This is a genomic window from uncultured Jannaschia sp. (assembly GCF_947503795.1).
Lineage (GTDB): Bacteria > Pseudomonadota > Alphaproteobacteria > Rhodobacterales > Rhodobacteraceae > Jannaschia.
This window is the reverse complement of record NZ_CANNEZ010000002.1, coordinates 222,493-330,391: the sequence shown is the minus strand read 5'-3', so window position 1 is coordinate 330,391 and position 107,899 is coordinate 222,493. Positions and strand designations below refer to the sequence as shown.

The 107,899-nt window shown below is 69.8% G+C and carries 123 protein-coding genes and 3 pseudogenes (1 of these 126 cut by a window edge); 71 read left to right on the top strand and 55 right to left on the bottom strand.

Annotation, left to right across the window (positions count from 1 at the left end; all coding sequences use genetic code 11):
• The 3 genes in view from Q0833_RS14200 to Q0833_RS14190 are tightly spaced (at most 5 nt apart) and all read left to right on the top strand, a layout consistent with a single transcriptional unit that may run on beyond the window.
• Positions 1–289: the 3' end of a hydroxyacid dehydrogenase gene (locus tag Q0833_RS14200; protein ID WP_298436146.1), read on the top strand. Its footprint begins 614 nt before the window's first position; 289 of the gene's 903 nt are visible here — the last part of the coding sequence; the start codon falls outside the window, past its left edge; it ends in the stop codon at positions 287–289.
• Positions 286–1,236, top strand: coding sequence for an aldose epimerase family protein (locus Q0833_RS14195; protein WP_298436142.1), 951 nt, complete (start codon positions 286–288; stop codon positions 1,234–1,236). Before Q0833_RS14200 ends, Q0833_RS14195 begins: the two co-directional genes overlap by 4 nt.
• Before the next feature lie 5 nt (positions 1,237–1,241).
• On the top strand, positions 1,242–2,687 hold the full coding sequence (locus Q0833_RS14190; protein ID WP_298436139.1) for an NAD-dependent succinate-semialdehyde dehydrogenase: 1,446 nt from the start codon (positions 1,242–1,244) through the stop codon (positions 2,685–2,687).
• 40 nt (positions 2,688–2,727) lie between these two features.
• On the opposite strand, the gene Q0833_RS14185 is transcribed toward Q0833_RS14190, so the two are convergent.
• The 5 genes from Q0833_RS14185 to Q0833_RS14165 are packed head-to-tail and all read right to left on the bottom strand — an operon-like array spanning position 2,728 to position 5,842.
• The gene (locus Q0833_RS14185; RefSeq protein WP_298436136.1) at positions 2,728–3,213 is read right to left on the bottom strand and encodes a methylated-DNA--[protein]-cysteine S-methyltransferase; all 486 of its coding nucleotides are present in this window, start codon (positions 3,211–3,213) and stop codon (positions 2,728–2,730) included.
• Positions 3,210–4,160: a D-glycerate dehydrogenase gene (locus tag Q0833_RS14180; RefSeq protein WP_298436133.1), complete on the bottom strand. Its 951-nt coding sequence runs from the start codon at positions 4,158–4,160 to the stop codon at positions 3,210–3,212. Before Q0833_RS14180 ends, Q0833_RS14185 begins: the two co-directional genes overlap by 4 nt.
• Positions 4,160–4,498, bottom strand: coding sequence for a tRNA-binding protein (locus tag Q0833_RS14175; protein ID WP_298436130.1), 339 nt, complete (start codon positions 4,496–4,498; stop codon positions 4,160–4,162). The genes Q0833_RS14180 and Q0833_RS14175 overlap by 1 nt, the downstream gene beginning before the upstream one ends.
• Entirely contained in the window at positions 4,495–5,286 is a 792-nt protein-coding gene (proC, locus tag Q0833_RS14170) for a pyrroline-5-carboxylate reductase (protein ID WP_298436127.1), read from the bottom strand. Before proC ends, Q0833_RS14175 begins: the two co-directional genes overlap by 4 nt.
• A 49-nt stretch (positions 5,287–5,335) precedes the next feature.
• The gene (locus tag Q0833_RS14165; RefSeq protein WP_298436124.1) at positions 5,336–5,842 is read right to left on the bottom strand and encodes a YbjN domain-containing protein; all 507 of its coding nucleotides are present in this window, start codon (positions 5,840–5,842) and stop codon (positions 5,336–5,338) included.
• Between the two features lie 221 nt (positions 5,843–6,063).
• Here Q0833_RS14165 and Q0833_RS14160 point away from each other — a divergent pair, with 221 nt between their 5' ends.
• Together Q0833_RS14160 and Q0833_RS14155 are read left to right on the top strand one after the other, a co-directional pair.
• The gene (locus Q0833_RS14160; protein WP_298436122.1) at positions 6,064–6,822 is read left to right on the top strand and encodes an SDR family NAD(P)-dependent oxidoreductase; all 759 of its coding nucleotides are present in this window, start codon (positions 6,064–6,066) and stop codon (positions 6,820–6,822) included.
• Complete coding sequence (locus Q0833_RS14155; RefSeq protein WP_298436119.1) at positions 6,819–7,493, top strand: GNAT family protein; 675 nt, start codon at positions 6,819–6,821, stop codon at positions 7,491–7,493. Before Q0833_RS14160 ends, Q0833_RS14155 begins: the two co-directional genes overlap by 4 nt.
• Here the strand turns inward: Q0833_RS14155 and Q0833_RS14150 are convergent.
• A complete protein-coding gene (locus tag Q0833_RS14150; RefSeq protein WP_298436116.1) occupies positions 7,490–8,188 on the bottom strand; it encodes a response regulator in 699 nt (232 codons plus the stop codon). The genes Q0833_RS14155 and Q0833_RS14150 overlap by 4 nt on opposite strands.
• Before the next feature lie 151 nt (positions 8,189–8,339).
• Between Q0833_RS14150 and mce the strand changes: the two genes are divergently transcribed.
• Positions 8,340–8,762, top strand: coding sequence for a methylmalonyl-CoA epimerase (mce, locus tag Q0833_RS14145; protein WP_298436114.1), 423 nt, complete (start codon positions 8,340–8,342; stop codon positions 8,760–8,762).
• Positions 8,762–9,040 (top strand): DUF1467 family protein, encoded by a 279-nt coding sequence (locus tag Q0833_RS14140; protein ID WP_298436110.1) that lies wholly within the window; start codon positions 8,762–8,764, stop codon positions 9,038–9,040. Before mce ends, Q0833_RS14140 begins: the two co-directional genes overlap by 1 nt.
• On the opposite strand, the gene Q0833_RS14135 is transcribed toward Q0833_RS14140, so the two are convergent.
• The 5 genes from Q0833_RS14135 to tldD all read right to left on the bottom strand — a co-directional run bounded on the left by Q0833_RS14135 (position 8,991) and on the right by tldD (position 16,016).
• Entirely contained in the window at positions 8,991–9,713 is a 723-nt protein-coding gene (locus Q0833_RS14135; protein ID WP_298436107.1) for an EI24 domain-containing protein, read from the bottom strand. The two genes, Q0833_RS14140 and Q0833_RS14135, sit on opposite strands and share 50 nt — an antisense overlap.
• Positions 9,714–9,754: 41 nt before the next feature.
• Positions 9,755–10,306 carry a nitroreductase gene (locus Q0833_RS14130; protein ID WP_298436105.1) on the bottom strand — a complete coding sequence of 184 codons (552 nt, stop codon included), beginning with the start codon at positions 10,304–10,306 and terminating at the stop codon, positions 9,755–9,757.
• Between the two features lie 146 nt (positions 10,307–10,452).
• Complete coding sequence (topA, locus tag Q0833_RS14125) at positions 10,453–13,089, bottom strand: type I DNA topoisomerase (protein ID WP_298436102.1); 2,637 nt, start codon at positions 13,087–13,089, stop codon at positions 10,453–10,455.
• Positions 13,090–13,347: 258 nt separating this feature from the next.
• Positions 13,348–14,535 (bottom strand): DNA-processing protein DprA, encoded by a 1,188-nt coding sequence (dprA, locus tag Q0833_RS14120; RefSeq protein WP_298436099.1) that lies wholly within the window; start codon positions 14,533–14,535, stop codon positions 13,348–13,350.
• Between the two features lie 59 nt (positions 14,536–14,594).
• Positions 14,595–16,016, bottom strand: coding sequence for a metalloprotease TldD (gene tldD, locus Q0833_RS14115; protein WP_298436096.1), 1,422 nt, complete (start codon positions 16,014–16,016; stop codon positions 14,595–14,597).
• Positions 16,017–16,183: 167 nt separating this feature from the next.
• On the opposite strand from tldD, the gene Q0833_RS14110 reads away from it, so the two are divergent.
• From Q0833_RS14110 to Q0833_RS14055, 12 genes are all read left to right on the top strand, one after another.
• Positions 16,184–16,975 carry a methyltransferase domain-containing protein gene (locus Q0833_RS14110; RefSeq protein WP_298436093.1) on the top strand — a complete coding sequence of 264 codons (792 nt, stop codon included), beginning with the start codon at positions 16,184–16,186 and terminating at the stop codon, positions 16,973–16,975.
• A gap of 239 nt (positions 16,976–17,214) precedes the next feature.
• Entirely contained in the window at positions 17,215–18,081 is an 867-nt protein-coding gene (gene coxB, locus Q0833_RS14105) for a cytochrome c oxidase subunit II (RefSeq protein WP_298436090.1), read from the top strand.
• A 25-nt stretch (positions 18,082–18,106) separates the two neighbouring features.
• Positions 18,107–19,024 carry a heme o synthase gene (cyoE, locus tag Q0833_RS14100; RefSeq protein WP_298436895.1) on the top strand — a complete coding sequence of 306 codons (918 nt, stop codon included), beginning with the start codon at positions 18,107–18,109 and terminating at the stop codon, positions 19,022–19,024.
• Positions 19,024–19,215, top strand: coding sequence for a hypothetical protein (locus Q0833_RS14095; RefSeq protein WP_298436087.1), 192 nt, complete (start codon positions 19,024–19,026; stop codon positions 19,213–19,215). The genes cyoE and Q0833_RS14095 overlap by 1 nt, the downstream gene beginning before the upstream one ends.
• Entirely contained in the window at positions 19,215–19,805 is a 591-nt protein-coding gene (locus Q0833_RS14090; RefSeq protein ID WP_298436892.1) for a cytochrome c oxidase assembly protein, read from the top strand. Before Q0833_RS14095 ends, Q0833_RS14090 begins: the two co-directional genes overlap by 1 nt.
• Before the next feature lie 10 nt (positions 19,806–19,815).
• On the top strand, positions 19,816–20,616 hold the full coding sequence (locus Q0833_RS14085; protein WP_298436084.1) for a cytochrome c oxidase subunit 3: 801 nt from the start codon (positions 19,816–19,818) through the stop codon (positions 20,614–20,616).
• A 67-nt stretch (positions 20,617–20,683) separates the two neighbouring features.
• Positions 20,684–21,301: an SURF1 family protein gene (locus Q0833_RS14080; protein WP_298436081.1), complete on the top strand. Its 618-nt coding sequence runs from the start codon at positions 20,684–20,686 to the stop codon at positions 21,299–21,301.
• 11 nt (positions 21,302–21,312) lie between these two features.
• Positions 21,313–22,698 carry a threonine synthase gene (gene thrC / locus Q0833_RS14075; protein WP_298436078.1) on the top strand — a complete coding sequence of 462 codons (1,386 nt, stop codon included), beginning with the start codon at positions 21,313–21,315 and terminating at the stop codon, positions 22,696–22,698.
• On the top strand, positions 22,695–23,954 hold the full coding sequence (locus Q0833_RS14070) for a pitrilysin family protein (protein ID WP_298436075.1): 1,260 nt from the start codon (positions 22,695–22,697) through the stop codon (positions 23,952–23,954). The genes thrC and Q0833_RS14070 overlap by 4 nt, the downstream gene beginning before the upstream one ends.
• Positions 23,954–24,535 carry a GNAT family protein gene (locus tag Q0833_RS14065; RefSeq protein ID WP_298436072.1) on the top strand — a complete coding sequence of 194 codons (582 nt, stop codon included), beginning with the start codon at positions 23,954–23,956 and terminating at the stop codon, positions 24,533–24,535. Before Q0833_RS14070 ends, Q0833_RS14065 begins: the two co-directional genes overlap by 1 nt.
• Before the next feature lie 115 nt (positions 24,536–24,650).
• Positions 24,651–25,469 (top strand): MBL fold metallo-hydrolase, encoded by an 819-nt coding sequence (locus Q0833_RS14060; protein WP_298436069.1) that lies wholly within the window; start codon positions 24,651–24,653, stop codon positions 25,467–25,469.
• A complete protein-coding gene (locus Q0833_RS14055; protein WP_298436067.1) occupies positions 25,466–26,917 on the top strand; it encodes an FAD-binding oxidoreductase in 1,452 nt (483 codons plus the stop codon). Before Q0833_RS14060 ends, Q0833_RS14055 begins: the two co-directional genes overlap by 4 nt.
• Before the next feature lie 127 nt (positions 26,918–27,044).
• Here Q0833_RS14055 and Q0833_RS14050 read toward each other — a convergent pair whose 3' ends face one another.
• The 3 genes from Q0833_RS14050 to Q0833_RS14040 are packed head-to-tail and all read right to left on the bottom strand — an operon-like array spanning position 27,045 to position 29,125.
• Positions 27,045–27,584, bottom strand: coding sequence for an adenine phosphoribosyltransferase (locus Q0833_RS14050; protein WP_298436064.1), 540 nt, complete (start codon positions 27,582–27,584; stop codon positions 27,045–27,047).
• Entirely contained in the window at positions 27,585–28,268 is a 684-nt protein-coding gene (locus Q0833_RS14045; protein ID WP_298436061.1) for a DUF2927 domain-containing protein, read from the bottom strand.
• Positions 28,265–29,125: an S-methyl-5'-thioadenosine phosphorylase gene (locus Q0833_RS14040; RefSeq protein ID WP_298436058.1), complete on the bottom strand. Its 861-nt coding sequence runs from the start codon at positions 29,123–29,125 to the stop codon at positions 28,265–28,267. Before Q0833_RS14040 ends, Q0833_RS14045 begins: the two co-directional genes overlap by 4 nt.
• A gap of 134 nt (positions 29,126–29,259) precedes the next feature.
• On the opposite strand from Q0833_RS14040, the gene Q0833_RS14035 reads away from it, so the two are divergent.
• Positions 29,260–30,858, top strand: coding sequence for a SulP family inorganic anion transporter (locus tag Q0833_RS14035; RefSeq protein ID WP_298436056.1), 1,599 nt, complete (start codon positions 29,260–29,262; stop codon positions 30,856–30,858).
• Positions 30,859–31,088: 230 nt separating this feature from the next.
• Positions 31,089–31,364, top strand: a complete 276-nt coding sequence (locus Q0833_RS14030) for a peptidase (RefSeq protein WP_298436054.1) — start codon at positions 31,089–31,091, stop codon at positions 31,362–31,364.
• Here Q0833_RS14030 and Q0833_RS14025 read toward each other — a convergent pair.
• Positions 31,361–31,963: a flavin reductase family protein gene (locus Q0833_RS14025; RefSeq protein ID WP_298436051.1), complete on the bottom strand. Its 603-nt coding sequence runs from the start codon at positions 31,961–31,963 to the stop codon at positions 31,361–31,363. The two genes, Q0833_RS14030 and Q0833_RS14025, sit on opposite strands and share 4 nt — an antisense overlap.
• 66 nt (positions 31,964–32,029) lie before the next feature.
• Between Q0833_RS14025 and Q0833_RS14020 the strand changes: the two genes are divergently transcribed.
• The 3 genes from Q0833_RS14020 (at position 32,030) to Q0833_RS14010 (ending at position 34,556) form a co-directional block, all read left to right on the top strand.
• Complete coding sequence (locus tag Q0833_RS14020) at positions 32,030–32,503, top strand: GNAT family N-acetyltransferase (RefSeq protein ID WP_298436048.1); 474 nt, start codon at positions 32,030–32,032, stop codon at positions 32,501–32,503.
• 26 nt (positions 32,504–32,529) lie between these two features.
• Complete coding sequence (locus tag Q0833_RS14015; protein WP_298436044.1) at positions 32,530–33,288, top strand: EcsC family protein; 759 nt, start codon at positions 32,530–32,532, stop codon at positions 33,286–33,288.
• 62 nt (positions 33,289–33,350) lie between these two features.
• Positions 33,351–34,556, top strand: coding sequence for a glycosyltransferase family 4 protein (locus tag Q0833_RS14010; protein ID WP_298436041.1), 1,206 nt, complete (start codon positions 33,351–33,353; stop codon positions 34,554–34,556).
• Positions 34,557–34,559: 3 nt separating this feature from the next.
• Here Q0833_RS14010 and Q0833_RS14005 read toward each other — a convergent pair.
• Both Q0833_RS14005 and Q0833_RS14000 read right to left on the bottom strand, forming a co-directional pair.
• A pseudogene (locus tag Q0833_RS14005) lies at positions 34,560–34,886 on the bottom strand (DUF4440 domain-containing protein); the annotation flags it as partial.
• 51 nt (positions 34,887–34,937) lie between these two features.
• Positions 34,938–35,243 (bottom strand): annotated as a pseudogene (locus tag Q0833_RS14000) (ArsR/SmtB family transcription factor); the annotation flags it as partial.
• A gap of 204 nt (positions 35,244–35,447) precedes the next feature.
• Between Q0833_RS14000 and Q0833_RS13995 the strand changes: the two are divergent.
• The 6 genes from Q0833_RS13995 (at position 35,448) to Q0833_RS13970 (ending at position 38,985) form a co-directional block, all read left to right on the top strand.
• The gene (locus tag Q0833_RS13995) at positions 35,448–35,801 is read left to right on the top strand and encodes an AtpZ/AtpI family protein (protein WP_298436038.1); all 354 of its coding nucleotides are present in this window, start codon (positions 35,448–35,450) and stop codon (positions 35,799–35,801) included.
• Positions 35,794–36,546, top strand: a complete 753-nt coding sequence (locus Q0833_RS13990) for a F0F1 ATP synthase subunit A (protein ID WP_298436033.1) — start codon at positions 35,794–35,796, stop codon at positions 36,544–36,546. Before Q0833_RS13995 ends, Q0833_RS13990 begins: the two co-directional genes overlap by 8 nt.
• Positions 36,547–36,612: 66 nt before the next feature.
• The gene (locus Q0833_RS13985) at positions 36,613–36,858 is read left to right on the top strand and encodes a F0F1 ATP synthase subunit C (protein ID WP_298436031.1); all 246 of its coding nucleotides are present in this window, start codon (positions 36,613–36,615) and stop codon (positions 36,856–36,858) included.
• A gap of 89 nt (positions 36,859–36,947) precedes the next feature.
• Positions 36,948–37,502, top strand: a complete 555-nt coding sequence (locus Q0833_RS13980) for a F0F1 ATP synthase subunit B' (protein WP_298436028.1) — start codon at positions 36,948–36,950, stop codon at positions 37,500–37,502.
• A gap of 4 nt (positions 37,503–37,506) precedes the next feature.
• Entirely contained in the window at positions 37,507–38,064 is a 558-nt protein-coding gene (locus Q0833_RS13975) for a F0F1 ATP synthase subunit B (RefSeq protein ID WP_298436026.1), read from the top strand.
• Between the two features lie 120 nt (positions 38,065–38,184).
• The gene (locus Q0833_RS13970) at positions 38,185–38,985 is read left to right on the top strand and encodes an alpha/beta hydrolase (protein WP_298436023.1); all 801 of its coding nucleotides are present in this window, start codon (positions 38,185–38,187) and stop codon (positions 38,983–38,985) included.
• Here the strand turns inward: Q0833_RS13970 and hrpB are convergent.
• Positions 38,982–41,321, bottom strand: a complete 2,340-nt coding sequence (gene hrpB, locus Q0833_RS13965) for an ATP-dependent helicase HrpB (protein ID WP_298436020.1) — start codon at positions 41,319–41,321, stop codon at positions 38,982–38,984. The genes Q0833_RS13970 and hrpB overlap by 4 nt on opposite strands.
• Complete coding sequence (locus Q0833_RS13960) at positions 41,318–42,013, bottom strand: DUF3108 domain-containing protein (RefSeq protein WP_298436017.1); 696 nt, start codon at positions 42,011–42,013, stop codon at positions 41,318–41,320. The genes hrpB and Q0833_RS13960 overlap by 4 nt, the downstream gene beginning before the upstream one ends.
• Before the next feature lie 65 nt (positions 42,014–42,078).
• On the opposite strand from Q0833_RS13960, the gene meaB reads away from it, so the two are divergent.
• Together meaB and rpmB are read left to right on the top strand one after the other, a co-directional pair.
• Positions 42,079–43,047, top strand: a complete 969-nt coding sequence (meaB, locus tag Q0833_RS13955) for a methylmalonyl Co-A mutase-associated GTPase MeaB (protein ID WP_298436014.1) — start codon at positions 42,079–42,081, stop codon at positions 43,045–43,047.
• A gap of 143 nt (positions 43,048–43,190) precedes the next feature.
• A complete protein-coding gene (gene rpmB, locus Q0833_RS13950; RefSeq protein WP_298436009.1) occupies positions 43,191–43,493 on the top strand; it encodes a 50S ribosomal protein L28 in 303 nt (100 codons plus the stop codon).
• A gap of 46 nt (positions 43,494–43,539) precedes the next feature.
• Here the strand turns inward: rpmB and soxR are convergent, their stop codons facing one another.
• The gene (gene soxR, locus Q0833_RS13945; protein WP_298436006.1) at positions 43,540–43,980 is read right to left on the bottom strand and encodes a redox-sensitive transcriptional activator SoxR; all 441 of its coding nucleotides are present in this window, start codon (positions 43,978–43,980) and stop codon (positions 43,540–43,542) included.
• Between the two features lie 70 nt (positions 43,981–44,050).
• Here soxR and Q0833_RS13940 point away from each other — a divergent pair, with 70 nt between their 5' ends.
• A complete protein-coding gene (locus Q0833_RS13940) occupies positions 44,051–44,431 on the top strand; it encodes a VOC family protein (RefSeq protein ID WP_298436003.1) in 381 nt (126 codons plus the stop codon).
• Between the two features lie 93 nt (positions 44,432–44,524).
• Positions 44,525–45,211, top strand: coding sequence for a site-2 protease family protein (locus Q0833_RS13935; RefSeq protein ID WP_298436000.1), 687 nt, complete (start codon positions 44,525–44,527; stop codon positions 45,209–45,211).
• Here Q0833_RS13935 and Q0833_RS13930 read toward each other — a convergent pair.
• Positions 45,205–46,080 (bottom strand): LysR family transcriptional regulator, encoded by an 876-nt coding sequence (locus tag Q0833_RS13930; protein WP_298435997.1) that lies wholly within the window; start codon positions 46,078–46,080, stop codon positions 45,205–45,207. The genes Q0833_RS13935 and Q0833_RS13930 overlap by 7 nt on opposite strands.
• A 100-nt stretch (positions 46,081–46,180) precedes the next feature.
• On the opposite strand from Q0833_RS13930, the gene Q0833_RS13925 reads away from it, so the two are divergent.
• Positions 46,181–46,348 carry a hypothetical protein gene (locus tag Q0833_RS13925; RefSeq protein ID WP_298435994.1) on the top strand — a complete coding sequence of 56 codons (168 nt, stop codon included), beginning with the start codon at positions 46,181–46,183 and terminating at the stop codon, positions 46,346–46,348.
• A 34-nt stretch (positions 46,349–46,382) separates the two neighbouring features.
• Here Q0833_RS13925 and Q0833_RS13920 read toward each other — a convergent pair whose 3' ends face one another.
• Together Q0833_RS13920 and Q0833_RS13915 are read right to left on the bottom strand one after the other, a co-directional pair.
• Entirely contained in the window at positions 46,383–46,730 is a 348-nt protein-coding gene (locus Q0833_RS13920; protein ID WP_298435991.1) for a hypothetical protein, read from the bottom strand.
• A 90-nt stretch (positions 46,731–46,820) separates the two neighbouring features.
• Positions 46,821–48,128, bottom strand: coding sequence for a DEAD/DEAH box helicase (locus Q0833_RS13915; RefSeq protein WP_298435988.1), 1,308 nt, complete (start codon positions 48,126–48,128; stop codon positions 46,821–46,823).
• A gap of 307 nt (positions 48,129–48,435) precedes the next feature.
• Between Q0833_RS13915 and Q0833_RS13910 the strand changes: the two genes are divergently transcribed.
• Positions 48,436–49,191 carry a DUF2189 domain-containing protein gene (locus Q0833_RS13910; RefSeq protein ID WP_298435980.1) on the top strand — a complete coding sequence of 252 codons (756 nt, stop codon included), beginning with the start codon at positions 48,436–48,438 and terminating at the stop codon, positions 49,189–49,191.
• A gap of 6 nt (positions 49,192–49,197) precedes the next feature.
• Here the strand turns inward: Q0833_RS13910 and Q0833_RS13905 are convergent, their stop codons facing one another.
• Positions 49,198–51,243 (bottom strand): NADH:flavin oxidoreductase, encoded by a 2,046-nt coding sequence (locus tag Q0833_RS13905; RefSeq protein WP_298435977.1) that lies wholly within the window; start codon positions 51,241–51,243, stop codon positions 49,198–49,200.
• Between the two features lie 97 nt (positions 51,244–51,340).
• On the opposite strand from Q0833_RS13905, the gene Q0833_RS13900 reads away from it, so the two are divergent.
• Both Q0833_RS13900 and lepA read left to right on the top strand, forming a co-directional pair.
• Positions 51,341–52,183, top strand: a complete 843-nt coding sequence (locus Q0833_RS13900; RefSeq protein ID WP_298435974.1) for a MaoC family dehydratase N-terminal domain-containing protein — start codon at positions 51,341–51,343, stop codon at positions 52,181–52,183.
• A gap of 92 nt (positions 52,184–52,275) precedes the next feature.
• On the top strand, positions 52,276–54,075 hold the full coding sequence (gene lepA, locus Q0833_RS13895; protein WP_298435971.1) for a translation elongation factor 4: 1,800 nt from the start codon (positions 52,276–52,278) through the stop codon (positions 54,073–54,075).
• A 98-nt stretch (positions 54,076–54,173) separates the two neighbouring features.
• On the opposite strand, the gene Q0833_RS13890 is transcribed toward lepA, so the two are convergent.
• The 6 genes and pseudogenes from Q0833_RS13890 to Q0833_RS13870 form a co-directional block, all read right to left on the bottom strand.
• The gene (locus Q0833_RS13890) at positions 54,174–54,785 is read right to left on the bottom strand and encodes a hypothetical protein (protein ID WP_298435968.1); all 612 of its coding nucleotides are present in this window, start codon (positions 54,783–54,785) and stop codon (positions 54,174–54,176) included.
• Positions 54,785–55,513: a hypothetical protein gene (locus tag Q0833_RS13885; protein WP_298435966.1), complete on the bottom strand. Its 729-nt coding sequence runs from the start codon at positions 55,511–55,513 to the stop codon at positions 54,785–54,787. The genes Q0833_RS13890 and Q0833_RS13885 overlap by 1 nt, the downstream gene beginning before the upstream one ends.
• 9 nt (positions 55,514–55,522) lie before the next feature.
• Positions 55,523–55,723 (bottom strand): annotated as a pseudogene (locus Q0833_RS17890) (nucleotidyltransferase domain-containing protein); the annotation flags it as partial.
• Positions 55,724–55,825: 102 nt separating this feature from the next.
• On the bottom strand, positions 55,826–56,242 hold the full coding sequence (locus Q0833_RS13880; protein ID WP_298435963.1) for a VOC family protein: 417 nt from the start codon (positions 56,240–56,242) through the stop codon (positions 55,826–55,828).
• 70 nt (positions 56,243–56,312) lie between these two features.
• The gene (locus tag Q0833_RS13875) at positions 56,313–56,438 is read right to left on the bottom strand and encodes an entericidin (protein WP_298435960.1); all 126 of its coding nucleotides are present in this window, start codon (positions 56,436–56,438) and stop codon (positions 56,313–56,315) included.
• On the bottom strand, positions 56,438–56,578 hold the full coding sequence (locus tag Q0833_RS13870) for a hypothetical protein (RefSeq protein ID WP_298435957.1): 141 nt from the start codon (positions 56,576–56,578) through the stop codon (positions 56,438–56,440). The genes Q0833_RS13875 and Q0833_RS13870 overlap by 1 nt, the downstream gene beginning before the upstream one ends.
• A 143-nt stretch (positions 56,579–56,721) precedes the next feature.
• Here Q0833_RS13870 and Q0833_RS13865 point away from each other — a divergent pair, with 143 nt between their 5' ends.
• Complete coding sequence (locus Q0833_RS13865) at positions 56,722–58,740, top strand: M3 family metallopeptidase (protein ID WP_298435916.1); 2,019 nt, start codon at positions 56,722–56,724, stop codon at positions 58,738–58,740.
• A 50-nt stretch (positions 58,741–58,790) separates the two neighbouring features.
• Here the strand turns inward: Q0833_RS13865 and Q0833_RS13860 are convergent, their stop codons facing one another.
• Positions 58,791–59,414 carry a M35 family metallo-endopeptidase gene (locus tag Q0833_RS13860; RefSeq protein ID WP_298435913.1) on the bottom strand — a complete coding sequence of 208 codons (624 nt, stop codon included), beginning with the start codon at positions 59,412–59,414 and terminating at the stop codon, positions 58,791–58,793.
• A gap of 95 nt (positions 59,415–59,509) precedes the next feature.
• Between Q0833_RS13860 and Q0833_RS13855 the strand changes: the two genes are divergently transcribed.
• Entirely contained in the window at positions 59,510–60,352 is an 843-nt protein-coding gene (locus tag Q0833_RS13855) for an inositol monophosphatase (RefSeq protein WP_298435910.1), read from the top strand.
• On the opposite strand, the gene Q0833_RS13850 is transcribed toward Q0833_RS13855, so the two are convergent.
• Positions 60,349–60,828 carry an SH3 domain-containing protein gene (locus tag Q0833_RS13850; protein WP_298436886.1) on the bottom strand — a complete coding sequence of 160 codons (480 nt, stop codon included), beginning with the start codon at positions 60,826–60,828 and terminating at the stop codon, positions 60,349–60,351. The two genes, Q0833_RS13855 and Q0833_RS13850, sit on opposite strands and share 4 nt — an antisense overlap.
• Positions 60,829–60,944: 116 nt before the next feature.
• On the opposite strand from Q0833_RS13850, the gene Q0833_RS13845 reads away from it, so the two are divergent.
• Positions 60,945–61,931 (top strand): D-glycerate dehydrogenase, encoded by a 987-nt coding sequence (locus Q0833_RS13845; protein ID WP_298435907.1) that lies wholly within the window; start codon positions 60,945–60,947, stop codon positions 61,929–61,931.
• A gap of 49 nt (positions 61,932–61,980) precedes the next feature.
• Here Q0833_RS13845 and Q0833_RS13840 read toward each other — a convergent pair whose 3' ends face one another.
• Complete coding sequence (locus Q0833_RS13840; RefSeq protein WP_298435904.1) at positions 61,981–62,235, bottom strand: N-(5'-phosphoribosyl)anthranilate isomerase; 255 nt, start codon at positions 62,233–62,235, stop codon at positions 61,981–61,983.
• A 35-nt stretch (positions 62,236–62,270) separates the two neighbouring features.
• Positions 62,271–63,089, bottom strand: a complete 819-nt coding sequence (locus tag Q0833_RS13835) for a sulfotransferase family protein (RefSeq protein WP_298435902.1) — start codon at positions 63,087–63,089, stop codon at positions 62,271–62,273.
• 116 nt (positions 63,090–63,205) lie between these two features.
• Here Q0833_RS13835 and Q0833_RS13830 point away from each other — a divergent pair, with 116 nt between their 5' ends.
• The 10 genes from Q0833_RS13830 (at position 63,206) to cobJ (ending at position 72,923) form a co-directional block, all read left to right on the top strand.
• Positions 63,206–64,783, top strand: a complete 1,578-nt coding sequence (locus Q0833_RS13830) for a DUF5928 domain-containing protein (RefSeq protein ID WP_298435901.1) — start codon at positions 63,206–63,208, stop codon at positions 64,781–64,783.
• Complete coding sequence (locus Q0833_RS13825; RefSeq protein ID WP_298435898.1) at positions 64,780–65,457, top strand: hypothetical protein; 678 nt, start codon at positions 64,780–64,782, stop codon at positions 65,455–65,457. The genes Q0833_RS13830 and Q0833_RS13825 overlap by 4 nt, the downstream gene beginning before the upstream one ends.
• 54 nt (positions 65,458–65,511) lie before the next feature.
• Complete coding sequence (locus Q0833_RS13820) at positions 65,512–65,895, top strand: HIT domain-containing protein (RefSeq protein WP_298435895.1); 384 nt, start codon at positions 65,512–65,514, stop codon at positions 65,893–65,895.
• Between the two features lie 95 nt (positions 65,896–65,990).
• Positions 65,991–66,776, top strand: coding sequence for a DUF3750 domain-containing protein (locus Q0833_RS13815; RefSeq protein WP_298435892.1), 786 nt, complete (start codon positions 65,991–65,993; stop codon positions 66,774–66,776).
• Positions 66,777–66,983: 207 nt separating this feature from the next.
• Positions 66,984–67,196, top strand: coding sequence for a DUF6732 family protein (locus tag Q0833_RS13810; RefSeq protein WP_298435890.1), 213 nt, complete (start codon positions 66,984–66,986; stop codon positions 67,194–67,196).
• Entirely contained in the window at positions 67,193–68,392 is a 1,200-nt protein-coding gene (locus Q0833_RS13805) for a sirohydrochlorin chelatase (protein ID WP_298435887.1), read from the top strand. The genes Q0833_RS13810 and Q0833_RS13805 overlap by 4 nt, the downstream gene beginning before the upstream one ends.
• Positions 68,393–68,464: 72 nt before the next feature.
• Positions 68,465–69,097 carry a precorrin-8X methylmutase gene (locus Q0833_RS13800; protein ID WP_298435885.1) on the top strand — a complete coding sequence of 211 codons (633 nt, stop codon included), beginning with the start codon at positions 68,465–68,467 and terminating at the stop codon, positions 69,095–69,097.
• 120 nt (positions 69,098–69,217) lie between these two features.
• Positions 69,218–70,423 carry a precorrin-6y C5,15-methyltransferase (decarboxylating) subunit CbiE gene (cbiE, locus tag Q0833_RS13795; protein WP_298435883.1) on the top strand — a complete coding sequence of 402 codons (1,206 nt, stop codon included), beginning with the start codon at positions 69,218–69,220 and terminating at the stop codon, positions 70,421–70,423.
• Positions 70,420–71,133, top strand: a complete 714-nt coding sequence (gene cobI, locus Q0833_RS13790; RefSeq protein ID WP_298435881.1) for a precorrin-2 C(20)-methyltransferase — start codon at positions 70,420–70,422, stop codon at positions 71,131–71,133. Before cbiE ends, cobI begins: the two co-directional genes overlap by 4 nt.
• Positions 71,130–72,923, top strand: coding sequence for a precorrin-3B C(17)-methyltransferase (gene cobJ, locus Q0833_RS13785; RefSeq protein WP_298436883.1), 1,794 nt, complete (start codon positions 71,130–71,132; stop codon positions 72,921–72,923). Before cobI ends, cobJ begins: the two co-directional genes overlap by 4 nt.
• Positions 72,924–72,928: 5 nt before the next feature.
• Here the strand turns inward: cobJ and Q0833_RS13780 are convergent, their stop codons facing one another.
• A complete protein-coding gene (locus Q0833_RS13780) occupies positions 72,929–73,369 on the bottom strand; it encodes an SgcJ/EcaC family oxidoreductase (protein ID WP_298435879.1) in 441 nt (146 codons plus the stop codon).
• Positions 73,370–73,386: 17 nt separating this feature from the next.
• Between Q0833_RS13780 and cobM the strand changes: the two genes are divergently transcribed.
• The 3 genes from cobM (at position 73,387) to Q0833_RS13765 (ending at position 75,841) form a co-directional block, all read left to right on the top strand.
• Positions 73,387–74,154 carry a precorrin-4 C(11)-methyltransferase gene (gene cobM, locus Q0833_RS13775; protein ID WP_298435876.1) on the top strand — a complete coding sequence of 256 codons (768 nt, stop codon included), beginning with the start codon at positions 73,387–73,389 and terminating at the stop codon, positions 74,152–74,154.
• A gap of 97 nt (positions 74,155–74,251) precedes the next feature.
• Positions 74,252–74,617, top strand: coding sequence for a hypothetical protein (locus tag Q0833_RS13770; protein WP_298435873.1), 366 nt, complete (start codon positions 74,252–74,254; stop codon positions 74,615–74,617).
• A 372-nt stretch (positions 74,618–74,989) separates the two neighbouring features.
• Positions 74,990–75,841 (top strand): D-amino-acid transaminase, encoded by an 852-nt coding sequence (locus Q0833_RS13765; RefSeq protein ID WP_298435871.1) that lies wholly within the window; start codon positions 74,990–74,992, stop codon positions 75,839–75,841.
• A gap of 4 nt (positions 75,842–75,845) precedes the next feature.
• Here the strand turns inward: Q0833_RS13765 and Q0833_RS13760 are convergent, their stop codons facing one another.
• The 4 genes from Q0833_RS13760 to Q0833_RS13745 form a co-directional block, all read right to left on the bottom strand.
• Positions 75,846–76,115, bottom strand: coding sequence for a hypothetical protein (locus Q0833_RS13760; protein ID WP_298435869.1), 270 nt, complete (start codon positions 76,113–76,115; stop codon positions 75,846–75,848).
• Complete coding sequence (locus Q0833_RS13755) at positions 76,112–76,387, bottom strand: hypothetical protein (protein WP_298435868.1); 276 nt, start codon at positions 76,385–76,387, stop codon at positions 76,112–76,114. The genes Q0833_RS13760 and Q0833_RS13755 overlap by 4 nt, the downstream gene beginning before the upstream one ends.
• Before the next feature lie 82 nt (positions 76,388–76,469).
• Positions 76,470–76,784, bottom strand: coding sequence for a DUF1244 domain-containing protein (locus Q0833_RS13750; RefSeq protein WP_298435867.1), 315 nt, complete (start codon positions 76,782–76,784; stop codon positions 76,470–76,472).
• Positions 76,777–77,520, bottom strand: coding sequence for an N-formylglutamate amidohydrolase (locus Q0833_RS13745; protein ID WP_298435866.1), 744 nt, complete (start codon positions 77,518–77,520; stop codon positions 76,777–76,779). The genes Q0833_RS13750 and Q0833_RS13745 overlap by 8 nt, the downstream gene beginning before the upstream one ends.
• 148 nt (positions 77,521–77,668) lie before the next feature.
• Here Q0833_RS13745 and pyk point away from each other — a divergent pair, with 148 nt between their 5' ends.
• The 7 genes from pyk (at position 77,669) to Q0833_RS13710 (ending at position 82,140) form a co-directional block, all read left to right on the top strand.
• A complete protein-coding gene (pyk, locus tag Q0833_RS13740; RefSeq protein WP_298435865.1) occupies positions 77,669–79,114 on the top strand; it encodes a pyruvate kinase in 1,446 nt (481 codons plus the stop codon).
• Between the two features lies 1 nt (position 79,115).
• Entirely contained in the window at positions 79,116–79,427 is a 312-nt protein-coding gene (locus tag Q0833_RS13735) for a hypothetical protein (protein ID WP_298435864.1), read from the top strand.
• Positions 79,428–79,552: 125 nt separating this feature from the next.
• Positions 79,553–79,753: a 50S ribosomal protein L35 gene (rpmI, locus tag Q0833_RS13730; protein ID WP_298435863.1), complete on the top strand. Its 201-nt coding sequence runs from the start codon at positions 79,553–79,555 to the stop codon at positions 79,751–79,753.
• Positions 79,754–79,765: 12 nt separating this feature from the next.
• Positions 79,766–80,128, top strand: coding sequence for a 50S ribosomal protein L20 (gene rplT / locus Q0833_RS13725; RefSeq protein WP_298435862.1), 363 nt, complete (start codon positions 79,766–79,768; stop codon positions 80,126–80,128).
• 132 nt (positions 80,129–80,260) lie between these two features.
• Positions 80,261–80,941 carry an SGNH/GDSL hydrolase family protein gene (locus Q0833_RS13720; RefSeq protein WP_298435861.1) on the top strand — a complete coding sequence of 227 codons (681 nt, stop codon included), beginning with the start codon at positions 80,261–80,263 and terminating at the stop codon, positions 80,939–80,941.
• Positions 80,942–80,975: 34 nt separating this feature from the next.
• Positions 80,976–81,374: a Cu(I)-responsive transcriptional regulator gene (cueR, locus tag Q0833_RS13715; protein ID WP_298435860.1), complete on the top strand. Its 399-nt coding sequence runs from the start codon at positions 80,976–80,978 to the stop codon at positions 81,372–81,374.
• 1 nt (position 81,375) lies between these two features.
• Positions 81,376–82,140, top strand: a complete 765-nt coding sequence (locus Q0833_RS13710; RefSeq protein ID WP_298435858.1) for a MauE/DoxX family redox-associated membrane protein — start codon at positions 81,376–81,378, stop codon at positions 82,138–82,140.
• Positions 82,141–82,165: 25 nt separating this feature from the next.
• On the opposite strand, the gene Q0833_RS13705 is transcribed toward Q0833_RS13710, so the two are convergent.
• Positions 82,166–83,299: a serine hydrolase gene (locus tag Q0833_RS13705; protein ID WP_298435856.1), complete on the bottom strand. Its 1,134-nt coding sequence runs from the start codon at positions 83,297–83,299 to the stop codon at positions 82,166–82,168.
• Positions 83,300–83,395: 96 nt separating this feature from the next.
• Here Q0833_RS13705 and pheS point away from each other — a divergent pair, with 96 nt between their 5' ends.
• Positions 83,396–84,466, top strand: coding sequence for a phenylalanine--tRNA ligase subunit alpha (pheS, locus tag Q0833_RS13700; RefSeq protein WP_298435855.1), 1,071 nt, complete (start codon positions 83,396–83,398; stop codon positions 84,464–84,466).
• A gap of 32 nt (positions 84,467–84,498) precedes the next feature.
• Positions 84,499–84,981 (top strand): hypothetical protein, encoded by a 483-nt coding sequence (locus Q0833_RS13695; RefSeq protein ID WP_298435854.1) that lies wholly within the window; start codon positions 84,499–84,501, stop codon positions 84,979–84,981.
• A 4-nt stretch (positions 84,982–84,985) separates the two neighbouring features.
• Here the strand turns inward: Q0833_RS13695 and Q0833_RS13690 are convergent, their stop codons facing one another.
• From Q0833_RS13690 to Q0833_RS13640, 11 genes are all read right to left on the bottom strand, one after another.
• A complete protein-coding gene (locus Q0833_RS13690; RefSeq protein WP_298436880.1) occupies positions 84,986–86,155 on the bottom strand; it encodes a lytic murein transglycosylase in 1,170 nt (389 codons plus the stop codon).
• A gap of 76 nt (positions 86,156–86,231) precedes the next feature.
• A complete protein-coding gene (rnr, locus tag Q0833_RS13685) occupies positions 86,232–88,460 on the bottom strand; it encodes a ribonuclease R (protein ID WP_298435852.1) in 2,229 nt (742 codons plus the stop codon).
• A 29-nt stretch (positions 88,461–88,489) separates the two neighbouring features.
• Positions 88,490–89,524 (bottom strand): DNA recombination protein RmuC, encoded by a 1,035-nt coding sequence (locus Q0833_RS13680; RefSeq protein ID WP_298435851.1) that lies wholly within the window; start codon positions 89,522–89,524, stop codon positions 88,490–88,492.
• Positions 89,521–91,305: a DNA mismatch repair endonuclease MutL gene (gene mutL / locus Q0833_RS13675; protein ID WP_298435850.1), complete on the bottom strand. Its 1,785-nt coding sequence runs from the start codon at positions 91,303–91,305 to the stop codon at positions 89,521–89,523. Before mutL ends, Q0833_RS13680 begins: the two co-directional genes overlap by 4 nt.
• A gap of 41 nt (positions 91,306–91,346) precedes the next feature.
• Positions 91,347–92,666: a pitrilysin family protein gene (locus tag Q0833_RS13670; protein ID WP_298435849.1), complete on the bottom strand. Its 1,320-nt coding sequence runs from the start codon at positions 92,664–92,666 to the stop codon at positions 91,347–91,349.
• Positions 92,663–94,015 carry a pitrilysin family protein gene (locus Q0833_RS13665; RefSeq protein WP_298435848.1) on the bottom strand — a complete coding sequence of 451 codons (1,353 nt, stop codon included), beginning with the start codon at positions 94,013–94,015 and terminating at the stop codon, positions 92,663–92,665. Before Q0833_RS13665 ends, Q0833_RS13670 begins: the two co-directional genes overlap by 4 nt.
• A 101-nt stretch (positions 94,016–94,116) precedes the next feature.
• Positions 94,117–94,629: a DUF3035 domain-containing protein gene (locus Q0833_RS13660; RefSeq protein WP_298435847.1), complete on the bottom strand. Its 513-nt coding sequence runs from the start codon at positions 94,627–94,629 to the stop codon at positions 94,117–94,119.
• Positions 94,630–94,687: 58 nt separating this feature from the next.
• Complete coding sequence (lspA, locus tag Q0833_RS13655; protein ID WP_298435844.1) at positions 94,688–95,161, bottom strand: signal peptidase II; 474 nt, start codon at positions 95,159–95,161, stop codon at positions 94,688–94,690.
• On the bottom strand, positions 95,161–96,735 hold the full coding sequence (gene purH, locus Q0833_RS13650) for a bifunctional phosphoribosylaminoimidazolecarboxamide formyltransferase/IMP cyclohydrolase (RefSeq protein WP_298435842.1): 1,575 nt from the start codon (positions 96,733–96,735) through the stop codon (positions 95,161–95,163). The genes lspA and purH overlap by 1 nt, the downstream gene beginning before the upstream one ends.
• 22 nt (positions 96,736–96,757) lie before the next feature.
• Entirely contained in the window at positions 96,758–98,551 is a 1,794-nt protein-coding gene (locus Q0833_RS13645) for a heparinase II/III family protein (protein WP_298435840.1), read from the bottom strand.
• 17 nt (positions 98,552–98,568) lie between these two features.
• On the bottom strand, positions 98,569–99,825 hold the full coding sequence (locus Q0833_RS13640) for a transcription antitermination factor NusB (RefSeq protein WP_298435837.1): 1,257 nt from the start codon (positions 99,823–99,825) through the stop codon (positions 98,569–98,571).
• A 73-nt stretch (positions 99,826–99,898) separates the two neighbouring features.
• Between Q0833_RS13640 and Q0833_RS13635 the strand changes: the two genes are divergently transcribed.
• Complete coding sequence (locus Q0833_RS13635) at positions 99,899–100,189, top strand: DUF1674 domain-containing protein (RefSeq protein ID WP_298435834.1); 291 nt, start codon at positions 99,899–99,901, stop codon at positions 100,187–100,189.
• Between the two features lie 4 nt (positions 100,190–100,193).
• Here Q0833_RS13635 and Q0833_RS13630 read toward each other — a convergent pair whose 3' ends face one another.
• Both Q0833_RS13630 and dapB read right to left on the bottom strand, forming a co-directional pair.
• Entirely contained in the window at positions 100,194–100,538 is a 345-nt protein-coding gene (locus Q0833_RS13630; RefSeq protein WP_298435831.1) for a dihydrodipicolinate reductase, read from the bottom strand.
• A gap of 134 nt (positions 100,539–100,672) precedes the next feature.
• Complete coding sequence (dapB, locus tag Q0833_RS13625; protein WP_298435828.1) at positions 100,673–101,479, bottom strand: 4-hydroxy-tetrahydrodipicolinate reductase; 807 nt, start codon at positions 101,477–101,479, stop codon at positions 100,673–100,675.
• Positions 101,480–101,627: 148 nt separating this feature from the next.
• On the opposite strand from dapB, the gene rbfA reads away from it, so the two are divergent.
• From rbfA to Q0833_RS13595, 6 genes are all read left to right on the top strand, one after another.
• Positions 101,628–102,044: a 30S ribosome-binding factor RbfA gene (gene rbfA, locus Q0833_RS13620; protein ID WP_298435825.1), complete on the top strand. Its 417-nt coding sequence runs from the start codon at positions 101,628–101,630 to the stop codon at positions 102,042–102,044.
• Positions 102,041–102,760 carry a phosphodiester glycosidase family protein gene (locus Q0833_RS13615; RefSeq protein ID WP_298435822.1) on the top strand — a complete coding sequence of 240 codons (720 nt, stop codon included), beginning with the start codon at positions 102,041–102,043 and terminating at the stop codon, positions 102,758–102,760. Before rbfA ends, Q0833_RS13615 begins: the two co-directional genes overlap by 4 nt.
• On the top strand, positions 102,761–103,663 hold the full coding sequence (gene truB / locus Q0833_RS13610) for a tRNA pseudouridine(55) synthase TruB (protein WP_298435819.1): 903 nt from the start codon (positions 102,761–102,763) through the stop codon (positions 103,661–103,663).
• 162 nt (positions 103,664–103,825) lie between these two features.
• Entirely contained in the window at positions 103,826–104,302 is a 477-nt protein-coding gene (locus tag Q0833_RS13605) for a hypothetical protein (RefSeq protein ID WP_298435816.1), read from the top strand.
• A gap of 51 nt (positions 104,303–104,353) precedes the next feature.
• Complete coding sequence (locus tag Q0833_RS13600) at positions 104,354–104,869, top strand: DUF1643 domain-containing protein (RefSeq protein ID WP_298435813.1); 516 nt, start codon at positions 104,354–104,356, stop codon at positions 104,867–104,869.
• On the top strand, positions 104,866–105,738 hold the full coding sequence (locus Q0833_RS13595; RefSeq protein WP_298435811.1) for an alpha/beta hydrolase: 873 nt from the start codon (positions 104,866–104,868) through the stop codon (positions 105,736–105,738). The genes Q0833_RS13600 and Q0833_RS13595 overlap by 4 nt, the downstream gene beginning before the upstream one ends.
• Before the next feature lie 3 nt (positions 105,739–105,741).
• On the opposite strand, the gene Q0833_RS13590 is transcribed toward Q0833_RS13595, so the two are convergent.
• Positions 105,742–106,257: a hypothetical protein gene (locus Q0833_RS13590; protein WP_298435808.1), complete on the bottom strand. Its 516-nt coding sequence runs from the start codon at positions 106,255–106,257 to the stop codon at positions 105,742–105,744.
• A 196-nt stretch (positions 106,258–106,453) separates the two neighbouring features.
• Between Q0833_RS13590 and rpsO the strand changes: the two genes are divergently transcribed.
• Complete coding sequence (gene rpsO, locus Q0833_RS13585; RefSeq protein ID WP_298435805.1) at positions 106,454–106,723, top strand: 30S ribosomal protein S15; 270 nt, start codon at positions 106,454–106,456, stop codon at positions 106,721–106,723.
• A gap of 53 nt (positions 106,724–106,776) precedes the next feature.
• Here the strand turns inward: rpsO and Q0833_RS13580 are convergent, their stop codons facing one another.
• Positions 106,777–107,829, bottom strand: a complete 1,053-nt coding sequence (locus Q0833_RS13580) for a sodium-dependent bicarbonate transport family permease (RefSeq protein ID WP_298435802.1) — start codon at positions 107,827–107,829, stop codon at positions 106,777–106,779.
• Positions 107,830–107,899: the final 70 nt, after the last annotated feature.

The following is a 107,899-nucleotide window of genomic DNA, read 5'->3' as shown; positions in this document are numbered from 1 at the left end:
GATCGACGCCGCCGCGCTGGCGGCGATGAAGCCGGGTGCGGTGCTGGTTAATGCAGCGCGGGGAGGCATCGTCGACGAGGCGGCGGTCTGCGACGCGCTCCGCTCCGGGCATCTCGCGGGAGCGGCGCTCGATACCTTCGCGACGGAACCGCTGGGTGCGGAGAACGACTTCGCGGGCGTGCCGAACCTGATCCTGACGCCCCATATCGGCGGCGTGACCGCCGAGGCGAACACCCGCGTCTCGGAGATGACGGCGCGCACCGTCGCCGCGGAACTGGGCCTCGCATGAGCCGCCCCGCCTACACGATCCGCGGCCACGGCCTGACCGCGACATTCACCGATCTGGGTGCCGTCCTGCACGATCTCCGGCTCGACGGGATCGACCATCCGCTGGTGCTGGGGCTGGCCGATCTGGACCATTACCCGGAGTTCTCGAACTACATGGGTGCGACGGCCGGGCGGGTGGCGAACCGGATCGGGGGCGCGCGGTTCGAGCTCGACGGCGCGACGCACCGGACCGATCCCAACTTCAAGGAGCGCCATACGCTGCACGGCGGATCGGCCGGGATCGGAAAGCGGATCTGGGACGTGGCCCAACACGGCGATGACGCGATCACCTTCGCCATCGACCTCGCCGACGGCGAGATGGGGTTTCCCGGCGCGATGCGGATCGAGGCGCGCTACGTCTGCGCGCCTGACGCCGCTCTGCGGGTGGAATACCGCGCGACCTGCGACGCACCGACGCTCTGCAACCTGGCGCATCACACCTATTGGAACCTCGACGGGGCGGCGACGGTCGCGGACCACGTCCTGACCGTCGCCGCCGATCGTTACGTGCCGGTGGATGACGACCTGATCCCGACCGGCATCGCGCCGGTGGACGGCACCGCCTTCGACTTCCGCCGGGGCCGCGCGCTGCCCGCCGAGGGCCTGCTCGACCACAACCTCTGTCTCTCGGACGAACGCGTGGCGTTGCGCGAGGTGGCGTGGCTGCGCACGGGCGGGCTGGAGATGGCGGTGGCCACGACCGAGCCGGGGTTGCAGGTCTATGACGGCGCCAAGCTGAACACGCAGGTGCCGGGGCTGGAGGGGCGCGTTTATCGCGCCCATGCCGGTGTCGCGCTGGAGCCGCAGGTCTGGCCCGACGCGCCCAACCAGGCGGGCTTCCCGAGCGCGGTTCTGCGCCCCGGCGAGACCTATGAGCAGATAACGGAATTTCGATTTTCGAGGAGGTGAGGACGATGGCGTTCCAGGACTGGATGAAGCAGGCGAACCTGATCGGCGGCGACTGGGTCGGCGCGGACGGGGGCGAGACCATCGACGTGACGAACCCGGTGGATGGGTCGGTGATCGGGACGGTTCCGAAGGGCGGTCGCGCCGAGACCTCGCGCGCCATCGACGCGGCAGCGGCGGCCTTCCCGGCCTTCCGCGACATGTCTCTGATGGAGCGCTGCAACTTGCTCTGGAAGCTGCATGATGCGCTGATGGACCACCAGAAAGACCTGGCCGAGCTCTTGACCGTCGAGATGGGCAAGCCCCTTGCCGAGTCGATGGGCGAGATCGCCATCGGCGCACAGTATGTCCGCTGGTTCGCCGAAGAAGCGCGCCGCGCCAAGGGCGAGATCGTGCCCGCGGGCGTGAATGGTCGCCGCATCCTCGTGACCAAGCACGCGATCGGCGTGGTGGGCATGATCACGCCTTGGAACTTCCCCAGCTCGATGCTGGCCCGAAAGGTCGCGCCCGCGCTGGCCGTCGGCTGCACGGTCGTCGCCAAACCCGCGACGGCGACGCCCTATAGCGGCCTCGCTTGGGGCGCGTTGGCCGAGGAGGTCGGGTATCCGGCGGGCGTGATGAACATCGTGACCGGGTCGGCGCGCGAGATCGCGGGTGCCATCATGGACGACCCGCGGGTGCGCAAGGTGACGTTCACCGGGTCGACCGAGGTCGGCAAGGAACTGATCCGGCAGTCGGCGGATACCGTGAAGAAGGTCTCGATGGAGCTGGGCGGCAACGCGCCGTTCCTCGTCTTCGACGACGCCCATCTGGACGCGGCCGTCGAGGGCGCGATGGTCTCGAAGTTCCGCAATGCGGGCCAGACCTGTGTCTGCGCGAACCGAATCTACGTCCAATCGGGCATTCACGACGCCTTCGTCGAACGGCTGGTCGAGAAGACCCGCGCGATGAAGGTGGGCGACGGTCTGGAGACGGGCGTCGAGCAGGGGCCGATGATCGACATGGACGCGGTCGAGAAGGTCGAGGCCTTCGTCGAGGACGCCACGTCGAAGGGGGCCGAGGTCGTGATCGGCGGCGGACGGCACGGCAACGGCGGCACCTTCTTCGAGCCGACGGTGATGACCGGCGCGACGCAAGCGATGCGCTTCGCCACCGAGGAGATCTTCGGCCCGCTGGCCCCGATCTTCCGCTTCGAGACCGAGGAGGAGGCGATCGAGATGGCCAACGACACGGTCTACGGCCTCGCCTGCTATGCCTATACCGCCGATCTGGGCCGTGCGTTCCGGCTCAACGAAGGGCTGCAATACGGGATGATCGGCATCAATTCGGGCCTTATCACCACCGTCGAAGCGCCATTCGGCGGCGTAAAGGAAAGCGGGCTCGGCAAGGAAGGCGGCAGTCAGGGTCTAGAGGATTATCTGGAGACGAAATACGTCTGCGTCGACGGAATCTGACGGGCGCGGCCGGGTCGTGCGACGTCCGGGCGTTCGCGCTCTAGAGAAGCCGTGGCTGCTCGGCCTCGAACGGCGCACCCTCATGGGCGAGCAGCCGCCGCTTGATGTCGAGCCCGCCCGAGAACCCGCCGATCCCGCCGTCATTGGCGACGACGCGGTGGCAGGGGATCACGATGGGGATCGGGTTGGCGCCGTTGGCCTGCCCGACGGCCTGCGCGCCCTTCGGCCGGCCGATGGCGGCGGCGATCTCGCCGTAGCTGCGGGTCCGGCCCTGCGGGATGTCGCGGAGCGCGCGCCAGACCTCCTGCTGAAACGGCGTGCCACCGGGGGCCAGCGCGAGGTCGAAGCGCGTCAGGCGCCCGTCAAAATAGGCGGCGAGCTGGGCGCGGACCTCGGGCAGCGCGTCCGGGTCGAGCGGCAGGTCCGGGGGCGCGTCGGGCCAGTGGATCGCGGCCAGCGCGCCGCTGTCGGCCACGAGATGCAGTTGGCCGAGCGGCGTGTCGAGCGGGGTGCGCGTGCCCGTCACACCGGGTTCGGCGGATCGCGGCCTTCGGCGATGGCGATCGCGTTGTCGAGCGCCATCCGGCCCATCGCCTCGCGCACTTCCAGCGCCGCCGTTCCGAGATGCGGCAAGAGAACCGCGTTTTCCAGCGCGCGGAGTGCTGCGGGGACGTGGGGTTCGTCTTCGTAGACGTCGAGCCCGGCGCCCGCGATGCGACCGGCCTGCAACGTCTCGATCAGCGCCGTTTCGTCCACGAGGTCGCCGCGCGCGATGTTCACGAGGATCGCATGGGGCCGCATCGCCGCAAGCGCGTCCGGCCCGATGATGTGCCGCGTCTCGGGCGTGGCGGCGGCGGCGGTGACCACGATGTCCGCGGCGGCGCAGACCTCGGCGACGGAGCCCAGTTGCCGCGCGCCCTCGACCGTCTTCTCGGAGCGGTTGTAGAACACCACCTCCATCCCGAAGCCAGCGCGGCATCGCTCTGCGATGGCCTGCCCGATGCGACCCATCCCGACGATGCCCACGGTCTTGCCGGTGACGTGCATGCCCAGCATCTGCACTGGGTGCCAGCCATGCCAGTCGCCTGCGCGCACGAGCCGTTCGCCCTCGCCCGCACGCCGCGCCGTCATCAGGATCAGCGTCATGGCCGTGTCGGCGGTCGCGTCGGTGACGGCACCGGGCGTGTTGGTCACCACGAGGCCCGCGCGGTGCGCTCCGGCCACGTCGATATGGTTATAGCCGACACCGAAATTCGCGAGGCCCTTCGCCCGGATCGCGCCATCGAACACGCCCGAAAAGGCGTCACCCAGCGTCGGCAGGACGACATCGTACCCGGCCAGCGCCGCGCGGCATTCGTCCGCATCCATCGGTTGCGTTGTGTCGCGCACGGTGAGGTCGAAGCGGTCGCGCGCGGCTTCCATGATGCTGTCGGGCAGCGCGCGGGAGACGAGGAGGGCGGGACGTTCGGCCATCAGTGCATCCGCCCGCCATCGGGGACCGCCTGGTCCGGGGTCAGCAGGACGACCTCGCCATCCGGATCGGGCAGCCCGAGCACCAGCACCTCCGACATGAAGGGCCCGATCTGGCGGGGCGGGAAGTTCACGACGGCCACGACCTGTCGCCCGACAAGGGCCTCGGGCGTGTAGTGCCGCGTGACCTGCGCCGAGGTCTTGCGTTCGCCCAGCTCGGCGCCGAAATCGACCCACATCTTGATCGCGGGCTTGCGGGCCTCGGGGAAAGGCTCGGCGCGCGTGACGCGCCCGACGCGGATATCGACCTTGAGGAAGTCGTCGAAGTCGATCTCGCTCATGCGCGCAGCTCCCGCGAGCGGTCTGCGGCGGCGGCGACCGTCCGCGCCATCAGGTCCGGCAGTTCCGGCATCAGCACCTCGAGCCCGGCCTGCGTCGTGCCGTTCGGCGATGTGACGTTGATCCGGAGCTGGGCCGGGTCCTCGCCCGTCATGGCCAGCTCGCCCGCCCCCGCGACCGTCGCGCGTGCCAGCCGCATCGCAAGGTCGGGGGCGAGGCCCTGCGCTTCGCCCGCCGCGGCCATCGCCTCGATCATGTGAAAGACATAGGCCGGGCCCGATCCCGACAGGCCCGTCACCGCGTCCATCTGATCCTCGTGTTCCAGCCGCACGACCTCTCCGACCGCCGCGAGGAAGGTTTCGGCGGTGTCGAGATCGGCGGCCGTGGCGGCCGCGTTTCCGACGATCGCGGTGATGCCGCGGCCGACGGCGGCCGGCGTGTTGGGCATGGCCCGCACGAGGCGGATGTCGCCCAGCGCGGCCTCGTAGGCGGCGATGGGCGTCCCCGCCGCGACCGTCACGAAGAGCGTGTTCGTCAGCGCCCGGAGGGCGGGTAGGGCCGCGTCCATCATCTGCGGCTTGACGGCGATGAGCGCGATGGCGGGCGCATCGGGTAGTGCGGTGTTCAGCGCCACACCCGTGCCCTGCAGCCAGTCCGAGGGGGCCGGATCGATTGCCGTCACCGCGGCGGGCGACAGACCGCGGTCCAGCCACCCGGCCAGCATCGCCGATCCCATCTTGCCGCAGCCCAGCAGCACCAGACCGCGCGCATTGACGTCCTCGAAATCCATGAACCCACCTCCGGGGCGCGAGAGTAGCCGCGCCGGGGCCGCGCGCAAGTCAGGCGTGGCCGTAGGCTTCGGCCATCGCGACCTGCATCGCGTCCGACGGGCGGCGACCGCCCCAGCACACGAGCTGGAACGCCGGGTAGTAGCGCTCGCCCGCGAGGATCGCCTCGGCAACCATCTGGTTGATCTGCTCGACCTGCGCGCAGGCGCCCCCGGCCAGCACGAGCCCGTAGCGATAAACCATCATCTTCTGTTCCAGCCAGTAGCTGAATGCCCCCGCCCAGCACTGGTCGTTGGCGAGGTTCAGCGTCTCGTAGAGACGCGGCAGGCTGTCGGCGGGCGGCTCCATCTCGAAGCAGCAGATCAGGCGCAGCGTCTCGTCGGGCTCGGACCAGGCGAGGGTGACGGAATAGCTGCGCCACTGGCCCTCGACCACCATGGCGATCTGATCCTCGCCGACGCGGTCGAAATCCCATTCATGGGTCTCGGCCACGGTCTCGACGAGGTCGATCGGGTGGAGGTCGCCTGTTTCGGAGAACTGATCGCGTTGATGGAGCATGGTCGAAGCCTTCCGCTCTGGCCGCTAGGTCTGGGGTGGGGGGGCGAACCTTATGATTGGGTCGTCCCGTCCCACACAAGATATGGTGGAGCGGGGCGCACGGTCTGTAAAGAGCGGGTTTCGCCTTCTCCACAGCTAATCGCGCCCCTCGCGCGGGGCGTGCGACTTGCGCCCGCCCCCGCCTCCGCTACCGTTCGGGCCGGAACATCGGAGGGGACGGGATGGAGTTGAAGGGATGCGTGGCGGCGATCACCGGCGGGGCCGGCGGGCTGGGGGCCGCGGTCGCGCGACACGTGGCGGCCTCAGGCGGATCGGTCGCGATCCTAGACCGCGATGCGGGCGGCGCGGCGCTGGCCGAGGAGATCGGTGGTCGGTTCTTCGCGCTCGACGTGACGGATGCCGCGGCCTGTGCCGCCGTGCTGGCCGAGGTCGCGGGCGCGGGGCGGCTCGACCTGATGGTCAACTGCGCGGGCATCGCGCCTGCCGCCAAGACCGTCGGGCGGGACGGCGCGCATGATCCGGAGCTTTTCGCGCGCGTCATCGCGATCAACTTGGTCGGCACGTTCAACTGTGCCTCTGCCGCCGCCGCGATCATGTCGGCGCAGGACGGGCAGGGGCCCGACGGGGAGCGGGGCGTGATCGTGAACACCGCCTCGGTCGCGGCCTACGAGGGTCAGATCGGGCAGGCGGCCTATGCGGCGTCCAAGGGCGGGGTCGCGTCGCTGACGCTGCCGATGGCGCGGGACCTGGCGTCGCGGGGCGTCCGGGTGGTCGCGGTGGCGCCGGGCCTCTTCCTGACGCCGATGCTGCAGGGTCTGCCGCAGGAGGTGCAGGATAGCCTCGGGGCGCAGGTCCCGTACCCGTCGCGGCTGGGTCAGCCGTCGGAATTCGCGTCGCTCGTGGCCGAGATCGCGCGCAACCCGATGCTCAACGGCGAGGTCATCCGGCTGGACGGCGCGATCCGGATGACGCCGCGATGACCCTGGCCGACTGGACCCCGCTGACCTTCGAGCCCGCGCCCGTTCTGGAGGGGACGGCGACGCGGTTGGAGCGCTTGTCCGGGGACCATGCCGATGCACTCGATGCGGCGAACCGCGCCGATGACGCGATGTGGGCCTATCTGCCCTACGGGCCCTTCGCCGATCGGGAGGCCTATCGGGACTGGGTGGCGGAGGCCGCCGCGTCGAGCGATCCGATCTTTTATGCCATCCGGGGCGAAGACGGCTGGGCGGGGGTGGCTTCCTATCTGCGGGTGGACCGCGCGAACGGCGTGATCGAGATCGGCCATATCGCGATGTCGGCGGCGCTTCAGCGGACGCGGGCGGCCACCGAGGCGATCCACTTGATGATCGCGCAGGCCTTCGCGGCAGGGTTCCGGCGGGTGGAATGGAAATGCGACGCCGCGAACGGCCCCAGCCTCGCGGCGGCGCGGCGCTACGGGTTCGGCTATGACGGGACGTTCCGGCAGCACATGGTCGTGAAGGGGCGCAACCGCGACACGGCGTGGTTCGCCATTCTCGACGGCGATTGGCCGCGCCTTTGCAAGGTGCACCGTGCGTGGCTCGATGCCGACAATTTCGATGCTGCAGGCCGACAGGCCCGGTCGCTGTCGGTGATGGTCGCTGAGGCGGCGGGCGCCACCGTCGCCTAGACCACCCGCGGCTCGGCCAGACGTTCGGTGATGAGTGCGTGGAGCGCGGGCCGGATGTCGTCGACCGCGCGCCGGGCCAGCATGTCGGATTGCGACAGCAGGGCCGCGTCATGGCCCGTGCGGGCGACGCCGCGCAGGAAATCGGCGACGAAGCCCGGCGGCACCGAGCCGTCGCCCAGCAGCCGTTCGGCGTGCAACAGGTCTTCGGACAGCGCGAGGCGGTCGGGCTCGACCGTTTCGGCGCCGACCACACGCAGGCCCCTGGGGCGCTGGTCGTCGGGCAGCGCGCCCAGGATGACAGCCTGGAAGGCGGCCAGGCTCTCGATCGGCTTGGGAAGGAACGCGTCGGCCCCGGCCTTGAGCGCCGCCGCCTCGACTTCGGATGCGTCGCGGCCCGAGGTGGCCAGCACCACGTCCGGCCGCTGCGTCGCCGTGCGCAGACGGGCGATCAGGTCGAGCCCGTCGCCATCGGGCAGGCCCAGATCGACGATCGCGATCCCGGCGCGATAGGTGTTGAGATGCCGCTCTGCGGCGGCGAGGCTGTCGGCGCGGCGGATGCGCGCCCCGGACCGGAGCGCCAACAGGCGGACCGCCTCGGAGGCGAAGCGACTGTCCTCGACCAGAAGGACCGTCTGGCCGAGAAGCGGTCGGGCGGGCGTCGGAACGGGGCGGGCCATGAGGGCGATTTCATCCATCGTCGTCTTCTCCGAATCCAGAGGTGTCTGCGCCCCGCCAGAATTGCGCCGTCAGTCCTAACAAAGCGTGAACATGCACGCGGCACGGCTTGCGGTGCCGGGCCGTCCTGCCCATAACGCCCCCCGAATGCGGACCAAGGGGGCGGCTGCCATGATCGGACGACTGAACCACGTGGCCATCGCGGTGCCGGACCTGGAGGCGGCCGCGGCGCAATATCGCGATACGCTGGGTGCCCATGTGAATCCGCCGCAGGACGAACCGGATCACGGCGTGACGGTGGTCTTCATCGAGCTTCCGAACACGAAGATCGAGCTTCTCCATCCGCTGGGCGACGGCTCGCCCATCGCGGGCTTTCTCGAGAAGAACCCTTCGGGCGGCATCCATCACATCTGCTACGAGGTCGAGGACATCCTCGCCGCGCGGGATGCGCTGACGGCGGCGGGCGCGCGCGTGCTCGGGACCGGCGAGCCGAAGATCGGGGCTCATGGCAACCCGGTGCTGTTCCTGCATCCGAAGGATTTCACCGGCACGCTGGTCGAGCTGGAGCAGGTTCCCGCTGCGGAGGCCGTCTGATGTCCATCTTCTCGGCCTTCGTGGTCTTCGCGATGATCTGGGCGATGGTCTTCATGATCGGGCTTCAGATCGGCCAGCGCACCCAGGGCGACGCGGGCGAGGTCACGCGCGGTACCCACGCCTCGACCCCCGAGCGCCCGATCGGGGTCTATCGGCGGATGGCGTGGGCGACGGCGATCGCCCTGGCGATCTGGGTGCCGATGATCTGGCTGATCACCTCGGGGCACATCACGATCGACGGGATTCGCGCAGTGACGGGGCGGCCGATCCGCGATTGATGCGGTGGAAGAGGTGGGTGAAGGTCGCGGCCCCCACCACCGGCACCAGAAGGTTCAGGATCGGCACCGACAGCGGGATGGCCATCAGGATGCCCGTGGCCCAGATCTGCGCGCGGTGGCGGGTGCGGAAGGCCGCGGCCTCGTCCCGGCTGAGATGACGGAGTGCCACGAGCTGCGCGTATTCGCGGCCGAGCAGGAAGCCGTTGACCCCCCAGAAGATCAGGAGCGCGAAGGGCGCCAGCACGAGATAGGCGATCAGCGCCAGAAGATTGGCGCCGACGACGAGGCCGAGAAAGCCCGCGCTCTCGCGCGCCATTTCGAGCCAGCCCTGCGCGCGGGCGGGGGGCAGGCCGGGATAGTGCTTGTCCTCAACGGCCTGCGCGATCCGGTCAAGGAAGAGACCCGTGAAGGCCGAGGCCACGGGCACCATCAGGAACACCGACGCGATGAGCGTGAAGGGCACGACCGCCCAGCCGGCCGCGTTGTCGAGCCAGGTCACCTCGCCCAGCCACGGCAGCGTCACGGTCGGACCGACCAGCCATTGCGCCCCCCAGACGAGAAGCACGGAGAAGCCGATCAGAAGCGCCGCCGACAGGCCGATCCCGGCCAACAGGACGCCGCGAAAGCGCGGATCGGTCAGTTGGCCGAGCGCCAGCGTCAGGTTGCGGATCATGCGTCGACCCAGGCGATCTTGGCCTGCGGATCGGGGCGGGGTCATTCGGGCGGGACGACCGTCTCGGTTCCCAGCACGACCAGCCCGGCCAGGAATGCGGGCGGCTCGATATCGAAGCCGTCGCGCAGGAAGTCGGGATCCGTGGCCATCCAGCCCGAGAGCCAGTTGGCCCCCCAGCCCGCCGCCTGCGCCGCGCAGACAAGGTTGTGGCAGAGCGCCCCGGCGCTGAGGATCTGCTCGACCTGCGGGATCTTCTCGGACGGCACCGGGTCCGAAATCACGCCCACCATGCAGGGGGCCGCGTCGAACATCGCGCGGGCCTTCGCCGTCCGCTCCGGGTCGAGCCCGCGCGCGCGGCCCAGCCGTTCGGTCAGGGCGGCCAGCCGGTCGAGCGCCGCGCCCGACAGCACCACCAGCCGCCAGGGTTCGAGCTTGCCGTGATCGGGCACGCGAAGCGCGGTCTCGAGGATGGCCGACAAGGCGGCACGATCGGGCGCCGGTTCCGCGAGCGTCTTGGCCGGGCGGGAGCGGCGGGCCGCGAGGAAGGCGGCGGCCTCGGCATTGGGGGCGAGGGGGGGAATGCTGTGCGTCATGGTCGCTATGTCAGCCCCGCGCGCGCCGGATTCAAGCGCGCAGGCGCTGTGCGCGGATGGCCCGTTCCGGCGGCGCCCGCGAATGCGGGCCTGTGCGACCCGGAGGGCCAACGACGCGAGACACTGGTTGCGCGCTGAACGGGCCGTCAGCTCGCCTTCTTGGCCGCCGGCTTCTTCTTGGCGGCGGGCTTCTTCGCCGCAGCCTTCCGGGCGGGCTTCTTCGTCTTGGCGGCCTTCGCGTCGATCAACTCGACCGCCTGTGCCACCGTCAACTCCTCGGGCGAGACGTCCTTCGGGAGCGTCGCGTTCACCTTCTCCCACTTCACGTAAGGCCCGAACCGACCTTCCATCACGGCCATCGCGCCGCCGTTCTCGGGATGCTCGCCCAGATCGCGCAGCGCCTTGGCCGCCTGCCGCCCGCCGCCGCGCGGATTGGCGCGCTTGTCGGCCAGCACCTCGACGGCGCGGTTCATGCCGATGGTGAAGACCTCCTCCTCGTCGGCGAGGTTGGCGTAGATGGGCTTGGCGTCCTCGGGGCGCTTGTGCATCACGTAGGGGCCGTAGCGGCCGAGATTGGTCTCGATGGGCTGGCCATCCTCGGGATGCATGCCGACTTGCCGGGGCAGCGACAGAAGCTGCAGGCCCCGGTCGAGGTCCAGCGCCTCGGGGGCCCACATCTTGGGCAGGCTGGAACGCTTGGGCTTGGGGTTCTCGTCGGTCTTCTCGCCGAGCTGGACATAGGGCCCGAAGCGGCCCGATTTCAGCCAGACCTCCAGCCCGCTCTCGGGCTCGACCCCCAGCATCCGGTCCTCGCCGGTCTGCTCGCCCTCCATGCCCGGCGGGCCGAAGGGGCGGGTGTAGTTGCATTCGGGATAGCGGCCGCAACCGATGAACGCGCCGCCCGAGCGGGCCGTACGCATCGACAGGCGCCCCTGTTCGCAGCGCGGGCAGAGCCGCGGATCGGTGCCGTCGCCCTTGTCGGGGAAGAGATGCGGCTCGAGCACCTCGTTGATCTTCTCGAGCACGTCGGTGATCCGCAGCTCCGCCGTCTCGTCCACCGCGGCCTTGAAGTCGCGCCAGAACCGCCCGAGCACGTCCTTGTAATCCGCGTCCCCCGCCGAGACCTGGTCGAGCTCGTCCTCGAGGCCGGCGGTGAAGTCGTAGCCCACGTAGCGGCGGAAATAGTTCGACAGGAACGCGGTCACGAGCCGTCCCTGGTCCTCGGGGAAGAGCCGGTTGCCCTCCTTGCGGACATAGCCCCTGTCAACGATCGTCCCGAGGATGCTGGCATAGGTCGAGGGCCGCCCGATGCCGAGCTCCTCCATCTTCTTGACCAGCGTCGCCTCGGTGTAGCGGGGCGGCGGCTGGGTGAAGGACTGCTGGCCGAGGACCGCGTTCGACGGCGCCTTCACGAGCTGGTTCTCCGAGGTTTCGTCCGCGTAGGCTGCGACCTTCTTGGCCGCGTCGCCCTCGTGGATGGCGGGCAGGCGCTTGTCGTCGTCCGACGCCTCGGCATCGTCGTCGCGCCCTTCGGTATAGACCTTCATGAAGCCGTCGAAGGCCACGACCTGGCCGGTCGCCCGCAGTTCGACCTGTTCGTCGCGGTCGGCGATGGTCACGGTCGTCCGCTCCAGTCGCGCGGCCTCCATCTGGCTGGCCAGCGTGCGCTTCCAGATCAGGTCGTAGAGCTTCTTCTGATCCGCCTCGAGCCTCAGGTCGCCCGCGGCCTTGGCCATGTCGGTGGGCCGGATGCACTCATGCGCCTCCTGCGCGTTCTTGGCCTTGTTCTTGTACATCCGGGGGCTGCCCGGCACGTAGTCCTTGCCGTAGCGGTCGGCGATGGCGTCGCGGGCGGCGTGGACGGCCTCGGGGGCCATGTCGATGCCGTCGGTCCGCATGTAGGTGATATGCCCGGCCTCATAGAGTCGCTGGGCCGTCGACATCGCCGCCTTGGCGCCCATGCCGAACTTGCGGCTGGCTTCCTGTTGCAGGGTCGAGGTCATGAAGGGCGGGCTGGGGTTGCGGGTGCCGGGCTTGGCCTCGACGCGCGTGACCGTGAGATTGCGGCTCTCGACGGCCTGAACGGCCAGCTCGGCCTGGGTCGCGTCGGCGAGGTCGAACCGGTCGAGCTTCTTGCCCGCGAGCGACACCAGACGGGCCTCGAACTGCTGCCCACGCGGCGTCTCGAGCATGGCGCGGACGGACCAGTATTCACGCGGATCGAAGGCTTCGATCTCCATCTCGCGCTCGACGATGAGGCGCAGGCTGACCGACTGGACGCGCCCCGCCGACTTGGCGCCCGGCAGCTTGCGCCAGAGCACGGGGCTCAGGTTGAAGCCCACGAGGTAGTCGAGCGCGCGGCGCGCCAGGTAGGCATGGACCAGAGGGGTGTCGATCTCGCGCGGGTTGGCGATGGCCTCCTGCACGGCGGTCTTGGTGATGGCGTTGAAGGCGACCCGGCTGACGGGCATGTCCTTCTTGATGCCGCGCCGGTTGAGCAGCGCCTCCTGCAGGTGCCAGGAGATGGCCTCGCCCTCGCGGTCGGGGTCCGTGGCGAGGATCAGGTTCGGATCGTCGGCCAGCGCGTCGGCGATGTCCTTGATCCGCTTCTTCGAATCCGCCGGAACCTCCCAGGTCATGCCCCAGTCGTCGGTGTCGACCGACCCGTCCTTGCCCACCAGATCGCGGACATGGCCGTAGCTGGCCAGCACAGTGTAATCGGACCCCAGATAGCCGTTGATGGTCTTGGCCTTGGCCGGGGATTCGACGACGACGACGGGCATGGGGCGGAACCTCGGGCTGGGGTCGGACGGGGGTATGCGGTGGCGATCCCCCTTGGGCGGCGGACCATGTGGGGGGTCCCGGCGGATTGTCAATGGGAGGGCCGGTCGGGCGATCGGGCGCCGCGCGCGCCCGCGGGACGGGGCACCGGAGCGCCGGGTTTCGGCCCGGGCGCCGACCGATCGGACCGGGGTCGGGCGCCTTCGCCGGGGTGTGCCATGCGGGCGGGCGCAGCCGCCGCCGTCGCGGTTTTGGACCGGCTAGAGGCGGACGAGCGACCCGCCGGGCCGGCGCGCGATCTCGCCTGCGAGTTCCAGCTCCGAGAGCTGTGCCGCGACCGCCCGCGCATCGGCCTCGCCGCCCGGCGCGAGGTCGCGGCGAAGCTGGTCCTCGCCCACGGGAACCGGCGACAGGAGCGACAGGATGCGGGCGCGCAGGACCGTCGCGTCGCCATCGGTTGGGGCGGGTGCGGTCGCCTCGGCGACGGGTTCGGGCGCGGGGCGCGGGGGTGCGTCGCGCATCAACCCGTCGAGCAGGTCCAGAACGTCCTCGGCCCCGCGCACCAGCGTCGCACCGTCGCGCAGCAGAAGGTTGCAGCCGGACGCGCGGGTGTCGAACGGGTGGCCAGGCACGGCCATCACCTCGCGCCCCTGGTCGAGCGCGTCGCGCGCCGTGATCATCGAGCCCGAGCGCGCGGCCGCCTCGACCACGACGACGGCCTGCGCCACGCCCGACACGATGCGGTTGCGGCGCGGGAAGTCGCGCGCCGTCGGGTGCAGGCCGAAGGGGCGTTCGGACAGCGCGCAGCCGGTCGCGGCGATCGCGGTGCCGAGTTCGGCGTTCTCGGCGGGGTAGACCCGGTCGAGCCCGCCCGCGTGGACGGCGACCGTCCCGCCGTCCAGCGCGGCGGTGTGGGCGGCGGTGTCGACCCCGCGCGCAAGCCCCGAGACCACGGTCACCCCCGCCTCGGACAGGGCGCGGCCCAACGCGCGGGCCATGCGGAGCGCCAGGGACGAGGCGTTCCGCGTGCCGACGACCGCCACGCTGCGCCGGGTCAGAAGCTTCGGGTCGCCCTGGCACCAGAGCACAGGCGGCGCATCGCCCACCTGCGCCAGGCGATGGGGATAGCCCGGCGCGCCCAAGGTCAGGAGCCGCGCGCCCGCGGCCTTGGCCGCCCGGATCTCGCGGCGGATCTCGGCCTCGGTCGCGGGGGCGTAGGACGTGTCGCCCGCCGCCGCGGCCAGACCCGGGAGGGCGGTCAGTGCGGCGACGGCATCGCCATGCGCGGCGATCAGGCGCCGGAAGGTGGCCGGGCCGACCCGCCGCGACCGCGCCAGCCGAAGCCGCGCGAACAGCTCCTCCTGCGGCGGGGGCGCATCGAAGAGCGGCAGCGGCGCCTCGGAGAAGCCGGGCCCATGGTCCAGAAGCTCGGGAATCGCGTCATCCATATGCCCGAGCTTCGCCACGGGGGCGTTGCGAAACGGTTAACGCCGCGCGATGTCGCGCGTCAGGCCGCCGAGCCGCCCACCGTCAGCCCGCCGATCAGGAGCGTCGGTTGGCCCACGCCCACCGGCACCCATTGGCCCGCCTTGCCGCAATTCCCCATCCCCGGGTCCAGCGCCATGTCATTGCCGATGGCGCGGATGCCCTTGAGCGCCGTCGCGCCGTCGCCGATCAGGGTCGCGCCCTTGACGGGGGCGCCGACGACGCCGTTCGTCACGCGGTAGGCCTCGGTGCAGGAGAAGACGAACTTGCCGTTGGTGATGTCGACCTGACCGCCGCCGAAGCCCACGGCATAGATGCCGTCCTTGACGTCGGCCACGATGCCGGCCGGGTCGGCGTCGCCGCCCAGCATGTAGGTGTTGGTCATTCGCGTCATGGGCGCGTGGGCATAGCTTTCGCGTCGCCCGTTTCCGGTCGGCGCCACGCCCACCAGCCGCGCGCTCTGGCGGTCCTGCATATAGCCCACGAGGATGCCGTCCTCGATCAGGGTATTCTTCCCCGACGGCGTGCCCTCGTCATCGACGCTGATGGACCCGCGCCGGTCGGGGATCGTGCCGTCGTCGAGCACAGTGACGCCCGGCGACGCGACGCGCTGGCCCATGAGGCCCGCGAAGGCCGATTGGCCCTTGCGGTTGAAATCGCCTTCCAGCCCGTGGCCCACCGCCTCGTGCAGAAGGATTCCGGGCCAGCCCGCGCCCAGTGCGACATCCATCACGCCCGCGGGGGCGGGGATGGCCGAGAGGTTCACGACGGCGATCCGAAGCGCCTCGCGCGCGACGCCCTCCCAATGATCGCGGGTCATCAGCCCGGTCAGCCCGACGCGCCCGCCGCCGCCGGCGCTTCCGCTCTCGCGGCGGCCCCCCTCCTCGACGATGATCGAGACGTTGAGCCGGACCATCGGGCGCACATCGGTGACCGACAGGCCCTCGGGGCGCAGGATCTCGACCTCCTGGTGAGAGGCGGCCATGGAGGCGCTGACCTGCACGACGCGGGGGTCAAGCGCACGCGCGAAGTCATCGATCTCGCGCAGCGTGTCGAGCTTGACGGCGAAGGCAGTGCCCGCGATCGGATCGTCGTCGCCATAGAGTCGCCGGTTGGTGCGCGCGGGCGCGTCCGAAAGCGTGCCGCCGCCGTCGCCCACGGCGAGCCGCACGGTCTCGGAGGCGCGGGTCAGCGCCTGTTCGGAGATTTCGGTCGAATGGGTGTAGCCCGCCGTCTCGCCCCGCACGGCGCGCAGGCCGAAGCCTTCGGAGGCGTCGTAGCTGGCCGTCTTCACGCGGCCATCATCGTACACCACCACCTCGGAGCGGCGCCGCTCGAGGAAGAGCTCGCCGTCATCGGCCCCGGCCGTGGCGGCGCGCAGTGTGGCCAGTGCGGCCTCGCGGTCGAGCAGGGTCTCGAAGGGGCGGAAAGGGGCATCGGTCATGGGGCGTCTCCGGTCACTGTTGCCGCATAGATAGGGCGTCGGCGCGCCGGACCCCAGACGCTGTCGCCGGATTGGGCACCGGGGGGGCGGGCCCCAGGTGTGCCGTGGTCGCCAGACGCGGGATTCGCCGCTAGGCTCGGGCGCGGGAGAGGATTGGGGAGGCGGCGATGAACTTTCAGCTTCAGGGCGAGGGGCCGCAGATCTACGAGACGGTGCTGGTGCCGCTCTGGTTCGGGCGCTGGGCCGAGGCGCTGGTCGGGACGCTGGACCTCGCGGCGGATGCGCGGGTGCTCGATATCGCCTGCGGCACGGGCGTCACGACCCGGATGGTCCATGACGCGCTGGGGCCAAAGGGGCACGTCGCGGGGCTCGACAACAACGAAGGGATGCTGGCCACGGCGGCGGAGCTGGCCGAGGGGCGCGACATCCGCTGGATCCTCGCCGACGTCAACGGCAGCGGGCTGCCCTCGGGAAGCGTCGACGTGACCCTGTCGCAGCACGGCTATCATTACTTCCCCGACAAGCCCGCCGCCCTGCGCGAGTTTCGGCGGCTGCTGGCGCCCGGCGGCGCGATGGCGTTCTCGATCTGGGCGGGGCACAGCGCCTATACCGAGGCGCTCTGCGATGCCGTCGCCACGCATATCTCGGCCGAGGCCGCGGCGATGCAGCGGGCCCAGCGCGAGACCCCGACCGCCGAGGCCCTGGAGCGCGCGGCGCGCGATGCGGGATTCGATGCGGTGTCGGTCACGCGGCAGGAGCTGGAGATCGACGTGCCCGCGCCCGAGGTCTTCGTGCCGCAGCATTTGCAGTCGATGCCGATCGCCGGGGCCTTTCTGGCCCTGCCCGAGGACGCGCGGGCGGCGCTGGTGGCGAATGTCGCGGCGGCGATGGCCGACCAGATCGAGGGCGACCGCATGACCTATGCCGACGCGGTACACGTGGTGGCCGGGCGCGCCTGAGGCCCGACGGGCGCGGCGCGGATTGAACCGGATCGCGGGCGGGATTCGGCGGATCGGCGGCCCGTGCCGGGGCCGCGCGACGGGGGCACCCGAAGGCCGGCCCGCCCGGCATGTCGCGGGTGCGACACAGGGCCACCGGGGCCTTGCATCCGACCCGTCCGATATGGTCTTACCCCGGCCTAGGACGCAGGGGGGCGGAATCCGAACCGCCCCGATTCCGACAGACAGGACGTAAGAGAATGATCCACGCCCCGAAGGCCGCGCTCGCCGCCGTCACGCTCGCGCTTACCGCCATTCCCGCCGCCGCGCAGGGCTTCCTCGGCGAGTTGCCGATCATCGGCACCCCGCAGGAGGGCGGCATCGGCTTTCAGCCCGCGACCACGTCGCTGGCCGCCGAGATCCACTGGCTCGACGCCTTCCTTCTGGTGATCATCACGGTGATCGCGCTCTTCGTGACGGGCCTGCTGGCCTGGGTCGTGATCCGCTACAACCGCAAGTCCAACCCCGAGCCCGCGCGCTTCACGCACAATTCGCCGCTCGAGGTGACGTGGACCGTGGTGCCGATCGTGATCCTCGTGGTCATCGGCGCGTTCTCCCTGCCGGTGCTCTTCGACCAGCAGCGCATCCCCGAGGGCGACGTGGTCGTGAAGGTCACGGGCTACCAGTGGTACTGGGATTACGAATACCCCGAAGAGGACGGCATCCAGTTCTCCAGCTACATGATCGGCGCGGATTCCGGGAACATGATGACCGAAGAGGTCTCGGCCCAGCTGCAGGAGGCCGGTTACTCGGACGACCAGTTCCTGCTGGCCACCGACACGTCGGTCGTCGTGCCCGTGGGTGCGACGGTCGTGATGCAGGTCACCGGCGGCGACGTCATCCACTCCTGGACAATCCCGTCCTTCGGCGTGAAGCAGGATGGCATCCCCGGTCGCCTGGCGCAGCTGTGGTTCCGCGCCGAGCAGGAGGGCGTCTATTTCGGCCAGTGCTCGGAGCTCTGCGGCATCGCGCATGCCTACATGCCGATCACGGTCAAGGTCGTCTCGGACGAGGCGTATCAGGCGTGGCTCACGGCGATGAAGGCCGACGAGCTGGTCACCTGGTAAGCACTTGACCGACGCCAGCCTCCATATCGCGACCCCGCGGCCCGCTTCCGACGAGGCGGGTCTGCGCGACTATTGGCTGCTTCTGAAGCCGCGCCTGATGTCGCTGTCGGTCTTCACCGCGCTGGTGGGCCTGCTCGTGGCGCCGGGCAGCGTGCATCCGGTGCTGGGCGCGACCTCGATCCTCTGGATCGCGATCGGGGCGGGCGCGTCGGCCGCGCTGAACATGTGGTTCGATGCCGATATCGACCGGGTGATGAAGCGGACGCGCAAGCGCCCCATCCCCTCGGGCCGGGTCGCACCCGGCGACGCGCTGGCGCTGGGCCTGTTCCTGACGGGCGTGTCGGTTGTCATGCTGGGCCTGACGGCCAACTGGGTCGCCGCCGGCTGGCTGGCCTTCACGATCTTCTTCTATGCGGTGATCTACTCGATGTGGCTCAAGCGAACGACGTCGTGGAACACGGTGATCGGTGGGCTGGCGGGCGCCTTCCCCCCGATGATCGGCTGGGCCGCGGCGACGGGCGGCACCCCGCTCGAGGCATGGCTTCTGGTTGCGCTGATCTTCATGTGGACGCCGCCGCATTTCTGGGCGCTCGCGCTCTTCGTCAAGCTCGACTACCACGCCGCGCGCATCCCGATGCTGACCGTGACCCACGGCCGGACCGAGACGCGCCGTCAGACCTGGCTCTGGGCGCTGGGGCTTGCCGTGGTGTCGGTGTTCACGGCGACGACCGGTGTCGGCGGGCCGCTGACGCTGGCGGTGGCGCTGGGGCTGAACGCGGTGTTCCTGCGGTATGCCTTCGCCGTCTGGCGCCGCACCGATGCCGACAGCGAGGCCGATGGCCACGCCGCCGAGAAGCGCCTTTTCAAGTGGTCGCTCGTCTATCTCTTCGTGCATTTCGCCGTGTTCGTGGCCGAGGCCGCGCTGCCCTTCGGAGGCTGGTGATGCAGGTCGAGCACGAGGTCCACAAGCGCAAGCGGACGAGCAATTTCGGCATTCTGGGCGTGCTCCTGGCGTTCATCCTGATCGTCTTCGGTATCACCGTGGCCAAGATCCAGACCGGCGGCTTCAGCGAGGGGTTCGACCACGTCGCGCGCCCGCAGATGCTGCCCGCCGAGACGGAGGCGTCGGAATGATGCGCTGGTGGCGGGACCTGACGGCCAATGGCCGCGTCGTGGCGCTGACGCTGGCGACGGTTCTCGGCATGGGCTCGCTCGGATGGGCGGCGGTGCCGCTCTACGACCTGTTCTGCCGCGTCACCGGATATGGCGGCACGACCGCGCGGGCCGAGGCCGGTTCGGACGTGGTGCTGGACCAGACCGTCCTCGTGCGCTTCGACGCCTCACGCGAGCGGGACATGCCGTGGGAGTTCCGGCCCGAGCAGACCTCGATGGAGGTCCGCATCGGCGAGACCCATCTTGCCTTCTACGAGGCGACGAACCCGACCGACGAACCCGTCGCGGGCACGGCCAGCTACAACGTGGCGCCCTATGCGGCCGGTCTCCATTTCGTGAAGATCGACTGCTTCTGCTTCGAGGAGCAGGTGCTGATGCCGGGCGAGACGATCTCGATGCCCGTCACCTTCTATGTCGACCCGGCGATCGTCGACGACCCGGAGGCGAAGGGTATCCCGGAGATCACGCTGTCCTACACGTTCCACGTCACGGACTTGCCAGATGAATACGCCGCGTTGCAGGACGACGACGCGGTACGAACGACCAACTAGAGGGACGACCATGGCCCACGCCAAGAACCACGACTACCACATCCTGCCGCCCTCGATCTGGCCGTTCATCGGCGCTGTCTCGGGCTTCTTCATGCTCATCGGCGCGGTGCTGTGGATGAAGGGCTCGGGCCCGTGGCTCTTCGCGGCCGGGTTTGTCGGCGTCCTCGGCGTGATGTTCGCCTGGTGGTCCGACGTGGTGAAGGAATCGAACGCGGGCGACCACACGCCCGTCGTCCGCATCGGCCTGCGCTACGGCTTCATCTTCTTCATCATGTCCGAGGTCATGTTCTTCGCGGCGTGGTTCTGGTCGTTCTTCAAGCACGCGATCTACCCGATGGGCCCCGAAAGCCCCGGCATCGACGGCGTCTGGCCGCCCGTGGGGATCGAGACCTTCGACCCCTGGCACCTGCCCCTGATCAACACGCTGATCCTGCTCTGCTCGGGGGCCGCGGCGACCTGGGCGCACCACGCGCTGGTCCACGAGAACAACCGACAGGACATGAAGTGGGGCCTGATCCTCGCCATCGCGCTGGGCGCGCTGTTCACCGCGTTCCAGATCTACGAGTACAGCCACGCGGCCTTCGGCTTCTCGGGCAACATCTACGGCGCCAACTTCTTCATGGCGACGGGCTTCCACGGCGCCCACGTCCTGATCGGAACCGTCTTCCTCGCCGTGTGCCTCCTGCGGCTCCAGCAGGGGCATTTCACCCCGGCCAAGCATATCGGCTTCGAGGCGGCGGCCTGGTACTGGCACTTCGTCGACGTCGTCTGGCTTTTCCTCTTCGCGGCCGTCTACGTCTGGGGCGGCTGACTCCCCGCCACATCTGGCCATGCGCGGCGCGGGTCCTCCCGCGCCGCCTTTCGTTGGAGACCCCGTGATGCGTCTGATCTTTCCCCTCGCGCTCGGCCTAATCGGCGGCGCGGTGCTGGTGGCGCTGGGCGTCTGGCAGCTCAACCGTGCCGAGGAGAAGGCCGCGACCATCGCAGCCATCGAGACGCGGCTCACCGAGGCGCCCGTCGCCCTGCCGATTGCGCCCCGCACCCCGGCGGACCTCTACCTGCCCGTGGCGGTCGAAGGCGTCGTGGACGGGCCTGCGTTCGTGGTATTCGACACATGGCGCGGCTTTGGGGCGGGGGTGCGGGCCGTCGTGCGGCTGCAGGTCGGGGCGGCGTCGATCCCGGTCGATCTGGGTGCGCGCACCTGGGCGCCGGGCACCGACCCGCAGGACGCCGCCGCCGAAGCCCCCGCACCCGGCACGCGGCTTGCGGTCGAAGGCAATCTCGACTGGCCCGAAGACGGGCGCGCGGCCCTTTCGACACCGCTGATCGTCGCCCGGAGCGTGACGCCTGCGACCGCCTTCACACCGATCCCCGTCTCGACCGAGGGCATTCCCGACAACCATCTCGGATACGCAATCCAGTGGTTCGGCCTGGCGCTCGTCTGGCTGGGGATGACAGCGTTCCTGCTGTGGCGTATCACGCGCCGCACCGACTAAGAGAGCCACCGATGCGCTATGTCTCCACCCGTGGCGAGGCCCCCGTTCTGGGCTTCGAGGATACCATGCTGACCGGGCTCGCCCGCGACGGCGGCCTTTACGTGCCCGAGGATCTGCCGGTGCTGTCCCAAGGCGACATCGCCGCGCTGGCGGGCAAGTCCTACGAGGAGGTTGCGCACCGGATCATGTGGCCCTTCGTCTCCGAGGCGTTCACCGAGTCCGACTTCGCCGACATGATTGCCCGCGCCTATGAGGGGTTCGGCCACGACGCCCGCGCGCCGCTGGTCCAGCTGGGGCCGAACCATCACCTGCTGGAGCTGTTCCACGGGCCGACGCTGGCCTTCAAGGACTTCGCGATGCAGCTCATCGGCCAGATGTTCGAGCATACGCTGACCCGCCGCGGCGACCGCGTCACCATCGTGGGCGCCACGAGCGGCGACACGGGATCCGCGGCGATCGAGGCGTTCCGCGGCCTCGACGCGGTGGACGTCTTCATCATGTATCCCCATGGCCGCGTCTCCGAGGTGCAGCGCCGCCAGATGACCACGCCGACCGAGGGCAACGTCCACGCGCTGGCGCTGACCGGGCATTTCGACGACTGCCAGGCGCGCGTGAAGGACATGTTCAACGACTTTCCGTTTCGTGATCGGGTCGCGCTGGCCGGGGTCAACTCGATCAACTTCGCCCGCGTGCTGGCGCAGGTTGTCTATTACTTCACCGCCGCCACGACGCTGGGCGCGCCGCACCGGCCCGTGTCCTTCACCGTGCCCACGGGCAATTTCGGCGACATCTTCGCGGGCCATATCGCCAAGCGGATGGGCCTGCCGATCGAGCAGCTGGTCGTGGCGACGAACCAGAACGACATCCTGCACCGCTGCCTGACGACGGGCGAGTATCGCCCCGGCACGGTCGAGCCGTCGATCTCGCCCTCGATGGACATCCAGGTCAGCAGCAATTTCGAACGCGCGCTGCACGTCGCCTATGGTGGCGACGGCGCGGCCATCGCGCAGCTCATGGACGAGTTGAAGGATGGCGGGTTCTCGGTGAGCCAGGGCGCGCTCGAGGCACTGCGCGAGACGTATGTCTCGGGCCGCGTCTCCGAGGCGGAGACCTCGCGCGCCATCTCGGATTACCTCGCGCGGACGGGCGAACTCCTCTGTCCGCACACCGCCGTCGGCGTCGCGGTCGCCGAAGATCACCTCGGCCCCGCCCCGATGATCACGCTCGCCACCGCGCATCCCGCGAAGTTCCCCGACGCGGTCGAGGCCGCCACGGGGATCCGGCCCGCCCTGCCGCCCCGCATGGGCGATCTCTTCGAGCGCGACGAGCGCGTCACCCGCGTCGAGAACGACCTCGCCGCCGTCGAGGCCGTGATCGAGGAGCGCCGCGCCGCATGACCGCCCGCCTGCATCGCCTGCCCAACGGCGTCCGCGTCGTCACCGAGCACATGCCCGGCCTGCAATCGGCCAGCGTCGGCATCTGGGTCGGCGCGGGCGGCCGCCACGAGACCCCCGATCAGAACGGCATCGCGCATTTCCTCGAACACATGGCCTTCAAGGGCACATCCCGGCGCTCGGCCCTGCAGATCGCCGAGGAGATCGAGGATGTCGGCGGCTACATCAACGCCTACACCTCGCGCGAGGTGACGGCCTATTACGCGCGGGTGCTGGCAAGCGACGTGCCGCTCGCCGTGGACCTGATCGCGGATATCGTGCTGAACCCGATCTTCGATGCCGGCGAGATCGAGACCGAGCGCAACGTCATCCTGCAGGAGATCGGGCAAGCGCTCGATACGCCCGACGACATCATCTTCGACTGGCTGCAGGAGGCCGCCTATCCCGAGCAGCCCATCGGCCGCACGATCCTCGGCCCGACCGAGCGTGTCTCGGCTTTCGACCGCGCCGATCTGGAGCGCTTCACGGCGCAGCATTACGGCCCCGAGCAGATGATCCTGTCGGCGGCGGGGGCGGTCGATCACGACGCGCTGGTGCGCATGGCCGAAGATCTCTTCGGTCATCTCGAACCCACGCGCCCCGGCCCGGTCGAGATCGCGCGTTTCACCGGTGGCGAGGCGCGGCATGTGCGCGACCTCGAACAGGCGCATATCGCGCTGGGCTTCGCGCAGCCGGGCTACCGCGACGACGACATCTACACGGCGCAGATCTTCGCGGGCGCGATGGGCGGCGGCATGTCCTCGCGGCTGTTCCAGGAGGCGCGCGAGAAGCGGGGTCTCTGCTACACGATCTTTGCCAGCGTCGGGGCCTATTCCGATACCGGCCTGCTGACCGTCTATGCCGGCACCGGCGAGGACGACGTGGCCGAACTGGCGCACCTTACCATGGACGAGCTCAAACGCGCCGCCGACGACATGACCGATGCCGAGATCGCGCGCGCGCGCGCCCAGATGAAGTCGGGGATGCTGATGGGGCTCGAGTCGCCGTCCAGCCGGGCCGAACGGCTCGCCCGCGTCGTCGCCGTCTGGGACCGCGTGCCGCCGCTGTCCGAGGCGATCGGGCGGATCGAGGCGGTGGATGTCCCGGCCGTCCGTGCCCACGCGGCGGCCCTGACGACGCAGGCCCCCGCGCTGGCGCTCTATGGCCCGGTCGAACGCGCGCCAGATGCGGGCACGCTGGCGCGCAGGCTCGCGGCGTGATGTTCGGGTCGTTCCGCAAGCCCCGGATCGAAACCGACCGCCTGATCATGCGCCTGCCCCAACATGGCGACTATCGCGCGTGGGTGGGTCTGCGCGATGGCTCGGCCGCCTTCCTGCAGCCGTGGGAGCCGGCCTGGGCGTCGGATCACCTGAGCCGCAAGTCCTTCACCAACCGCGTCTACTGGGCGCAGCGCAGCCAGTCGCAGGGCACCGCGCTGGCGCTCTTCGTGACCCGCAAGACGGACGGCCAGCTTCTGGGCGCCATCACGCTCGACAACATCCGGCGCGGACCCTCGCAGTCGGCGACGCTCGGCTACTGGATCGGCCAGCCCCACGCGAGGCAGGGCTACATGCGCGAGGCGATCGTGGCGCTGTCGCATCACGCGTTCCGCCGGCTCGACCTCAGCCGCCTCGAGGCCGCCTGCCTCGAGGAAAACGCGGCCTCCCGCGGGCTGCTGGAAAAGGCCGGGTTCAAATATGAAGGCGTCGCCCAGAGCTATCTCCAGATCGCGGGCCGGTGGCGCAACCACGTGCTCTACGCGATGCTGCGCTCGGACCGACGGGGCAAGGTCGAGGGCTGACCCTCCATCGATGTTCCCGAAATATGCCGGGGGTCCAAGGGGGCAGCGCCCCCGGCCTCGGCCCCGTCATCGCGCCGCATTGGGCACCGCGTGCCCGCGTGCTACCCTGTTCGCCATGCGCTGCCTTCTCGTGCTCCTTTTCCTTCTGCCGACGCTGGCCCAGGCCCAGGATCGTCGGGCCAGCCATTGCATCGCCGTCGCCGCGGCGCCGGGGATCGAATACCTGCACCGCGCGGCCTACCGCGCGCCGCTGCCAGACGACTTCACAGTGCGGCTGAATTACGTCGACCACGCGATGTTCCTGATCGAGACGGCGGGCGGTCTGCGCGCGATCACCGATTATTCGGGTTTCGCCGGGGCCATCGACACGCCCGATATCGTCACCATGAACCGCGCCCACATCACCCATTGGACGCCCGATCCCGACCCCGCGATTCGCCATGTTCTGCCCGGCTGGTCCGATCGCGTGGGCGAGCCGGTGGGCCATCACCTCGATCTCGGCGAGATGCTCGTGCGCTCCGTCTCGACCGACATCCGCAGCCGCGACGGCGGCTTCGAGGAGAACGGCAACTCGATCTTCGTCTTCGAGGTGGGCGGGCTCTGCATCGGCCATCTCGGGCATCTCCACCACGAACCGGACGCCGAGACCTATGCCGCGCTGGGGCGGCTTGACGTGGTGATGGCCCCGGTTGACGGGGGGCTGACGCTGGACCGGCCGACGCTCAAGCGGGTGCTCGACCGGCTCAGGTCCTCGGTCGTGATCCCGATGCATTGGTGGGGGCAGGGGTCGCTCGACCGGTTCCTCGCGGACATGTCCGACAGCTTCGATGTCGAGGTGCGGCCCGCGTCGCACATGGAGGTCTCGCTGCGCAGCCTTCCCTCGCGTCCGACCATCGTCGTGCTGCGCCCCGCCTTCCTGTCGGAGCCCGAATGACATCCAGTTTGGCCGATCTGGCCCCCGCGACCGGCGCCTTCGCCGACGCATTGCGCGCGCGCCTTCCGGCCGCGGTCTTCCGCGACCTCGAACCCCGCTACACCGAGGAGCCGCGGGGCCGTTACACCGGCCGCGGCGGCTTGCTTCTCGCGCCCTCATCCACCGCGGAGGTCGCGACCATCGTCGCCGCCGCCCAGGCCGCCCGCGTCGGCATCGTGCCTTATGGCGGCGGCACCGGGCTCGTCGGGGGACAGGTCTCCGAGGATCTGCCCGATCCTGTGATCCTGTCGCTGGAACGGCTGTCGGACATCCGGTCGGTCGATCCGTCCGAGAACGTCGCGGTGGTCGAGGCCGGAGCGATCCTGCAGCATGTGCAGGAGGTCGCCGAGGGCGTGGACCGCCTGTTCCCGCTCTCGATCGCATCGCAGGGCTCGGCCCGGATCGGGGGCATCCTCTCGACCAATGCAGGCGGCGTGAATGTCCTGCGCTACGGCAATGCCCGCGATCTCTGCCTCGGGATCGAGGCGGTGCTGCCGGATGGCTCGATCCTGCACGGTCTGTCGCCCCTGCGGAAGAACAACACCGGCTACGATCTGCGCCATCTCCTGATCGGGGCCGAGGGGACGCTGGGCATCATTACGGCGGCGTCGCTCAAGCTCTTGCCGCGCCCCGTCCAGACGGGGGCCGCGATCATCGTCGTGCCGGATCCCGACGCGGCCATCGCCCTTTTGAACCTCGCGCGGGACCGGATCGGCGAGGGTGTCTCCGCGTTCGAACTTCTGGGCGGCGAAGGCTTGCGCTTCGTGGCCGAACACATGCCGGATGTGCGCCGCCCGATGGGCGAGCCGGACTGGTCGGTCTTGATCGACCTCGGGCTAGGCGCCTCGGGCGATCCGCAGGCCGCGCTCGAGGGGCTGTTCGAGGCGGCGGCCGAGGCGGGGCTCGCGACCGACGGCACCATCGCGCAGTCCGAGGGGCAACGCGCCGATTTCTGGCATCTGCGCGAGACGATCCCGCAAGCCAACCGCGCGGTGGGCGCCGTCAGCAGCCACGACATCAGCGTGCCCATCGCCGCGATCCCCGCCTTCATCTCCGAGGGGCCCGGCGTTCTGGCTGCGATCGGTGACTTCCGCATCAACTGCTTCGGGCATGTCGGCGACGGCAACCTGCATTATAACGTGTTCCCTCGGCCGGGGCGCAGCCGTGCGGATCACACCCATCAACGCGACGACATCAAGCGCGCCGTCCACGACCTCGTTCATCGATTCGGCGGATCTGTCAGCGCCGAGCACGGGGTTGGTCGGCTGAAGGTCGACGACCTCGAACGCTATGTCGATCCGGTGAAGCTGGCGGCGATGCGTGCAATCAAGGACGCGCTGGATCCGGGGGGAATCATGAACCCCGGCGCGGTGTTACGCGTCCGCTCGAAGCGAGGATCACGCCCCTAGAACGAAGTACGCCTCGCCCTGGGGGAGGCGAGGCGCTGGGGGAATGGGTGGCCGTCTGCTAAGACCACACTCGAATATAGACAGCCAAAGGTTACCAAAAGGTTTACGCTTCGCGGCGCGAATGTGGCTATTCGCCGTCGAAATTGCAGAGCGTGTGCAGGTCCATGCCCATGCCTTCCAGCACGGCGCGCCCGCCGAGATCCGGCAGGTCGATCACGAAGGCGCAACCGACCACCTCGCATCCCAGCTTCTCCAGCAAGGCGATGCCCGCCCGCGCGGTGCCCCCGGTCGCCAGGAGATCGTCCACCAGAAGGACCCGTGCCCCCGCCGGCAGCGCGTCCTGGTGCACCTCGACCGTCGCTTGCCCGTATTCCAGCGTGTAGTCCTGCGCGAAGACCGGTCCCGGCAGCTTGCCCTTCTTGCGGATCGGCACGAAGCCGGTCCCGAGCTGGTGCGCCACAGCGCCGCCGAGGATGAAGCCGCGCGCTTCGAGTCCCGCCACGGCGTCGATCCGCGTGCCCGCATAGGGCGCCAGCATCTGATCGACGCAGAGCCGCATGCCGCGTGCATCCGCGAACAGGGTCGTCACGTCCCGGAACATGATCCCTTCATGCGGAAAGTCGGGGATGGTCCGGATGTAGTCCCGGACGGTCTTCTGGTCTGGCATTCAGCTTCCTTCCGACGTGTCGGTGCCCGCGGGCGGGTAGTGGCGGCGCAGCGCCATGGCGTCCTGGCCTTCGAGGCGCACGACGGAATTGCTGTCTTCGGAGAAGAGCGAGCGGCCATAGGCGGGCCCGCTGATATCCGTCATCAGACCGAGGCCCTGGGTGATCTCCTCGAGGAGGACGGATGCGATCTCGCGGCGGCGCGCCTCGGCCGAGACGGCGATCAGCGCGTCGCGGATTTCGCCGCCCTTGGCGCGCAGCGCCACCCGGCCCAGCGGCAGCATCGCTCCGTCGAGCGCGGGGACGCCGGTGTCGCGCATCACCTCGCCCGGCGGGGTCAGGACGATGTGAATGTCGATATCGGCGGGCCCGGCATCGGCGCGCGCCAGCCGCAGGTCGATCCCCAGACCGTTGATCTGAGCGATCGCGGCCTCGAGCCCCTGATCGAAGAGGGCCAGGCGCCATGGGGGCAGGCCGGGCGGCACAGAGGCGAGCGCGATCGTGACGGCGCCGCGCTTGGCCTCGGGCCAGCGCAGGAAGGGCTTGCGACACTCGCCCCCCGGCGCGGCGGCGCAGGCCACGGCGCGGTAGAATTCCGTGTCGGTCATCGGTCCGGGCGCGGTGACGAATTCCTGCGCGCCCGCGGGCAGGGCGAGGCAGCAGGCCAGAAGGGCGGCGCGGATCACAACACGCGCCCCGCCACCGTGCGGAGCCGATCGACCATGTCCGGATCGCGCGCCTCGGGCGCGGTCATGATCGCGTGGTCGAGCGCCCGGTCGCAGCCGGTGTCGCAGCCCGCGCGCAGGTGCTCCTGCAGGGCCGCGACCATCGCGGCGGCGCGGTCCACGTTGCCGTGCAGCGTCTCGAGGATATCGGTGATCCGGACCGAGCCATGATCGGGATGCCAGCTGTCGTAATCCGTCACCATGGCGACCGAGGCGTAATGCAGCTCGGCCTCGCGGGCGAGTTTGGCTTCGGGCATGTTCGTCATTCCGATCACGTCGCAGCCCCAGTCGCGATAGAGCCGCGATTCGGCAAGCGTCGAGAATTGCGGGCCTTCCATGGCCAGATACGTGCCGCCCTCGTGGACCGTCGCGCCGCCCGCCCGCGCGGCGGCCGCACAGGCCGAGGACAGCGCCGCGCAGACCGGATGCGCCGCGCTGACATGGGCGACGAGACCGGGGCCGAAGAAGCTCTTGTCGCGGGCGAAGGTGCGGTCGACGAACTGGTCCACGACGACGAAATCGCCGGGCGCCATCGCCTCGCGGAACGAGCCCACCGCCGAGACCGACACCAGATGCGTGACGCCCGCCTCTTTCAGCGCCGCGATATTGGCGCGGTAGGGCACGGAGGTCGGGCTGTGGACATGGCCGCGCCCGTGGCGGGGCAGGAAAACGGCCGGCACGTCGCCCAGCGCGCCGTGCAACAGCGCGTCGGATGGCGGCCCCCACGGCGTGTCCGCCGCGCGCCATTCGCCATCCGCGAGACCCGGCACGCCATAGAGACCCGAGCCGCCGATAATCCCGATGGTGATGTCCGCCATGGTGGCTCTCCGCTGGCCCGCGCCCGAGACTGCCCCGCACGCAACGGAATCGCAACGCGCCCGCGGCGCCCCCTGTTGCATCGCGTCCTCGCCTGCTAAGGCCGCGCCAACCCCCTTCCCCGAAAGCCCGACGTATGAGCCGATCCCTTCTGGCGCGCCTCGCCGACCGTTACGACGGCCCCGACCTGCGCGTGGCCCCGACCTCCGTCCTGTCCCTGCCCGTGCTGCGCGTCGAAGTGCTGGCCGGGTTGACCGTGGCCCTCGCCCTCGTGCCCGAGGCGGTGGCGTTCGCCTTCGTCGCCGGCGTGAACCCGTTGGTCGGGCTCTATGCCGCGTTCATCGTGGGTCTGATCACCGCGCTGATCGGCGGCCGGCCGGGGATGATCTCGGGCGCGACGGGCGCGCTGGCCGTCGTGATGGTCAGCCTCGTGGCCGTGCACGGGGTGGAATACCTCTTCGCGACCGTCGTCCTGATGGGGCTTCTGCAGATCTTCGCGGGGGTGATGCGCTGGGGCAAGTTCATCCGTCTCGTGCCGCATCCCGTCATGCTGGGCTTCGTCAACGGTCTGGCCATCGTGATCTTCCTTGCGCAGTTGACGCAGTTCCGCACGCCCGACGGCGCGTGGCTGCCCGCGGGCGACATCCTCCTGATGCTGGGTCTGATCGCGGTGACGATGGCGGTGATCTGGGGCCTGCCGAAGGTGACGAACCTGATCCCCGCGCCGCTGGCCGGGATCGGCATCACGGCGGCACTGGTGATCGGGCTTGGGCTGAGCACGCCGACGGTGGGCGACATGGCCTCCATCGCGGGCGGGCTGCCGGCCTTCCACATCCCGATGGTGCCGCTCAACTACGAGACGCTGACGATCATCCTGCCCTACGCGCTGATCCTCGCGGCGATCGGCCTGATCGAGAGCCTGCTGACGCTGAACCTCGTGGGCGAGATCACGGGCCAGCGCGGCGGCGCGTCGCAGGAATGCATCGCGCAGGGCGCGGCCAACACGGTGACCGGGTTCTTCGGCGGCATGGGCGGCTGCGCCATGATCGGCCAGTCGATGATCAACGTGAAATCCGGCGGGCGGACGCGGATCTCGGGCATCTCGGCAGCGCTGTTCCTTCTTGCGTTCATCCTCGTCGCCGCGCCGCTGATCGAACGTATCCCGCTGGCCGCGCTGGTGGGCGTCATGTTCATGGTCGTGATCGGGACCTTCGCGTGGAATTCGATCAAGATCCTGACCCGCGTGCCGCGCATCGACGCGGTGGTCATCATCCTCATGACCATCGTGACGGTGCTGACCGACCTCGCCATCGCGGTGGTCGTGGGCGTGATCGTCTCGGCGCTGGCCTATGCCTGGGAAAATGCGCGCCGCATCCGGGCCTCGACCTACGAGACCCCCGAAGGCGCGCGCGTCTACCAGGTCAACGGCCCGCTCTTCTTCGGGTCGGCCACGGGCTTCGTCGAACTCTTCGATCCCGAGGCGGACCCTTCGGTCGTCATCGTGGACTTCGCCGAAAGCCGGGTCGCCGACCAGTCCGCGCTGCAGGCCATCGAGGCGGTCGCCGGGAAATACGAGGCGGCGGGCAAGCGGATCGAGCTGCGCCACCTCAGCCGCGACTGCCACCGCCTGCTGACGAAGGCCGGACACCTGATGGTCGACAGCGATGACGACCCCGATTACGCGATCGCCGCCAATTACGGCGTGCGGACCGGCATCCTCGAGGGCGGTCACTGACGGCGAGGTCCAAGATCTTCGATGAAGGTCTTGGCAAAGAGTTTTCGGTGAAAACTCTTGCGTCGGCGCGGGCGGGCGTCGGCCCTGCCGGGTCGGGGCGCCGGTTCGCGACATGGCAGGTCGCCCACGGGCTTGTGCCGACTGGGCATCGCGGATATCCGGACAGGGACGGGTGGCAGAGATGACCCGTCTCCCGACAGCATTATCCGTCCCGAAAGGAAGCTACGCGAATGCGTGCGCCCATGTCGTCCTCCGACCGCCTGATCCACTGGCTCGCCACCCATGAGCAGCGGGCGAAGTGGTTCGCACTGGCGCTGGGCATCGCGAGCACCATCGCCATCGTCCAGAACTGGCACCCCTGGCCGATGATCCTCGGGCTGCCCTTCTGCACCATCTGGATCTTCTACGCCTGGCTCCACGGCGAGCGGCAGCTCAAGCTGATCAACCTTCTCTTCACGGCGCTCTACGTCTACGGGATCACCCGCTGGCTGGTGCTGGGGGCCTAGTCGTCCGGCCGCTTGAGCGAGAAGAGATCACCGACCCTGGTGTAGTCGCGATACCCGAGCCGGGCCAGCGGCGCGAAGGTCGTCACGTCGAACCGGCCGTCGACGATGCAATCGTCGCGCAGGTGGATGCCGGTGACTTCGCCGAAGACCGCGAAATTCGCCGCGCCGGGCAGGGTCACGATCTGCGTCAGCTTGCATTCCAGCGTCGCGGGCGCGTCGGCCACGCGCGGCGCGTCGATCGTGTCGCATTCCGCCTTGGGCACGCCCGCGACCGCGAATTCGTCCGTGCCGGCGGGATGCGCCCCCGACGAGACGTTCATGCGGTCGCGCGACGCGTATTCCACGATATTGACCGAGAAGACGCCGCTTTCGCGGATCTGCGCCACGCTGTCCTTGGTCCCGTCCCGGTCGTCCTTGGCGCTGGTCGAGGCGAACATCACCTGCGGCGGGACATAGGCCACCGCGTTGAAGAAGCTGTAGGGTGCCAGGTTGTCGCCCATCGCGCCGCGCGTTCCGATCCAGCCGATGGGGCGGGGCGAGACGACGGCGTTGAACGGATTGTGGGGCAGGCCGTGGCCGTCCTCGGGGCGGTAGAACATCGCGGGTCTCCTTGGCGTCGCGCGAAGGACTAGCCGAGCCGCGCGACAGACGCCACAACCGGCGCCATGGAACTCTGCCGCGAGACACCCGAGGACGAATGGGAGGTCGAAGCGCTTCTGGACCTGTGCTTCGCGCCGGGCCGGACGGCGCTCTCGTCCTACCGGCTGCGCGACGGCGTGGCGGCGGCGCGCGATCTCTGTCTCGTGGCGCGGGGCGCGGCAGGCGAGGTCGCGGGCGCGATCCGCTTCTGGCCCGTCCGCGTCGGGGCGCATGACGCGATGCTGCTGGGACCGGTCGCGATCCATCCGACGCGGCAGGGCGAGGGGCTGGGCGCCTATCTGATCCAGTCGGGTCTGGACCGCGCGGCGGTCGCGGGCGTGAACCGGGTCCTGCTGGTCGGGGACGCGCCCTATTACGGGCGGTTCGGCTTCGCACCGCTGGCGGGCGTGACCATGCCGCCCCCGACGAACCCGGCGCGGGTGCTGGGATGCTGGGATTGGGACGGGATCACGGGCGACGTCGTACGGGCCTTGCCCTGAGGCGCGGCGCACCCACATCCTGTGGCATGATGAAGCCGCAGACCGAACAGATCTTTCCGCCGCTCGACCGCGAGGCCGAGCTCGACCGTCTTGCCGCCGCCATGCGGGGCGCCTCGGGGGTCGGCCTGCAACTGCTGTCGCTGATCGGGACGCAGGCCGAGAGCATGATCGACATGCTGCCGCAATCGGTCCGCTCCGGGTTGGAAAAGGCCACCGCCGCCGCGCTGGAGCAATCGTTCACGGCCGCCGCCGCCTCGCGCGGTCGGATCGCGGACGGCTCGGACTGGCTAACCCGCGCGATCACCGTGGGCACGGGTGCTGCGGGCGGCTTCGGTGGCTTGCCCTCGGCGCTGGCCGAGCTTCCCGTGACCACGACGCTGATCCTGCGCGCGATTCAGTCCATCGCGGACGAGCACGGCTTCGATCCCGCGCGTCCCGAGATCCGCGCTGCCTGCCTGCGGGTCTTCGCCGCCGCCGGGCCCCTCGACGACGACGACGGCACGGATCTGAGCTTTCTGACCATGCGCCTGACGGTGACCGGCAGCGCGATTCACGGTCTGATCGCCAAGGTCGCCCCGCGCCTCGCCATTCCGCTGGGCCAGAAGCTGGCCGCACAGGCCGTGCCCGTCATCGGGGCCGCCGCCGGGGCCGCGACGAACTACATCTACACCTCCTACTACCAGGAGGTGGCGCGGGTGCAGTTCGGCCTGATGCGCCTGGCCGAGAGCACGGGCGAGGACATGGATGTCCTGACCGCAGAGCTGCGGGTGCGTCTGAAGACCTGACGGGGATTCCCCCGGCGCGACGTTCGTGGTGGAAGGGTGCGACCCGTTCCCGAGGCGCGCCCATGCCCGACCGAAAGCCCCGCATCCTCCTGATCTCGCCCTTCATGTCGGGCGAGGCCACGGGCGAGGCCTTCGTGGCCTTTCGCTGGGCCGAGGCGCTGGCCCCGCTGGTCGATCTGACCGTCGCGGCCTTCGAGAGCCCCGGCCACACGCCGCTGGCCGCCCAGCTGCCCGGTGCGCGGGCGTTGACCTTGGCCCTGCCGCGCGCGTTGCGGCGGCATACGCGGCTGGGCGCGATGCTGAAGCCCGAATGGCCGATCTTCGCGCGCCATGTCCGGCGGCATCTGGCGGGGGCCGAGTACGACCTGACCCATCAGATCATGCCGCAGGGGATGCGCTATGCCGTGCCGCTGCGCCATGGGCGCGCGCCCTTCGTGGTGGGTCCGCTGGGTGGCTCGCTGCCGACGCCGCCGGCCTTTGCCCACGAGGTCGCGCCTCCCGGTTGGTTCGCCCGTCTCCGCGCGCTCGACGGGCTGCGCCTGCGCCACGATCCGGGCCTGCGCGCGAGCTATCGCGAGGCGGCACTGATCCTCGGGGTCGCGCCTTATGTGCGCGAAGCGCTGGAGGCGGCCGGGATCGCGCCGCGCGCCTATGCGAACGTGCTGGAACTGGGGATCGACGACGTGGCACCGCCCCGGCCCGCGCGGGCTGACGGCGAAATCCGGCTCCTGCATGTCGGACGTGGGGTGCGGACCAAGGGCCTGCGCGATGCCGTTCGGGCGATGGCGCGCGTAGCCGATCCGCGCCTGCGGCTGATCTCGGCCGGGGACGGGCCGGAGCTGCCGGAATGCCGCGCCGAGGCCGAACGGCTGGGGATCGCGGACCGGGTGACGTTCCACGGGCTCATCCCCCGCGCCGAGGTCGAGACCCTCTATGCCGAAGCCGACATCTTCGTCTTCCCGAGCTTTCGCGAGCCTGCGGGAAATGTCGTCTACGAGGCGATGCGCTGGGGCCTGCCGATGATCGTCGCGGATGCCGGGGGGCCGGGCGCGTTTCTCGATGACGACGCGGCAATCAAGGTGCCGGTGACCGACCCCGACCGGTTCGCGGGCGACATCGCGGCGGCGATCGGCAGGCTTGCAGCCGATCCCGAGGCCCGTGCGCGGCTGGGCCACGCGGCGCGGGCGCAGGTGCTGCGCGACGGGCTCTGGCCCGCCAAGGCCGCCGATCTGGCGCGCCGCTACCGCGAGGTTATCGCGGCGGGCTGAGCCTCAGGCTGCCGGAGTGTCCTGGCTGAAGATGTTGATCCATCCGCCGCCCACGCGCCGCCAGATCGAGGAGACCCACATCGCCTCGGAGGCCGCACCCGGTCGCGCGAAAGTCGCGCGGTAGGTCAGGAGTGCGACGTCTCCGCCGAGCGGAACCACCCGCGCTTCGGTCAGCGCGTAGGCGGCGACGGTCGGCCCGTCGGCGAGCTGTCCGACATGGCCGTCCCGGCCCGCGGGGCCATCGGGATAGATCCCGAGGAACGCGGGATCGAGCGCCGCGCGATCCGCCGCCGCGTCCCCGGCGACGAGCGCGTTCCAGACGCCGCGCTCCGCCGCCAACAGGTCGTCCAGCAGGTCCTCCGCATCCGGCGGGTCGAGCCGGTCCAGAAGCGTCTCCAGCGCGTCGAGATCGGGGCCGTCGAACTGCCCGAACCCCTGCATCCAGACGCTGGCGGCGCGCAACGCGTCGGGCTCGAGCTTGCACCAGACGACGCGGCCACGCCGCTCCTGCGCGATGAGCCCGGCGCGGGCCAGCGCGCCCAGGTGCTTCGACACCGCCGCCAGCGAGATATCGAACCCCGCGGCCACGTCCGTCACGGCCATGTCGTCCTCGAGCAGCATCGCGAGGATGCGCCGCCGCGTTGGGTCGGCGAGGGCCGCGAAGACCGGGGAAAGGGTGTCCGTCATGGGGGGCTGGGTGACGGTACGGCTGCGTGGCGTCAAGAACGTTCAACCGCGGCGTTGAATGTCGGGGGATCGCGGCGAGGTCGGAAGTGCCTCCGAGGCCCACTCGCAAGACACTGATACAGAATGATAATCGAGCGTCCGGAGGTCGCGTTGACTCGGGTCGCCCCCCATCCTATCCACCAGCTCGACATCCGTGGGGTTTCCATGTCCGACGACGACGCCGATCGCCTGAAGGCTCTCGAGGCCAAGCTGGCCGCCAAGCGTCCGTCCGAGGAGAAGGACCACATGGAGGAGCACTACTCCCAGGCGCAACTGGCCTGGCGGATGGTGATCGAACTCGTCGCCGGTCTCGGGATCGGCTTCGGCATCGGATACGGCCTCGACGCCCTGCTGGGAACCCAGCCCTGGCTGATGGTCGTGTTCACGCTCCTGGGCTTCGCGGCCGGGGTGAAAACGATGATCTCCTCGGCGCAGGAGATGCAGGGCAAGCTGTCGGTATCGGCGGCGTTGAAGGAACCGGGCGCCGGCGCGCCAAAGGACGAGGGCGATCATGGCTGAACCGACCGAAGGCGGGCTGTCCTTCCACCCGATGGACCAGTTCATCGTCAAGCCGCTCTTCGGCGAGGCGGGCGATCCGGTGGCGTGGTACACGATCACCAACGCGACGTTCTGGATGGCGCTGACGGTGCTCTGCGTGCTGCTCCTGCTGGTGCTGGGCACCCGTGGCCGCGGCATCGTTCCCAGCCGCATCCAGTCGATCGCCGAACTGGCCTACGGCTTCGTCTACAAGATGATCGAGGACGTGACCGGCAAAGACGCGGTGAAGTACTTCCCCTACATCTTCACGCTGTTCCTCTTCATCCTCTTCTCGAACTTCCTCGCTCTGATCCCGATGTCGTTCTCGCCGACCAGCCAGATCGCCGTGACGGCGGTGCTGGGCTTCGGCGTGTTCTTCGCGGTGACGATCCTCGGCTTCGTCAAGAACGGCGCGTCGTTCCTGTCGCTCTTCTGGGTCTCGTCGGCGCCGCTGGTGCTGCGCCCGGTGCTCGCGCTGATCGAGATCATCTCGTATTTCGTGCGTCCGGTCAGCCACTCCATTCGTCTGGCGGGCAACATCATGGCAGGCCACGCGGTTCTGAAGGTCTTCGCGACCTTCGCGGCTCTCGTCGCGGTCGCTCCGCTCTCGCTCTTCGGGATCGTCGCGATCTACGGGCTCGAGGTGCTGGTCTCGGCGATCCAGGCCTACGTCTTCACGATCCTGACCTGCGTGTACCTGAAGGACGCGCTGCATCCCCATCACTGAGGTAACGGTGCCGCCCCGCGGCGCCCTACGAAACGCCTAAACTTCCCATCGTAAGGAGATACCCCCATGGAAGGCGACATCATCGTTCTGGCCGACACCGGCAAATTCATCGGCGCAGGCCTGGCCGCGATCGGCTCCGGCGCCGCCGCCATCGGTGTGGGCAACGTGGCCGGCAACTTCCTCGCCGGCGCCCTGCGCAACCCCTCCGCCGCTGGCGGACAGACCGCCACGCTCTTCATCGGCATCGCGTTCGCCGAAGCCCTCGGCATCTTCGCCTTCCTGGTGTCGCTGCTGCTGATGTTCGCCGTCTAAGACAGGCGACGACACGATCCTTACGAGCAGGCGGGGGGCTCTGACGCCCCTCGCCAGCCCGCGCCACCCCAGACCGGACGGATTCCGATATGGCCACCGAACCCATCGACCTCGAACTCGCGGGCCTCTGCGTCAACAGCGTCGGCAACGCCATCGGCATGCCGCAGCTCTGCACCGAGTGGTTCGGCAACCAGATCTTCTGGCTGATCGTCACGCTCGTGGCCATCTACCTGATCCTGACCAAGATCGCCCTGCCGCGCCTCGGCGCCGTGCTGGCGGAGCGGTCGGGCACCATATCCAACGACCTGGCCGCCGCCGAAGACCTCAACCGGCAAGCCCGCGAAGCCGAGGCCGCCTATGAGCAGGCGCTGGCCGATGCCCGTGCCGAAGCGCAGCGCATCTCGGCCGAGGCCCGCGCCGAGATCAAGGGCGACCTCGACGCCGCCATCGCCAAGGCGGACGAGCAGATCGCCGAGAAGACCGCCGAGAGCGAGGCACAGATCTCCGAGATCCGCGCCGGTTCCGCCGCTTCCGTGACCGAGGTCGCCCGCGACGTGGCCGCCGAGATCGTCGAAGCGCTGGGCGGCAAGGCCGACCGATCCGCGATCGACGCGGCCGTCGACAGCCGCGTGAAGGGGGCCTGATCCGATGCGCATCATCCTGACCACCGCCGCCGCCCTGGCCGCGACGCCCGCGCTGGCCGCCTCCGGCCCCTTCTTCAGCCTCGGGAACACCGATTTCGTCGTCACGATCGGCTTTCTGATCTTCGTGGGCATCGTCCTCTACTTCAAGGTGCCGTCCAAGCTGATGGGGATGCTCGACACCCGCGCGGCCGGCATCCAGAAGGATCTCGACGAGGCCCGCGCGCTGCGCGAGGAGGCACAGACGCTGCTGGCCTCCTACGAGCGCAAGACCCGCGAAGCCCAGACCCAGGCCGACGAGATCGTGGCCACTGCCCGCGCCGAGGCACAGGCCACCGCCGACCAGGCCCGCGTCGACCTCGAAGCGTCCGTCCAGCGTCGCCTTGCCGCCGCGATCGACCAGATCGACAGCGCGCGGAACGCTGCCGTCAAGGAGGTCCGGGACCGGGCCATCGCCGTCGCGACCGCCGCGGCGGGCGAGGTCGTGGCCAAGCAGCTCACCGCCTCCGATGCCGACACGCTGATCGACCAGTCGATCGAAACGGTATCCGCCAAGCTACACTGACCCCGCGTCGCACACGTACCGGGTCGGGGCGTCCTTCGGGGCGCCCCGTCTGCGTTTGGGGCATCGCGTTTCGGGACAGGCTCGGGCACCTTGCGCGACAGGACAGGGAAGGGGACCGGGATGGAGTCTTGGCAAGACATGGACCGCGCGGCGTTGGACGACGCCTACGCCAATGCCGACCACATCGCCGACGCGGCGGCCTATCCGCCCCGCTGGGCCGCCGAAGCCGCCGACTTCCGGGCCCGCAGCGATGTCAGCACCATCGCTTACGGGCCGGGCGAGGCCGAGGCGCTCGACCTCTTCCGGCCGGAGGGTGCGCCGCACGGCCTCGTGGTGTTCGTCCATGGCGGCTACTGGCGGCGGTTCGGCCGCTCGGACTGGTCGCACTTCGCCGAAGGCGCACTGAGCGCAGGATACGCGGTCGCGATGCCGGGCTATCCGCTCGCCCCCGGCGCGCGCATCGCAGAGATCACCGCCTGCATCGCCCGCGCCGTGGATCGCGCGGCCGAGGACGTGTCCGGCCCGATCCGGCTGACCGGGCACAGTGCGGGCGGACATCTCGTGGCGCGGATGATCATGGCCGATGCCGCGCCCGCCTGCATCGCGCGAATTGCGACCTGTGTGCCGATCAGCCCCGTCGCCGATCTGCGCCCGCTTGTGCCGCAAAGCATGAATGACGACCTGCGCCTCGATGCGGCCGAGGCCGTGGCGGAAAGCCCGGCGCTGGGCCACCCGCTCGCGGGGCCAGCCGTCACGGTGCATGTCGGCGCCGAGGAGCGGCCGAGCTTTCTCTGGCAGGCCGACGCCTTGGGGGCGGCGTGGGACGTGCCCGTCCGGCGCGCGCCCGGACGCCACCATTTCGACGTCATCGACGCGCTGCGCGACCCCGCCTCGCCGCTGATGCGCGACATCCTCGCCTAGCCGCGCGGCTTGGCCCGGAGGGTCGGGTCGGCGACGGTCGGGTCTTCGGGCCAGGGGTGGCGCGGATAGCGCCCGCGCATGTCGCGACGCACATCGGCCCAAGCGCCGGCCCAGAAGCCCGGCAGGTCCTGCGTGATCGCGACGGGACGGCGCGCAGGCGACAGAAGCTCGATCCGGAGCGGGGTCCGGCCCACGACCGGATGCCGCGTCTCGCCGAACATCTCCTGCACGCGCACCGAGATGGTCGGGATCTCGGGCGCGTAGTCGATGGGCACGCGGTTTCCGAGCGGCGAGCGGTAGGACGCCGGGGCCAGCCGGTCCAACCGCTGGCCGTCGTTCCATCCGAGCCACGCCATGAGCGCATCCGTCGGGTCGAGCCGCCCGAGCCCGCCCGCGTCTCGGATCCCGTCGAGCCACGGCGCCAGCCATTCGTCCAAGGCCGCGAGCAGCGCCGCATCGCTCACATCCCGCAACTCGGCCGCCGCGATGCGGGCGCGCAGCAGACGCGCGCGCTTCGACCAGCCGAGCGCGTCCACCCCGAGGGATCGCAAGCCGTCCATGAGGGCCGCCGCAATCCCGTCAGGCGGGGCATCGGGCCACGGGCGGTCGTCGAGCGCGATGGCCCCGAACATCTCGCGCCGCCGCGCCTCGACCCGGCGATGCCGCTCGGACCATGCGCAGGTTTCGACCCAGGCGATCGCCGGGCCATGCACCTCGCGGAGCTCGGCCTCGGTGATCGCGAGGGCCTTCCGGACCCGCGCTTCGGTGCGGTCGCCGTCGAGATCGCTGGCCACGATCAGGCGCGCCCCGGCGAGCGTGTCGCCCTTCTCCATCTTCGCGCCCTTGCCGCCGGACAGGAGCCAGCGCGGTGCCTCGCCATCGCGGCGCAGGCCCACCCGATCGGGATAGGCAAGCGCGAGGCGCTGCGCGTCCGAGCGGGGCGGCCCTGCCTCGAACCGACGCAGGCGCTTGGCCTCGGCGCGAGCTTCGGGGGTCGGCGCGCGCAGCACCTCGCCCAGATCGACCGGGCCGGGCCCCGACCGCACCACGAGCACGCCCGCGAGTGCTGCCACGCCGCGCCCGCCGGTCGTCACCATATGGGCCAGTCTCGGGTGGAGCGGCATCCGCGCCAGCGCGCGCCCATGGTCGGTGATGGTCCCACCCTCGAGCGCGCCCAGCGACGCCAGCAGCGCGCGCGCTTCGGCCAACGCGCCCTCGGGGGGCGGCGTCAGGAAGGCCAGCGCGTCCGAGCCCCAGACGGCCAGCTCAAGCGCCAATCCCGTGAGGTCAGCGCGCGCGATCTCGGGGGGCGGGAAGGCGGCGAGCGCGCCCTCTTGTCCCTGCATCCAGTTGGAGAAGGCCACGCCCGGTGCGACCCGGCCCGCGCGGCCGGCCCGCTGCGTGGCCTCGGCGCGCGTGACCCGTTCGGTCACCAGCCGCGACATGCCGGAGCCCGGGTCGAACCGGGCCCGCCGGGCCAGCCCGCCATCGACCACCGCGCGCACGCCCTCGATCGTCAGCGAGGTCTCGGCGATGGACGTGGCCAGCACGACCTTCCGGCGCGGCCCCGGCGCGATGGCGGCGCGCTGCTCGGCAAAGGGCAGGGCGCCGTAGAGCGGGCGCACGTCTGCCGCGACCGCCCCTAGAAGCCCGGCGCAGCGCCGGATCTCGCCCTCGCCGGGCAAAAAGGCCAGCACGTCGCCCTCGACCGTGTCCAGCGCCTCGGTCACGAGGGCCGCGACCTGTGCTTCGATGCGCTGGCCCTCGGGGGGCGGCCGGTCGCGCCAGCGCCGCTCGACCGGGAAGCTCCGTCCTTCGGAGGTGACGACCGGCGCGCCCAGCATCTCGGCCACGGGGCCCGCATCGAGGGTCGCGGACATCACGACAAGCGCCAGATCGGGGCGGAGCACCTGCCGCGCCTCGACCGCCAGCGCGAGCCCCAGATCGGCGTTGAGCGAGCGTTCGTGGAATTCGTCGAAGATGACGCAGCCGATGCCCGGCAGCTCGGGATCGGCCTGGATCATGCGCGTGAAGATGCCTTCGGTCACGACCTCGATCCGGGTCGCGTCCGAGACCTCGGAGGCCCCGCGCATCCGGTAGCCGACGGTCCGGCCCGCGGGCTCGCCCAGCGTCTCGGCCATGCGCGCGGCGGCAGCGCGGGTGGCCAGCCGACGCGGCTCCAGCATGACGATACAGCCGTCGATCACCGGCAGGAGGGCCAACGGCACGCGGGTCGTCTTGCCCGCACCGGGCGGGGCCTGCAGGACGGCCAACCCATGCGTGCCCACCGCCGCCACGAGGTCAGGCAACGCGTCGTCGATGGGCAACGGCGTCATCTGAGGCGCATCACCGCGGGGCCGAGCCGCGTGTCGGCCCGCATCTCGATCGCGCGCACCATGCCGTCGCCCACGGGGGCATAGGTGATGGTGAAGCGGGTCCCGTCGCGGCGCGACAACTCGTCCGGGGAATAGCCGGCGATCCGGGTGTAGGTTGCGTCGCAGATGCTGCGCCCGTCCACGACGCGCCATCCCGAGAGCTTGAGCCGCGAGAGCCGTTGGCCGTCGAAGAGATTCCAGCCGCGCGTGCAGACGCCGTCGGCGGGCACGGTGCGCGTCAGGTCCCAGAGCGCGCTGAGCGGGTCGATTCCGCGCTGTCCGACCGGGTCGATATCCCACGGGTCGCGTTCGGGCGTCGGCGCGACGACCGCCGACACCACGCGCCCGCCGGTGAAGGTCGTGGTTGTTTCGAACCGGCCCCTGCGCCCGGTCTCGACCTCGACATATCGCTCGGAGCGGGGCGCCCCGGCGACGAGCTCCCCCGTGGCGCTGCCCTCGTAGCTGTAGCGCACGAGCGTGCCGACCACGCCGGTCCCCTGCGCGCGACCCGTGACGGCGTAGCGCCCGCCTGCGACATCGGCGGCCAGCGCCACCTGCCCGCCGGTCACGCCGCGCAGCACGAGGTCGAAGCGGATCGTCTCGGCCCTCGCGGGCGACGCGATCAGGACGAGAAGGGCGAGCGGTCGGAGCATGTCCCTGATCTAGCGCGAACGCGGCGCGCTTGCACGGGCTCGCCGCCTCGGCCATCAACCGGGCCATGACCGACCCCCTTCTCGACCCGTTGCAGGATGGCGACCGCCGCGCGCTGGCCCGCGCCATCACGCTGGTCGAGAGCACGCGCCCCGACCATCAGGACCGTGCCGCCGCGCTGCTGGATGCGTTGCCCATCGGGCGCGAGGCGCTGCGGATCGGGCTGTCGGGCACGCCGGGCGTCGGCAAATCGACCTTCATCGAGGCCTTCGGGACCATGCTGACGGGGCAGGGACACCGCGTCGCGGTCCTCGCCGTCGATCCCTCGAGCGCACGGACCGGCGGCTCGATCCTCGGGGACAAGACGCGGATGGACCGGCTGGCGCGCGATCCGAACGCGTTTATCCGGCCCTCGCCCTCGGCCACGCATCTGGGGGGCGTTGCGCGCCGCTCGCGCGAGGCGGTCGCGCTCTGCGAAGCTGCGGGCTACGACGTCGTGCTGATCGAGACGGTGGGCGTCGGACAGTCCGAGACGATGGTGGCTCAGATGTGCGACCTCTTCGTGCTGCTGCTGGCTCCGGCGGGGGGCGACGAGCTGCAGGGCGTCAAGCGCGGCATCATGGAGATCGCGGACCTCATTCTGGTCAACAAGGCCGATGGCGACCTGAAGAGCTCGGCGACCCGGACGGTGGCCGATTACGCGGGCGCGCTGCGGCTGCTCCGGAAGCGACCGACCGATCCCGACGGCTTCCCGAAGGCGCTGCCGGTCTCGGCGGTCGAGGGCATGGGTCTGGATCGGGCGTGGGAGGAGATGACGGCGCTGGCCGACTGGCGGCGCGCCGAAGGGCACTGGCAGCGCACCCGCGCCGAACAGGCCGCGCACTGGTTCGCCGACGAGGTGCGGGCCGGTCTGCTGGCACGATTGTCGGAGCCCGAGACACGTGCGCGCATGGCCAGGCTCTCGCGCGAGGTGGCGCGGGGCGACCGCGCCGTGCGCGCGGCGGCCGAGGAAATGCTGGCGGCCCTCCGCGCCTGAGGCCGCCCATCGCGTCCGATCCGGACCCGCGAATGCCGCGCGCCGCTTGACGCCACCGCGCACCTCCCCTAATGGACCCCGACCGCGGGGCCGTTTTCGGCCCTGCACCTGTTTTCAACCCTTCTGACCCCGGAGTGGCCATCATGTCTCGCGTCTGCGAACTCACCGGCAAGGGCCCGATGACTGGCAACAATGTCAGCCACGCCAACAACAAGACCCGCCGCCGTTTTCTGCCCAACCTGAACGACACCACGCTGCAATCCGAAGCGCTGGGCCGTGCGTTCAAGCTGCGCATCTCGGCGGCCGCGCTGCGGACCGTCGATCACCGTGGCGGGCTCGACGCGTTCCTCGCCAAGGCGAAGGACACCGATCTCTCGGCCCGCGCGCTGAAGATCAAGAAGGACATCGCCAAGTCCTCCGACGCCCCGGCGGCGCTCGAAGCCTGATTCGCCTCCGACGGCGACCGACGAAGGCCCCCGTGCGGGGCCTTTTTCACGTCTGACCCTCGACCAGCCGCGCGCCGGGTCCCTCGGCCCCCTTCGCGTCGTCAGGGTTCCAGAGCGGGCAGGCCGACATCGACAGGCATCCGCAGCCGATACAGCCATCGAGATTGTCGCGCAGCCGGGTCATCGTCTCGATCCGCTCGGTCAGCTCGTCCTGCATCCCGGCGGCGATCGCGGCCCAGTCGGCGGGCGTCGGGGCGCGCCCGTCCGGCACGCGGGCCAGCGCCTCGCGGATGCGCCGGAGGCTCAGGCCCAGTCGCTGGGCCACGCGGATGAAGGCCAGCCGTCGCAGCTCCGCACGCGGATAGCGCCGCTGGCCGCCGCGCGTGCGGGGCGGTGCGATCAGTCCCTTGCCCTCGTAGTATCGCAGGGCGCTGACGCTCAGCCCCGAACGGGCGGACACCTCGCCGATGGTGAGTTCGCGTTTCATGCCGATCTCCCTTGACCTCGATCATGGTCGAGCTCCGATACGGGGCGGGTCAACCGTGAAAGGACACGCCATGGCCCGACTGGAACATCTCAACCTCACCGTCTCCGACGCGGATGCCTTCGCCGCACTCCTCGGCGATCTCTTCGACTGGACCGTACGCTGGTCCGGCCCGGTGCTGGGTGGCGCCGGGCGCAGCGTCCATGTCGGCGGCCCCGACGACTACCTCGCGCTCTACACGCCCGGCGCCGGCGTCGGGACGGCACCGGACAGCTACGTCACGCCCGGGGCGCTGAACCATATCGGCGTCGTCGTGGACGATATCGCGCAGGCCGAGTCGCGCGTTCGCGAGGCCGGGTTCACACCGCATAACCACGCCGATTACGAGCCCGGACGACGGTTCTATTTCGACGGCCCCGACGGCGTCGAGATCGAGGTGGTGGCCTACGATTGACCCCCGGCGGTCCCGAAATTGCCCGAACCCGGCCATGGACCCGCCGCCGTGGCCGGTCAGGCTCGGTGCGATTTTTCCGATCGGAGTCCGCCGATGTTCAACCGCACCGAAACCCCGCTCCTGACCTTTCGCGGCCCTTGGGGCGTGCCCATCGAGATCGCGCCCAGCTTCCTTCTGCTGGCGCTCGTCTTCGTCGGCTTCGCCCCCAGTCAGCACGGGCTGATCTTCTTCGGTATCGTCGCCGTCTCGATCCTGCTGCACGAGCTCGGACATGCCTGGGGCGCACTGGTCCAGGGGCAGCCTGTCCGGCGGATCGTGCTTTGGGGCGGCGGAGGTTTCTGCGAGCGGCATCGGGCCGCGACCCCGCGAGAGACCGAACTGATCGTCGCGATGGGGCCCCTGACCAACCTCGCGCTCTGGGCCGTCGGATCGCTGATCGGCGGTGCGATCGTCGATCCCTACTACGCCACCGGCGCCGAGGCCGCGTGGTATATCGGCTGGTATGTCGAGCTCTTCGCGACGACCAACCTCGTGCTCTTCGCGCTGAACCTTCTGCCGGTACAGCCGCTCGATGGCGGCAAGCTCCTGCATCTCGGCTTGGGTCGCGTGATCGATGCGGGGCGCGCCACGCGGATCACCGGGGCGGTCGGCCTCGTCCTCGCGGTGCTCTGGGTGCCCGCGATGATCGGGGCGTGGCTGACCTGGGGCTACGCGCTCCTGTTCATCCCGTCGATCGCCGCGCATTACGCGATGATGCGCGACCGCGCCTGGAGCTACTGAGCCGCCTGCCGCCGGAGCCATGTCCGCAGGGTCGCCACGCGCGGCGGCAACGGGCCCGGCAGGGTCGCGATGTAGTAGCCAAGCGGTTCCTGGCGCAGCTCGCAGACCTTCACGAGAAGCCCCGCCGCAACTTGCCGCTCGACCAGCGAGGCGGGTTGTACCGTGACGCCCAGCCCCGCCTCCGCGGCCGAAAGCGCCAGCGTGTTCGAACTCATCGGCCGGATCGCCACGCCGTCGAGCGACAAGCCCGCGCCCTCGACCATGTCGCGCCGCGCCATGACGTAATGCTCCATCAGCCACGGCAGATCGGCGAGGTCCGCCACGCAATCCGCCGCGCGACCTGCCAGTAGGTCGGGATGGGCGACGACCCAGAACTGGCCGTCGGTCAGAAGCTCCGTCTGCAGGCCCGCCCAGTCCCCGTCGCCGTAGCGGATCGCCATGTCGACACCGTCGCGCTTGAGGTCCACCAGCTCGATCCCCGGCTGGATGGCCAACGGCAGGTCGGGATGGCGCTGCCAGAAGTCGCCGATCCGCGGCATCAGCCAGTTCGACGCGAAGGCGGGCGTGACCGCGAGGGTCAGCGGCCGCGTCGCCTCGGTCTCGCGGAGGGCGCCTATGGCGTCGGCGATGGCGCCGAACCCGTCGGACAGACCGTCGGCCAGAATGCGGCCCTGCGCCGTCACCGCCAGCCCGCGCCCCGCCCGCGTCAGAAGCGTGGTGCCGAGATCAGCCTCGAGCGCGCGGACGTGATGCGCGATGGCGGCCGGCGTGACGTTGAGCTCGCCCGCCGCCGGGGTGAAGCCGCGCAGCCGGGCCGCCGCCTCGAAGGCGCGCAACGCGGCGAGCGAGGGGATCCGGGTCCAATCCATATCTTTAGCTCACCTAAATTCTAGGTCGGCGTATTGCTTTGCCCGATACCCACGATACAGCGCATAAAGGGACATCGCCACCGTAACCAGGAGATGGACCATGGCAAACGGATTTAAAAACATGCTGCGCCGCCTCGGACGTCCCACCCGTCTCGGGCCGGTCGAGCCGCCGATGATGACGCACGAGACGATGCTGATCGAGCACCTCCGTCGTCAGGATGAGGAGCGGCTGCGTCGCGGCAACTGGGAGCGCCGCTTCCCGCATTGAACCTGTCGCCGCGCCCCATCGGGGCGCGGCTCCCTCAGGCGCAGGAGCGTTCGGCGACCGACACGAAGTTCTTGTAGCGCTTCCAGAACGCCTCGTCCGCGCCGCGATCCGATTGCCGGACCTCTTGGGCGTGGTGCGGGTCGCGGAAGAATTTAACGGCACGGGCGCGATCGCGCGACGACAACTCGCGGTTCGCCGCCGCCTGCACGCAGCCGCAGAGCGACCGGCTGGCCGCCTTGCGGTCGGCCCGGAGGCACGCGGTCTGGATCGGACCCGTCGCGTAGCTGCGCTGCACCGAAACGGTGCCGCCGCCGCCCCCGCCGCCGCAGGCCGACAGGCCCGCGAACGCCGTCACGGCGATGATGATCTTGATCGGGGTCATGTCTGCTCTGCCTCCGGTCTTGTTTTGCGGCGAATCATGCCAGACCGGAGGCGTTGGGGCAATGCGGCCCGCAGGCCGCGCCGCCGTTTGTCACGCAGGCTTGCGCGGGCGCCTGCGCCGGTTGCCGCCGCCGGGCTTGGCGCTCTGCGGCTTGGCCCCCTGGGGACGCCCGCCCCCGGCACGCCCGCCGGGCCGGCCACCGCCGCCGCCGCCGCGACGGCCGCCACCGCCTCCGCGCTGCTGCTTGGGCTTGGCCTCCTCCTCGGAGGGCATCCAGCGGCGACCCGATGCGATCGGGATCTGGCCCTTGATGACCTTCTCGATGTCCTTCAGCTCGCCCATCTCGTCGGGCGCGCAGAGCGTGATCGCCGCGCCTTCGCGCCCCGCGCGGGCCGTCCGGCCGATGCGGTGCACATAGGTCTCGGGGACGTTGGGCAGCTCGTAGTTGTAGACGTGCTTCACGACCGGGATGTCGAGGCCGCGCGCCGCCACGTCCGTCGCCACCATCACCTTGGCCGAGCCGTCGGTGAAGGCTTCCAGCGCGCGCATCCGCTGGCCCTGGCTGCGGTTGCCGTGGATCGCCACGGCGTTGACGCCCGCATTTGTCAGCTGCTTGGCCAGCCGGTCGGAGCCGTGCTTGGTGCGCGCGAAGATCAGCGCGGCCTCGCCCTCGTGGGCGCGCAGCAGATCGAGCAACAGGCCCGGCTTCTCGGCCTTGGCGATGAAGTGGATCGACTGCTCGACCTTGTCGGCGGTCTGACCGCTGGTCGAGACCTGCACGCGGACGGGGCGGTCGAGATAGGTCGCCGCCAGCGCCTCCATGTCCTTGGGCATCGTTGCCGAGAACAGCAGCGTCTGGCGCGGCCCGGTCAGCTTGGCCGCGATCTTCCGCAGCGCGTGGATGAAGCCCATGTCCAGCATCTGGTCGGCCTCGTCGAGGACGAGGAACGACGTGCCCGACAGGTCCACGGCGCCCCGGTCCATCAGGTCGATCAGGCGACCCGGCGTGGCGACCAGAAGGTCGACGCCGCGCTCCATCTTGCGGATCTGCGGGTTGATGCCGATGCCGCCCACGACGCGCGCGACCTTGAGATGCGAGCCCTGGATGAAGCCGGTCAGGCTGTCGCCGATCTGGTTCACCAGCTCGCGCGTGGGCGCGAGGATGAGGGCGCGCGCCTGCCGCGGCTTCGGGCGGGCCTCCTCGGCGAGGATGTGCTGCACCAGCGGCAGGCCGAAGGCCGCCGTCTTGCCGGTGCCGGTCTGGGCGAGGCCCATGACGTCGCGCCCGTCCAATGCCGGCGGGATCGCCTGTTTCTGGATGGGCGTCGGGTCCTTGATCCCCATCTCGGCCAGTGCCTCGATGAGTCGGGGCTTCAGCCCCAGCATGTCGAAATCCATAATATGTCCTGCACGCCGCCCTGCGGCGCGAATGGCGCGCCCCGATGGACGCACGGTTGAAAGGCTGCGGACCGACTGGCCCGCGCCTTCCCGGCGTGATCCTTGGGAAAGCGTCCCGCCCGTCGCTTGGAACATGCCTGATGGCAGGTCCGGCTCACGCGGCCCGAGGGGCGGGGTCGAGGGCCATGTGGGGCAGGGCAGGCGTCCTGTCAACCGGTGTGGACAGCGCGGTATGACATGGATCAACGACGGCGGCCGTCCGGCTGGCGGATCGTCGCCGGATCGCACACCCCCGTCCCGAGGTTCCGTGACCCCGTCCGATCCCCTTCCGGCCACGCCGCATCTGACCCCCGCCGATCTCGGGCGCGCCCTCCGTGCGGGGCTCGCGGATTTCGCGGCGGCGCCGGTCTACGGGCTGTTCTTCGGCGGCATCCTGACGGCGGCGGGGCTGGGGCTGGCGGCGCTGGGGGCGGGGCTATTCACCTGGACGCTGACGCTGACGCTGGGTTTTCCGCTGGTCGCACCCTTCCTTGCCGTGGGTCTCTACGAGGTCAGCCGCCGGCGCGAGGCGGGCGCACCGCTCACGCCCGGCGCGATCCTCGGGGTTCTCTGGGCCGAGCGGGGTCGGCAGATGCCGTGGCTTGGCATGTTCCTCCTGATCGCGTTCCTCTTCTGGAGCTTCTTCGCCCATATCCTCTTTGCGCTGGTGCTGGGGCCGTCGGCATTGACTGGCCCGGTCTCGGACTGGGCGAGTTATGCCGACGGACGGATCTGGACGCTGCTCGCGGCCGAGATCGCGTTCGGGGCGGCTTGCGCGGCGCTGGTGTTCGCCCTGACGGTCATGGCGATCCCGCTCCTGCTGGACCGCGAACTCGATCTCGTGACCGCGATGCGGCTCAGCTACCGGACGGTGCGCGCCAATCCCGGCACGCTCCTGCTCTGGTCGATGATCGTCGCCGGGCTGACCCTCGCGGCGCTGGCGCCGTGGTTTCTGGGCCTACCCTTGGTGCTGCCGGTCTTGGCCCATGCGAGCTGGCATCTCTACCGCCGCGCCTTCGACTGAGCGCGCTCAGACGTCCTTCATGAAGCGCAGCCCGTCATAGATCGCCGCGTGGGTGTTCCGCGAGGCCACCGCGTCGCCGATCCGGAACAGCTGGAACCGACCGCCGGGGTTGCGTTGGATGGCCTGCGGCTGGCCGGCGAGAAGTGCGGCGTGGTCGATCTCGCCGCCATTCGACGAGGCGGGGCGCAGGTCGTGGTAGAGATCGTCCAGCGGGACGGTTCCGTAATTCACGACAATCATGTCGTACTCCTCGGTCGTGACATCGGCGACGTAGTCGGACCCGATCGACGCTGCGAGGCGATTGCCCGCCCGCGCCACCGACAAAAGCCGCCGCGCGACGGTGAAGGTGACGCCAAGAGGCAACAGCGTCCGCAGGTAGGGCGTGAGGCTCATCCCCATCACCTCGGGCGAGAGATTGCGGTCCGGGGTCATCACCTCGACCTCGGCCCCCGTACCGGCTGCCACCTCGGCGGCCATCAGGCCCGGATGGTCCCCGGCCTCGTCGTAGATCAGGACGCGGCCCGCGGGCACGACATCGCCCGCGATCACGTCCCAGGCCGAGACGACATGCGCCGCCTCGCCGCGCTGCTCGAAGAGTTCGAGGTTCGGCAGGCCGCCCGTCGCCACCACCACCACGTCCGGGTCGAGCGTGGTCACGTCATCGGCCTCCGCCCAGGTGTCGAAGCGGAAGGCCACGTCGCGCGCGGCGCATTGTGCCATCCGCCAGTCGACGATGCCGATCATCTCGGCGCGGCGGGGCGACCGGGCCGTCAGGCGGATCTGGCCGCCGGGCTGGGATTGCGCCTCGAACACGGTGACGTCGTGCCCGCGCTCGGCCGCGACCCGGGCGGCCTCCAGCCCGCCCGGCCCCGCGCCGACGATCACGACGCGTTTCCGGTCCGGCGCGGGCGCGATGACATGCGGCATCGTCAACTCGCGCCCCGTGGCCGCGTTGTGGATGCAGAGCGCGGCCCCGCCCTGGTAGATCCGGTCGAGGCAGTAGGTCGCGCCGACGCAGGGCCGGATCTCGTCCTCGCGCCCGTCCATCACCTTCGCGACGATCAGGGGGTCGGCGATATGAGCGCGGGTCATGCCCACCATGTCCAGCAAGCCAGCCGAGACGGCATGCCGCGCGGTCGCCACGTCGGGGATACGCGCGGCGTGGAAGACCGGCAGGCCGACCGCGGCCTTGACCGATCCCGCGAAGTCGAGATGCGGCGCGTGGCGCATCCCCTGCACCGGGATCACCTCGGTCAAGGCGGGATCCGAATGGACGCGGCCGCGAATGACGTTGAGGAAATCGACCTCGCCCGTCGCCTCGAGCACGCGGGCCATTTCGAGACCCGTCTCGGGGTCGATCCCACCCTTGGAGGTCTCGTCCGCAGTATAGCGCACCCCGACGATGAACTCCGGGCCGACCCGCGCCCGGATGGCCGCGATGACCTCCAGCGGGAAGCGCATCCGGTTCTCGAAGGTATCCGCGCCGTAAGGGCCGGTGAGCTCGTTGGTCAGCGGGGACCAGAACTGGTCCAGAAGGTGCCCGTAGGCCTCGATCTCGATCCCGTCCATGCCGCCCGCCTGCATCCGTTCGGCGGCATCGGCGAAATCCGCGACCACCCGCGCGATGTCCCAGTCCTCCATCAGCTTGGGGAAGGCCCGGTGCGCCGGCTCGCGATGCTTGGTCGAAGAGATCGAGGGCAGCCAGTCGCCCTGATCCCACCGCGTCCGCCGACCCATATGCGTCAGCTGGATCATCACCGCCGTGCCATGCGCATGGCAGGCCTCGGTCAGCTTGGCGATCCACGGCACGACCGCGTCGTCATCCACCATGACGTTGTTGAAGGCCGCCGGGCTGTCCTTCGACACGCAGGCCGAGCCCGCCGTCATCGCCAGCGCCACGCCGGCCTTGGCGCGCGCCTCGTGATAGGCGCGGTAGCGGTCCGTCGGCATGCCGTTCTCGGGATAGGCCGGCTCGTGCGCGGTCGTCATGATCCGGTTGCGCAGGGTCAGGTGCTTCAGGCGAAAGGGCTGGAGCAATGGATCGTTGGACATGGGTCGGCCTCCCCGGCGGTGGCGTTCAGGCTGGCGATGGGCGCCCGCACCTGTCAATCACGTCCGCGACGCCCGTTTCCGACATGCCCGGAGGCCCATGGACCGCACGCTCGACCCAAAGATCCTCGCCCGCTGGATCGGCCGCACCGCGACCGCGACCGATATCCTGCGGCCCGAGCCCGCCCGCATGATGCAGGCCACGCTGGATCGTGCGCCGACCTTGGGGCCGGGCGATCCCCTGCCGCCGCTCTGGCACTGGCTCTACCATCTGGACGCGGCACCGCTCTCGGCGCTGGGCCGCGACGGGCATCCCGCGACGGGCGGGTTCCTGCCCCCGGTCGCCCTGCCGCGCCGGATGTGGGCCGGCGGGCGGCTGGGCTTCGATGCGCCCCTGCCGCTCGGGGCCAAGGTCGAAAAGACCTCCACCATCACGGCCGTGACGCCGAAGCAGGGGCGCAGCGGTCCGCTCTGCTTCGTGACCGTGCGCCATGAACTCGCGACGGAGGGCACGCGCGCGCTGTGGGAGGAGCATGACATCGTCTACCGCGCCGATCCCGCGCCCGGCGACACGCTGCCCGAACCGACGCCCTTCGGCGACTGGCCCGAAACCGAGACGCGCACGCCCTCCGAGGTGCAACTCTTTCGCTACTCCGCCCTGACCTTCAACGGGCACCGCATCCATTACGACCGCGACTATGCCCGCGATGTCGAAGGCCACGCCGGTCTCGTCGTTCACGGCCCGCTGATCGCGACGCTGCTGGCCGACCGAGCCGTGGCGCGCGCCGGGCGTCCGCTCCGGACGTTCACCTTCCGCGCCACGGCACCCGCGACGCTGCCCGGCGATCTGCGGTTCGGGGTGGCCCCTGACGGCGACGGGTATCGCCTCGCGGCCGGGACCGGGGCGGGGGCGCTGGCCATGACCGCAACGGCCACCGTCTGAACGCACCGTCGGCCCATCGCCGCACCCCCTAGTCGCCACCCGGCCCCCGGTATATCTCCGCCTGAAACCCCATTCCCGTCAGGCCGCGCCCCATGACCGACCTCGCCCATATCCGCAACTTCTCGATCGTCGCCCATATCGACCACGGCAAGTCCACGCTGGCCGACCGGCTGATCCAGGAGACGAACACCGTGGCGGCGCGCGACATGAAGGCCCAGATGCTCGACGCGATGGATATCGAGCGCGAGCGCGGCATCACCATCAAGGCCAACACCGTCCGCATCCAGTTCACCGCCGCCGATGGCGAGGAATACACGCTCAACCTCATCGACACGCCGGGCCATGTCGACTTCGCCTACGAGGTCTCGCGCTCCATGCGCGCGGTCGAGGGCTCGCTCCTCGTCGTCGACAGCACCCAGGGCGTCGAGGCGCAGACGCTGGCGAACGTCTACCAGGCGATCGACGCCGACCACGAGATCGTCCCCGTCCTCAACAAGATCGACCTTCCCGCCTCCGAGCCCGACCGCGTGCGCGAGCAGATCGAGGACGTGATCGGCATCGACGCCTCCGAGGCCATGCTCGTCTCGGCCAAGACCGGCGAGGGCATCCGCGAGACGCTGCAGGCCATCGTCGACCGCCTGCCCGCGCCGAAGGGCGACCCGGATGCGCCCCTGAAGGCGATGCTCGTGGACAGCTGGTACGACAGCTATCTCGGCGTCATCGTCCTCGTCCGCATCATCGACGGGCACCTCAAGAAGGGCGACCGCGTCCGCTTCATGTCGAACGACACGATCCACCATGTCGACCGGATCGGCGTCTTCCGCCCCGCCATGGCCGACATCCCGGTGCTGGGGCCGGGCGAGATCGGGTTCCTGACCGCGTCGATCAAGCAGGTGCGCGACACCCGCGTCGGCGACACCATCACCCACGAGAAGAAGGGCACCGCGACCGCGCTGCCGGGCTTCAAGCCGTCGCAGCCGGTGGTGTTCTGCGGCCTCTTTCCCGTGGATTCCGCGCTCTTCGAGGACATGCGCGACGCCATCGAGAAGCTGGCCCTGAACGACGCCTCCTTCTCCTACGAGGTCGAGAGTTCGGCCGCGCTGGGCTTCGGCTTCCGCTGCGGCTTTCTCGGGCTTCTCCATCTCGAGGTCATCCGGGACCGGATCGAGCGCGAATACGACATCGACCTCATCACCACGGCGCCCTCGGTCGTCTACCACGTCCACATGCGCGACGGCACGATGACGGAGCTCCACAACCCCGCCGACATGCCCGACCTCACCCATGTCGACCATCTCGAGGAGCCGCGCATCAAGGCGACCATCCTCGTGCCCGACGACTATCTCGGCGACGTGCTGAAGCTCTGCCAGGACCGCCGCGGCATCCAGATGGACCTGACCTATGCCGGCCCCCGCGCCATGGTGGTCTACGACCTGCCGCTCAACGAGGTGGTGTTCGACTTCTACGACCGGCTGAAATCCGTCACCAAGGGTTATGCCAGCTTCGACTACCAGATGCTCGGCTACCGCGAGGATTCGCTGGTCAAGATGCAGATCCTCGTCAACGACGAGCCCGTCGACGCGCTCTCCATCATGGTCCACCGCGACCGCGCCGAGACCCGCGGCCGCGCCATGTGCGAGAAGCTCAAGGAGCTGATCCCCCGCCACATGTTCAAGATCCCCATCCAGGCCGCCATCGGAGGCAAGGTCATCGCCCGCGAGACACTGGCCGCGCTCCGCAAGGACGTGACGGCCAAGTGCTACGGGGGGGATGCGACGCGGAAGAAGAAGCTTCTGGAGAAGCAGAAGGCGGGCAAGAAGAAGATGCGGCAATTCGGGAAGGTGGAAATCCCCCAATCCGCGTTCATCAGTGCCCTCAAGATGGATGGGTGACGTCGCAGGCAGATTGGGGAATCGGTGGGCGGAAGCGTTTGGCGTAGACAAACGCGGGCCCACACGGTTGGTTGGCAGCGTTAAGTCGCAATTGGCGATTAATATTGCTTGGAGAATGGGCGGGTGAGGTCGTGTAGAATATGACAAGCCTTATTTAGAGCGCCAGCCCGTTCAATGTCAGACAGTGCGCGTATCTGGTTGAACGCCACTCCCTTGAAAAACACTTGGTCAAGTGCGAGTCTATAATTCTCGAAATCTTCTAGATAGGCTTGCTCTACACCCTTCTTCTTCTCGAGGATCCGCATTGGTGTTGAGTTTACTGAGAAGTTCCACGAATGCTTCCGTAAAGTCGTCAATACTATCCACGCGAATTTCCGGCTCTTTCCATCGTAGATCGTCAGATGAGGAGTCCCGTCTGGATACTGTGGTTTATGCCAATAGTCGCCGATCCCCGAAATCTCTATTCCAAGATATACGGTGTTCTGTTCCCGAGGCGCATATGCGTCAGAAAAAAAAGTTCTGGGCCCGCGGACAATCATCTGCCCTACGTCCTTCTCAAGCAAGGAATTGCTAACGTTCTTCTTCGCATCATAGGGGCCGCGGAGTGTTACATGAGACGGCCTGGCAGCATCAGGCTCGCAGATGATTCTCATGACGTCTAGCATCCGTGCAACTCGCAAGTCTGAAAAACCTACTGCGACGAAGAACATCAGATCACCAAGTAGCGCATGTAGTCCGTCTCACCCGCAATATCCGAGATGATGGAGAATATGTGATCCCCAAATTCGTCAGCTTTTGAGAATGCGACTCTCTTATAGTCCGTCGACTGAAACTTATCCATCAAATCAGATTCTGGCACATCAGTCTCTTCAAGAAACCAGTCATATAGATCGAATGCTGCGGAGAGATTGCCTTGCGTGCTTAGCCTGCCTTCGCAAGCTGTTTCCAGACGCTGTCGAGGAGTGTTCTTGCACATACTCACCAGGTCTGGCTTCCTGAAGCAATTTCGGTTTGCAACTATGAGCGCGACCGAACCGAAGCAAGTTAACATACGGCTGAACTTCAGCTTGAAGTTTTTTGTTTTCTGTTTAATTCTCTTTGTAGATCCGTCATTGGGCTGGTTCCGCCGGTGCTCATAATTTAGGCACAGCGTCTTCCAGAACCGTAATATGTCATTTATTAAGAATGTAGGGCTGAATTCTTGCTTATGGTCAGGGTAATCTCGAAAGTATGACGCGATTACATCTTCTACAATCCTAAGGTACACATGTTCGCCATGTACACATCTGCTTTCAAGCAGCAGGAGCATACGTGTCGTAAAAAAGTTGAGATGATCATCGTCACGCCCGCCAAGGTTCGTTAGAATGTCGTCCTTCTGGACAACCCTCAGATACTCACCATCATTAGAAAATTTAGGGAATTCGAGCTTGTCGGCCACATCTATTAGATGCGCGAATAAGCGCAGCGACTTAGTCCTTCGCTCTGCCATAGAGTCGAGAGAGCCATCATGAACGAAAAACAAGTCGATATCAGAGTGAGCGGAAGCTTCTAAACGCGCGTATGAGCCAGTCGCGAAGATCGCTAGGTTAGGAAATGCGTCGACAGCGGGAGATCTCTCTAATTTTGAGGATAGCTGTGCGAGCCTCATCGACGAATTATTACTTTTTCTCGTCACAATATTCATCATAAGCTTTCACGTATGGTCGACAGCATATTCACATGGATGAAGTGATCTTCAAGCCGTTTCTCTCTATATCCCCCCATTCACCTCCACCAAGTTCCCCTCCGGGTCCTCCAGGTACACATGCCGCAGTCCCGGGATGGCGAACTCGCTGGTCACCGAGTGCTTCACCCCCGCCGCGCGGAGCCGTGCGATCACCGCGTCGAGGTCGGGGACGTTGAAGGCCACGTGGCCGCCGACGGACGGGTTGAAGGCGAGGTCGTTCTTCTCGGCGAAGCTCTCGTCCGGGGCGATCAGGTGGAGGCCGGAATGTCCGTCCCGCCCGTCGCCCAGCAGGGCCAGCTTGTCGGGGTCGCCCGGCAGGTAGCCGCGGGTCTCGGGGAAGGTCCAGGGACGCTCCTTCATGCCGAGGATGTCGGTGTAGAACGCCGCCGTGCGCCGCACGTCGCGCGCCTCGAGGTTCACGTGATGGATGCTCCAGCCCATGCCGATCCTTTCGCTGATCGGCGCAGGCTAGCCGCTCGGTGCGCGGACGCCTAGGCCCCGGCCGTCCGGGTCAGAGCCCGTCGCTGAGCGCGTCGCCGAGGTTCTCGCTGTCCTGGACGAATCCCTTGGCCGTCTCGCACCCAGCCAGCCCGAGGGCCACGGCCAGCACGAGGGCCGCGCGTGTCAGACGGGCCATCAGAAGAGGTTCCCGCCTTCGTTCTCGGCCACCTCGTCGGCGACGATGGCGCCCGCGGCCCCCACGGCGACGGCGGCGCAGCCCGAGAGGACCGGCAGGATGAGCGTAAGTGCGAGGATCTTGGTGAGACGGAGCGACATGGCGGCTCTCCCTGGGGTTGATGCCTGACGGAAACGATAGCGCGGGGCGCGCGGTTCCGCCATGGCGCGACGCGGGCGGGCCCCGGATCGGACGTGGATCACCGGGCGGCGCGGTCCTACATAGGGCGGCGAAGGAGACGCCCATGACCAACCCGCTTCTGTCCGACTGGACCGGCCCGCACGCCCTCCCGCCCTTCGACCGGATCGAGGACGACCACTTCGCGCCGGCGCTGGAGCAGGGCATGGCCGAGGGACGCGCCGCGATCGCCGCCATCGGCGCGACCGAAGCCGCGCCGACCTTCGCCAACACGATCGAGGCGCTGGAGCGGTCGGACCGGACGCTCGACCGGGTGGCGGGCGTGTTCTACAACCTCGCCGGCGCCGACAGCACCCCCGCCCGCGAGGCGCTGCAGCGCGAGATGGCGCCGAAGCTCTCGGCCTATTCCTCCGAGATCACCAACGACGCAGCGCTCTTCGCACGGATCGAGGATCTCTGGGCGCGGCGCGACGATCTCGACCTGACGGACGAGCAGGCCCGCGTGTTGATGCTGACCCGCCGGGGCTTCGTGCGCGCGGGGGCGGCGCTGAAGGGCGAGGCGGCCGAACGCCTGACGGCGATCAAGGCGCGGCTGGCGACGCTGGGGACGGCGTTCAGCCAGAACCTCCTGGCCGACGAGCGCGCATGGTTCATGGATCTCTCCGAGGACGACCTCGACGGGCTGCCGGATTTCGTGAAGGACGCCGCCCGCGCCGCCGGCGCCGAGCGCGACCGGCCCGGCCCGGTGGTGACGCTCAACCGCTCGCTGATCGTGCCGTTCCTGCAGTTCAGCCCCCGCCGCGACCTGCGCGAGCGGGCCTACGAGGCCTGGACCGCGCGGGGTGCCAATGGCGGCGAGACCGACAACCGCGCCATCGCGACCGAGATCCTCGCCCTGCGCGAGGAGCGGGCGCGCCTTCTGGGGTACGACAGCTTCGCCGAATACAAGCTCGAGACCGAGATGGCGGGCACGCCCGATGCCGTCCGCGACCTGTTGATGCAGGTCTGGCATCCCGCACGCACGGCCGCACTCTCGGATGCCGAGCACCTCGCCCGCATGGCCCGCACCGATGGCGTCGTCGGCCCGCTGGAGCCGTGGGACTGGCGCTACTATGCCGAGGCCCGGCGTGCCGAGTTGCACGACCTGAACGAGGCGGAGCTGAAACCCTATTTCCAGCTCGACCGTATGATCGAGGCGGCGTTCGCGGTGTCCCGCCGCCTCTTCGGGCTGGAGTTCGAGCGTCTGGACACGCCCGCCTACCACCCCGATGTCCGCGTCTGGGAGGTCACGCGGAACGGCGAACATGTCGCGGTCTTCATGGGCGACTATTTTGCGCGGCCGTCCAAGCGGTCGGGCGCGTGGTGCAGCGCGATGCGGTCCCAGTCGCGGCTGGACGACGACGTGCGCCCGGTCGTGGTCAATGTGTGCAACTTCGCCAAGGGCGAGCCGGCGCTCCTGTCCTACGACGATGCGCGGACGCTGTTCCACGAGTTCGGCCACGCGCTGCACCAGATGCTGTCGGACGTGACCTACGGCTCGATCTCGGGGACCAGCGTGGCGCGTGACTTCGTGGAACTGCCCAGCCAGCTCTACGAGCATTGGCTCGATGTGCCGTCGGTGCTGGCCGAGTTCGCGACCCATGCCGAAACGGGCGAGCCGATGCCGGATGCGCTGCGCGACCGGCTGCTCCGGGCCTCGACCTACGACATGGGGTTCGCGACGGTGGAATACGTGGCCTCGGCGCTGGTCGATCTCGCCTTCCATGACGGGCCCGCGCCCGCCGACCCGATGCAGAAACAGGCCGAAGTGCTCGAGACGATCGGGATGCCCCGCGCGATCCGGATGCGCCACGCGACGCCGCATTTCGCGCATGTCTTCTCGGGCGACGGGTATTCGTCGGGCTACTACAGTTACATGTGGTCGGAAGTGATGGATGCCGACGCCTTCGCCGCCTTCGAGGAGGCGGGCGATCCGTTCGACCCCGATCTGGCGAAGCGTCTGGAGGCCGACATCCTGTCGCGCGGCGGGTCCGAGGACGCGGCCGCGCTCTACACGCGGTTCCGGGGGCGGCTGCCGGGGGTCGACGCGCTCCTGAAGGGGCGCGGCCTCGACGACGCGGCCTGATCGCTTGGTGCGGCGCGGTCCCTTCGGGGCCCGCGCCGCACCGGCGGCCCTCAGGCGAGGGCGAGGATGAATTGCTCGAAATTCTCGGGGTTGCGCCGGGCCTTCTTCGGCTCGTCGCGCGCCAGCGCCAGCACGTTGTCGATCGAGTAGGGATCGCCGGTGACGTCGTGGTCGCGGCTCCAGTCGTGGAACAGCTCATGCGCGAGGATTCCCGCGCGCTCCCGCTCGGTCGCCGCGAACCAACGCGGGTAGAGCTGGAAGATACGCGGTGTCGCCACGCCCCCCGAATTTCGGCCGCGGGTCGTCGCTTTCGACGCCTTCGACTGGCTCCGCAGGCGGATGCGCAGACGGCCCTCGGTGGTCCGCCGATGCGCCCGCTGCAGACGCCGCCGCACCAGCCGCATCTGGCGTCGCGTGACGTCGCTGTCGCCGAAATAACGGCAGATCACGGCGTCGTTCTTCCACGCGGCCTTCTTGTTCTTCAGCCGGTTATGCGCGAACACTGCTTCGATGCGGCGCTTGCCCAGCCCCAGCAGGCGCCCCGCCTCGTCGGCGGCCTCCTGCACCTCGTCCATGACATCGGTCTCGTCGGTGATGTCGCCGTCGTTGTCCTCGGCGACGATCTCGTCCAGCACGCCTGCATCGACGAACCGGATCTTCGTGCGAACACCCATCTCAACCTCCTGAATTTGCAAAGGGTGATCCTCGGATAGCGGCGGCCCGCGCGTCGTCGTAGTGATGGATTCCCGACCTTGACCGAAAGCCCGCCATGCCCCTGACCGCCGCCCAGGCCGATGCCATCATCGCCGCCACCCGCGCCGTTGCCGCCGCCGAGATCGCGCCGCGCTTCCGCAATCTCGACGCGGGCGATGTCGACGCGAAATCCACGTGGGACGACCTCGTGACCGTGGCCGATACCGCCGCAGAACGCGCCCTGACCGCGCAGGTCGAGGCGATCCTTCCGGGCGACCGCGTCATCGGCGAGGAGGCCGTCAGCGCCGATCCCGGCCTGCTCGACCGGGTGGGCGAGGGGCGCGTGACGATCATCGATCCGATCGACGGGACGTGGAACTTTGCCCATGGCGTCGCGAATTACGGCGTCATCGTCGCCGTGCTCGAGGACGGCGAGACGGTCTGGGGCCTGCTCTACGACCCATCCTTCGACGACTGGGTGGCGGCGCATCGTGGCGGCGGGGCCGTCCATGTCCGGGCCGGGCGCGCGCGGCCGCTGCGGACCGAGGCGGCGGATGCGCCGCTCGACACGCTGCGCGGCAACACCGGGCTCTACCACTTGCCGCAAGGGATCCGCGCGGACATCGCGGCGACGGCACCGTCATTCCGGCGCATGACCTCGCAGGGCTCCAGCCTGCACGAGTATCGCTGCATGGCGACCGGGGCGTCGGATTTCTGCCTCAACGGGATGCTGAACGTCTGGGACCATGCGGCCGGTGCGCTGATCCTCGACGAGGCGGGGGGCTGTTCGCGCACGCTCGACGGCACGCCTTATGCGCCGACGATGCGCGAGGGGTATCTTCTGAATGCCCGGTCTCCCGCGCTCTGGGAGCGGCTGGCCGAGACCTTTCGCGGGGCCTTCGACGACCTGCGGGTCTAGTCCCGCACCTCTCCGGGCGCCACGCCCCAGAGGCGGCCCGTCTCGGCCCAGCCCGCGGCGCCCTCGACTTGAACCTCGCACCAGCTGCCGTCGCATTCGCCCAGCCAAGCCACCACGCCCGGCTCCAGCCGCGCCGACACGGGCGCATCGGGCCGCGGTCTGCGGCGCAGGTCCAGCACCGTCTCCTCGACGATCACGGTCCGGTTGCCCGACAGAAGCGAGTAATGCATCCAGCCGCCCGCGCCGTCGCGGTCCTGCACACGGCGCCAGTGGCCGTATTCGTCCACGACCCGCAGCGGCATGTGGCGGCGCTTGAACACCCAATCGATCCGGTGCGTGCCCGACGGCCCGCGCCGGGCATAGCCCTCGGATGCCTTCATCGACACGAAGCGCGGCAGGTCCATGCCCGTCACCGGGCCCTTTTCCGCCGCGATGGCCCCATGGGCCGAAAGGACGGCCAGCGCCGTCCCGATCATCCAGTTCCGCATGACTGCCCGTGCCTCACTGTCTCCGCCGGGGTCTGACCGCCCCTTGCGCGTGGGGGACACCATGCCATCATGCCCGCCCGGACCAAAGCGGAGACCGCCCCCCGATGCCAACGAAGCGCCTGAGTGTTGTCGTGACGCGACGCCTGCCCGCCCCGGTCGAGGCCCGGCTGTCGGAGCTGTTCGACACGACGTTGACCGACAGCGACGACGTGATGTCGCGCGACGCGCTCGCGCAGGCGATGCAGGGGGCCGACATCCTCGTGACCAGCCTGACCGATACCGTCGACGCCCCGCTTCTGGCCGGGGCGGGCGACCGGCTGAAGCTGATCGCGAATTACGGCGCCGGGGTCGATCACATCGACGTCGCCACCGCTCGTCAGCGCGGCATCCTCGTGTCGAACACGCCGGGTGTGCTGACCGAGGATACCGCGGACATGACCATGGCCCTGTTGCTGGCCGTGATGCGTCGGATGCCCGAGGGCATGGCGCGGATGCAGGCCGGCGACTGGGCCGGCTGGGCGCCCGAGGCGCTGCTGGGCTCGCGGCTTCGGGGCAAGGTCCTGGGTATCCTCGGGATGGGCCGGATCGGGCAGGCGGTGGCCCGCCGCGCCCGCGCCTTCGGGATGGAGGTCCATTACCACAACCGCCGTCGCCTGCATGACGGGCTCGAAGGGCCGCTCGAGGCGACCTATCATGACAGTCTCGACCGGATGCTGACGCTGGCCGATGTCGTCTCGGTCAACTGCCCGCACACGCCGTCGACCTTCCACCTTCTGGGCGCGCGCCGCCTCAAGCTGCTGCGCCCTTCGGCGGTCGTCGTGAACACCTCGCGCGGCGAGGTCATCGACGAGAACGCCCTGACCCGGATGCTGCGCGCGGGCGAGTTGGCGGGCGCGGGGCTCGACGTCTACGAGCGGGGGCAGGGCGTGAACCCCCGCCTGCGCGAATTGCCGAGCGTCGTCCTGATGCCCCACATGGCGTCGGCCACGCGAGAGGCGCGGCTGGAGATGGGCGACCGCGTGCTGGTCAACATGCAGACCTTCGCCGACGGTCACCGACCCCCGGACCTCGTGGTGCCGTCGATGCTGTGAGGGGATCAGGGTCTTGCAAGACCCTGTCCGCATCCTTGCAAGGATGCGGTCACTCGATCAGCCGCATCTCGTCGCGGTTGCAGAAGATCACATACTGTCCGCCGTTCCGGACGGCCCGGAAGCCGCGGCGCAGCACCTCCGACTCGAAGGCGTGGCGCCCGACGATGCGCTCCACATCGCGCACCTTGCGGCGAACCACCCCGCCGTCGATGGCGGCCTTGGCCGAGAACAGATGTCGCAGCCAGATTTCGGGCTCGACCACCGAACTCGGGATACGACGGGGAGACAGGGGGTGCTGAATCATGCCGCTACGCTGCCGCACCTCCCCCTTAGGATTTGCTAATCCCCAAGCTTCGCGTGCACCTCGTCGAGATCGACCTCGCCCAGCGGCATCTTGTTGCCCGGGTTCTCGAAGTCGTAGCGGAAGAGCTTGAAGTCGCGGTGGTAGATCTCCCAGACGAGATGCATCGACAGGTCGTCGAAATAATCCTCGACCGGGTGCGCGCGCTTGGGTCCGTGGCCCTCGCTCTCGTTGAAGCGGGGCACTTCGGCCAGATCGACGGGCACGGGTGTCTCGATATGATCGAGCACCGTCTGCATCCCCTCGTTGAACGTCTCGGTGAAGACGATGTGGTCGTAGCGCCCGCCATTGGCCACGAAGGTGCCGACATGGCCCGCCATTGCCGACCAGTGGATGTCGGGATCCATCGGGCGGCGGAACCGGATCGTGTCGCGCGCGAACAGAAGGAACCGGCGGAAGGACGCGATCTGGTCGAACTGGAAATCGTCCTCGGGCGAGCCGACCTCAACCCCGTATTTCGCCGCAAGCTGCGGCACCAGCTTGCCGCGGTAGCGCTTTCCGTTGCGCTGGATGCCGGCGATCTTGTCGAAGAAGGACGACAGGATGCGGGTGTAGGGGTTCCGCACGCAGGTGAACGCATAGGATTTGTGCGCCTTGGCGTTCGCGGCGATCAGCGGCTGGCTCTCCTCCTGCGCCCATTTGTGCAGGCCGGCGGTGCTGTCATGGATATCGCCGTCGAAGAAGCGGCCATGGTCGGAATAGAACATGATCTGCCCGATCGACGAGCAGGCGCATTTCGGCACGACGCGGTACACGACGCTCTCGCTTTCGGTCATCCAGGTGCCCGGAAACCCCATCTTCACACGTCCCCTGTCAAATCCTCGGCATCAAAGCCGCATTGTCCGGTTTCTTCAACGCCCCCGCGACGGTATTGCGATGCCGATGTGACCGAATTTGGATTAAGATTGGCTCAATGGCGAAGATCGCGTTCATCCTGCTCTGTCACAAGGATCCCGAAGCCGTCATCCGGCAGGCCGAGGGTCTGACGAAGGCAGGCGATTACGTCGCGATCCATTTCGATGCCCGTTCGCCCGGCCAGGCCTATGCCGCGATCGAGGCGGGGCTGCGCGACAATCCGAACGTGGCCCTGGTGCGCAAGCGGATCAAATGCGGCTGGGGGGAATGGTCGCTGGTGCGCGCGACGCTGGCCACGATCGAAACCGCCATCGACGCCTTCCCGCGCGCCACGCATCTTTACATGCTCTCGGGCGACTGCCGCCCCATCAAGTCGGCCGAACATGCCCGCGCGATGCTCGACGCCCGCGACGCCGACTATATCGAGAGCTTCGACTACTTCACCTCCGGCTGGATCAAGACCGGCATGAAGGAGGAGCGGCTGATCTATCGCCACTATGTCAACGAACGGACCAACAAGCGCGCCTTCTACGCGATGCTGGCCGCGCAGAAGGCGCTCAAGCTCGATCGCGCGATCCCCGAGGGGATCGACATGATGATCGGCTCGCAATGGTGGTGCCTGCGCCGCGGCACGATCGAGCGCATCCTGGCCTTCTGCCGGAAGAACCGCGCCGTGATGCGGTTCTTCGCCACGACCTGGATCCCCGACGAGACGTTCTTCCAGACCCTCGTGCGTCACCTCGTGCCGCGCGCCGAGATCGAAAGCCGCACGCTGACCTTCCTGATGTTCACCGATTACGGGATGCCCGCGACCTTCTACGACGACCATTACGACCTGCTGCTCAGCCAGGACTTCCTCTTCGCGCGGAAGATCTCGCCCGAGGCCGAGGAGCTGAAGGAGCGGCTGGAGAGCCTCTGGACCTCGGGGCGAACAGCCTTCCCGATCGCGGGCGATGGTCGCCGCCTGTTCCAGTTCCTGACCCAGCGCGGTCGTGTCGGCCGCCGCTTCGCCCCCCGCTTCTGGGAGCGCGAGAGCTCGCTTGGCCGCGACCGCGAGCTCATCGTGCTGGTGTGCAAGAAATACCACGTGGCAAAGCGCTTGGCGGAGAGCCTGCGCCAGCATCAGGTCATCCCCGCGCTCGACTACATCTTCAACGAGGATGACAGCCCGATGCCCGATCTCGGCGGCATCGAGACGAACCTCGCCAAGCGTCACCGACACCGGCGCGCAATGCTGCGGATGCTGTTCCGCCAGATGGAGACGGACCGTCTCGCGATCTGCCTCGATCCTGCCGATTTCGAGCTGCTGGAGGAGTTCTATGCCGACCGCACGACGATCCGCACGCTGCTGGTCGACTGCGCCTATGACGAGGGCTACCTGCGCGGCCACGCCCAGCGGATCGGCCTTCTGGGGGACCAGACGCCCGATGCCACGATCGAACGCCTGATGCCGACCGTGGCTCAGGATTTCGTCACCGAGATCACCCGCATCCGCGAGGCGGACCTGCCGGACATCCACCGCCTCGTGGAAGGCACCCCAGAGGCCGAGATGGCCACCGTGCTCGAGACGGTATTCGGCACCGACCGCGACACCGCCGAGGCGTTGGCCCGCACGCCGCATCTCTTCGACGATTGACCGCCGCGGCGCGCATCCCCGACGCCGCGATGGCCGCGCGCAACAATGCCGACCTTCATGCGGCGATCTTCGCCTGTCATGGCCGTGCCTTCACCCGGACGCCCGGCGCCTTCGTGGCCGAGGCCGCGCCGCCGCCGCTCTTCGCCCATCTCGTGACGACCGATCCGGGGGCCGATCCCGCGCCCGGCATCGCGGCGCTGCGCACGCGCTTCGGCTGCATCGCGGTCAAGGACAGCTTCGCGCGGCTGGACGCTGCGGCCTGCGGCCTGCGCCCGCTCTTCGAGGCGCAATGGATCGCGCATCCCCCGCCCCGCGCCGCGTCGGACCCTTGGCATCGCGTCACCGATGTCGCGACGCTCGCCCGCTGGACGGAATCGGGCGGTCCCGACCTGCCGGCGACCGCCCTGTCGCACCCGGACCTCGCCGTCATGGCGCGGTTGGAAGGCGACCGGATCGTCGCCGGATGCCTCGTCAACCGCTCGCCCGACTGTGTCGGCCTCTCCAACGTCTTCGGGCCCGCCGCGTCGTCGACCTGGGCCGGGGCCGCCCGCGCCGCCGGGGCAATCGCCCCCGACCTGCCGGTGGTCGGCTATGAGCGGGATGCCGATCTCGACCATGCCCGCGCCGCCGGGTTCGCGCCGCTCGGCGCGCTGCGCGTCCTCGTCTCCGCGTGACGCCGTTTCCCCCGACCCGCCGCCGCGCTAGCCTTCGTCCAAAGGAGACCGCCCATGCCCCAGACCTATGACGATCAGAACGTCTTCGCCCGCATCCTGCGCGGCGAGATCCCCAATTCGACCGTCGCCGAGACCGATCACACCCTGGCCTTCGCCGACATCACCCCGCAGGCGCCGGTCCATGTCCTTGTCATCCCGAAGGGCGCCTATATCGATTACGCGGATTTCCACGCCAATGCCTCGGATGCCGAGATCGTGGACTTCCACCGCACCTGCGCGCGCATCTGCGCCGAGAAGGGCGTGGCGCCGGGTGCCGACGGGGCGGGGTTCCGTGCTATCTCGAACGCCGGCGAGCACGCTGTGCAGGAGGTGCCGCATTTCCACCAGCACCTGATCGGCGGTCGTCCGCTGGGTCGAATGCTCGCCCGCGCCGATTGACGCCTGCCGCGACGGCACGCCGCGCGGCGCCCCCTTTCGGTCGCGGCGTCGCGGTCCCATCTTGATGCCGTGCCACGCCCCCCGGATACCCCCGCATGATCGCATTCGTCGCCATGGCGCTCCGCTGGAGCCTGCTCGGCTTCGCGCTGGCCTTCGTGCTGCCCGCCGCGATCGCGGGGCTCTGGTGGGCAGTGCAGGATCGCCCCGGCTCATGGCGCGACGCCGATTGGGGGCCGTCCGGCGTGCTGCCGCCCGCCACGACCGTCCCCGGCGCCGCGATCCGCGTGCTGTCGGCGCGCACCGGTGGGCCGAAGGGCGCGCTCTCGGTCCATAGCTGGATCGTCCACAAGCGCGCGGGCGATGCGCGCTGGACGCGACACGACGTGGTCGGCTGGGGCGCACCCGTGCGCCGCGACGCCTACGCCCCCGACGCGCGCTGGTACTCGAACGCACCCTATGTCGTCGGCGCGCTCGACGGTGCCGACGCCGCCGCAGCGATCCCCGCGCTCGAGCGGGCCATCGCGGACTACCCGTTCGCGGGCCGCAACGCATACGTCATCTGGCCGGGGCCGAACTCGAACACCTTCGTGGCCCATCTCCTCCGCGCGGTGCCCGACCTCGGCGTCACGCTGCCGCCCCACGCCGTCGGTCGCGACTACCTCGGACCGGGCTGGCAGGCGGTGCGCGACGCGGGCGGCGACCTGCACGTGTCGTGGAATGGTCTTGCCGGGCTGGCGCTCGGGCCGCGCGCGGGGATCGAGCTGCACCTGCTGGGCCAGGCCGTCGGGCTCGACCTCCGTCGTCCCGCACTGAAGCTGCCGGGGATCGGCCGGCTGGGCGTGCCGCCGATCGCCGACGCCGCCGTCGCGGCACCCGGCTGAGGCCGGCGCGCGAGGTCGCCAACGGGCCGCGCCTTGCCGGGAATCGCATTGCGCCCCGAAGCCGCCGCCGATACCCCTGACGCCGACGACGCCCCCAACGCCCCGGGGGCCGGACAGGTGGCCGCGATCCCGTGCCGACCCAGATCGGGGGCCGGGGGCGGCATCGTCTTCGACCCGGCATCCGGGGGCCATTCGCACGAGGTCCCGATGCGCGCAGTTCTCGCCTTCTTCCTGACCACGGCCTCGGCCGCCGCCCATCCCGGCCATATCGGCGAACTGGCCGGTCACGACCACTGGGTGCTCGGCGCGGGCCTCGGCGCGATTGCGCTGGCGGGACTGGTCGGATGGCTCAAAGGCGGCAAGGACACGCCCGAGACCGAAGCCGAGGACGAGGACACCCCCGAGGAGCAGCCCGCATGACCACGGGCGTCATGATCTGCGGCCATGGCAGCCGCTCGCAATCCGCCGTTGACGAGTTCGCCACCCTGGCCGAGCAGCTGCCCGCGCATCTGCCCGCCGACTGGCATGTCGATTACGGCTATCTGGAATTCGCCAACCCCGTGATCCGCGATGGGCTCGACCGGCTGCGCGCGAAGGGCTGCGACCGCATCCTCGCCGTGCCGGGCATGCTCTTCGCGGCGATGCACGCCAAGAACGACATCCCCACGGTGCTCAACGCCTATGCCGCGACCCATGGCATCGACATCCGCTACGGCCGCGAGCTGGGCGTGGACCCCAAGATGATCGCCGCCGCCGCCGCCCGGATCGAGGCGGCGCTGTCCGCCGCCGATGCCGCGGACGGCGTGGTCGCACGGCACGATACATGCCTCGTCGTGGTCGGCCGCGGCGCCTCGGATCCCGATGCCAACGGCAACGTCGCCAAGATCGCCCGGATGCTGCACGAGGGGCTCGGCATGGGCTGGCTCGAGATCGGCTATTCCGGCGTCACCTTCCCGCTGGTCGAGCCCTGCCTGACCCATGCCGCCAAGCTGGGCTACAAGCGCATCGTCGTCTTCCCCTACTTCCTCTTCTCCGGCATCCTGATCGACCGGATCTACGGCTTCACCGACCGGGTCGCCGCCGCCCATCCCGGCACCGCCTTCGTCAAGGCGGGCTATCTCGGCGACCATCCGCAGGTCCTCGCCACCTTCGCCGAGCGCGTGCTGGAACAGACGGGCGCCAACCCGCCGCCCAATTGCGGCATCTGCGCCTATCGCGAGCAGGTGCTTGCGCTTGAAGGGGGCCGCCACGTCCACATCCGCGCCGAGGACCGCAATCACCCGGCCTTCGCCGACACGCCGCCGCCGACCTGCGTGCTCTGCAAGTACCGCACCGCCGTCCTGGGCTTCGAGGCCGAGGTCGGCGCGGTCCAGGAAAGCCACCACCACCATGTCGAGGGGCAGGGCGCCTCGGCCCCCGGCTCCAACGTCGCGGATTGCGCGCTTTGCGACACGTTCTGCACCGGGATGTGCCGGCTGGAGGCCCAGGCGCAGCATCACCACCACCATCACCACGGCGATCACGACCATCATCACCACGATCACGCCCATCCCGAATATCCGCACGCCCACCATCCGCACGGACCCGAATCCGCGCGCCGGACGGTGAAGACCTGATATGACCACCCTCGCCATGTCGTCGTCCCTGACCTGCGGGGCGGACCGCGCCAAATTGCTCGCGGCCAAAACGTGAGGCCCTACGAGCGCGACCCGAAGGCGATCTACGCCGCCTCCTTCGCCACCGTCCGGCACGAGGCCAATCTCGACCGCTTTCCGGCCGACGTGGCCGAGCTGGCCGTGCGCGTCATCCACGCCTGCGGCATGATCGAGGTCGCCGACCGGCTGGCCTATGCGCCCGATGTCGCGGCCTCCGGCATCGCGGCGATCCGCGCCGGTGCGCCCGTCTATGCCGATTGCGAGATGGTCGCCTCGGGGATCACGCGCCGCCTCCTGCCCGAGGGCACCGAGATCCGCTGCACTCTGAACGATCCCCGCGTGCCCGACATGGCCGCCGAGAGCGCCACAACGCGATCGGCCGCCGCCGTCGACCTCTGGGACACCGGGGGCGCGGTCGTGGCCATCGGCAATGCACCCACCGCGCTCTTCCGGCTCCTCGAACGGCTCGACGAGGGCGCGCCGCGCCCGGCCGCCATCCTCGCCTTTCCCGTGGGCTTCGTCGGTGCCGCCGAGTCCAAGGCCGAACTGGCCGAACGCCCCCGCGGCACGCCGTTCCTCACCCTGCGCGGCCGCCGCGGTGGCTCGGCCATGGCGTCGGCGGCGGTCAACGCGCTGGGCATCCTCGCGGCGGGGGGTATCCAGTGACCGGATCGGCCGATAACCACCCAATAACCATGTCGCCCGCCCCGTCCTCTGGCCGGAAATACCTCGGGGGAGCCGAAGGCGGGGGCAGCGCCCCCATCGGTGCCAGCGCCGGACTGTCCCGTGCCTGACGCCCCCTGGCTCCATATCGTCGGCATCGGCGAGGACGGCCTCGACGGTCTGACCCCCGCCGCGCGCACCGTGGTCGAGACGGCCGAGATCCTCGTCGGCGGCGACCGTCATCACGACCTTTCCGCCGCCGTCTCGGCCACCCGCGTGGCGTGGCCCAGCCCGTTCGATGCGCTGGTCGAGACGCTCTTGTCGTTCCGGGGGCAGCGCGTCGTCGTCCTCGCCACCGGCGACCCGCTCTGGTTCAGCGTCGGCGCCCGGATCGGCCGCGCGATCCCGCCGGGCCAGATCGCCTATCACCCCCAGCTCAGCGCCTTCCAGCTTGCAGCCGCGCGGATGGGCTGGTCGATGGCGGATCTGGAGACGCTGACCGTCCATGGCCGCCCGGTCGAGCAGATGATCGCCTTCATCCAGCCCGATGCGCGGCTGCTGATCCTGACCACCGGCGCCGACACCCCCGCCCGGATCGCGGCCTTCCTGACCGCGCGCGGCTTCGGCGACAGCCCCATGACCGTGCTGGCCAATATGGGCGGTACGGATGAGGCGCGGTTCGACGGCATCGCCGCGGGCTGGGACCACGAGGTGCCCGCCTTCAACACCCTCGCCGTGGACTGCCGCGCGGCGCCCGACGCGGCGCTTCTGCCGCGCGTGCCGGGGCTGGCCGACGACCTCTTTCGCTCAGACGGCACGATGACCAAGCGCGAGGTCCGGGCCGCCACGCTGGCCAAGCTGATGCCGATGCGCGGCGCGCTTCTCTGGGATATCGGCTCGGGCTCGGGCTCGGTCGGCATCGAGTGGATGCGCGCCGCCCGCTCGGCGCGTGCCATCGGGATCGAGCCACGCGCCGACCGCCGCGCCATGGCCGCCGAGAACGCGCTGGCGCTGGGCACGCCGCGCCTCGACCTGCGCGAGGGCACGGTGCCTGACGCGTTGCACGGCCTGCCCGCGCCGGATGCCGTGTTCATCGGCGGCGGCCTGTCCGAGGCGACCTTCGACGCCGCCTTCGCCGCACTGCGCCCGCTGGGGCGGCTGGTGGCCAACGCGGTGACGCTGGAATCCGAGGCGATCCTCGCGGCGCTCCACGCGCGGCATGGCGGCGACCTCGTCCGGATCGCGGTCGACCGGGCCGAGCCCGTGGGCGGCTATCGCGGCTGGCGCCCCGCCATGCCGGTCACGCAACTGAGCCTCGTGAAGCGATGACGGGCACGCTCTATGGCGTGGGTCTCGGGCCCGGCGATCCGGACCTCATCACCCGCCGGGCCGCGCGGCTTATCGAAGGCGCGGCGGTGGTCGCCTATCCGAGCCTCGCGGGCGGCGACAGCCTCGCGCGGGCGATCGCCGCCGACCTGATCCCCGAGGATGCGCGCGAGATCCGCATCGACGTGCCGATGACCACCGACCGCGCCCCCGCGCAGGCCGCCTATGACACCGCCGCCGCCGAGATTGCGGCGGCGCTCGACGCGGGAACCGACGTCGTCTGCCTGTGCGAGGGCGATCCGTTCTTCTACGGATCCTTCATGTATCTCTTCGCGCGGCTGCGGGACGCGCACCGGGTCGAGATCGTGCCCGGCGTCACCTCCGTCACTGCCTGCGCCGCCGCCGCCGCCCTTCCGCTCGCCGCCCGCAACGAGGTGATGACGGTGCTGCCCGGCCCGCTGCCCGACGGCGCGCTCCGGGCTCACCTCCGCGCCGCCGATACGGTGGTCTGCATGAAGGTCGGTCGTCATCTGCCGCGCTTGCGCGCACTTCTGGAAGCCGAGGGCCTCCTGGCGTCGGCGACCTATGTCGAACGCGCCACGCTGGGCGCCGAGCGGGTGATGCCCCTCGCCGACGCCCCCGAGGCCGCGCCTTATTTTTCCATGATCCTGATCGCGAAAGGAGCCGATCCGTGGCTCACGCCGTCGCCCTGACCGCCCCGCCTATCGTCCTCGCCCTCAGTGCCGCGGGTGAGGCCACGGCCCGCGCCGTCGCTGCCGCCCTCGACTGCCCCCTTCACGGCCGGGAGGGACGCACGCAGGCCGAGATCACCTTTCCGGATGCGCTGGTCCATGCCCGCGACCTGTTCGCCGCGGGGCACGCCGTCATCGGGGTTTGCGCTTCCGGCATCCTGATCCGCGCCGTGGCCCCGCTTCTGGCCGACAAGACGACCGAGCCGCCCGTGATCTCCGTCTCCGACGATGGCCGCGTGGTCGTACCGCTGCTCGGGGGGCATCGCGGCGCCAACCGCTTGGCCCGCCGCATCGCCGAGGCGCTGGGCGGAGCGGCGGCGGTCACCACGGCGGGCGACGTCGCCCTCGGGGTGGCACTCGACGAGCCGCCGTCGGGCCACCGCCTCGCCAACCCCGAGGACGCAAAGCCCGTCATGGCCGCACTCCTCTGGGGCGGCGGCGCGCGGACCACCGGCGAGGCGCTCTTCGACCTGCCCGAGGGCGATGCCGTCGAGATCGCGGTGACCGAGGCCCCAATGGCGGGCGGCCCGGCAACGCTCGTTTACCATCCGCAGCGCCACGCGCTCGGTGTCGGTTGCGCCCGCGACGCGGACCCCGAGGAGCTTTGGGAGAACGTCTCGGCCGTCCTCGACGCGGCGGGCGTGGCGCCGGGTGCCGTGGCATCGGTCAATACCCTCGACCTCAAGCTTGACGAGCCGGCCATGAATGCGCTCGCCGCCCGTCTCGACGTGCCCTTGCGCGCCTTCACCTCGGCTGAGCTGGCCGCGATCGACGTGCCCAACCCGTCGGACGTGGTGCGCGCCGAGGTCGGCACGCCCTCCGTCGCCGAGGCGTCGGCCCTCGCGGCGAGCGGCGGCACACTGGTCCAGTCCAAGCGCAAGACCGCGAATACCACCGCTGCGCTCGCCCGCGCGGCCGACCCGATCACCAGCCCGCCCGGCCGCCCCCGCGGCCGCGTCTCCATCGTCTCCATCGGGCCCGGCCAGTCGGCCTGGCGCACGCCCGAGGCCAGCCGCTTGGTGCAGGAGGCCGAGGAGCTGATCGGCTACGGGCTCTATATCGACCTTCTCGGGCCGCTGGCCGCCGGCAAGCCCCGCGCCGACTTCCCGCTGGGCGGAGAGGAGGCCCGCTGCCGCCACGCGCTGGAGCGCGCGGGCGAGGGGCGGAACGTGGCGCTGATCTGCTCGGGCGACGCTGGCATCTACGCGATGGGCGCGCTGGTGTTCGAGTTGATGGCGCGGACCGATGACAGCGCCGTCACGGATGCCGCCCGCCGCGTCGAGGTGGTCTGCACCCCCGGCGTCAGCGCGCTGCAGGCCGCCGCCGCCCGCGCGGGCGCACCTTTGGGCCACGATTTCTGCGCCATCTCGCTCTCGGACCTGCTGACCCCGCGCGAGGATATCGTCCGCCGCCTGCACGCCGCGGCCGAGGGCGATTTCGTCATCGCCTTCTACAACCCTGTCTCCAAGCGCCGCCGCACCCTTCTGGCCGAAGCGCGGGACATCCTTCTCGCGCATCGCCCCGCCGATACGCCGGTCCTCCTGGCCTCGTCGCTGGGCCGGCCCGAGGAGACGCTGCGCTACCGTCGCCTCGACGCGCTCGAGGTGGACGAGGTCGACATGCTGACCGTCGTGCTGGTCGGCTCGTCGAACACGCGTCTGGTGCGCACCGGCGACGGGATGCGGATGTTCACGCCCCGCGGCTATGCCCGGAAGATGTCGGGCGGCGACCTTGCCGGGGCCGCGTCGTGACGCGCTCAGCGATAGTCTTGGGGCGTAAGCGTCCCGCCCGCTGCAAGCTGCGTCTCCGCACCCGGCACGACATCCGTGTTCTGCGCCGACACGCAGGTCCAGCCGTCCGCACGCAGCGCGAGCACGAAGCTCAGGATCGTGGTCCGCGCCCGGGCGCGCCCGCCATTCGGCATCCGCTGGCCGCTCAAGGACATGCGCGCATGGATCACCGCCACGTCCCCCATCTCGCGGATCTTGATCCGGCCGGGGGCCAGGCGCGTCTCGGCGAAGAAGCTCTCCAGCGCGTAGGCATGGGCGCGCGCGATGGCGGCGCGGTCCTCCCACCAGATGCCCACCACGTTCACGAAATCCGCGTCCTCGGCGAAGAGCGCGGCGAGCCCCGCGCCGTCGCGCGCCATCCAGGCGGCGACGAAGGCGGGCACGAAATCGTCTGGGGCAGGCACCATCACGGAAGGCTAGCGGCATGATCGTCCATTTCATAGGCGCAGGGCCGGGCGACCCGGAGCTTCTGACGCTGAAGGCGCAGCGCCTGATCCGCGAATGCCCCGTCTGTCTCTATGCCGGGTCGCTGGTGCCCGAGGCGGTCGTGGCCGAGGCGCCCGCTGGCGCGCGCATCCTCGACACGGCCCCGATGACGCTGGCCGAGACCCATGCCGAGATCGTGGCCGCCCACGCGCGCGGCGAGGACGTCGCCCGCGTCCATTCCGGCGACCCGAGCCTTTACGGCGCCATCGCCGAGCAGATCCGCCTCCTGCGGCGCGACGGCATCGCCTACGACATTTGCCCCGGCGTGCCCGCCTACGCCGCCGCCGCCGCCGCCCTGGGCCAAGAGTTGACGGTGCCCGAACTGGCGCAGTCGATCGTGCTGACGCGGGTCAGCATGAAGTCCACGTCCATGCCGCCGCGCGAGACGCTGGAGAATTTCGCCCGCACCGGGGCGACCCTGGCGATCCACCTCGGCATTCGTGCCCTGCGCGAGATCGAGCGTGTTCTGGCGCCGCATTACGGGCCCGATTGCCCGGTCGTGATCGCCTACCGCGTCGGCTGGCCAGACCAGACCTTCATCCGCGGCACGCTGGCGGACATCCATGCCAAGGTGCGCGCCGAGAAGATCACGCGCACGGCACTGGTCATGGTCGGTCCGGTGCTGGGCGAGGTTTCGGACTTCAAGGATTCCGCCCTCTACGATCCGGCCATTCCGCACGTCTTGCGACCCCGCGCCCGGGGCTGATGCAACCTTCACGCGATTTTCACGTTTGCCCTGCAGGATATGCTAGTCTGCCGCGGGGAATCGGCCGTGGCCGACGCACGAGACGGGGGAAGATCGCATGTCGCAGCCTGATTTCTACCACCTGCCCAAAGAGGTGCGGGACGGTCTGATCGCCGCCCGCGCGCGTCACCAGCGCGCGACCGGCGGCCGCCTGCGCGTTCAGGTCGGCGACGACTGGTATCCGATCCGATCCTGCGACGATACCGGCTTCGAGGTGGGTCTCGACGCCGCGCCCAAGCTGCGCGGCCTGGTTGAAATCCACGACGGCCCGCGCGTCGTTCGCAGCGCGCTGATCGTCGCCGGCGACCCCAACGGCGACGCCATGCGCTACGAGTTCAAGCGCGTGACCGCCGCCCGTCAGACCGCGCCCCTCGACTACGAACGCGATGGCGAGGCGCCGGCAGGTTTGATCACCGTCCGCTGAGGCCGCATGCCCTCGGAATCGGGGATCGATCCTCGGATCCTCCGGTCGATATGGGCGCCCTCAAGTATCGCTAACGCATCCGCCTCGCGTCATGGGAATGGCAACCACTCGGCCGGGCAGGCGTGTCCCTGACCTGCGAAGTGCGCCGATCGCGATTCTTCTCGGTTCTGCACGTCCATGGCCCCGCTCCGACATGGCGGCACCATCCCGGTCCGCCGCGCCCGAGCCGGTCCCGAAGCGCGGACGCGGCGCTGCAGCCTGGTCTAACCCATGGCACGTGCGATGCCGTCCGCGATTGTACCGTCACATCCCCGCGCTTGACCCGCCTCGGCGCGGATCGCATCACGGGGGGCAACCCAAGCGGAGGCCCCTATGCGCACAGTCTACGTCAACGGCGAATACCTCCCCGAGGACGAGGCGAAGATCTCGATCTTCGACCGGGGGTTTCTCTTCGCGGACGGGGTCTACGAGGTCACGAGCGTGCTGGACGGCAAGCTGATCGACTTCCCCGGCCATGCCACCCGCCTGCAGCGCAGCCTCGACGAGCTCGAGATGGCGAACCCCGCCACCACCGACGAGCTGCTGGCCATTCACCGCGAGCTGGTCGCGCGGAACGGCATCGGGGACGGGCTGGTCTATCTCCAGATCACCCGCGGCGCGGCCGACCGCGATTTCGCCTATCCCATGGATGCCACCCCCACGATCGTGCTCTTCACGCAGGCCAAGCCGGGGCTCGCCGACAACCCCGTGGCGAAGACCGGCATCAAGGTCATCTCGATCCCCGACCGGCGCTGGGGGCGACGCGACATCAAGACGGTGCAACTGCTCTACCCCTCGATGGGCAAGATGGCCGCCAAGGCCGAGGGTGCCGACGACGCCTGGATGGTCGAAGACGGCGCCGTCACCGAAGGCACGTCGAACAACGCCTATATCGTCAAGGGCAACACCATCGTGACGCGGCATCTGGGCGAGGAGATCCTGCACGGGATCACCCGTGCGGCCGTGCTGCGTCTGGCGGCGGAGGCGCAGATGAAAGTCGAGGAACGGTCGTTCACGATCGAGGAAGCGCGCGCGGCCGACGAAGCGTTCGTCACCTCGGCCTCGACCTTCGTGATGCCCGTGGTCGAGATCGACGGCGCGCCGGTCGGGCAGGGGACGCCCGGCCCGGTCGCGGCACGCCTGCGGGAAATCTATCTCGACGAAAGCCGCAAGACGGCGCTCTGAGCCGTCAGTCGCGCAGCGTGTAGCCGTCCCAGCCGAGGATCACGCGCACCTTCTGGCGCGTGTCCATCTGCGGGATGCCGAATTCCATCGTCCCGCCCTGCAACTGCATGTGGAGCGCCGCGATCTGGCGGGTCGTGAGGCTGCCCGCGTCGACGGCGCCGAAGCCCAGCGTGTTGAGCCGCGTCTGCACGGACTGAACGAGCTGCGCGTTGGGCGCGGCCTTCACCGGCGCCGCGACGAGCAACCCCGCGATGGCCAGTGCCAGCAGTCTCATCGCAGAATGCGGTCGAAACCGCGCTGCAGGAGGCCGCCATTGAGGATCGTGTCGATCTGCCAGCGGATATTGCCGTTCGAGCGACCCGAATGCAGCACGTGCTGCAACTGCACGACCTGTCCGGCGCTCAGGCGGCGCACATCGACATCGCGAAAGCCGTAGACCGGCAATTGCTGCGACAGGTGGACCCGCGCGGAGTTCATCGGGGCATTGGCGGCAACGGGCGCAGCCAGGGCCACGATAACTGCGGCAAGGACGAGGCGTCCGGTCATGTCGGGTCTCCTTCGGAGCGGTCGATTGGGCTTGGGAACGTTATGCCCCATGCGCCCATGTTATCCAAAAACGGCAGGCGCGTCAGCCGGTTCCGCCGACATTCTCGGCGAAGCTGGTCTTGAAGGCGGCCTCCTGCTCGGGGGTCGCGTCGCGCTGGTGTCGGGCCTTCCACTCGGCGAAGGGCATGCCATAGAACGCCTCGCGCGCCTCCTCCTTGGTCATCTCGATGCCGCGCTCGCCCGCGGCCTCGCCATACCAGCGCGACAGGCAGTTCCGGCAGAACCCCGCGAGGTTCATCAGGTCGATATTCTGCGCATCCGGGCGGTCATCCAGCAGGTGCTGGCGCAGGCGGCGGAAGGCGGCGGCCTCGATCTCGGTCCGGGTCTGGTCATCCATCTTCGACATCCTCCAGGGCTGCGGTCAGGTGCGGGGCGATGCGGGCGGCCCATTCGCGCTGCCCGTCCTCGTCCGAGATGAGATCGTTTCTCAGCTCGATCAAGACATGCAGGCGGCCGTGGACGATGGCGTGGCGGTCCATCGCGTCGCCCGGCAGGTGCCCGGTATAGGGCTCGTTCTCGCCCACCAGGAGGTCCGGCTCGCCCCGCAGACGCGCGATCAGCGGATCGGCCAGCCGCCGGTCGCCCGCGAAGAGGATGCCGATCTGCCACGGCCGGGGCGGGCGCCCGCGGAGCTGCGGCGTGAAGCTGTGGATCGAACAGATCACGGGGTCGCGCCGCGCTGCCAGAAGGCCCGTCAGCGCATCGTGATAGGGGCGATGGAACGCGGCGAGGCGGCGCTCGCGCTCGGCGGGGGCGAGATGGCGGTTCGCCGGGATGATCGTGCCGTCATAGAGCCGCATGACCAACGTCGGGTCGTCTTCGCCGCGGTTCGGGTCGATCACAAGCCGCGAGAAATCCGACAGGACGGCCGGTCCGTCCAGCATACCGGCCAACGCCCGCGTCACGCCCGCCGCACCGACATCCCACGCGATGTGGCGCGCCATGTCCGACGCCGGCAGACCCAGGTCGCCGCCCGCCACCGAGCGGGGCACGCGGTTCGACGCGTGGTCGCAGGTGACGACCCAGCGACCGGCGCCATTCGCGTTCTCGACATGGTGGGAGGGGCCGTCCATGGCGGCATGCCTAGCCGCGCCCGCGCCGGTTGGGAAGCCGCTTGGCGCAGGCTGCCGTGCACCGTAGATTGCCGGCGAAGTGTTGCGGCCACGCCCCGGACGGGGCAAAGGTGCGAGCGCTAACGGACCCACGCCGCAGGAGCGCCCCATGAGACGCCATCGCAACGTCAAGATCGTCGCCACCCTCGGCCCCGCATCGGACGATTACGACACCATCCGAAGCCTGTTCGAAGCCGGGGCCGACGTGTTCCGCCTCAACATGAGCCATGGCGGCCATGACGACATCCGGGCCCGCCACAACACGATCCGCGACATCGAGCGCGACACCGGTCGTCCGATCTGCATCCTCGCCGACCTGCAGGGCCCGAAGCTGCGCTGCGGTGTGTTCGAAGGGGACTCGGCCGAGATCGAGGAGGGCCAGAAGTTCCGCTTCGACCTCGACGAGACGCCGGGCGACGCCACCCGCGTGCGCCTGCCCCACAAGGAAATCTTCGCCGCGTTGGAGCCGGGCAGCACGCTTCTGGTCAATGACGGCAAGCTGCGCCTCAGGGTCGAGGCCTGCGGCGACGATTATGCCGATTGCGTCGTCGTCACCGGCGGCACCATCTCGAACCGCAAGGGCGTCAACGTGCCCGACGTGGTGCTGCCGCTGGCCGCGCTGTCCGAGAAGGACCGCAAGGACCTGGAGTTCGTCTGCGAACTGGGAGTCGACTGGCTGGCGCTGTCGTTCGTGCAACGTCCCGAGGACGTGGACGAGGCGCGCGCGCTGGCGCGCGGACGCGCCTCGATCCTGTCGAAGATCGAGAAGCCCGCCGCGGTCGAGGCGTTCGAGTCGATCCTCGCGGTGTCCGACGGCATCATGGTCGCCCGCGGCGATCTGGGCGTCGAGCTGCCGGTGCAGGCGGTGCCGCCGATCCAGAAGCGTCTGATCCGCAAGTGCCGCGCGGCCGCCAAGCCGGTGATCGTGGCGACCCAGATGCTCGAATCGATGATCGAGAGCCCGATGCCCACCCGCGCCGAGGTCTCGGACGTCGCACAGGCGATCTACGAGGGCACCGACGCGGTCATGCTCTCGGCCGAATCCGCCGCTGGCCAGTACCCGCTCCAGGCGGTCCAGACGATGAACGCCGTCGCCGAGGAGGTCGAGAGCGATCCGACCTTCCGCGAGATCATCGAGGCCAGCCGGTCCTCGCACCTGACGACGACCGCCGACGGCATTGTCGCCGCCGCCCGCGAGATCGCCGAGACCACCGACGTCAAGGCGATCTGCGTCTTCTCGCATTCCGGTTCGACCGCGCTGAAGGTCAGCCGCGAGCGCCCCCGCGTGCCGATCATAGGCCTGACGCCGATCCGCGAGACCGCCCGGCGGCTGGTTCTGTCCTGGGGCGTGCATTCGGTCGAGACCCAGGAGGTGGAGCGCTTCAAGTTCGCCGTCGTTTCGGCGGTCCGCGCCGCCAAGGCGTCGGGCTTCGCCGAGGACGGCGATCAGGTCGTGGTGACCGCGGGCATACCGTTCAACGTGCCCGGCTCGACCAACATCCTGCGGGTTGCGCCCTGCGACGAGCGTCTGATCTTCGGGGGCGAGGGCGACTGACATGGACGGGCTGGCCGCGCTCTGGGCCCGCCTGCGCGCGGGCTGGGCCGACCTGCCGTCGATCCCCGACCTGCCGCTTCCGCATCCGGGCGATCTCGACGTCCTGATCGTGATCGCCACGGTCGTGACGATGCTGGGCATCATGGGCGTCGTGACCGCCTGGGTGGATCGGCGGGTGTCGGCGAAGTCGCTGCTGGCCACGCTGGTCGGGATCGCGCTGTTCTTCTGGGTCTGGGAGGTGGATCGCGACGGCTTCGGGCTCATCCGCATCCCCGAGGCCTTCATCGAGATGGTCGCGCGGGTCATCCGCTGAGCGTCGGCCCGCCCGTCGCCGCCGCCTCTTGCCACGCCCCCGCCGCCCTGCTACCCGGCGCGCTCGAATGACCGCACGCCCGGCGATTGGGATGCCGAGGCGCGCGATGAATGAAGGAGCCCGAAATGCCCAAGATGAAGACGAAGTCGAGCGCCAAGAAGCGCTTCAAGGTGACCGCGACGGGGAAAGTCCTCGCCGGTCAGGCCGGCAAGCGCCACGGCATGATCAAGCGCCATAAGAAGTTCATCCGCGATGCCCGCGGTACGACCACCCTGTCCGCTCCTGACGCGAAGATCGTCAAGAGCTACATGCCCTACGATCGCTGAGGAGGAGAGAACATGTCCCGAGTCACCTCCGGCAAGGTCACCCACGCCCGCCACAAGAAGATCATCAAGGCCGCCAAGGGCTATTACGGCCGTCGCTCGACGACGTTCCGGACCGCCACGCAGGCCGTCGACAAGGCGAACCAGTACGCCACGCGCGACCGCAAGAACCGCAAGCGGACCTTCCGCGCCCTGTGGATCCAGCGGATCAACGCCGCCGTGCGCGCCCATGACGCCGAGATGACCTATTCGCGGTTCATCAACGCGCTGGCCAAAGCCGGGATCGAGGTCGACCGCAAGGTCCTCGCCGATCTCGCCGTCCACGAGCCCGAGGCCTTCGCGGCCATCGTCGACCAGGCCCGTGCCGCGCAGGCCTGAGCCGCGCGCCTGACCGAATGCGGGGCCGTCCTTCGGGGCGGCCCTTTTTCGTATCCCGACGGGAGTTGGCGCGGGATGAACCGATCCCGCGCATCCGCCGTTGATCCCGTGCCCCAACCCCGGAGACTGCCCATGCGCGCCGCGTTCCTCGCCCCCTTTGCCCTTCTGGCCGCCTGCGTGGCGACCCCGTCCTCGGACGACGCCATCCTCGCCATCGGCGACAGCGTCATGGCGTGGAACGGCGCGGCGGGCATCCCCGAGGCGACCGCCGCAGCACTCGGCCGCCCCGTCACCGACCGCTCGAAATCGCTGGCCCAGATTACGAACCCCAACGGTGCGGCCGCCGCCCTCGGGTTCGACATCACGCGCCAGTTCGCCGGCGCCGGGGGCGGTTGGGACTGGGTCATCCTGACCGGCGGCGGGAACGACATCCGCGACGATTGCGCGACGCCCCGGATGGACGCCACCCGCGACGCCCTGATCGGCCCGCGCGGCACGGGCGACATCCCGACCCTCGTCGCGCGCATCCGCAGCACCGGCGCCAAGGTCGCCTTCGTCGGCTATTACGACGGGGCCGAGACGTCGCCCACCGGCTTCACGCCCTGCCAGCCCGCCTTCGACGTGATGAACGCGCGGATGACGCAACTGGCCGCGCGGGATCCGGGGCTGGTCTTCCTCGATGCAGGCGACGTGATCGATCCGGGCGATCTGGGCCTCTATGCGCGCGATCTCGTGCATCCGTCGGCGCGGGGGTCGGCCGTGATCGGACGGGCGCTCGCCACCGCGATGCGCGCCGTCGAACGCGGGTCTTGACCTTCCAGCTACTGGAAGGACTATTTCGCATGACATGAACATCAGCGATGCCGCGGAGCGCTCCGGCCTGCCCGCCAAGACCATACGATATTACGAGGAGGTCGGCCTCGTGACGCCCGAACGGGGGGCCAACGGCTACCGCCGCTTCTCCGAGCGCGACGTGCACGACCTGACCTTTCTCGGTCGGTCCCGCGCGCTGGGCTTCGGTCTGGGCGAGTGCCGCGCGCTTCTCGCGCTCTGGCGCGACGACGCGCGAGCCAGTGCTGAGGTCAAGCGCATCGCCACCGACCATCTGGCCGGGATCGAGGCGCGCATCGCCGACCTGCGCGCGATGCAGGACACGCTGCGCGACCTCGTGAACCGCTGCGCCGGGGACGACCGGCCCGACTGCCCCATCCTCCATTCCCTGCAAACCTCTCGACCGGAGCGCTGACATGCCCAAGGACACCGCGACCGACACGGTCAAGCGCGCCACGCTCTACCGCATGGTCATGCCCGACCACCTCTGCCCGTCGGGCCTGAAGGCCAAGGACCTTCTGGAGCGCGAGGGCTACGAGATCGACGACCGACCCCTGCGCAGCCGGGCCGAGACCGATGCGCTCAAGGCCGAGCTCGACGTCAAGACGACGCCGCAGGTCATCATCGACGGCACGCGGATCGGCGGCTACGACGCGCTGCGTGCCCATGTCGGCAAGCCCTTGCCCGACCCGAAGGCCACCACCTACCGCCCCGTTCTGGCGATCTTCGCGGTGGCCGCGCTGATGGCCGTGGCGCTGAGCTGGCGGATCGACGGGCTGCTGCTGCAATGGCAGATCGTGCCGTGGTTCGTCGCCATCGCGATGTGCCTTCTGGGCATCCAGAAGCTGCAGGACGTCGAACGCTTCTCGACCATGTTCCTGACCTACGACCTCCTTGCACGGCGCTGGGTGCGCTACGGCTACATCTATCCCTATCTCGAAACCGGCGCGGGCCTTCTGATGCTGGCCGGCGCGCTCCTGTGGCTCGCGGTGCCCGTGATGCTCGTCATCGGCACGATCGGGGCCGTCTCGGTCTTCAAGGCGGTCTATCTCGACAAGCGAGAGCTCAAATGCGCCTGCGTCGGCGGCGGCTCGAACGTGCCGCTGGGCTTCGTGTCGCTCAGCGAGAACCTCGCCATGATGGGCATGGGCCTCTGGGGGCTGTCGCGGCTGATCGCCTGATCACACGACCCGAGCGGCGGCGTGCTCAGGCGTAGGCCGCCTCTTCGACCGCGTCGTAGAGCTTGAGGAAGCGCGGGTCCACGAAGGGCAGCGTCTGCGTCATCACGACGCCGCAGACATTCGCGGTGCGGTCCGCCCACCAGTGGGTGTTCAGCACCCCGGCCCAGGTCAGCGTGCCCGCCCGGCGCCGCCCGTCGATATCCGCATCGTTGCGCAGCCCGGCGAAGCCGTGCCCGGCGGCACCCGGATAAGGGTCTACATCGTCCGTGATCGGAGGCGCGACGGTAACCATCCGTTCGAACTTCCGGCCCTCCATCTGGTCGGCATAGAGCGCGTCGACCGCGCCCTCCGACAGAAGGCGCGTCCCGTCCAGCGCGCCGCCGCCCAGCAGCATCCGCAACAGCCGCATGTAATCGGGCGCCGTCGAGTAGAGGCAGTGTCCCATCCCGTAGACCTCCGGCGCGGGCGGCGGGGCCAGCTCGAACGGCCCGAGGGTGCCGTCTTCGCCCCGGATCCGGACCTCGGCCAGCCGATCCTCCATCCCGTCCGGCTCGAACGCCGTGGCGGACATGCCCAGCGGCCCGAAGATCTCCTCGCGGCAGAAGGCGTCGATGCGCCGTCCGTCCACGGCTTCGACCACGAGACCCAGCCAATCGATCGACGGACCGTAGCCCCAGCGCGCGCCCGGATCGAACATCAGCGGGTAATCCATCGCGGCCCGCGTCCCCGCGAGGATCGACGGGTGCCCCGTCGCCTCGAGATAGCGGGCCATGTCGGCGTTCCAGAACTCGTATTCCAGCCCGGACCGGTGTGTCGCCAGATGCCGCACCGTGGCCGCCGTCTTCGGCGCGCGCAGGCGCGGCGCATCCCCGTCCCAGCCGTCCAGCACCTGAAGCCTGTCCCAGTCCGGGACGATCCCCGCCACCTCCGCATCCATCGAGAGCTGACCGCGGTCGATCAGGATCATCGCGGCCAGCGATCCGACCAGCTTCGTCATCGAGAAGATGCGAAAGGCGGTGTCCTCCGTGGCGGGGCGGCCCGGCGCGGCGTCGCCGGCGACGGCCTTCGCGGTGATCCCATCACGATCCCCCAGCATGATGACGGCGAAGGGCACGTCCCCGTTCGCGACTGCGGTTCCGGCGATCTGGTCGAGTTGCATGGCGGTCTCCTCCCGGAGGGCAGCTTTCCCCAAGCGTGACCCTGCGTCAACGCGCGGACGGTTGCGCCGCAACCGGGGCCGCGATAACCCGCGCCCATGGACGATCTGCGCGACAAGTATCTGGGCCAAATCCGCGACGCCTCCGACGAGGATGCGCTCGAACAGGTGCGGCTCGCCGCCGTCGGCAAGAAGGGCGAGGTCGCGCTGAAGATGCGCGAGCTGGGGCGCATGACCCCCGAGGAGCGGCAAGAGGCCGGCCCCCGGCTCAACGCCCTGAAGGACGAGATCAACTCCGCCATCGCCGCCCGGAAGGCGGGGCTGGAGGATGCGGCGCTGGACGAACGGCTGCGCTCCGAATGGCTAGACGTCACGCTGCCGACGCGCGCCCGCCGTCAGGGCACGATCCATCCGGTCAGCCAAGTCACCGAGGAGGTGACGGCCATCTTCGCCGATATGGGCTTCGCCGTGGCCGAGGGCCCCCAGATCGAGACTGACTGGTACGTCTTCGACGCGCTCAACATCCCCGGCCACCACCCCGCGCGCGCCGAGATGGACACGTTCTACATGGCCGAGAGCGCGGGGACCGACGACGCGGGCAACCCCTTCGTCCTGCGGACCCACACCTCGCCCGTCCAGATCCGATCGATGGAGAAGACCGGCGCGCCGACGCGCATGATCTGCCCCGGCCGCGTCTACCGCGCCGATTACGACCAGACGCACACCCCGATGTTCCACCAGGTCGAGGGCATGGCGATCGATCGCGACATCTCGATGGCGAACCTCAAATGGTGCCTCGAGGAGTTCTGCCGCGCCTTCTTCGAGCTCGACGGCATCGAGCTGCGCTTCCGCGCCTCGCATTTCCCCTTCACCGAGCCCTCGGCAGAGGTCGATATCCGCTGCTCCTGGGAGGGCGGGACGCTCAAGCTGGGCGAGGGCGACGACTGGCTCGAGATCCTCGGCTCCGGCATGATGCATCCCAAGGTGCTTCAGGCGGGCGGCATCGATCCCGAGGAATGGCAGGGCTTCGCCTTCGGCATGGGCATCGACCGGATCGCGATGCTGAAATACGGCATCCCCGACCTCCGCGCCTTCTTCGACAGCGACCTGCGCTGGCTGAAGCATTACGGCTTCGGCGCGCTTCAGGCGCCGACCCGGCACGCGGGGTGACCGGACGCGGCCTGCACAGCATCGTGCGGGCCATGGACCGCGCGCTGCTGCCCGATATGGCGGACCTCACGCTCCAACCGGTCTGCATCGACAGCGACGCGCGGGTCGGCATCTCGGACATGACCGAGGACGAGGCGCGGGGGATCATGGGCGAGATCGACGCCAAGTCCTCGGCGCTGCTCGCCGTGCTCGCCATCATCCTTGCGACCTCGGCCTTCGTCTTCTCGCTCGATCAGACGTGGTGGACGCTTCTGTTGATGTTCGGGCAGGTGCTGACGATCTCGGTCTCGATCCTCTTCCTCCTGAGATGCCTCGTGTACGAGCCCGCGCCGCGCCTGCGCGCCGTCTTCTCGCTCCGGGATGTCGAGGAGGCGCACCGCCTCCAGATCGAGGCCATTCGGCAGGTACATTACTTCAATCGCGTCATCGTCCTGACGGTCGTGACCTGCCTTCTGTTTTTCGCGATGTCGGTCATCGTCGGCATCGATGCGATGACGGCGCTCGGGGCCGCCTGAGCCTTCAGCCGCCCCTCAGCCGCTCCAGCATCCGCGGTGGCATGTAGCCGTCGGGAACCAGCCCCTCGCTCGCCTGCCAGCGCCGGATCGCGTCGAGCGTCAGCGGCCCGACCAGCCCGTCGAACTTCTGCGGGTCGAACCCCGCCGCGGCCAGCAGGCGCTGCATCTCGACCCGCTCGTCGAACCCGAGGGCGCGGTCGCCGCGAGGCCAGCCGCTTTGGATCGGGTCGCCGCCCGCCAGCCGGTCCGCCAGATGCCCGACCCCGATGACGTAGGCGTCGGCGGTGTTGTAGCGCTCGAGCACCATGAAGTTCGGCCAGGTCGCGAAGGCCGCGCCCGCCCGGCCCGCGGGCACCCGGATCGAGATCGGCGTCTCTCCTGGAAGCGTGCCGCCCGCGACGGGCTGCACGCCCAGCGCCGTCCATTCGGAGGGGGTCTTCGTGACCAGCGAGGACGCCTCGGAATAGTCGAACCCCTCGGGCAGCATCACCTCCATGCCCCAGGGCTGCCCCGTCTCCCAGCCGTGAAAGGCGAGATAGGCCGCGGTCGAGGCCAGCGCGTCCACCGGATCGGTGCCCCAGACGTCACGCCGCCCGTCGCCGTCGAAATCCACTGCGTGGTCCAGAAACGAGCTCGGCATGAACTGCGTGTGTCCCATCGCGCCCGCCCATGACCCGCGCATCGCGGCTGCTGTTACGTCCCCGGCCTCGAGGATGGTCAGCGCGGCCAGAAGCTGCGCCTCGAAGAAGTCGCGCCGCCGCCCGTCTGCGGCCAGCGTTGCGACCGCGTCCAGGGTCGAGGTGTCGCCCATGAAGGCGCCGAAGCTCGATTCCAGCCCCCAGATCGCGGCGACGATCTCCTTCTCGACGCCGAACCGCGCCTCGATGGCCTCCAGCGCCGCCGCGTTCGCGGCCAGCGCCGCGCGCCCGTTCCGCACGCGCCCGTCGCTGACGGCGAGGTCGAGATACTCCCAGATCGTGCGGGTGAATTCCGACTGGTTGCGGTCGAGCCGCACCGTGTCTGCCAGCCAGTCCAGCTCGGGCAGGACAGCGTCGAGCGTCGCGGGGGCAATCCCCGCCGCTTCGGCACGGGGTCGGAACTCGTCGAGATAGGCCGGAAGGTCATCGGCTTGGGCGGGCAGGGCAAGGAGGAGGGCGCAGAAGAGGTATCTCATGGCCGTCACGATAGCGGCCCCGCGCGGCGATTGCTGCGGCGAAATCGACGGGCGCATCGTTTCCATGCCGACCTGCCTAGCGTCGCCGCTTCGGCGCCTTCTTGAACTTGCGTTTGCCGCCCTTCGGCGCGGATCGCCCGCCGCGGCCCTTCGTCTTCATGCGCTCGCCTTCGATCGCCAGAAGTTCCAGTACGAGCCCGCCCGTCACCGGCACCGCCTCGGCCAGCCGCACGGTCACGCGCTGGCCCAGCCCGATCTCGGTCCCGCTCTCGGAGCCCGTCAGCACCTGGTCGTCCTTGTCGTAACGGAAATATTCCGACCCGAGCGAGCGCACCGGGATCAACCCGTCCGCCCCCGTCTCGTCCAGTCGCACGAACACGCCGAAGGCTTGCACGCCCGAGATGCGGCCCGCGAATTCGGCGCCGATCTTGTCGGCCATGAAGGCCGCGAGATAGCGGTCATTGGTGTCCCGCTCGGCCACCATCGAGCGGCGCTCGGCCTCGGAGATCAGCTTGGCCGTCGCGTCAAGGTTCTCGATGTCCCAGGCCGACAGCCCGTCCTCGCCCCAACCATGGGCCGTGATCAGCGCGCGGTGCACGATCAGGTCGGCATAGCGCCGGATCGGCGAGGTGAAATGCGCGTAGGACCGCAGCGCCAAGCCGAAATGCCCCATGTTCTGCACGCCGTAATAGGCCTGCGTCATCGCGCGCAGCGTCGACATCGAGATCAGCTCCGACAGCTCCGTCCCCTCGGCCGCGTGCAGCAGCCGGTTGAGCGTGGCGGTCCGCAGCACCTGCCCCTTCGGCAAGTCGAATCCGCTGGCCTTGGCCGTCTCGCGCAGGCTCTCGATGCGGTCGGCCTCGGGCTCTTCGTGGACGCGGTAGAGAAGCGGCGTCCTCAGCCGCTCCAGCTCCTCGGCGGCGGCGACGTTGGCGAGGATCATGAACTCCTCGATCAGGCGATGCGCGTCGAGCCGGTCGCGGAAGGCGACGCTCTCGACCTCGCCCGCGTCGCTGAGAATGATCTTGCGCTCCGGCAGGTCGAGATCGAGGGGCTGGCGTTCGCTCCGCGCGGTCTTCAACGCGCCGTAGGCCGCGTAGAGCGGTGTCAGAACGTCGCCCAGAAAGGGCGCGGTTCGGTCGTTCGGCGCACCGTCGATGGCGGCCTGCACCTCTTCGTAATGCAGGCTCGCGGGCGACCGCATCAGGCCCCGATGGAACCGCTGCGACCGCTTCCGGCCCGCGGCATCGATCACCATGCGAACCGCGATACAGGCCCGCTCGACCCCTTCGTGCAGCGAGCAGAGATCGCCCGACAGCGCATCCGGCAGCATCGGCACCACGCGGTCGGGGAAGTAGGTCGAATTGCCACGCTCCCGCGCCTCGCGGTCGAGGGCCGAACCGGGCGTCACATAGGCCGCGACATCCGCGATGGCCACCCAGATGACATGGCCGCCCTCGTTCTGCGGATCGTCATCGGCATGTGCGTAGCAGGCGTCGTCGTGGTCGCGCGCGTCGGACGGATCGATGGTGATGAGCGGAAGGTCGCGAAGGTCCGTCCGGTCGCCCAGCACGGGCGCCTCGGCAGCCTCGGCCTCGGCCACGGCCTCGTCGGGGAAGTCGTCGCGGAGCCCGTGTTGATGGATCGCGATCAGGCTGACGGCCTTGGCGGCCCCCGGATCGCCGAGCCGGGTGACGATGCGCGCCTTCGGCAGGCCCATTCGCGTCCGGCCACCGACCTGCTCGGCCTCGACCAGCTCGCCGTCGCGCGCGCCCTCGACATCATGCGGGCCGACGAGCCATTCGCGGTCGTTGCCCTTGTCGACGGGCAGGATGCGCCCGCCCTCGGGCCCGGCGCGGAACACGCCGACGACGCGGCGCGGCCCGGTGCCGATCCGGCGGATCAGCCGGCCCTCGAATTGATGATCCTCGCCCGCGACCTCGGTCAGCCGGACCAGCAGGCGGTCGGCCGCCCCGAGCGCCGGGTCGCCATCCTTCGGTACGTAGAGGATCCGCGGCTCGGGCGCGTCGCCCTTCCAGTCGGCGGGCGCGAGGAACAGGTCGCCGTCGCGATCCTGGCCTGCGACCTTCAGCACGCTGACCGGCGGCAGGCGGTTCGGATCGTCGTAGCTCCGCTTGCGCTTCGATAGGTGCCCCTCGTCCTCCATCTCGCGCAGGATGCGCTTGAGGTCGATGCGCGCCGCACCCTTCACGCCGAAGGCCTTGGCGATGTCGCGCTTGGAGGTGAGGGCGGGGTTGTCGGCGATCCATTGCAGAATGGCCGCCTTGTCGGGGAGGGTGCTCATGCGGGGGCAGCTAGCACGCGCATGAGGTGCTATCCACGCCGGATCACCGGGGCCAGCCGGGGCGGCGCGGGGGCCGGCTCCTCGGCGAAGTCGAACGCATCGAGCCGGTCGGCCCGCTTGCCCGCCCGCTCGGCGGCGGTGGTGATCCCCTCAACGTCGCGGCGCGCCTGGTCGAAATGCGTCTCCAGCTTGCCCGCCCGCTCGACGATCAGCTCGACGTCCCGGTGCAGCGCGGCCAGCGCGGCCCGGATCGCGCCCGCCTGTTCGCGCATCCGGTGGTCCTTGAGGATCGCCCGCAGCGTGTTCAGCGTCGCCATCGTCGTCGTCGGCGACACGATCCAGACGCGCAGGCCGAACGCCTCGCGCACGACCTCCGCGTGGTTCGCGTGCAGCTCGGCATGGATCGCCTCGGAGGGCAGGAACATGCACGCGCCCTCCGCCGTCTCGCCCGGCAGGATATACTTCGCCGCGATGGCGCGCACATGGGTCCGGATCGCGGCGCGGAAACCGGTGACCGCCCGCGCGTCCTTCGGGTCGGCGATCAGCGCCTCGTAGCTCTCCAGCGGGAACTTCGCGTCGATTACCAGCGGCCCCGGCGGATCGGGCATGTGGATCAGGCAATCCGCGCGGCGCCCGTTCGACAGCGTGGCCTGCCAGGTGAACCCGTCGGGCGGCAGCGCGCGCTCGACGATATCGCGGAGCTGGATCTCGCCGAACGCGCCGCGCGTCTGCTTGTTCGTCAGGATGTCCTGCAGGCCCAGCACGTCTGCAGAGAGCGCTTCGATCTTGGTCTGCGCCGCGTCGATGGTGGCCAGCCGTCGTTGCAGGTCGCCCAGCGCTTGCGCCGTCTTCTCGGCCGAGGCGCCCAGCGCGTCGCCCACCTGTGCGTCGCCCGCCCGCTGCTGGTCGCGCAGCGCGCCCAACGTGCCCGCCAGATGCGCCTGTCCCCGCGCCATGTCGCCCAGCCGCGCGGTCAGGACCGCGACCAGCACGATCAGCACCAGCATCACCAGCGCCGCCGCGCCCCCGCCGATCACCAGAGGGTCGCCCAGGTCGACGGTCATGTCCGCCCGAACAGCCGCTCGATATCCGACAGCTTCAGTTCGACATAGGTGGGCCGCCCATGGTTGCACTGTCCCGAATTGGGCGTCGCCTCCATCTCGCGCAGGAGCGCGTTCATCTCCGGCCCCGAGAGCCGGCGGCCCGTACGCACGGAGCCGTGGCAGGCCATCCGACTGAGGATCGCGTCGAGCCGCGCGCGCAGCGACAGCGGGTCGGCCTCGTCGTCGCCCTCGATCTCGTCGAGGATGTCGCGGATCAGCGCTTCGGCCGAGCAGGTCCCGAGGATCGCGGGGGTTTCGCGCACCGCGACGGTGCCCGGCCCGAACGCCTCGACCGCAAGGCCCAGCCGCCCGAGATCCAGCGCCAGAAGCCGCTCGGCCGCCGCCGCGCCGACCTCGATCACCTCGGGGATCAGCAGCGCCTGGGCGCGGATACCGCTCTCGTCCATCTGCCGCTTCAAACGCTCGTAGACTAGCCGCTCATGGGCGGCATGGGCGTCGACCAGCACCATGCCCGTCGCCGTCTGCGCCACGATCCAGTTCTCGTGCAGATGCGCGCGCGCTGCCCCGAGCGGTCCCTCGGCCTCGACCTCCGGCTCGATCCGGGCGGCGGGCGCTTCGGCCAGACCCGGCATCTGCGCGGCATAGGCCGTGCTTCGTGCGCCCGCCGAGGGCCGGTCCATCTGGTAGATCGGCGCGGCGGGACGTTCGGGCGTCATCGCGCCGAGCGCCGCCCCCGCCACCGTGGTCGAGGCCCGGTGCCCGTTCTCGGCCAACGCGTGCCGCAGCCCCGAAACGATCAGTCCGCGCACCAGCCCCGCGTCGCGGAACCGGACCTCGGTCTTGGCGGGGTGGACGTTCACGTCGACCAGAACCGGATCGCAGGTCACGAACAGCGCCGCGACCGCGTGGCGGTCCTTCGCCAGCACGTCCATGTAAGCCCCGCGCAGTGCGCCGGTCAGCATCCGGTCCCGCACGGGGCGGCCGTTGACGAAGAGGTATTGGTGCACCGCGTTGCCGCGCGAATAGGTCGGCAGCGCCGCCAATCCGGTCAGCGAGAAGCCTTCGCGGAGCGCGTCGAGCACCATCGCGTTCTCGGGGAAGTCGCGCCCGAGGATCGTCGCGAGTCGTCCCGCGCGGTCGGAGGCATCCGCCCGGAACAGCACCCTGTCGCCGCCGTCGGACACGTCGCGCAAGCGGAAGGCGACGCCCGGCTCGGCCATGGCCAGCCGCCGGATCGCGTCCGTCACGGCCATCGTCTCGGCGCGCTCGGATTTGAGGAATTTCAGCCGCGCGGGCGTGGCGTGGAAGAGGTCGCGCAGCTCGACCACCGTGCCGCCCCGCAGCGCCGCCGGGCGCACGGGGTCGATCCGGCCGCCCGAGACGCGGATCGATGCCGCCTCGGCCGCGCCCGCCGCGCGCGTGGTGATCGTTAGTCGCCCGACGGCCCCCAGCGACGGAAGCGCCTCGCCCCGGAAGCCGAAGGACCGGATATCCAGAAGGTCCGTCCCGTCGATCTTGGAGGTCGCATGCCGCGAGAGTGCCAGCGGCAGGTCGGCGGCGGCGATCCCGTGGCCGTCATCGGTCACCCGGATCAGCGTCCGGCCCCCGTCCGCGATCTCGACCGAAATCCGCGTCGCCTGCGCGTCGAGCGCGTTCTCCACCAGCTCCTTCACGGCGCTTGCGGGTCGCTCCACCACTTCGCCGGCTGCGATGCGGTTCACGGCGCCCTCGTCCAACTGACGGATGCGCGGTAGGATCATATTGCGGTCGGTGGCGCCCATGCCCCAAGGGGTAGCATGGGCGCCGCCGATTCTGACAGGGGCTAAAAGCCTTCGGTGGTCAGGTCGTCGGGCTGGCCCACGACCACGAAATGCAGGTCGTCGGGCCGCAACAGCCGGGCCGCGACCCGTGCGATATCCTCGGAGGTGACGGCCATGATGCGGTCGTTGCGGCCGGGGATGTAATCCACCCCGAGGCCCAGCGATTGCATTCCCACGAGGATGCCCGCGATCCGCGAATTGCCGTCGAAGCGCAGCGGGTAGGCACCGGTCAGGTAGGTTTTCGCCCGCTCCAGCTCGGCGGCGCTGACGCCTTCGGATGCGAGCCGCGCCCATTCCTCGCGCACGAGGCGCACGGCCTCGGCGGTCTTGTCGTTCGACGACGAGAACTGGCCCATCCACTGCGCGGCGTGGTCGCGGGGCGCGAGGAAGGTTCCGATCCCGTAGGTCAGGCCCCGCTTCTCGCGGACCTCCGCCATCAGGCGCGACTCGAACCCCGCGCCGCCGAGGATATGGTTGAGGATATAGGCCGGGAAGTAGTCCGGATCGTCGAAATCGATGCCCTCATGTCCGAAGAAGACGACCGATTGCGGGCTGGGGAAATCCACGACCGTGATGCCGCCCTCGAGGACCTTGTCGGCATCGGCGACCACGCCGCCGCCCGTCGCGGGCAGATCGCCCAACAGCTTGTCCAGAAGCGGGCCCAGCTCCGCGGCGGTGATGTCGCCGGTCACGCCGACGCGCACCCGGTCGCGGGTCAGCGCATCCGCATGGGCGTCACGCAGGTCGTCGGCGGTCAGCGCCGAGACCGTCTCGACCGTGCCGTCGATGACCGAACCGTAGGGATGGTCGGGAAAGGACAGCGCCTGGAAGGTGCTGGACGCGATCGCATCCGGGTCGCTCGCGTCCTGTGCCAGCACGGCCAGCACCTGGTCGCGGACCCGCTCGACCGCGGCATCGTCGAAGCGCGGCGAGATCAGCGCGTCGCGCAGAAGCGCGATGGCGTCGGGCGTCGTCTCCGTCAGGAACTCGGCCGAGATCGAGACGCTGTCCTGCCCGGCATCGAAGCCGAACCGCGCGGCCAGATCCTCGGTCGCCTCGGCGAAGGCGCGGGCATCGCGTTCCGCCGCCCCTTCCTCCAACAGCCCGGTCATCAGGTTGACCGCACCCCGCTTGCCGGGTCGGTCCAGCGCGGCCCCGCCCTCGAATTGCAGCTCGAGCGCGATGAAGGGAATGGAATGCTCCTCCACCAGCCAGGCCTCGATGCCGCCGGGCGACGTCACCTCTTGGATCTCGACCGCTGCCAGCGCGGGCAGGGGAAGGGCGGCCATCGCAGCGATGGCCCAGGCGCGGATCGGGATCATTGGGTCACCTCGTCTTCGGTCTCGGGGCGGGTCAGCCAGCCCGTCACGCTGGTCTCCGGCACCAGAACGTCGCGCGCGACGCGCAGCACGTCGGCCTCGGTCACCGCGGTCAGCGCGTCGGGCCATGCGGCGACATCCTCGACCGTCAGGCCGGAGGTCAGTGCGACGCCATATTCGCGCGCCCGGCCCTCCAGGCTGTCGCGGCTGTAGATCTCGGAGGCGCGGGCCGACGCCTTGATCCGGTCGAGCTGGACCGGGTCCACCCCGTCTTCGAGCAGCGACGCGATCATGCGATCCATATCGGCCTCGGCCTGCTCCAGCGTGCGGTCCGGCGTGGGGATCACCACGAGGCCGAAGGTCGTGTCGTCATAGGAGGTGCCCGAGTAGAAGGCCGACGTATAAAGCGCCACGCCCTCCTCCTGCTCCAGCGTCCGGCCCATGATCGAGGTCGCCGACGACCCGCCCAAAAGCTGCGCGAGGATCGTCAACGCAGCGGCGTCGTCCTGGTCGCCCGCGTCGCGTTCCGGTGCGAGGTATGTGCGGATGACGTAAGGATTGGACACCCGCGTGTCTGCATAGCTCAGGCGTCGCGGCGAAAGTTGCGGCGGCTCGGCCGGGCGGACGCGCTCGCCGAGGCCGGGCGTGGGTTCCAGCGCGCCGTAATGTTCCTCGGCCAGCGCGCGGACTTCGTCGGGATCGACATCGCCCGCGACGATCAGCGTGGCGTTGTTGGGGGCGTAGAACTCGCCGTAGAAGTCCAGCGCGTCCTGCAGGTCGAGCGCCGACACCTCCTGCGGCCAGCCGATGATCGGCACGCGGTAGGGGTGGTTGAGATACTGCACGGCGTTGCGCATCTCGCCGAAGATCGCGCCGGGATTGCTGTCGGTGCGCTGCGCCCGCTCCTCCAGCACCACGTCGAGCTCCGTCAGCATGTCCTCGTCGTCGAGCACGAGGTCGCGCATCCGGTCGGCTTCCATCTCCATCATCAGGCCCAGCCGGTCGGCGGCGACGCGCTGGAAATAGCCGGTGTAATCCTTGCCCGTAAACGCGTTGTCGGTCCCGCCCTGTGCGGCCACGACCCGGCTGAACTCGCCCGGCTCCAGCTCGTCGGTGCCCTTGAACATCAGATGTTCGAGAAAATGCGCGATGCCGGATTTGCCCGGCGGCTCGTCGGCGGCGCCGACATCGTACCAGACCATGTGGACCACGACGGGCGCGCGGTGATCCTCGATCACGACCGCGTCGAGGCCGTTGGGCAGGGTGAAGGTCGTGACCGTGTCGTCGAGGCTGGGCTGGGCCAGAACGGGCGCTGCGGCCAGCGTGGCGGCGGCGAGAAGGGGCAGTCTCAAGCGGGAACCTCCGGGATGCATCTCTCGCATGACAAATGAGGCCCCGGCGCGCGGAATCAAACCGGGGGACCGGCAGGATTCACGCGATTGTCAGGATGGGCTCAGTCGACCGTCGCGGGATCGGGCGGCGCCGCGACCGTGCGCACGCCCGCGCGGCGCAGGCGCGCCAGCTCGGCATACTGGTCGAGCGAGAGCGGGCGATACGCCTTGTAGTAGACGTTCACGTTGAACACCCGCTCGAGCAGGCGACCATCGTTCTTGCGGCGATATTCGAGGTCCTCGGCGGCAAGCTGGCCGCGAATGCCCTGTTGCAGGCCGTAGCGCGACACCGCCGCGACCAGCGCGCCATCGGCGCCCGCGCCCGCGGCCGCGTTGCCGCCCAGGGCCGCTATGGCCTCGGCCTCGGGGGCGCGATCGGTGCGGTTCGACCCACCGGGCGTGGGCGGCGGAAGGGCGGCGAAATTCTCGGGCTGTTCCAGCGGGCGCGACGGCAGGATCGAGAACTCGTCCGGCGTCCGGTCGGCCTTGCGCAGGTTGAACAGCGTCGGGTTGTCGCGCTCGCAGGCCGCGACGGTCAGCACCAGAAGCGCCGCCATTCCCATCCGTCCGATCATTCCGCGATCCCCCGCGTCTTCCCGTTCGACCCCCTCCTAACGCAACCTTCGGGCAGGGTCACGGGGCTTTGGCGCCTTTGGTCCGGTCATCGCCCCAGACGATCAGCCCGAAAGCGCCCGCGAAGATGAAGACGTCGGCCAGATTGAACGCATAGGGGTTGTTGAGGCCGCAGCAGGACATGTTCAGGAAATCCGCCACCGCGCCGTAAATGACACGGTCCAGCGCGTTCGCCAGCGCCCCGCCGATCACGAGACCCGCCGAGACGAAGGCCATCGGCCGGACGAACCCCCGCGCCCAGCGGATCAGCAGGAGCGACACCCCGACCGCGATGGCGACGAGGACCCAGCGTGCGCCCGCCCCGCTCAGAAGGCCGAAATTGATCCCCTCGTTCCAGCCCATGCGGAGTGTCAGGAACGGGGGCAGCACCTCGATGATGCCGATCTGGCGCAGGTCCATCCCGAAGACGACGATCAGCTTCGAGAGCTGGTCGACGGCGAAGGCCAGCGCGGCGGAGATCCAGAGCGCGCGCATCAGTGACGGAAATGCCGCATGCCGGTCAGCACCATCGCCAGACCGGCCTCGTCGGCCGCCGCGATCACGGCGTCGTCCCGCATCGACCCGCCGGGCTGGATCACCGCCGTCGCCCCCGCCTCGGCCGCCGCCAGAAGGCCATCGGCGAAGGGGAAGAACGCGTCGGACGCGACGACCGAGCCCACGGCGGCCGATCCGTCCAGCCCCAGCACCTCGCCCACGTCCACGGCCTTCCGGGCCGCGATGCGCGAGCTGTCCAGCCGGCTCATCTGGCCCGCGCCGATGCCCACCGTCGCGCCATCCTTCGCATAGACGATGGCGTTGGATTTGACGTGCTTGGCCACGCGCCATGCGAACATCAGGTCGCGCATCTGGGCCTCGGTCGGGGCCAGCTTCGTGACCACTTTCAGATCCGCCGCCGAGACGTGCCCCGCATCGTGGTCCTGTGCCAGCCAGCCGCCCGCCACCTGCCGGAGCGCCCGCCGCGCGGCGCGCGGATCGGGCAGCGTGCCCGTCGTCAGAAGCCGCAGGTTCGGCTTGGCCGCGAAGACCGCTTTCGCTGCATCGTCGGCCTCGGGCGCGATCACGACCTCGGTGAAGATCTCGACGATGGCGCGCGCCGTCGCCTCGTCCAGCGGGCCGTTCAGCGCGACGATGCCCCCGAAGGCACTCGTCCGGTCGCAGTCGAAGGCGTGCGCGTACGCTTCGGCGAGCGTGGCGCCCGTCGCCACGCCGCACGGGTTCGCATGCTTGATGATCGCGACCGCCGGGCCGTCGAACTCGGCCACCAGCTCGACCGCGGCATCCGTGTCGTTGATGTTGTTGTAGCTCAGCGCCTTGCCCTGGTGCTGCGTCGCCGTCGCCACGCCGGGCCGCGCGCTGCCATCGGTGTAGAAGGCCGCGCCCTGGTGCGGGTTCTCGCCGTAGCGCAGGGGCTGGGCCAGCACCCCCGCCGCCGCGACGCGCCGCGGCACCTCTTCGAAGCGCGCCATCCAGGTCGCCACCGCCGCGTCATAGGCGGCTGTCCGGCCATAGGCGATCGCCGCCTGCCGCTGCCGGAAGGGCAGGGTGGTGGCACCGTCATTGGCATTCAGCTCCTCCAGAAGCGGAGCGTAGTCCTCGGGGTCGACGATCACCGTGGTGAAGCCGTGGTTCTTGGCCGCCGCCCGGATCATCGCCGGGCCGCCGATGTCGATGTTCTCGATCACCTCGGGCGCGTCCGCGCCCCGCGCCACCGTCGCCTCGAACGGGTAGAGGTTCACGACCAGCAGGTCGGTCGGCGCGATCCCGTGCGTCGCCATCGCGTCCACATGCGACGGCTGGTCCCGCAGCGCCAGAAGGCCGCCATGCACCGCCGGGTGCAGCGTCTTGACGCGCCCGTCCATCATCTCGGGAAAGCCCGTCAGTTCGGACACGTCGCGCACCGCGAGCCCCGCGTCGCGCAAGGCCTGCGCCGACCCACCGGTCGAGACCAGCTCGACCCCCCGCGCGGCCAGCGCCGTGCCGAGATCGGTCAACCCCGCCTTGTCGGATACGGAGATCAGGGCGCGTTTCACGGGCACGGCGTCGGTCATCGGAGAATCGTCCTTCCAGCTCTCAGCCCCGGCTCTCGGCAGGCGACGGCGGCAGGTCCGTCGCCTCCTGTGCCCGTGTCCAGGTCCAGTCGATGGTGGCCGCATACTTCACCACGCGGTCGGAGAGAACCACCTGTTGCGCGGCGCGCGGCTTCAGCCGGGTGCCCTCCAGATGGACCGACGGCTCCAGCGTCGGCACGAGGTCGCGGCCCGGCTGGAACACCCAGACCTCGCCCGAGGGCAGGGCGACCGACACGGCCCGCCCGCCCATATCCACCTCGGCCTCGGCATCGGGATGCAGGTGGAACCGGATCTCGAAGGGCACGCCCTGCAACTTGGCCTCGGTCTGCGCGTCCTCGAACCGCTCCTTGTCCGCGGCGCTGACGGCGCGCAGCGAATCCTCGCCCGACAGCGTCCGCCCGTCCGAGGCCAGCACCAGCCGCCGCAGATGGGTCAGCCCGTGGGACGGCGCGTAACCGTCATGGCTCAGCACAACGGTCGTCGCCCGGCGCGACCCGCTTCTCTGCCATTGCACCCGCGCGGGCGTCTGCACGAGCGGTGCGATCCGGCGTCCGTCGCGGGCCAGAAGCGGCCCGATCCGGCTCGAGGACCAGCCGCTGAGCGAGAGGGTCGAATGGCTCGCCGTGGCGCGGCCGGCGCGGTGCCAGTCCGGCCCGAACGCGCCGCCGGGCCCGCAATTGACGATCACCGGGCAAGCCCCCGAACTCAGCTCGAAGGCGAGCGTCGAGGCATGTGCCGAGCCCGACGCGATCCCCGTCGGCGGGGCGGCGGCATCGACCACGACCGAGCTGGGCCCATGCGCCAACGCGACGAAGCCCATCGCGAGCCCACTATCCATGCGCCCCCGGATCCCGCTGTCGACGAGGACGCGGTCCAACCGCCCCGGCAGACCCCGCCCGCCCCCGTGAAACCGCGCGAGCCCGCCATCCGCATGCCGGAGCGCGCGCAGCGTCGGGACGATCCGCGCCTGCGCCTGCCGCAGCCCCTCGGGCACCTCGCCGATCTCCGACAGGGCCGCGATTGCCCAGCCCAGAAGCGTCGCCACCTCCAGAAGCGCCTCCGGGTTGCGGCTGGCGATGCCGCCATCGTCGCCGACATCCTCGGCCATCGCTTCTGTCAGGTCGGCCGCGGCCCGTTGCCCAAGATCGCCCAGGCCTTCCAGCGTCAGCCCGGCATAGAGGAGCCCCGTCAGCGCCTCCATCCGCGGCAGGCCCGCGGGTGCCTGCGTCCAGTTTCGCGACAGGTAGACCGTCTGGCGATAGGCCGTCTCGAAGAACGCCGCCTGATCGGGCGCGGGCATCCCCTGCAGGAGGATCGGCGCGTGGCTGATCCAGCGCAGCACCCGTCGCCCGGTCAGCGCGGGGGCCCAGCCCCGGCCCGTGCCACGCCCGTTCCGGCGCGCCCATTCGAGGATCCAGCCGCGCGCCGCCGCAACCGCGTCGCCCGTGCCGACGGCCATCACATCGTCGAGCCAGCTTTGCCCGTGCAGCATCATCTCGAACGGGTCGGACGGCGCCTCCAGCGTCCAGGGCGACGCCCCCGGCGCCTGCACGAGCTGCCCGGCCAGATGCCACGTTCCGTTCAGGATGTGCCGCCCGCGCTGCGCCGACCCGGTGCCGCGCGGCTCGGGCTGCCAGACCAGCGACCGGGTGCCCTTCGGGGGCGCGGATCGCGCCACGCGCCAGCGCGTGTTCCATCTGTCGCGGAGGGTGCCTGCCCGTCCCATCGCTTCGTTCCCGACCTCGGTGGCCCCTGTCGCCGGGGCCTTCGCGCGCGACGATACGCCGCCCGCCATCGGCTGTCACGCGGGGCTCAGTCCGGGCGGCGCAACACCGCCATGTAGAACCCGTCCATGCCGCCCCGCTCGGGCCAGAGATCGGGCAGAAGCCGCAGTCCGTGGTCCGAGGCCGCGACCTCCGCCAGGCCGAACGCCACCGGGTCCAGCGGCTCGGCGGACAGCCCCTCATGCCGCTTCAGCGCCGCCGTCACCTGGTGCTCGCCCTCGACCGGCAGCAGCGAACAGGTGCAATAGACCAGCCGCCCGCCGGGCCGCAGGACGTCCAGCGCCCGGTCGATCAGGCGGTATTGCAGCCGGGTCAGCGCCTCGACGTCGCGCGCCTCGCGCAGATGCGGCAGGTCGGGATGCCGTCGGACCGTGCCCGTCGCAGTGCAGGGCGCGTCCAGCAAGACCGCGTCGAACGGCGCCTCCGGCGTCCAGTCGAGGGCATCCGCCTCGATGACCTCCGCGCCGAGCCCCGTCCGCTCGAGATTGGCGTGGACCCGCCGCAGGCGCTTGGGCGAGATGTCGAGCGCCGTCACCTCGGCCCCCGCCGCCGCGAGCTGCATCGTCTTGCCGCCCGGTGCGGCACAGAGGTCCAGCACCCGCTGCCCCGCAACGTCGCCCAGCAGGCGCGCGGGCATCGCGGCCGCAGCGTCCTGCACCCACCAATGGCCCTCGGCATAGCCCGGCAGCATCGAGACCTGCCCCCCGGCCAGTCGGATCGACCCCGTCGGAAGGGCCTCGGCCCCGTCCGGGAGCACCGCGTCCGGGCCCTTCGGCGTGAGATCCAGCGGCGCGCCCGCGACATGCGCGGCCTCGATCGCCTCCAGCCGCTCGCGGCCCCAGGCCTTCGCCAGGGGCTTGCGCAACCATGGCGGCAGGGCGGGCGGCGGCAGCGCGTCCCAGGCCGCGCGATCCTCGGCCAGCCCGCGCAGCACCGCGTTCACCAGCCCTGCCTGCTTGGCCGTGCGCGGCGACATCCGGGCCAGCGCGACCGCGTCGTTCACCACCCCGTGCGGGGCCGCGTCGTCCGCGAACAGCTCGGCCAGCGCCAGCCGCAGGATATCGCGCACGCGGGCCGCCGGCTGCCGCTCCATCCGCGCCTTCAAGAGCGTGTCCGCCCGCCCCAGATGCTGCAGGGCCAGGCCCGCCAGCCGCAGCGCCCGCGCCGCATCCGGTCCGTCGAGACCGCTCGCCCCGTCCGACAACATCCGCCCGTCGCGCAGCACATGGGCCATGAGTTTCAGCGCCCCGCGGCGGGCGGCGAGGCTGTCGGGTCGATCCGTCATGCGGGGGCGCTCCTTGGCGGCGGCGGTCCCGCGACGTATATCCATCCCGCACCCCCGGCAAGGAGGCCCCGCGATGGCCCAGCGAATGAATGTCGATCCGACCGATCTCCCCGAAGCGCCCGCCGACGCGCCCGCCTGCCCGACGGGCAATCGCGACCGGGGTGCGGAATTCATGGCGCTGACCCCCGCCGAGGAAGCCGCCCGCCGCGCCGCCTTGCCAGATGTCGCCCGCCGCGCGCTGGAGGAGGCCGAGGCGCGCCGGCGCGACACCGGAGCGCGCCCGGTCGAGCTGGGCGGCCGCGACGGCCCCGAGCCGGTGCGCTACGGCGATTGGGAGCGCAAGGGCATCGCCATCGACTTCTGAGCGGTCAGCGGATGCGCAGATCCGCCACGTCGCCTGCGCCGCGATCGGCCACGAACCGGACGACATCGCCGCGCACGGCCACGACCTGGCAGTTCAGCGGAAAGTACCGGATCGCCGATTGCAGCGTCCGGCAGAAGTAGCCGTCCTGCCAGCTCCAGCCGCCCGTGACGCGAAAGCCGAAGCCGCGCCCGGCGATCGACCCGTCGCGCCCGACCCGCAGCGACACCCCGTCGCCCGTCAGCCGCTTGCCTTCGACCAGCGCGAGGAACGCGCCGCGGTCCGCGACCCGCTCGAAGGCGGCGGCCGGCACCGGCAGGACGAGAAGAAGGAATACCACGAGGAGGCGCATGCCCCAAAAGATGGCCCTCGGGTGTGCGACATCAACCGTGCCTGTCCTCTGGCCCGAAATACCTTCGGGGGGATGTCGGGGGGCAGACGGCCCCCCGACCGGGGTGCGCGAGGGGCTGGCCCCTCGCTCCCCCTTTACCGCAGGCCCAACACGTCCATCATGTCGAACGCGCCCGGACCCTTGCCCTGTCCCCAGAGCGCGGCCTTGATCGCGCCCCGCGCGAAGACCGATCGGTCGGTCGCCAGATGCCGCAGCACCACCCGCTCGCCATCGGCGGCGAAGATCACGTCGTGATCGCCCACCACGTCGCCACCCCGGATCGCGTGGAACCCAATCGTGCCGCGCCCCCGCCCGCCGGTCATGCCGTCGCGGCCCCGGTCGGACACCGCGTCCAGCGCCACGCCGCGCCCCTCGGCCGCTGCCTCGCCCAGCATCAGCGCGGTCCCCGAGGGCGCGTCGACCTTGTGGCGGTGATGCGCCTCGACGATTTCGATGTCGTACTCGTCGTCCAGCGCCGCCGCGACCTGCCGGACGAGCTGCGTCAGAAGGTTCACGCCCAGCGACATGTTGCCCGCGCGGATCACCGTCGCGTGCCGCGCTGCGCGGTCCAGCGCCGCGATGTCGTCCACCCCGAGCCCGGTCGTACCCACCACGTGGACCGCGCGGGCCTGCGCGCAGAGCTCGGACATCGCCACGGTCGCCGCGGGCGTCGTGAAGTCGATCACGGCCTGCGCGCGGGCCACCACCTCGATCGGATCGTCGGTGACCGGCACGCCCCGCGCCGCGCCGCCCAACGCCTCGCCCAGGTCGCGGCCCGCCCAGGTGTGGTCCGGCGCTTCGGTCACGCCGACCAGGCGGCAATCGTCCCGCGCGTCGATTCCCTCGATCAACATCCGGCCCATCCGGCCGGATCCGCCCATCACGACGATGCCTGGGGTCATGGTGCTCTCTCCTCCGCCCGAACGCGTGGTCTTCCGGCGTCTCTACAGGGGCGCGCCGCGGGGCGCACGGGGTCGCTTGCGCGAAACCGCGCCTGTTGCACCGCCGCGCCGCCCCGCCTATCTGCAAGCCCCTGACCCCGGAGGCCCCATGGCACGTTCCCGTTTCGACACCGGCGGCGGTCCGTCCCAGCGCCAGCTGCGGGTGGGCGAGCTGATCCGGCGCACCCTCTCCGACGTGCTCGCGCGCGGCGATATCCACGACCCCGAGCTGCAATCCATGTCGATCACCGTGGGCGAGGTCACGACCTCGCCCGATCTCAAGGTCGCGACCGCCTGGGTGCTTCCGCTGGGCGGCAAGGACCGGGAGAAGGCGATCGCCGCCCTCAAGCGCAACAAGGGCGAGCTGCGCCGCGCGATCTCCAAGGAGATGACGCTCAAGTTCGCGCCCGACCTGCGCTTCCGCATCGACGAGACCTTCGACCGGATGGACGACACGCGCCGGATGTTCTCCGACGACACGGTCCGCCGCGATGTCGACGCCGAGGGCGGAGACGGCGAGGCATGATCCGCCTCGCGGCCCTGCTCCTGCTGGCGCTCTCGGGCGGCGCCGCGGCGCAGGATTGCCGCGCCGTGCCGCATCGCGACCGCGCGTTCACGGTCTGCACGGCTCCGCTCGACGCCTTCGCGGTCGAGCTGCGCCTCGACGCCGCCGACGGCACCCGGCTGGGCAGCTTCGCCGCACTCGCCCGCGAGACCGAGGCCTCGATCGCCTTCGCGATGAACGGCGGCATGTACCATCCCGACCGCGCGCCCGTCGGCCTCTATATCGAGGACGGGACCGAGCGGCGCGGCATCGTCACCTCCGCCGGACCCGGCAATTTCGGGATGCTGCCGAACGGCGTGTTCTGCGTCGCCGGCACCCGCGCAAGCGTCATCGAATCGCGCCGTTTCGCCGCCGACCCACCCGCCTGCGACCACGCCACCCAATCGGGGCCGATGCTGGTCATCGACGGCGCGCTCCACCCCCGCTTCATCGCCGACAGCGAATACCGCAACCTGCGCAACGGCGTCGGCGTCTCGCCCGATGGCGGTACCGTCCATTTCGCCATCTCCGACGAGCCGGTCACTTTCCACGAGATGGCGACGCTCTTTCGCGACGAGCTGGGCCTGCGCGACGCGCTCTATCTCGATGGCAGCGTCTCGCGGCTCTACGTGCCGGGACAGGACCGGGCCGATCCGGGCCGCCAGATGGGGCCGATCCTGTCGGTGACGGCCCGCTAGATGCCCCGGCGCAAGCGCGGACGCGATACCCATGGCTGGATCGTGGTCGACAAGCCCGCGGGCGTGACCTCCACGTCCGTGGTCGGACGCGTCCGCTGGGCGCTGGACGCACGGAAGGCCGGCCACGCGGGCACGCTCGACCCCGATGCGACGGGCGTTCTGGCCGTGGCGCTGGGCGAGGCGACGAAGACCGTGCCCTACGTGACCGACGCCGCGAAATGCTACCGGTTTCGCGTCACCTGGGGGGCCGAGACAACCACCGACGATGCCTCGGGCGAGCTGGTTCGGCAGGGCGACGGCACCGTGCCCGACGCCGCCGCCATCGACGCGGCACTGGCCGCCTTCCGGGGCGATATCGAACAGGTTCCACCGCAGGTCTCGGCGGTGAAGGTCGATGGCGAACGCGCCTATGACCTTGCGCGCGAAGGCGTCGCGATGGACCTCGCCGCGCGGCCCCTTCATGTCGAGCGGCTCGAGGTGCTCTCCGCTGACACCACCGGCGCCGAACTCAAGATGGTCTGCGGCAAGGGCGGCTATGTCCGCTCCATCGCGCGCGATCTGGGCCGTGCGCTGGGCTGCCTCGGACACGTCGCGTGGCTCCGCCGCACGTGGTCGGGTCCGTTCCGCGCCGAGGACGGCCTCGCCTGGGACCGGATCGAGGCGCTGGCCCGCCGCCCCGAACTCGACGCCCTCGTCCAGCCGCTTGAACTGGGCCTCGCCGGTCTGCCCATGCTGTCGGTCAAGGCCGAGGCCGCCGCCCGCCTGCGCCATGGCAACCCGGCGGAGGTCGCGTTCGGCGCAGGCTTCGGCGAGACCTGCTGGGCGGCGCTGGACGGACAGGCCGTCGCCATCGGCACCTATCGCGCGGGCCGGCTCTATCCGACCAAGGTCTTCGTGCGCTGAAACATGCGTGCCCCCGATCCGGGGTGTTTTGTTACAGTGGATCACGGAATGCGGCCCTTGCCGCGCGCGTCGCCACCTTGCCGTGAGCGGGGCTGCCGCGGGACCGGTCCGGCGGTCTAGGGTCGGGGCAACCCAACCCATGACCCGCAAGGATGCAATGCCATGACCACGCTCAACCCCACCACGCCCGACCTCACGCGCACCGCAACCACCGTCCTCGTCGCCGGGGCGCTCGCGACCCTCGCCTTCGACCTCTTCGGCCAGGGTCTCTCGCCGCTGGCCGGCTACGCCAAGCTGGCACCCGTCGGCCTCGCCCAGCAGACGCTCAACACGGTGTTCGGCAGCGTCCCCAAAGGGATGGCCGACATCCTCCACATCCTGACAGGGCTGATCGCCTATCCGCTGGGCTACCTCCTGATCGCCCGCCCGCTGGCCGCGCGCCTGCTGCCGCGCCTGCACTGGAGCGTCGTCGCCACGGCCTACGGCGTCGGGCTCTGGATCTTCGCGCTCTACGTCATGGCGCATCTCGTCGCGGGCAACCCGGCCTTCCTCGGCTTCACCGGCATCACCTGGGTCGCGCTCTGGGGGCATGTGCTCTACGGGCTCGTCGCCGCGGCGGTGATCGAACGCCGCGCCTGATCCGCCGCCGCCCCTTGCCCCCGGCCGGGGGCGGCTGGCATCCCTCGGGGCATGATCACCCGCACCCACACCAAGGGCGACGCGCCCTCGACCGCGACCTATTCCGACGACGAACGCTACCGCTACGACCTGACCCGCACTTGGGATGCCGACCGGGGGCGGGTCAACTTCGTCATGCTGAACCCGTCGACCGCGACCGAGCTTTCGAACGACCCCACCGTCGAGCGCTGCGAGCGCCGCGCCCGGGCGCTGGGCTACGGCGCGTTCCGGGTCACCAACATCTTCGCCTATCGCGCGACCGATCCCCGCGACATGCGCGCCTGCCTTGACCCGGTGGGCGGCGCGGCGAACGACGCGGCCATCCGCGACGCGGCGCTTTGGGCGGACGCGGTCGTCTGCGCCTGGGGCACCCATGGCGCGCATCTCGACCGCGGCGCGCGGGTGGCCGACCTCCTGCGCGGCACCGACCGACCACTCCTGACGCTGGGCCTCTCGAAGGCGGGGCATCCGAAGCATCCGCTCTATATCGGGTACGACGTCCAGCCACAGCCCTGGGACATGCCATGACGCCCGAATACGCCACCGCTCCCGACGGCACCCGCATCGCCTATCGCCGTGCCGGGTCCGGCCCGCCGCTCGTTCTGCTCCACGGCTATCCGCAGAACCACCGCTGTTGGCTGCCCGTCCTGCCACGCCTGGACGAGCGGTTCACCTGCCTGCTGATCGACCTGCGCGGCTATGGCGACAGCGACGCGCCGCCCGACGATGACGGTCACACGGTCTATTCCAAGCGCCGGATGGCCGGGGACGTCGCCGCCGTGCTCGATGCCGAGGGGATCGCGCGCGCCGACATCGCGGGCCATGACCGGGGCGCGCGGGTCGCCTACCGGTTCGCGCTGGATCATCCCGAGCGGATCGCGCGCCTCGCCATCCTCGAGGTCATCCCCACCGTCGCCTTCTGGGACGCCTGGTCCGCCGATCTCGCGCAGGCGGCGTATCACTGGAACTTCCTCGCCCAGAAGGCGCCGCTGCCCGAGCGCCTGATCGGGGCCGATCCGGCATGGTATATCGACTGGACGCTGTCGGCCTGGAACCGGACCGGCACGCTCGCACCCTTCGCCGACGACGCGCGCGACAGCTACCGCGCGCAGGCCGAGGACCCGGTGCGGCGGACGGCGATGTGTGCCGATTACCGGGCAGGGTATCACACCGACCGTGCTATCGACGCGGCCGATCGCGCCGCGGGCCGCCGCATCGCGGCACCGCTCCACTTCGTCTGGGGCCGACATGGCTTCCCGGCCTCGACCGGCGATCCGGCGGCCGTATGGCGGACCTGGGCCGAGACCGTCACCGACACCTCCGTCGATACCGGCCATTTCGCCATGGAGGAGGACCCGGAGGCCGTCGCCTCGGCCCTCTTGGCGTTCTTCGACTGAGGGTCAGACCCAGGCGACGAGGCGGATATGCGCCGCCTCGACCGACGCGGTGCCCGCGACGTGGGCGACGATCTCGCCGTCGAGACGCACCTCCTGTCCCGCGGGGCCGCATGTGATCGTCAGGTCGGGCACCGGCTCGTCGGCGCCATAGGCGATTTCGATGAGATCCTCGCCGGGATCGAAATCCTCGATCAGCGGCGGGCCGTCATCTATCGCCAGCCCGTCATCCGCCGCCGCCGAGGACAGCGTCGCGGGGCCGTCTTCGATGAACGCGACCGGCGGCGCGCGGAAGAGAAACAGGTCCGTCCCGTCCCCGCCCGCCAGCCGATCGCCGGTGCCGTCGGCCAGCCTGTCGTCGCTCTCCCCGTCACCATTCGTGGCGACGGTCAGGGGCGATTCGTCCCCGGCCGATGCGTCGCCATCGGGGGCGGGCGCTTCTTCGGCCGTGTCATGTCCGGTCGGTGCGAACATCAGCGCCCCCGAGACGAGAACGCCCAATAGGCCGGCGATCAGGAACATGGGCGGATTTCCCTTGGGTGGGCGTGCCTACCACGCGGGATGCGCCTGCACATAGAACATAGGGGAAACATGGTTAACGCCGCGGAATGGGGCTTTCCTTGCGCAGGCGGAGGGTGTAGGCGGCGCGCTCACTCCAAGGGCCTTGCTGGACGACATCCCGGCCTGCGCCATGACCCCGAACCCACAGGAGACCCCGATGTCGATCACCGTCGAAGAGAAGAACCGCCTGATCAAGGAATTCGCGACCAAGGAAGGCGACACCGGTTCGCCCGAAGTCCAGGTCGCGATCCTCACGTCGCGCATCACCACGCTGACCGAGCACTTCAAGACCCACAAGAAGGACAACCACTCGCGTCGTGGTCTCCTGATGATGGTCGCGCAGCGCCGGAAGCTTCTGGATTACACGCGCGGCAAGTCCGAAGAGCGGTATCAGGACCTGATCAAGCGCCTCGGCATCCGCCGCTGAGCCACTCGATCACCGTCGAAGAAAAAGGGGCCCGCGGGCCCCTTTTTGCATCTTCAGAGGCCGATGAACGCATCGGCCAGCGCCATCCAGAGCGGGATCGACAGGATCGCCACCGGCGTCCCGAGCCCGGTCGAGGTGCCGACATAGGCCGAGGGGTTCGCCTCGGGGAGGGCGCCGCGCATGGTCGGCGGGCCCGAGATGTCCGAGCTCGACGCCGCCATCACCGCCAGCAGGACCACGCCGCCGCCCGAGAACCCGGTCAGGTGGTGGGCGACGAGCCCCGCGCCGAAGCCCAGAAGGCCGTGGACCAGCGGCGCGGTCAGCCCGTAGAGGATGTAGGCGCCCGCAACCTTGCGCAGCTCCGACAGGCGCGACCAGGCCTCCATCCCCATGATGAGCATCAGGATCGACAGGAGCCCGCGGAAGAGCGGCTCGTAGAAGCTCTCGTAGACCGAGTCAGGCTTGGCGAAGATCCCCAACGCCAGCCCGAGGACGAGGGCCGAGATCGCGGCGCTGCGGAACGTGTCGACGAGGATCTCGCGGACCAGCTTGCCATCGAACGCCGACCCGCCCGAGCCGCCGCCCAGCGCCACCGTGCCGCCCTGTACCGCGGGGGCCGCGCGCCGCTGTTCGGCCAGCTTGGCCAACACGATCGCCGTGACCAGTGCCGCGATATCCATGAACGGGTAGAGCGCGCCGATGAAGCCTTCGTAGGTGACGCCCTCGCTGTCGAGCATTGCCATCCCGGCGGCCAGCGTCGAGGCCGAGACCGCGCCGAACAGCCCCGCCGTCGCCATGCCGTCGGTGCGCGACACGCCCCGCCAGCGGGCCAGCGTCACCATGCCGATCAGGACGATGGCGACCCCGACCGCAGCCGCAGCCAGCGCGGGCACCACGAGCTCCATAAGGTTCGCCTCGCGCACCGAGATGCCCGCGCCCAAGCCGACCTTCAGCAGCAGGAGGAGGACGACGAACTTGTAGACCGGCCCCGGCACCTCGAGCTTGGAGCCGAGCGCGGCCAGCACCATCCCGCCCAGCAGGAAGGCGAGGGTGGGCTTCTGGATCTGCTCCACCATGGTGGCGAGGATGTCGAATACGATGTCCATGACGGTCTCCTGTCGGGTCGGCGATCAGGTAGCGGGCATGCACGTTCTCGAAAAATACTGCTTTTGCGGG

Coding starts and splice junctions, on each gene's coding strand:
- Q0833_RS13660 (WP_298435847.1), bottom strand. CDS start 94,629: ATGATCGGACGGATGGGAATGGCGGCGCTTCTGGTGCTGACCGTCGCG.
- Q0833_RS13755 (WP_298435868.1), bottom strand. CDS start 76,387: ATGACCGGACGCCTCGTCCTTGCCGCAGTTATCGTGGCCCTGGCTGCG.
- rpmB (WP_298436009.1), top strand. CDS start 43,191: ATGTCTCGCGTCTGCGAACTCACCGGCAAGGGCCCGATGACTGGCAAC.
- Q0833_RS13985 (WP_298436031.1), top strand. CDS start 36,613: ATGGAAGGCGACATCATCGTTCTGGCCGACACCGGCAAATTCATCGGC.
- Q0833_RS14160 (WP_298436122.1), top strand. CDS start 6,064: ATGGAGTTGAAGGGATGCGTGGCGGCGATCACCGGCGGGGCCGGCGGG.
- Q0833_RS13765 (WP_298435871.1), top strand. CDS start 74,990: ATGCGCACAGTCTACGTCAACGGCGAATACCTCCCCGAGGACGAGGCG.
- Q0833_RS14065 (WP_298436072.1), top strand. CDS start 23,954: ATGTTCGGGTCGTTCCGCAAGCCCCGGATCGAAACCGACCGCCTGATC.
- Q0833_RS13925 (WP_298435994.1), top strand. CDS start 46,181: ATGGCAAACGGATTTAAAAACATGCTGCGCCGCCTCGGACGTCCCACC.
- Q0833_RS14175 (WP_298436130.1), bottom strand. CDS start 4,498: ATGAGCGAGATCGACTTCGACGACTTCCTCAAGGTCGATATCCGCGTC.
- Q0833_RS13720 (WP_298435861.1), top strand. CDS start 80,261: ATGCGCGCCGCGTTCCTCGCCCCCTTTGCCCTTCTGGCCGCCTGCGTG.
- Q0833_RS13760 (WP_298435869.1), bottom strand. CDS start 76,115: ATGAGACTGCTGGCACTGGCCATCGCGGGGTTGCTCGTCGCGGCGCCG.
- Q0833_RS14035 (WP_298436056.1), top strand. CDS start 29,260: ATGAGCCGATCCCTTCTGGCGCGCCTCGCCGACCGTTACGACGGCCCC.
- hrpB (WP_298436020.1), bottom strand. CDS start 41,321: ATGACGCCGTTGCCCATCGACGACGCGTTGCCTGACCTCGTGGCGGCG.
- Q0833_RS14180 (WP_298436133.1), bottom strand. CDS start 4,160: ATGGCCGAACGTCCCGCCCTCCTCGTCTCCCGCGCGCTGCCCGACAGC.
- purH (WP_298435842.1), bottom strand. CDS start 96,735: ATGACCGACGCCGTGCCCGTGAAACGCGCCCTGATCTCCGTATCCGAC.
- Q0833_RS13615 (WP_298435822.1), top strand. CDS start 102,041: ATGATCCGCCTCGCGGCCCTGCTCCTGCTGGCGCTCTCGGGCGGCGCC.
- Q0833_RS13640 (WP_298435837.1), bottom strand. CDS start 99,825: ATGACGGATCGACCCGACAGCCTCGCCGCCCGCCGCGGGGCGCTGAAA.
- Q0833_RS14090 (WP_298436892.1), top strand. CDS start 19,215: ATGCGCTGGTGGCGGGACCTGACGGCCAATGGCCGCGTCGTGGCGCTG.
- Q0833_RS14030 (WP_298436054.1), top strand. CDS start 31,089: ATGCGTGCGCCCATGTCGTCCTCCGACCGCCTGATCCACTGGCTCGCC.
- Q0833_RS13900 (WP_298435974.1), top strand. CDS start 51,341: ATGGACCGCACGCTCGACCCAAAGATCCTCGCCCGCTGGATCGGCCGC.
- Q0833_RS13670 (WP_298435849.1), bottom strand. CDS start 92,666: ATGATCCCGATCCGCGCCTGGGCCATCGCTGCGATGGCCGCCCTTCCC.
- Q0833_RS14165 (WP_298436124.1), bottom strand. CDS start 5,842: ATGCTCCATCAACGCGATCAGTTCTCCGAAACAGGCGACCTCCACCCG.
- Q0833_RS14095 (WP_298436087.1), top strand. CDS start 19,024: ATGCAGGTCGAGCACGAGGTCCACAAGCGCAAGCGGACGAGCAATTTC.
- Q0833_RS13580 (WP_298435802.1), bottom strand. CDS start 107,829: ATGGACATCGTATTCGACATCCTCGCCACCATGGTGGAGCAGATCCAG.
- Q0833_RS14020 (WP_298436048.1), top strand. CDS start 32,030: ATGGAACTCTGCCGCGAGACACCCGAGGACGAATGGGAGGTCGAAGCG.
- Q0833_RS13835 (WP_298435902.1), bottom strand. CDS start 63,089: ATGGGGTTTCCGGGCACCTGGATGACCGAAAGCGAGAGCGTCGTGTAC.
- Q0833_RS13705 (WP_298435856.1), bottom strand. CDS start 83,299: ATGCAACTCGACCAGATCGCCGGAACCGCAGTCGCGAACGGGGACGTG.
- Q0833_RS13600 (WP_298435813.1), top strand. CDS start 104,354: ATGATCACCCGCACCCACACCAAGGGCGACGCGCCCTCGACCGCGACC.
- pyk (WP_298435865.1), top strand. CDS start 77,669: ATGAGACGCCATCGCAACGTCAAGATCGTCGCCACCCTCGGCCCCGCA.
- Q0833_RS13970 (WP_298436023.1), top strand. CDS start 38,185: ATGGAGTCTTGGCAAGACATGGACCGCGCGGCGTTGGACGACGCCTAC.
- Q0833_RS13820 (WP_298435895.1), top strand. CDS start 65,512: ATGCCCCAGACCTATGACGATCAGAACGTCTTCGCCCGCATCCTGCGC.
- Q0833_RS13635 (WP_298435834.1), top strand. CDS start 99,899: ATGGCCCAGCGAATGAATGTCGATCCGACCGATCTCCCCGAAGCGCCC.
- Q0833_RS14195 (WP_298436142.1), top strand. CDS start 286: ATGAGCCGCCCCGCCTACACGATCCGCGGCCACGGCCTGACCGCGACA.
- Q0833_RS13680 (WP_298435851.1), bottom strand. CDS start 89,524: ATGACCGTCGACCTGGGCGACCCTCTGGTGATCGGCGGGGGCGCGGCG.
- rplT (WP_298435862.1), top strand. CDS start 79,766: ATGTCCCGAGTCACCTCCGGCAAGGTCACCCACGCCCGCCACAAGAAG.
- Q0833_RS13930 (WP_298435997.1), bottom strand. CDS start 46,080: ATGGATTGGACCCGGATCCCCTCGCTCGCCGCGTTGCGCGCCTTCGAG.
- tldD (WP_298436096.1), bottom strand. CDS start 16,016: ATGACCGATGCCCCTTTCCGCCCCTTCGAGACCCTGCTCGACCGCGAG.
- Q0833_RS14150 (WP_298436116.1), bottom strand. CDS start 8,188: ATGGATGAAATCGCCCTCATGGCCCGCCCCGTTCCGACGCCCGCCCGA.
- cueR (WP_298435860.1), top strand. CDS start 80,976: ATGAACATCAGCGATGCCGCGGAGCGCTCCGGCCTGCCCGCCAAGACC.
- Q0833_RS13810 (WP_298435890.1), top strand. CDS start 66,984: ATGCGCGCAGTTCTCGCCTTCTTCCTGACCACGGCCTCGGCCGCCGCC.
- Q0833_RS13850 (WP_298436886.1), bottom strand. CDS start 60,828: ATGATCGGGACGGCGCTGGCCGTCCTTTCGGCCCATGGGGCCATCGCG.
- Q0833_RS13860 (WP_298435913.1), bottom strand. CDS start 59,414: ATGGGTGTTCGCACGAAGATCCGGTTCGTCGATGCAGGCGTGCTGGAC.
- Q0833_RS13890 (WP_298435968.1), bottom strand. CDS start 54,785: ATGTTCTTCGTCGCAGTAGGTTTTTCAGACTTGCGAGTTGCACGGATG.
- Q0833_RS13590 (WP_298435808.1), bottom strand. CDS start 106,257: ATGTTCCTGATCGCCGGCCTATTGGGCGTTCTCGTCTCGGGGGCGCTG.
- coxB (WP_298436090.1), top strand. CDS start 17,215: ATGATCCACGCCCCGAAGGCCGCGCTCGCCGCCGTCACGCTCGCGCTT.
- pheS (WP_298435855.1), top strand. CDS start 83,396: ATGGACGATCTGCGCGACAAGTATCTGGGCCAAATCCGCGACGCCTCC.
- truB (WP_298435819.1), top strand. CDS start 102,761: ATGCCCCGGCGCAAGCGCGGACGCGATACCCATGGCTGGATCGTGGTC.
- Q0833_RS14060 (WP_298436069.1), top strand. CDS start 24,651: ATGCGCTGCCTTCTCGTGCTCCTTTTCCTTCTGCCGACGCTGGCCCAG.
- Q0833_RS13940 (WP_298436003.1), top strand. CDS start 44,051: ATGGCCCGACTGGAACATCTCAACCTCACCGTCTCCGACGCGGATGCC.
- dapB (WP_298435828.1), bottom strand. CDS start 101,479: ATGACCCCAGGCATCGTCGTGATGGGCGGATCCGGCCGGATGGGCCGG.
- Q0833_RS14130 (WP_298436105.1), bottom strand. CDS start 10,306: ATGACGCACAGCATTCCCCCCCTCGCCCCCAATGCCGAGGCCGCCGCC.
- Q0833_RS13935 (WP_298436000.1), top strand. CDS start 44,525: ATGTTCAACCGCACCGAAACCCCGCTCCTGACCTTTCGCGGCCCTTGG.
- Q0833_RS14050 (WP_298436064.1), bottom strand. CDS start 27,584: ATGCCAGACCAGAAGACCGTCCGGGACTACATCCGGACCATCCCCGAC.
- Q0833_RS13865 (WP_298435916.1), top strand. CDS start 56,722: ATGACCAACCCGCTTCTGTCCGACTGGACCGGCCCGCACGCCCTCCCG.
- Q0833_RS13770 (WP_298435873.1), top strand. CDS start 74,252: ATGTCGCAGCCTGATTTCTACCACCTGCCCAAAGAGGTGCGGGACGGT.
- Q0833_RS13875 (WP_298435960.1), bottom strand. CDS start 56,438: ATGGCCCGTCTGACACGCGCGGCCCTCGTGCTGGCCGTGGCCCTCGGG.
- Q0833_RS13605 (WP_298435816.1), top strand. CDS start 103,826: ATGACCACGCTCAACCCCACCACGCCCGACCTCACGCGCACCGCAACC.
- lepA (WP_298435971.1), top strand. CDS start 52,276: ATGACCGACCTCGCCCATATCCGCAACTTCTCGATCGTCGCCCATATC.
- Q0833_RS13695 (WP_298435854.1), top strand. CDS start 84,499: ATGGACCGCGCGCTGCTGCCCGATATGGCGGACCTCACGCTCCAACCG.
- rbfA (WP_298435825.1), top strand. CDS start 101,628: ATGGCACGTTCCCGTTTCGACACCGGCGGCGGTCCGTCCCAGCGCCAG.
- Q0833_RS13975 (WP_298436026.1), top strand. CDS start 37,507: ATGCGCATCATCCTGACCACCGCCGCCGCCCTGGCCGCGACGCCCGCG.
- cobI (WP_298435881.1), top strand. CDS start 70,420: ATGACGGGCACGCTCTATGGCGTGGGTCTCGGGCCCGGCGATCCGGAC.
- rpmI (WP_298435863.1), top strand. CDS start 79,553: ATGCCCAAGATGAAGACGAAGTCGAGCGCCAAGAAGCGCTTCAAGGTG.
- Q0833_RS13690 (WP_298436880.1), bottom strand. CDS start 86,155: ATGAGATACCTCTTCTGCGCCCTCCTCCTTGCCCTGCCCGCCCAAGCC.
- Q0833_RS14085 (WP_298436084.1), top strand. CDS start 19,816: ATGGCCCACGCCAAGAACCACGACTACCACATCCTGCCGCCCTCGATC.
- meaB (WP_298436014.1), top strand. CDS start 42,079: ATGACCGACCCCCTTCTCGACCCGTTGCAGGATGGCGACCGCCGCGCG.
- topA (WP_298436102.1), bottom strand. CDS start 13,089: ATGCCCGTCGTCGTCGTCGAATCCCCGGCCAAGGCCAAGACCATCAAC.
- Q0833_RS13745 (WP_298435866.1), bottom strand. CDS start 77,520: ATGGACGGCCCCTCCCACCATGTCGAGAACGCGAATGGCGCCGGTCGC.
- Q0833_RS13980 (WP_298436028.1), top strand. CDS start 36,948: ATGGCCACCGAACCCATCGACCTCGAACTCGCGGGCCTCTGCGTCAAC.
- Q0833_RS13880 (WP_298435963.1), bottom strand. CDS start 56,242: ATGGGCTGGAGCATCCATCACGTGAACCTCGAGGCGCGCGACGTGCGG.
- Q0833_RS13830 (WP_298435901.1), top strand. CDS start 63,206: ATGGCGAAGATCGCGTTCATCCTGCTCTGTCACAAGGATCCCGAAGCC.
- Q0833_RS13870 (WP_298435957.1), bottom strand. CDS start 56,578: ATGTCGCTCCGTCTCACCAAGATCCTCGCACTTACGCTCATCCTGCCG.
- Q0833_RS13995 (WP_298436038.1), top strand. CDS start 35,448: ATGTCCGACGACGACGCCGATCGCCTGAAGGCTCTCGAGGCCAAGCTG.
- rnr (WP_298435852.1), bottom strand. CDS start 88,460: ATGAGCACCCTCCCCGACAAGGCGGCCATTCTGCAATGGATCGCCGAC.
- Q0833_RS14135 (WP_298436107.1), bottom strand. CDS start 9,713: ATGATCCGCAACCTGACGCTGGCGCTCGGCCAACTGACCGATCCGCGC.
- Q0833_RS13595 (WP_298435811.1), top strand. CDS start 104,866: ATGACGCCCGAATACGCCACCGCTCCCGACGGCACCCGCATCGCCTAT.
- cobM (WP_298435876.1), top strand. CDS start 73,387: ATGATCGTCCATTTCATAGGCGCAGGGCCGGGCGACCCGGAGCTTCTG.
- Q0833_RS14040 (WP_298436058.1), bottom strand. CDS start 29,125: ATGGCGGACATCACCATCGGGATTATCGGCGGCTCGGGTCTCTATGGC.
- Q0833_RS13845 (WP_298435907.1), top strand. CDS start 60,945: ATGCCAACGAAGCGCCTGAGTGTTGTCGTGACGCGACGCCTGCCCGCC.
- rpsO (WP_298435805.1), top strand. CDS start 106,454: ATGTCGATCACCGTCGAAGAGAAGAACCGCCTGATCAAGGAATTCGCG.
- lspA (WP_298435844.1), bottom strand. CDS start 95,161: ATGCGCGCGCTCTGGATCTCCGCCGCGCTGGCCTTCGCCGTCGACCAG.
- Q0833_RS13855 (WP_298435910.1), top strand. CDS start 59,510: ATGCCCCTGACCGCCGCCCAGGCCGATGCCATCATCGCCGCCACCCGC.
- Q0833_RS13990 (WP_298436033.1), top strand. CDS start 35,794: ATGGCTGAACCGACCGAAGGCGGGCTGTCCTTCCACCCGATGGACCAG.
- Q0833_RS13750 (WP_298435867.1), bottom strand. CDS start 76,784: ATGGATGACCAGACCCGGACCGAGATCGAGGCCGCCGCCTTCCGCCGC.
- Q0833_RS14080 (WP_298436081.1), top strand. CDS start 20,684: ATGCGTCTGATCTTTCCCCTCGCGCTCGGCCTAATCGGCGGCGCGGTG.
- Q0833_RS14070 (WP_298436075.1), top strand. CDS start 22,695: ATGACCGCCCGCCTGCATCGCCTGCCCAACGGCGTCCGCGTCGTCACC.
- dprA (WP_298436099.1), bottom strand. CDS start 14,535: ATGGATGACGCGATTCCCGAGCTTCTGGACCATGGGCCCGGCTTCTCC.
- mutL (WP_298435850.1), bottom strand. CDS start 91,305: ATGGGCGCCACCGACCGCAATATGATCCTACCGCGCATCCGTCAGTTG.
- Q0833_RS13645 (WP_298435840.1), bottom strand. CDS start 98,551: ATGGCGGGCGGCGTATCGTCGCGCGCGAAGGCCCCGGCGACAGGGGCC.
- soxR (WP_298436006.1), bottom strand. CDS start 43,980: ATGAAACGCGAACTCACCATCGGCGAGGTGTCCGCCCGTTCGGGGCTG.
- Q0833_RS13815 (WP_298435892.1), top strand. CDS start 65,991: ATGATCGCATTCGTCGCCATGGCGCTCCGCTGGAGCCTGCTCGGCTTC.
- Q0833_RS14010 (WP_298436041.1), top strand. CDS start 33,351: ATGCCCGACCGAAAGCCCCGCATCCTCCTGATCTCGCCCTTCATGTCG.
- Q0833_RS14025 (WP_298436051.1), bottom strand. CDS start 31,963: ATGTTCTACCGCCCCGAGGACGGCCACGGCCTGCCCCACAATCCGTTC.
- thrC (WP_298436078.1), top strand. CDS start 21,313: ATGCGCTATGTCTCCACCCGTGGCGAGGCCCCCGTTCTGGGCTTCGAG.
- Q0833_RS14155 (WP_298436119.1), top strand. CDS start 6,819: ATGACCCTGGCCGACTGGACCCCGCTGACCTTCGAGCCCGCGCCCGTT.
- Q0833_RS13905 (WP_298435977.1), bottom strand. CDS start 51,243: ATGTCCAACGATCCATTGCTCCAGCCCTTTCGCCTGAAGCACCTGACC.
- Q0833_RS14140 (WP_298436110.1), top strand. CDS start 8,762: ATGTCCATCTTCTCGGCCTTCGTGGTCTTCGCGATGATCTGGGCGATG.
- Q0833_RS13915 (WP_298435988.1), bottom strand. CDS start 48,128: ATGGATTTCGACATGCTGGGGCTGAAGCCCCGACTCATCGAGGCACTG.
- Q0833_RS13710 (WP_298435858.1), top strand. CDS start 81,376: ATGCCCAAGGACACCGCGACCGACACGGTCAAGCGCGCCACGCTCTAC.
- Q0833_RS13805 (WP_298435887.1), top strand. CDS start 67,193: ATGACCACGGGCGTCATGATCTGCGGCCATGGCAGCCGCTCGCAATCC.
- Q0833_RS13735 (WP_298435864.1), top strand. CDS start 79,116: ATGGACGGGCTGGCCGCGCTCTGGGCCCGCCTGCGCGCGGGCTGGGCC.
- Q0833_RS14015 (WP_298436044.1), top strand. CDS start 32,530: ATGATGAAGCCGCAGACCGAACAGATCTTTCCGCCGCTCGACCGCGAG.
- Q0833_RS14055 (WP_298436067.1), top strand. CDS start 25,466: ATGACATCCAGTTTGGCCGATCTGGCCCCCGCGACCGGCGCCTTCGCC.
- Q0833_RS13630 (WP_298435831.1), bottom strand. CDS start 100,538: ATGCGCCTCCTCGTGGTATTCCTTCTTCTCGTCCTGCCGGTGCCGGCC.
- Q0833_RS13920 (WP_298435991.1), bottom strand. CDS start 46,730: ATGACCCCGATCAAGATCATCATCGCCGTGACGGCGTTCGCGGGCCTG.
- Q0833_RS13960 (WP_298436017.1), bottom strand. CDS start 42,013: ATGCTCCGACCGCTCGCCCTTCTCGTCCTGATCGCGTCGCCCGCGAGG.
- mce (WP_298436114.1), top strand. CDS start 8,340: ATGATCGGACGACTGAACCACGTGGCCATCGCGGTGCCGGACCTGGAG.
- Q0833_RS13840 (WP_298435904.1), bottom strand. CDS start 62,235: ATGATTCAGCACCCCCTGTCTCCCCGTCGTATCCCGAGTTCGGTGGTC.
- Q0833_RS14110 (WP_298436093.1), top strand. CDS start 16,184: ATGAACTTTCAGCTTCAGGGCGAGGGGCCGCAGATCTACGAGACGGTG.
- Q0833_RS14190 (WP_298436139.1), top strand. CDS start 1,242: ATGGCGTTCCAGGACTGGATGAAGCAGGCGAACCTGATCGGCGGCGAC.
- proC (WP_298436127.1), bottom strand. CDS start 5,286: ATGGATTTCGAGGACGTCAATGCGCGCGGTCTGGTGCTGCTGGGCTGC.
- Q0833_RS13780 (WP_298435879.1), bottom strand. CDS start 73,369: ATGGTGCCTGCCCCAGACGATTTCGTGCCCGCCTTCGTCGCCGCCTGG.